Annotated in this window: 88 protein-coding genes and 8 pseudogenes (1 of these 96 only partly in view); 52 read left to right on the top strand and 44 right to left on the bottom strand. The window is 72.7% G+C overall.

Annotated features, from left to right (window positions below; all coding sequences use genetic code 11):
* From GSY65_RS03630 to xylB, 12 genes and pseudogenes are all read right to left on the bottom strand, one after another.
* A protein-coding gene (locus tag GSY65_RS03630; RefSeq protein WP_159765920.1) for a xanthine dehydrogenase family protein molybdopterin-binding subunit crosses the window boundary here: on the bottom strand, positions 1–449 show its 5' end (the start). The gene continues 1,780 nt to the left of window position 1, outside the view; 449 of the gene's 2,229 nt are visible here — the first part of the coding sequence; it begins with the start codon at positions 447–449; its stop codon lies off the left edge, out of view.
* Complete coding sequence (locus GSY65_RS03625) at positions 446–1,426, bottom strand: FAD binding domain-containing protein (protein ID WP_159765919.1); 981 nt, start codon at positions 1,424–1,426, stop codon at positions 446–448. Before GSY65_RS03625 ends, GSY65_RS03630 begins: the two co-directional genes overlap by 4 nt.
* A gap of 7 nt (positions 1,427–1,433) precedes the next feature.
* The gene (locus GSY65_RS03620) at positions 1,434–2,078 is read right to left on the bottom strand and encodes a (2Fe-2S)-binding protein (protein ID WP_159765918.1); all 645 of its coding nucleotides are present in this window, start codon (positions 2,076–2,078) and stop codon (positions 1,434–1,436) included.
* A 319-nt stretch (positions 2,079–2,397) separates the two neighbouring features.
* Positions 2,398–2,631: pseudogene (locus GSY65_RS33560) on the bottom strand (MmyB family transcriptional regulator); the annotation flags it as partial.
* A 145-nt stretch (positions 2,632–2,776) separates the two neighbouring features.
* Positions 2,777–2,953: pseudogene (locus GSY65_RS34630) on the bottom strand (helix-turn-helix domain-containing protein); the annotation flags it as partial.
* An 83-nt stretch (positions 2,954–3,036) separates the two neighbouring features.
* Positions 3,037–3,226, bottom strand: a pseudogene (locus tag GSY65_RS34625) (hypothetical protein); the annotation flags it as partial.
* Between the two features lie 326 nt (positions 3,227–3,552).
* The gene (locus GSY65_RS34250; protein ID WP_268978180.1) at positions 3,553–3,681 is read right to left on the bottom strand and encodes a hypothetical protein; all 129 of its coding nucleotides are present in this window, start codon (positions 3,679–3,681) and stop codon (positions 3,553–3,555) included.
* Between the two features lie 184 nt (positions 3,682–3,865).
* Entirely contained in the window at positions 3,866–5,389 is a 1,524-nt protein-coding gene (adh, locus tag GSY65_RS03610; RefSeq protein ID WP_159765916.1) for an aldehyde dehydrogenase, read from the bottom strand.
* A gap of 225 nt (positions 5,390–5,614) precedes the next feature.
* Entirely contained in the window at positions 5,615–6,892 is a 1,278-nt protein-coding gene (locus GSY65_RS03605) for a GAF domain-containing protein (protein WP_201452446.1), read from the bottom strand.
* A gap of 101 nt (positions 6,893–6,993) precedes the next feature.
* Entirely contained in the window at positions 6,994–7,593 is a 600-nt protein-coding gene (locus tag GSY65_RS03600; protein WP_159765915.1) for an N-acetylmuramoyl-L-alanine amidase, read from the bottom strand.
* A 280-nt stretch (positions 7,594–7,873) separates the two neighbouring features.
* On the bottom strand, positions 7,874–9,082 hold the full coding sequence (locus tag GSY65_RS03595) for an ROK family transcriptional regulator (protein WP_159765914.1): 1,209 nt from the start codon (positions 9,080–9,082) through the stop codon (positions 7,874–7,876).
* A gap of 91 nt (positions 9,083–9,173) precedes the next feature.
* A complete protein-coding gene (xylB, locus tag GSY65_RS03590; protein WP_159765913.1) occupies positions 9,174–10,619 on the bottom strand; it encodes a xylulokinase in 1,446 nt (481 codons plus the stop codon).
* 146 nt (positions 10,620–10,765) lie between these two features.
* Between xylB and xylA the strand changes: the two genes are divergently transcribed.
* Positions 10,766–11,932: a xylose isomerase gene (gene xylA, locus GSY65_RS03585; protein WP_159765912.1), complete on the top strand. Its 1,167-nt coding sequence runs from the start codon at positions 10,766–10,768 to the stop codon at positions 11,930–11,932.
* 137 nt (positions 11,933–12,069) lie between these two features.
* On the opposite strand, the gene GSY65_RS03580 is transcribed toward xylA, so the two are convergent.
* Together GSY65_RS03580 and GSY65_RS03575 are read right to left on the bottom strand one after the other, a co-directional pair.
* Positions 12,070–13,341, bottom strand: coding sequence for an SWF or SNF family helicase (locus tag GSY65_RS03580; RefSeq protein ID WP_159765911.1), 1,272 nt, complete (start codon positions 13,339–13,341; stop codon positions 12,070–12,072).
* Positions 13,338–16,298: a DEAD/DEAH box helicase gene (locus GSY65_RS03575; RefSeq protein ID WP_159775587.1), complete on the bottom strand. Its 2,961-nt coding sequence runs from the start codon at positions 16,296–16,298 to the stop codon at positions 13,338–13,340. Before GSY65_RS03575 ends, GSY65_RS03580 begins: the two co-directional genes overlap by 4 nt.
* Before the next feature lie 262 nt (positions 16,299–16,560).
* On the opposite strand from GSY65_RS03575, the gene GSY65_RS03570 reads away from it, so the two are divergent.
* Positions 16,561–16,749, top strand: a complete 189-nt coding sequence (locus GSY65_RS03570) for a hypothetical protein (RefSeq protein WP_159765910.1) — start codon at positions 16,561–16,563, stop codon at positions 16,747–16,749.
* Positions 16,750–16,808: 59 nt separating this feature from the next.
* On the opposite strand, the gene GSY65_RS03565 is transcribed toward GSY65_RS03570, so the two are convergent.
* The 3 genes from GSY65_RS03565 to GSY65_RS03555 form a co-directional block, all read right to left on the bottom strand.
* Entirely contained in the window at positions 16,809–17,654 is an 846-nt protein-coding gene (locus GSY65_RS03565; protein WP_159765909.1) for a hypothetical protein, read from the bottom strand.
* 136 nt (positions 17,655–17,790) lie between these two features.
* Positions 17,791–18,087, bottom strand: coding sequence for a hypothetical protein (locus GSY65_RS03560; protein ID WP_159765908.1), 297 nt, complete (start codon positions 18,085–18,087; stop codon positions 17,791–17,793).
* Between the two features lie 162 nt (positions 18,088–18,249).
* The gene (locus tag GSY65_RS03555) at positions 18,250–18,858 is read right to left on the bottom strand and encodes a class I SAM-dependent methyltransferase (RefSeq protein ID WP_201452445.1); all 609 of its coding nucleotides are present in this window, start codon (positions 18,856–18,858) and stop codon (positions 18,250–18,252) included.
* 143 nt (positions 18,859–19,001) lie between these two features.
* Here GSY65_RS03555 and GSY65_RS34620 point away from each other — a divergent pair.
* From GSY65_RS34620 to GSY65_RS03545, 3 genes and pseudogenes are all read left to right on the top strand, one after another.
* A pseudogene (locus tag GSY65_RS34620) lies at positions 19,002–19,169 on the top strand (MHYT domain-containing protein); the annotation flags it as partial.
* 26 nt (positions 19,170–19,195) lie between these two features.
* A pseudogene (locus GSY65_RS03550) lies at positions 19,196–19,453 on the top strand (DUF742 domain-containing protein); the annotation flags it as partial.
* 180 nt (positions 19,454–19,633) lie between these two features.
* Complete coding sequence (locus GSY65_RS03545; RefSeq protein ID WP_159765906.1) at positions 19,634–20,239, top strand: GTP-binding protein; 606 nt, start codon at positions 19,634–19,636, stop codon at positions 20,237–20,239.
* A gap of 46 nt (positions 20,240–20,285) precedes the next feature.
* Here GSY65_RS03545 and GSY65_RS03540 read toward each other — a convergent pair whose 3' ends face one another.
* Positions 20,286–20,714 (bottom strand): PPOX class F420-dependent oxidoreductase, encoded by a 429-nt coding sequence (locus GSY65_RS03540; RefSeq protein ID WP_159765905.1) that lies wholly within the window; start codon positions 20,712–20,714, stop codon positions 20,286–20,288.
* A 96-nt stretch (positions 20,715–20,810) separates the two neighbouring features.
* Here GSY65_RS03540 and GSY65_RS03535 point away from each other — a divergent pair, with 96 nt between their 5' ends.
* Both GSY65_RS03535 and GSY65_RS03530 read left to right on the top strand, forming a co-directional pair.
* Positions 20,811–21,224 carry a roadblock/LC7 domain-containing protein gene (locus GSY65_RS03535; RefSeq protein WP_159765904.1) on the top strand — a complete coding sequence of 138 codons (414 nt, stop codon included), beginning with the start codon at positions 20,811–20,813 and terminating at the stop codon, positions 21,222–21,224.
* Positions 21,225–21,350: 126 nt separating this feature from the next.
* Positions 21,351–22,322, top strand: coding sequence for a DUF6397 family protein (locus GSY65_RS03530; RefSeq protein ID WP_159765903.1), 972 nt, complete (start codon positions 21,351–21,353; stop codon positions 22,320–22,322).
* Between the two features lie 52 nt (positions 22,323–22,374).
* Here the strand turns inward: GSY65_RS03530 and GSY65_RS03525 are convergent, their stop codons facing one another.
* Positions 22,375–23,250, bottom strand: a complete 876-nt coding sequence (locus GSY65_RS03525; RefSeq protein ID WP_159765902.1) for an acyl-CoA thioesterase — start codon at positions 23,248–23,250, stop codon at positions 22,375–22,377.
* 19 nt (positions 23,251–23,269) lie between these two features.
* On the bottom strand, positions 23,270–25,783 hold the full coding sequence (locus tag GSY65_RS03520) for a DEAD/DEAH box helicase (protein WP_159765901.1): 2,514 nt from the start codon (positions 25,781–25,783) through the stop codon (positions 23,270–23,272).
* 166 nt (positions 25,784–25,949) lie between these two features.
* On the opposite strand from GSY65_RS03520, the gene GSY65_RS03515 reads away from it, so the two are divergent.
* Positions 25,950–26,744, top strand: a complete 795-nt coding sequence (locus GSY65_RS03515) for a metal-dependent hydrolase (RefSeq protein ID WP_159765900.1) — start codon at positions 25,950–25,952, stop codon at positions 26,742–26,744.
* Between the two features lie 26 nt (positions 26,745–26,770).
* Here the strand turns inward: GSY65_RS03515 and GSY65_RS03510 are convergent, their stop codons facing one another.
* The 3 genes from GSY65_RS03510 to GSY65_RS03500 all read right to left on the bottom strand — a co-directional run bounded on the left by GSY65_RS03510 (position 26,771) and on the right by GSY65_RS03500 (position 31,368).
* Positions 26,771–27,241: a DUF5709 domain-containing protein gene (locus GSY65_RS03510; protein ID WP_159765899.1), complete on the bottom strand. Its 471-nt coding sequence runs from the start codon at positions 27,239–27,241 to the stop codon at positions 26,771–26,773.
* Positions 27,242–27,685: 444 nt separating this feature from the next.
* Positions 27,686–29,467, bottom strand: coding sequence for an ABC transporter ATP-binding protein (locus tag GSY65_RS03505; protein WP_159765898.1), 1,782 nt, complete (start codon positions 29,465–29,467; stop codon positions 27,686–27,688).
* Positions 29,464–31,368: an ABC transporter transmembrane domain-containing protein gene (locus GSY65_RS03500; RefSeq protein WP_159765897.1), complete on the bottom strand. Its 1,905-nt coding sequence runs from the start codon at positions 31,366–31,368 to the stop codon at positions 29,464–29,466. The genes GSY65_RS03505 and GSY65_RS03500 overlap by 4 nt, the downstream gene beginning before the upstream one ends.
* Before the next feature lie 296 nt (positions 31,369–31,664).
* On the opposite strand from GSY65_RS03500, the gene GSY65_RS03495 reads away from it, so the two are divergent.
* The 3 genes and pseudogenes from GSY65_RS03495 to GSY65_RS03485 all read left to right on the top strand — a co-directional run bounded on the left by GSY65_RS03495 (position 31,665) and on the right by GSY65_RS03485 (position 34,750).
* Positions 31,665–32,375 (top strand): L,D-transpeptidase family protein, encoded by a 711-nt coding sequence (locus GSY65_RS03495; protein WP_201452762.1) that lies wholly within the window; start codon positions 31,665–31,667, stop codon positions 32,373–32,375.
* A gap of 46 nt (positions 32,376–32,421) precedes the next feature.
* Positions 32,422–33,169 (top strand): annotated as a pseudogene (locus GSY65_RS03490) (peptide-N4-asparagine amidase); the annotation flags it as partial.
* A 144-nt stretch (positions 33,170–33,313) separates the two neighbouring features.
* Complete coding sequence (locus tag GSY65_RS03485) at positions 33,314–34,750, top strand: cation:dicarboxylate symporter family transporter (RefSeq protein WP_159765896.1); 1,437 nt, start codon at positions 33,314–33,316, stop codon at positions 34,748–34,750.
* Between the two features lie 125 nt (positions 34,751–34,875).
* On the opposite strand, the gene GSY65_RS03480 is transcribed toward GSY65_RS03485, so the two are convergent.
* On the bottom strand, positions 34,876–35,331 hold the full coding sequence (locus GSY65_RS03480; protein WP_159765895.1) for a MarR family winged helix-turn-helix transcriptional regulator: 456 nt from the start codon (positions 35,329–35,331) through the stop codon (positions 34,876–34,878).
* 251 nt (positions 35,332–35,582) lie between these two features.
* Here GSY65_RS03480 and GSY65_RS03475 point away from each other — a divergent pair, with 251 nt between their 5' ends.
* Together GSY65_RS03475 and mltG are read left to right on the top strand one after the other, a co-directional pair.
* On the top strand, positions 35,583–37,571 hold the full coding sequence (locus GSY65_RS03475) for an ABC transporter ATP-binding protein (RefSeq protein WP_236579687.1): 1,989 nt from the start codon (positions 35,583–35,585) through the stop codon (positions 37,569–37,571).
* A gap of 43 nt (positions 37,572–37,614) precedes the next feature.
* On the top strand, positions 37,615–38,499 hold the full coding sequence (gene mltG / locus GSY65_RS03470; protein WP_159765894.1) for an endolytic transglycosylase MltG: 885 nt from the start codon (positions 37,615–37,617) through the stop codon (positions 38,497–38,499).
* A 72-nt stretch (positions 38,500–38,571) separates the two neighbouring features.
* On the opposite strand, the gene GSY65_RS03465 is transcribed toward mltG, so the two are convergent.
* Complete coding sequence (locus GSY65_RS03465; RefSeq protein WP_201452444.1) at positions 38,572–39,675, bottom strand: NAD(P)-binding domain-containing protein; 1,104 nt, start codon at positions 39,673–39,675, stop codon at positions 38,572–38,574.
* Positions 39,676–39,740: 65 nt separating this feature from the next.
* Here GSY65_RS03465 and GSY65_RS03460 point away from each other — a divergent pair, with 65 nt between their 5' ends.
* Positions 39,741–40,163, top strand: a complete 423-nt coding sequence (locus GSY65_RS03460; protein ID WP_159765893.1) for a YjbQ family protein — start codon at positions 39,741–39,743, stop codon at positions 40,161–40,163.
* A gap of 39 nt (positions 40,164–40,202) precedes the next feature.
* Here GSY65_RS03460 and GSY65_RS03455 read toward each other — a convergent pair whose 3' ends face one another.
* The gene (locus GSY65_RS03455; protein ID WP_159765892.1) at positions 40,203–41,840 is read right to left on the bottom strand and encodes an alpha/beta fold hydrolase; all 1,638 of its coding nucleotides are present in this window, start codon (positions 41,838–41,840) and stop codon (positions 40,203–40,205) included.
* A gap of 862 nt (positions 41,841–42,702) precedes the next feature.
* On the opposite strand from GSY65_RS03455, the gene GSY65_RS03450 reads away from it, so the two are divergent.
* The 7 genes from GSY65_RS03450 to GSY65_RS03420 all read left to right on the top strand — a co-directional run bounded on the left by GSY65_RS03450 (position 42,703) and on the right by GSY65_RS03420 (position 54,596).
* On the top strand, positions 42,703–45,090 hold the full coding sequence (locus tag GSY65_RS03450; protein WP_159765891.1) for a SpoIIE family protein phosphatase: 2,388 nt from the start codon (positions 42,703–42,705) through the stop codon (positions 45,088–45,090).
* A 123-nt stretch (positions 45,091–45,213) separates the two neighbouring features.
* Positions 45,214–46,302 carry a YihY/virulence factor BrkB family protein gene (locus GSY65_RS03445; RefSeq protein ID WP_236579686.1) on the top strand — a complete coding sequence of 363 codons (1,089 nt, stop codon included), beginning with the start codon at positions 45,214–45,216 and terminating at the stop codon, positions 46,300–46,302.
* A gap of 159 nt (positions 46,303–46,461) precedes the next feature.
* Complete coding sequence (locus tag GSY65_RS03440) at positions 46,462–47,472, top strand: cyclase family protein (RefSeq protein ID WP_159765889.1); 1,011 nt, start codon at positions 46,462–46,464, stop codon at positions 47,470–47,472.
* Between the two features lie 237 nt (positions 47,473–47,709).
* The gene (locus GSY65_RS03435) at positions 47,710–50,577 is read left to right on the top strand and encodes a SpoIIE family protein phosphatase (protein ID WP_159765888.1); all 2,868 of its coding nucleotides are present in this window, start codon (positions 47,710–47,712) and stop codon (positions 50,575–50,577) included.
* Positions 50,578–50,743: 166 nt separating this feature from the next.
* Positions 50,744–52,291 carry a sugar ABC transporter ATP-binding protein gene (locus tag GSY65_RS03430; RefSeq protein WP_159765887.1) on the top strand — a complete coding sequence of 516 codons (1,548 nt, stop codon included), beginning with the start codon at positions 50,744–50,746 and terminating at the stop codon, positions 52,289–52,291.
* Positions 52,288–53,379: an ABC transporter permease gene (locus GSY65_RS03425; protein WP_159765886.1), complete on the top strand. Its 1,092-nt coding sequence runs from the start codon at positions 52,288–52,290 to the stop codon at positions 53,377–53,379. Before GSY65_RS03430 ends, GSY65_RS03425 begins: the two co-directional genes overlap by 4 nt.
* A 53-nt stretch (positions 53,380–53,432) precedes the next feature.
* Complete coding sequence (locus tag GSY65_RS03420; RefSeq protein WP_159775581.1) at positions 53,433–54,596, top strand: substrate-binding domain-containing protein; 1,164 nt, start codon at positions 53,433–53,435, stop codon at positions 54,594–54,596.
* Between the two features lie 84 nt (positions 54,597–54,680).
* On the opposite strand, the gene bla is transcribed toward GSY65_RS03420, so the two are convergent.
* Complete coding sequence (bla, locus tag GSY65_RS03415) at positions 54,681–55,688, bottom strand: class A beta-lactamase (protein ID WP_159765885.1); 1,008 nt, start codon at positions 55,686–55,688, stop codon at positions 54,681–54,683.
* Between the two features lie 150 nt (positions 55,689–55,838).
* On the opposite strand from bla, the gene GSY65_RS03410 reads away from it, so the two are divergent.
* From GSY65_RS03410 to GSY65_RS03390, 5 genes are all read left to right on the top strand, one after another.
* Positions 55,839–56,744, top strand: coding sequence for a LysR family transcriptional regulator (locus GSY65_RS03410; protein WP_159765884.1), 906 nt, complete (start codon positions 55,839–55,841; stop codon positions 56,742–56,744).
* Positions 56,741–57,691: a serine hydrolase gene (locus GSY65_RS03405; RefSeq protein WP_159765883.1), complete on the top strand. Its 951-nt coding sequence runs from the start codon at positions 56,741–56,743 to the stop codon at positions 57,689–57,691. Before GSY65_RS03410 ends, GSY65_RS03405 begins: the two co-directional genes overlap by 4 nt.
* A gap of 221 nt (positions 57,692–57,912) precedes the next feature.
* The gene (locus GSY65_RS03400; protein WP_201452443.1) at positions 57,913–59,298 is read left to right on the top strand and encodes an LCP family protein; all 1,386 of its coding nucleotides are present in this window, start codon (positions 57,913–57,915) and stop codon (positions 59,296–59,298) included.
* Between the two features lie 151 nt (positions 59,299–59,449).
* A complete protein-coding gene (locus GSY65_RS03395) occupies positions 59,450–60,088 on the top strand; it encodes a phosphoribosylanthranilate isomerase (protein ID WP_159765881.1) in 639 nt (212 codons plus the stop codon).
* A gap of 213 nt (positions 60,089–60,301) precedes the next feature.
* Positions 60,302–61,768, top strand: a complete 1,467-nt coding sequence (locus GSY65_RS03390) for a cytochrome P450 (protein WP_201452442.1) — start codon at positions 60,302–60,304, stop codon at positions 61,766–61,768.
* 6 nt (positions 61,769–61,774) lie between these two features.
* Here the strand turns inward: GSY65_RS03390 and GSY65_RS03385 are convergent, their stop codons facing one another.
* Positions 61,775–62,683 carry an amidohydrolase family protein gene (locus GSY65_RS03385; RefSeq protein WP_159765880.1) on the bottom strand — a complete coding sequence of 303 codons (909 nt, stop codon included), beginning with the start codon at positions 62,681–62,683 and terminating at the stop codon, positions 61,775–61,777.
* A gap of 196 nt (positions 62,684–62,879) precedes the next feature.
* Here GSY65_RS03385 and GSY65_RS03380 point away from each other — a divergent pair, with 196 nt between their 5' ends.
* From GSY65_RS03380 to GSY65_RS03365, 4 genes are all read left to right on the top strand, one after another.
* A complete protein-coding gene (locus GSY65_RS03380) occupies positions 62,880–64,067 on the top strand; it encodes an ABC transporter ATP-binding protein (RefSeq protein WP_159765879.1) in 1,188 nt (395 codons plus the stop codon).
* On the top strand, positions 64,064–64,729 hold the full coding sequence (locus GSY65_RS03375; RefSeq protein ID WP_159765878.1) for an ABC transporter permease: 666 nt from the start codon (positions 64,064–64,066) through the stop codon (positions 64,727–64,729). Before GSY65_RS03380 ends, GSY65_RS03375 begins: the two co-directional genes overlap by 4 nt.
* On the top strand, positions 64,726–65,415 hold the full coding sequence (locus GSY65_RS03370) for an ABC transporter permease (protein ID WP_159765877.1): 690 nt from the start codon (positions 64,726–64,728) through the stop codon (positions 65,413–65,415). Before GSY65_RS03375 ends, GSY65_RS03370 begins: the two co-directional genes overlap by 4 nt.
* A gap of 128 nt (positions 65,416–65,543) precedes the next feature.
* The gene (locus tag GSY65_RS03365) at positions 65,544–66,464 is read left to right on the top strand and encodes an ABC transporter substrate-binding protein (protein ID WP_159775577.1); all 921 of its coding nucleotides are present in this window, start codon (positions 65,544–65,546) and stop codon (positions 66,462–66,464) included.
* 108 nt (positions 66,465–66,572) lie between these two features.
* On the opposite strand, the gene GSY65_RS03360 is transcribed toward GSY65_RS03365, so the two are convergent.
* On the bottom strand, positions 66,573–68,393 hold the full coding sequence (locus GSY65_RS03360) for a serine/threonine-protein kinase (protein WP_159765876.1): 1,821 nt from the start codon (positions 68,391–68,393) through the stop codon (positions 66,573–66,575).
* Between the two features lie 538 nt (positions 68,394–68,931).
* On the opposite strand from GSY65_RS03360, the gene GSY65_RS03355 reads away from it, so the two are divergent.
* A complete protein-coding gene (locus tag GSY65_RS03355; RefSeq protein WP_159765875.1) occupies positions 68,932–72,306 on the top strand; it encodes a pyruvate carboxylase in 3,375 nt (1,124 codons plus the stop codon).
* On the opposite strand, the pseudogene GSY65_RS33545 reads toward GSY65_RS03355, so the two are convergent.
* Positions 72,254–73,740: pseudogene (locus GSY65_RS33545) on the bottom strand (hypothetical protein). The gene GSY65_RS03355 and the pseudogene GSY65_RS33545 sit on opposite strands and share 53 nt — an antisense overlap.
* 365 nt (positions 73,741–74,105) lie before the next feature.
* On the opposite strand from GSY65_RS33545, the gene GSY65_RS03345 reads away from it, so the two are divergent.
* Together GSY65_RS03345 and GSY65_RS03340 are read left to right on the top strand one after the other, a co-directional pair.
* Positions 74,106–75,665 (top strand): MFS transporter, encoded by a 1,560-nt coding sequence (locus GSY65_RS03345; protein WP_443043196.1) that lies wholly within the window; start codon positions 74,106–74,108, stop codon positions 75,663–75,665.
* A 493-nt stretch (positions 75,666–76,158) separates the two neighbouring features.
* Positions 76,159–77,427, top strand: coding sequence for a KAP family P-loop NTPase fold protein (locus tag GSY65_RS03340; protein WP_159765874.1), 1,269 nt, complete (start codon positions 76,159–76,161; stop codon positions 77,425–77,427).
* Positions 77,428–77,502: 75 nt separating this feature from the next.
* Here GSY65_RS03340 and GSY65_RS03335 read toward each other — a convergent pair whose 3' ends face one another.
* The 3 genes from GSY65_RS03335 to GSY65_RS03325 form a co-directional block, all read right to left on the bottom strand.
* A complete protein-coding gene (locus GSY65_RS03335; protein WP_159765873.1) occupies positions 77,503–79,167 on the bottom strand; it encodes a cellulase family glycosylhydrolase in 1,665 nt (554 codons plus the stop codon).
* A gap of 197 nt (positions 79,168–79,364) precedes the next feature.
* Entirely contained in the window at positions 79,365–80,474 is a 1,110-nt protein-coding gene (locus GSY65_RS03330) for a GDSL-type esterase/lipase family protein (RefSeq protein WP_159765872.1), read from the bottom strand.
* 764 nt (positions 80,475–81,238) lie between these two features.
* Positions 81,239–81,817, bottom strand: coding sequence for a TetR/AcrR family transcriptional regulator (locus GSY65_RS03325; RefSeq protein WP_159765871.1), 579 nt, complete (start codon positions 81,815–81,817; stop codon positions 81,239–81,241).
* Between the two features lie 210 nt (positions 81,818–82,027).
* Between GSY65_RS03325 and GSY65_RS03320 the strand changes: the two genes are divergently transcribed.
* From GSY65_RS03320 to GSY65_RS03290, 7 genes are all read left to right on the top strand, one after another.
* Entirely contained in the window at positions 82,028–82,591 is a 564-nt protein-coding gene (locus GSY65_RS03320) for a 2Fe-2S iron-sulfur cluster-binding protein (protein ID WP_159765870.1), read from the top strand.
* On the top strand, positions 82,588–83,580 hold the full coding sequence (locus tag GSY65_RS03315; RefSeq protein WP_159765869.1) for an FAD binding domain-containing protein: 993 nt from the start codon (positions 82,588–82,590) through the stop codon (positions 83,578–83,580). The genes GSY65_RS03320 and GSY65_RS03315 overlap by 4 nt, the downstream gene beginning before the upstream one ends.
* Positions 83,577–85,700, top strand: a complete 2,124-nt coding sequence (locus tag GSY65_RS03310; protein ID WP_159765868.1) for a xanthine dehydrogenase family protein molybdopterin-binding subunit — start codon at positions 83,577–83,579, stop codon at positions 85,698–85,700. The genes GSY65_RS03315 and GSY65_RS03310 overlap by 4 nt, the downstream gene beginning before the upstream one ends.
* The gene (locus GSY65_RS03305; RefSeq protein WP_159765867.1) at positions 85,693–86,835 is read left to right on the top strand and encodes an XdhC family protein; all 1,143 of its coding nucleotides are present in this window, start codon (positions 85,693–85,695) and stop codon (positions 86,833–86,835) included. The genes GSY65_RS03310 and GSY65_RS03305 overlap by 8 nt, the downstream gene beginning before the upstream one ends.
* A gap of 152 nt (positions 86,836–86,987) precedes the next feature.
* Positions 86,988–87,311 (top strand): hypothetical protein, encoded by a 324-nt coding sequence (locus GSY65_RS03300; protein WP_201452440.1) that lies wholly within the window; start codon positions 86,988–86,990, stop codon positions 87,309–87,311.
* 121 nt (positions 87,312–87,432) lie between these two features.
* Positions 87,433–88,407: a peptidoglycan-binding domain-containing protein gene (locus tag GSY65_RS03295; protein WP_159765866.1), complete on the top strand. Its 975-nt coding sequence runs from the start codon at positions 87,433–87,435 to the stop codon at positions 88,405–88,407.
* A 213-nt stretch (positions 88,408–88,620) separates the two neighbouring features.
* Positions 88,621–89,484 (top strand): fructosamine kinase family protein, encoded by an 864-nt coding sequence (locus tag GSY65_RS03290; RefSeq protein ID WP_159765865.1) that lies wholly within the window; start codon positions 88,621–88,623, stop codon positions 89,482–89,484.
* A 112-nt stretch (positions 89,485–89,596) separates the two neighbouring features.
* Here GSY65_RS03290 and GSY65_RS03285 read toward each other — a convergent pair whose 3' ends face one another.
* Positions 89,597–91,774 (bottom strand): hypothetical protein, encoded by a 2,178-nt coding sequence (locus GSY65_RS03285; RefSeq protein WP_159765864.1) that lies wholly within the window; start codon positions 91,772–91,774, stop codon positions 89,597–89,599.
* Positions 91,775–91,946: 172 nt separating this feature from the next.
* Complete coding sequence (locus tag GSY65_RS03280; RefSeq protein WP_159765863.1) at positions 91,947–92,564, bottom strand: TetR/AcrR family transcriptional regulator; 618 nt, start codon at positions 92,562–92,564, stop codon at positions 91,947–91,949.
* A gap of 165 nt (positions 92,565–92,729) precedes the next feature.
* Between GSY65_RS03280 and GSY65_RS03275 the strand changes: the two genes are divergently transcribed.
* Positions 92,730–94,211, top strand: coding sequence for an APC family permease (locus GSY65_RS03275; RefSeq protein ID WP_159765862.1), 1,482 nt, complete (start codon positions 92,730–92,732; stop codon positions 94,209–94,211).
* A gap of 43 nt (positions 94,212–94,254) precedes the next feature.
* On the top strand, positions 94,255–95,832 hold the full coding sequence (locus GSY65_RS03270; protein WP_159765861.1) for an amidohydrolase: 1,578 nt from the start codon (positions 94,255–94,257) through the stop codon (positions 95,830–95,832).
* A 58-nt stretch (positions 95,833–95,890) separates the two neighbouring features.
* Here GSY65_RS03270 and paaK read toward each other — a convergent pair whose 3' ends face one another.
* The gene (gene paaK, locus GSY65_RS03265) at positions 95,891–97,204 is read right to left on the bottom strand and encodes a phenylacetate--CoA ligase PaaK (protein WP_159765860.1); all 1,314 of its coding nucleotides are present in this window, start codon (positions 97,202–97,204) and stop codon (positions 95,891–95,893) included.
* Between the two features lie 200 nt (positions 97,205–97,404).
* Between paaK and paaA the strand changes: the two genes are divergently transcribed.
* Genes paaA through paaE form a run of 5 tightly spaced genes read left to right on the top strand, consistent with a single transcriptional unit; the run spans position 97,405 to position 101,285 of the window.
* Complete coding sequence (gene paaA / locus GSY65_RS03260) at positions 97,405–98,382, top strand: 1,2-phenylacetyl-CoA epoxidase subunit PaaA (protein WP_159765859.1); 978 nt, start codon at positions 97,405–97,407, stop codon at positions 98,380–98,382.
* Positions 98,379–98,699 carry a 1,2-phenylacetyl-CoA epoxidase subunit PaaB gene (gene paaB, locus GSY65_RS03255; protein WP_159765858.1) on the top strand — a complete coding sequence of 107 codons (321 nt, stop codon included), beginning with the start codon at positions 98,379–98,381 and terminating at the stop codon, positions 98,697–98,699. Before paaA ends, paaB begins: the two co-directional genes overlap by 4 nt.
* Before the next feature lie 10 nt (positions 98,700–98,709).
* Positions 98,710–99,537 carry a 1,2-phenylacetyl-CoA epoxidase subunit PaaC gene (gene paaC / locus GSY65_RS03250; RefSeq protein ID WP_159765857.1) on the top strand — a complete coding sequence of 276 codons (828 nt, stop codon included), beginning with the start codon at positions 98,710–98,712 and terminating at the stop codon, positions 99,535–99,537.
* Positions 99,531–100,037 carry a 1,2-phenylacetyl-CoA epoxidase subunit PaaD gene (gene paaD, locus GSY65_RS03245; protein WP_159765856.1) on the top strand — a complete coding sequence of 169 codons (507 nt, stop codon included), beginning with the start codon at positions 99,531–99,533 and terminating at the stop codon, positions 100,035–100,037. The genes paaC and paaD overlap by 7 nt, the downstream gene beginning before the upstream one ends.
* On the top strand, positions 100,038–101,285 hold the full coding sequence (gene paaE, locus GSY65_RS03240) for a 1,2-phenylacetyl-CoA epoxidase subunit PaaE (RefSeq protein ID WP_159765855.1): 1,248 nt from the start codon (positions 100,038–100,040) through the stop codon (positions 101,283–101,285). It begins immediately after the preceding gene.
* 168 nt (positions 101,286–101,453) lie between these two features.
* Here the strand turns inward: paaE and GSY65_RS03235 are convergent, their stop codons facing one another.
* Positions 101,454–101,930 (bottom strand): Lrp/AsnC family transcriptional regulator, encoded by a 477-nt coding sequence (locus GSY65_RS03235; RefSeq protein ID WP_159765854.1) that lies wholly within the window; start codon positions 101,928–101,930, stop codon positions 101,454–101,456.
* Between the two features lie 403 nt (positions 101,931–102,333).
* Between GSY65_RS03235 and GSY65_RS03230 the strand changes: the two genes are divergently transcribed.
* Both GSY65_RS03230 and GSY65_RS03225 read left to right on the top strand, forming a co-directional pair.
* A complete protein-coding gene (locus GSY65_RS03230; protein ID WP_159765853.1) occupies positions 102,334–103,839 on the top strand; it encodes an FUSC family protein in 1,506 nt (501 codons plus the stop codon).
* 108 nt (positions 103,840–103,947) lie between these two features.
* Complete coding sequence (locus GSY65_RS03225) at positions 103,948–104,997, top strand: lactonase family protein (protein WP_159765852.1); 1,050 nt, start codon at positions 103,948–103,950, stop codon at positions 104,995–104,997.
* A 114-nt stretch (positions 104,998–105,111) separates the two neighbouring features.
* On the opposite strand, the gene GSY65_RS03220 is transcribed toward GSY65_RS03225, so the two are convergent.
* From GSY65_RS03220 to GSY65_RS03200, 5 genes are all read right to left on the bottom strand, one after another.
* Positions 105,112–106,035, bottom strand: coding sequence for a sirohydrochlorin chelatase (locus GSY65_RS03220; protein WP_159765851.1), 924 nt, complete (start codon positions 106,033–106,035; stop codon positions 105,112–105,114).
* 192 nt (positions 106,036–106,227) lie between these two features.
* The gene (locus tag GSY65_RS03215) at positions 106,228–107,172 is read right to left on the bottom strand and encodes an N-acetylglucosamine kinase (RefSeq protein WP_236580179.1); all 945 of its coding nucleotides are present in this window, start codon (positions 107,170–107,172) and stop codon (positions 106,228–106,230) included.
* Positions 107,173–107,267: 95 nt separating this feature from the next.
* On the bottom strand, positions 107,268–107,945 hold the full coding sequence (locus tag GSY65_RS03210) for a uracil-DNA glycosylase (RefSeq protein WP_159765849.1): 678 nt from the start codon (positions 107,943–107,945) through the stop codon (positions 107,268–107,270).
* A 33-nt stretch (positions 107,946–107,978) separates the two neighbouring features.
* Positions 107,979–108,191 (bottom strand): hypothetical protein, encoded by a 213-nt coding sequence (locus GSY65_RS03205; RefSeq protein ID WP_159765848.1) that lies wholly within the window; start codon positions 108,189–108,191, stop codon positions 107,979–107,981.
* A gap of 31 nt (positions 108,192–108,222) precedes the next feature.
* Positions 108,223–109,308, bottom strand: coding sequence for a WD40/YVTN/BNR-like repeat-containing protein (locus GSY65_RS03200; protein ID WP_159775573.1), 1,086 nt, complete (start codon positions 109,306–109,308; stop codon positions 108,223–108,225).
* Positions 109,309–109,545: 237 nt separating this feature from the next.
* Between GSY65_RS03200 and GSY65_RS03195 the strand changes: the two genes are divergently transcribed.
* Positions 109,546–110,127: an Rv1733c family protein gene (locus GSY65_RS03195; RefSeq protein WP_159765847.1), complete on the top strand. Its 582-nt coding sequence runs from the start codon at positions 109,546–109,548 to the stop codon at positions 110,125–110,127.
* 116 nt (positions 110,128–110,243) lie between these two features.
* Here GSY65_RS03195 and GSY65_RS03190 read toward each other — a convergent pair whose 3' ends face one another.
* Positions 110,244–111,026 (bottom strand): pectate lyase, encoded by a 783-nt coding sequence (locus GSY65_RS03190; protein WP_159765846.1) that lies wholly within the window; start codon positions 111,024–111,026, stop codon positions 110,244–110,246.
* Positions 111,027–111,064: 38 nt separating this feature from the next.
* Positions 111,065–111,994 (bottom strand): pectate lyase family protein, encoded by a 930-nt coding sequence (locus GSY65_RS03185; RefSeq protein WP_159765845.1) that lies wholly within the window; start codon positions 111,992–111,994, stop codon positions 111,065–111,067.
* A gap of 416 nt (positions 111,995–112,410) precedes the next feature.
* On the opposite strand from GSY65_RS03185, the pseudogene GSY65_RS03180 reads away from it, so the two are divergent.
* A pseudogene (locus tag GSY65_RS03180) lies at positions 112,411–113,364 on the top strand (extracellular catalytic domain type 1 short-chain-length polyhydroxyalkanoate depolymerase); the annotation flags it as partial.
* Positions 113,365–113,872: 508 nt separating this feature from the next.
* Complete coding sequence (locus GSY65_RS03175; RefSeq protein WP_159765844.1) at positions 113,873–115,219, top strand: SGNH/GDSL hydrolase family protein; 1,347 nt, start codon at positions 113,873–113,875, stop codon at positions 115,217–115,219.
* Positions 115,220–115,343 lie beyond the last annotated feature (124 nt).

Below are 115,343 nucleotides of genomic sequence, written 5' to 3'. Positions count from 1 at the left end.
GTCGAGGGCTGCTCGGCGTCGTAGTCGACCTCGACCAGGCTCGCGCCGTGCTGTGCGGCCTCCAGGGTGGTGCCCACCACGACGGCGACCGGCTGGCCGTGGAAGAGCACCCGGTTGTCCTGGAAGACCCGCAAACGCCGCCCGGCCGGGTTGTTGGAGCCGGAGTTGTCACGGTAGGGGAGCCTCGGAGCGTTGCCGTGGTGGATCACCCGAAGGACCCCCGCGGCTCTCTCGGCGGCGCGCGTGTCGATGGAGGTGATGCGGCCGCGTCCGATGCTCGCGTCGACGATGACGGCGTGCACGACCCCCTTGAGGGTGGGGGTCCCCCCGCGCGAGGTTGTTCGAGCGTGGGGGAGTTCGGCGGCGTACTCCGCCTGGCCGGTGACCTTGAGCCGGCCGTCCACCCGGGACAGCGGCGCACCGACGGCCGCCTGCGGCTGAGGGCTCACTTGGTTCCTCCTATGGTGCGCAGCTGACGCTCGACGGTCCGTTTCAGCAGCTCGACCTTGAAGCGGTTGTGCTCCAGCGGGCGTGCGCCGTCGGCGGCTCGTTCAGCGGCGGCCGCCCACAGCGACTCCGAGGGACGTTCACCGACGAGGTGTCGTTCGACGGTGGGGAGTTTCCACGGCACGGTGCCCACTCCGCCCGCGGCGACCTTCGCCTCGCGGATCACCCCGCCGCGGATGTGCAGCGCGACCGCGGCCGAGGTCAGGGCGAACTCGTAGGACTGCCGGTCGCGCACCTTCAGGTAGCCGGACCGCAAGGGCCGCGGGTGTGCCGGGATCTCGACAGCGGTGATCAACTCACCTTTCCGGAGGGCCTGTTCGTGCTGCGGGCTGCTGCCCGGACGCAACAGGAAGTCGGCGAAGGGGAGGTGACGCTCGCCCTCCGGGCCCAGCAGACTCACCCGGGCCTCCAGGGCCGCGAAAGCCACGGCGACGTCGGAGGGGTGGGTGGCCACGCAGTGGTCGGAGGTGCCGAGGATGGCATGCGTCCGGTTGAAGCCGTGCAGGGCGGCGCAGCCGGATTCGGGCTCGCGCTTGTTGCAGTCGGCGGTGACGTCACGGAAGTACGTGCAGCGGGTGCGCTGCATGATGTTGCCGCCGAGGGTGGCCATGTTCCGCAACTGGGCGGACGCGCTCAGCTCCAGTGCTTCGGAGACGACCGGGAACAGGGTGCGCACCTTGGGGTGGGCGGCTGCCTCGGCCATGCGCACCAGGGCGCCGATCCGCAGCCCGCCGCGTTCGGTGACGGTGACCTCGCGCAGGGGCAGGCCGGTGATGTCGACCAGGGTCTCGGGACGTTCGACGGTCTCCCGCATCAGGTCGACCAGGGTCGTGCCGCCGGCGATGTACCGGCCGCCGCGGCGACCCGCGTCGAGCGCCTCGCGCGTGTCCGACACCTTGGTGAAGGCAAAGGGGTGCATCAGTGCCTCACTTCCGGCCCGCGGTCTGCTCGACCGCGCGCACGATCTTCACGTAGCAGCCGCAGCGGCAGATGTTGCCGCTCATCCACTCGCGGATCTCCTCCGGCGAGCCGGTGTGGCCCTCCTTGATGCAGCCGACGCCGGACATGATCTGGCCGGGGGTGCAGTAGCCGCACTGGAAGGCGTCCTCGTCGATGAACGCCTGCTGCAGCGGGTGCAGTCGGTCACCGTCGGACAGGCCCTCGATGGTGGTGACCTCGGCCCCTTCGAGGCGCACGGCCAGCGTCAGGCAGGAGTTCACCCGGTGCCCGTCCACCAGGACCGTGCAGGCGCCGCAGGCACCGGCGTTGCAGCCCCTCTTGGAGCCGGTCAGACCGAAGTGCTCGCGCAGCAGGTCCAGCAGCGAGGTGCGGTTGTCGACGGTCACGGTCCGCCGGGTGCCGTTGACCGTCAGCGACACACGGCTTGCGGGAGCGGCATCCGCGGCGACCGCCTCGTCCGTGTCGAGGAGGGGGGACCCGGCGATGAGGCCACCGGCGACGACGGCACCGCCGACCGCGGTGGTCGTCGCGATGAACGTGCGTCGTGTCGGCGTGGTGCGGGAGTCTCCAGAGGGCGGTACTGCTGACTCGTCAAGCTCATTGGGGGACATACGTACGTACGCTTTCGCATCGGTGAATGGGGCACCTGACCTGCACACAGGCAGAGACGTGCGTATCTTCTGACGTCAGTGTCACCAGACAGGGGAATGCGGATCCGCCGAGCAGTCCGCGGTCCGTCACAGCTGCCACTCTGGCACTGTCAACCTTGCCACTGGGAGAGAGGGTTTTCTCCCTGGATACCGTTCTCCCTGGCCAAGTCCGGGTATATCGGACCGGTTATCCGACCCATCGGCCTTTGTGTGTACTTTACATTTTGCTTTACCGGTTCATTGCCCACCTGACATGCGCGCAATCGGCCCGGACGGATCGTCATGCGGCATCGGACAGCCGCTTGGACGGTGACACGATCCACGAGGAAAGCAGCCGTAGGCTGTCCTGCGACGGTGTACCGGCTTCAGGTGTCCAGATCACCAGCCGCTGCTCGGGTTCGGTGGTGCACGTGAAGCTGCCCCAGGTGAGAGCGAGTTCCCCGACGAGCGGGTGCCGCAGGGCCTTGGCTCCCACGGGCACAGTGGAGAGACGCGCAGCGCCCCACCACTGACGGAACTGCCGGTCGAGGACCGAGGACGAACGCCGGAGTGGAACGAAGGTCGTCCAGCATCTGCCTCACCTGCGGCTGAACCTTCTGTGCCGGCCTGTGGCAGACGTCGGCCATGTCCGCAACGGCAAGCCCGAACAGGCGATCACGCTGTGCGTCGTCCAGGTGCAGGGCCTGGACCAGTGCCGCCGGCACATGCGCCGACACCGGGCCGCGCCCCTGCTCCAGGCGGCTGTACTGACGGTTGCTGACCCCGGCCATCCGGGCGACCTCGTCCCGACGCAGGCCGACAACCCGACGAGGCGCTCCGCTCTCCGGAAGTTCCACCGACCGGGAGATCGCCTGTCCTGGCTCGTGCCCCCGAGCCACTGGTCATATCCCGGTGGTTCGGGGGCGGCGAATGCCGCCGATCAGTCACCCTTGACGGGTACTCGCCCTGCGATGGCCGACATGGGTCGGCCGGGCCGATCGAACGACGGGTCGTCCAAGCCCGCGTCGGCCTTCTTGCCCCACACGGCCGGGCGGCAGATGCGGGCTGGCTGTCTCCTCGCGGGCGAAGAGGCAGGCGCGGATCTGGCCGTCGCCAGGAGGACGGTTTCGGCGGGTGGGAGCGGGACGGGCATGCCTTCTGCGACTACGGGGAGAAATGAGCAGGTTGGGACTGCGGCAGACCACGGGAAGGACAGGGTCCTGTTTCGTCAGCGCCGCCGCCGAGTCCTTCTTCGCGGTCCTGAAGGAGGAGATCGGGACCCGCCGCTGGCCCGACCGGGCCACCGCCCGCGTCGAGATTCTCTCCCTCATCGAGACCTTCTCCAACCGCAAGCGGCTGCGGAAACACCCGCACTGGGGCTACCTGACCCCGCTGGAGATCAGTCAGCGACACGAGCAAGGACACGCCTCGCGGCGTAAGTATGGAGTGTCCAGCATCACGGGGAAAGTTCAGCCAGAGCATCGAGGTTCTCTTTCACCACTACGCCAAGTTCCTTGACGGCCTTCGAGAGCAGGCGAACCGTCTCATCGAGCAGTCCATGAACGAGTGGCAGCGCGTCAGTCAAGGTGATGTACCCGAGGGCTGAACCGGAGGTTTGGTCCGTGATCGGTCCGGAAGTACTGGTCAGGAGGGGTGCAGTCGCGGGAGGAATGGGGAGTTAGCGCGCAAGTCGGGCCCCGGTCGAGAACGGGTTGCACGAAGGGCGCCTGACGGGTGAAAACCCAGGTCAGGCGCCTTTTCGCAGGTGTCTAGAAGAAGCCCAGCCTCTTCGGCGAGTACGACACCAGAAGATTCTTCGTCTGCTGGTAGTGGTCCAGCATCATCTTGTGTGTCTCGCGGCCGATGCCCGAGCCCTTGTATCCGCCGAACGCGGCGTGTGCCGGGTACGCGTGGTAGCAGTTCGTCCAGACACGGCCCGCCTGGATGGCACGGCCGGCTCGGTAGGCCGTGTTGGCGTCCCGTGTCCACACGCCGGCTCCCAGGCCGTACAACGTGTCATTGGCGATCTTGATCGCGTCGTCGAAGTCGTCGAACGAAGTGACGGACACCACCGGACCGAAGATCTCCTCCTGGAAGATCCGCATACGGTTGTCGCCCTCGAAGATCGTCGGCTGGACGTAGTAGCCGCCCTTCAACTCACCACCGTGCTCGATGCGTTCCCCGCCCGTGAGGACCTTGGCCCCTTCCTGCCTTCCGATGTCCAGGTAGGAGAGGATCTTCTCCAACTGGTCGTTGGACGCCTGCGCCCCGATCATGGTCTCGGTGTCCAGCGGGTGCCCCGTCTTGATCTGTTCCGTGCGGGCCACGGCCGCCTCGAGGAACTCGGCATAGTGCCCGCGCTGCACCAGCGCCCGCGACGGGCACGTGCACACTTCGCCCTGGTTGAGCGCGAACATCGTGAAGCCTTCGAGGGCCTTGTCGCGGAAGTCGTCGTTCGCCGACCACACGTCGTCGAAGAAGATGTTCGGCGACTTGCCACCGAGTTCGAGCGTCACCGGCGTGATGTTCTCCGACGCGTACTGCATGATCAGACGCCCGGTCGTCGTCTCACCCGTGAACGCCACCTTCGCCACCCGCGGACTCGACGCCAGCGGTTTGCCCGCCTCCACCCCGAACCCGTTGACGATGTTCAGGACGCCCGGCGGCAGCAGGTCCGCGACCAGGCTCAGCCAGACATGGATCGACGCCGGAGTCTGCTCCGCCGGCTTGAGCACGACCGCGTTGCCCGCCGCCAGCGCCGGCGCCAGCTTCCACGTCGCCATGAGGATCGGGAAGTTCCACGGGATGATCTGCGCGACCACCCCCAGCGGCTCGTGGAAGTGGTACGCCACCGTGTCGTCGTCGAGCTCCGCCAGCGAACCCTCCTGCGCACGCACCACTCCCGCGAAGTACCGGAAGTGGTCGATGGCGAGCGGGATGTCGGCGGCCAGCGTCTCGCGCACCGGCTTGCCGTTCTCCCAGCTCTCGGCGACCGCCAGCTTCTCCAGGTTCGCCTCCATCCGATCGGCGATCTTCCGCAGGATGTCCGAACGCTCCGTCACCGACGTACGACCCCAGCCGGGCGCGGCCGCGTGCGCCGCGTCCAGCGCCCGCTCCACGTCCTCACTCGTACCCCGCGCGATCTCCGTGAACGGCAGCCCGTTCACCGGACTCGGGTTCTCGAAGTACTGCCCGCGGGCCGGCGGCACGTACTCACCGCCGATGAAGTGGTCGTACCGCGCCTCGTAGGAGACGACCGCGCCATCCGTACCAGGTGCTGCGAAACGGGTCATGGAATACCTGCCTCCCCAGAAGCGCCACCCGCCGTTGGGCGGCTCTCGTGTGGAGGCTAGGAATCCGACGGTTGCAACGACGTTGCGCCACGACCCGCGGCAGGGGCGCCTCCACCCCACGCACGCAGCCTCGTCCTCCCGCTCTGCCGCTCTCCTCTCCTCCCGCTCACCTGCTCTCCCTCCGTGCCGCCGTCCCGTTCTCCCGTCGTTCCGCCCTGCCCGTACTCAGGTACGTCGCCGCTGTGCCCATCCCGCCGGTGCCCTCAGCTCCGCCTCCAGTTCCCGCAACCGGGCGCGTACCGTCGGTGTGGGGCGCAGGGCCGCGAGTGCGCGCCATACGTCGAGGTCCTCCTCGCCCCACGGCGCGTGCGCCCAGTCGGCCAGCAGGTCGGGATCGCGCCGCGCGATGAGAGCCGTACGCAGCCCCTCGGCGAGCCTGTGGCGCAGACGGGCGACCGCCGGGGCCTGCGAACCGGGCAGCAGCGGCCCCCCGTACGCCGTCACGGCCGACGTCACCGCACCCGTCTCCAACCTCCGCTCCACGATCGCCACATCGGACTCCACCGGAACCATCAGCCGGTATGGACGCGATCCGAGCAGCCCGGGCCCGAGCAGTCGGCGCAGCCTCGCCAGTTCGGCCCGCAACGTCACCGGCGTCACCGACTCGTCCTCGTACAGGTCGCAGAGCAACTCGTCGCCGGAGAGCCCTTCCGGATGCCGGGCGAGCAGTACCAGGATCTCGCTGTGCCGGCGGCTGAGTCTCACCTTCCTTCCCGCCACCAGGAGTTGTGCCTCGTCCCGGCCGAGGGCCGTCAGTTGCAGTGCGTCGGCCGGGGCGCCGGGCGGTGCGAGCAGGGCCAACTGGGACTCGGCGGCCCGGGCCACCGCCTGCACGAAACCGAGACTGTGCGGGTGCGCCAGCCCATCGCCACCGGTGATGTCGATCGCACCGATCACCCGTCCGGTGCGTGGATCGTGCACCGGTGCCGCCGCACACGTCCACGGTTGCACCTGCCGTATGAAGTGCTCGGCCGCGAACACCTGCACCGGCCGGTCGACGGCGACGGCCGTACCCGGCGCGTTGGTACCGACCTCGGACTCCGCCCAGCGCGCCCCCGGCACGAAGTTCATCCCGTCCGCCCGGCGTCGGGTCGCCGGATGCCCCTCCACCCACAACAGCCTGCCCTGGGCGTCGCACACCGCCAGCAAATGCTCGCCGTCCGCCGCGAACGTGCCCAGCAACTCACGGACCAGAGGCATCACCCTGGCCAGAGGATGCTCCGCGCGATAGGAACCGAGGTCGCCGTCCGTCAGGTCCACACGCGCGGTGCCCTCCGGCCCGACGCCGGCTCTCGCGGAGCGGCGCCAAGAATCGGCCACCACGGAGCGGACCGGCCGCGTCACCGCGCCACCCTGGGTGAACGCCTCGTGCGCGCGGCGTAGTGTCCGCACTCGCTCGACAGGGTCGGCTCCCGGCTCCAGAGCCACCCATGGATCGGTCAACTCGGCCTCCCGGCAGTCCGTGCATGGCAGGGTCCATCGTCATCCTCGTACCCGCGCCCGACAAGCCATGAGACGTACCCGCCGGTTCCGCCTCCACGGCCTCAGACGGCGTTGACCATGCGTATGTACCGGTCCCAGTCCCAGTGCGGCCCGGGATCGGTGTGATCGGTGCCCGGCACCTCGTGGTGGCCGATGATGTGGTCGCGGTCCTTGGGGATGCCGTACCTGTGGCAGACCTCCGAGGCGAGGGCCGCCGACTGCTCGTACAGGACAGTGGTGAAGCACTCGGGGCGATCCACCCAGCCCTCGTGCTCGATGCCGATGCTGCGCGCGTTGTAGTCCCAGTTGCCCGCGTGCCAGGCGATGTCCTGTTCACGGACGCACTGGGTGACCCGGCCGTCGGCCGACCGCAGCACGTAGTGCGCGGAGACCTGCTTCGCGGGGTTCCAGAAGACGGGCATCGTGTTCTTGTAGGTCGTCTGCGTCACGTGGATGATCACCAGGTCGACGGGGTGGCTCGTCGGGCGCTTTGCCGCCGTGTAGTTGGCCTCGCTCGCCGGCTCCCACAGGGCATGCGCGTGGTCGACGGGGGCTGGGTGGGCCTCTGCGCGAGGGCCGGGGAGCAACGCGTAGTGGATCACGGTGAGAGCGGTGGCTTTCAGCAGCCGCCGCCTGCTCGGTGACGTTTCGGCTCGCTCCATTGGGTCTGCCTTTCCGAGGATGCTGAATCCGATCTGCGGGGAGGGGCGCCCTGGTGCGAGACGCATCCGCAGGTCGAGCGGCTGGACCGCGCGTGATTCACGGTACGGCGATCAGCGGGCACGCCGTCGAAGCATGGGGAAAACGGTGGAAAAGGAGATCATTGTGGATAACTCCGCCGCCCGCAGGGGTGAGAGGGCCGTGGCAGCCCGACCGACGACGCCTGCTTTCCCTTGCTCGGCCTACCGTGCTCTCAGGCCGATGCGCTCGTCATCTCCGCGGCTACGCCCGCACCCCGACCGTCGCCGGGTCGTCGAGCACCGCCCGTACCACCGAATGGGCCGCGCCCAGCAACGGTCCCTCGGAGCCGAGCCGCGACACGGTCACGGCGCACGAGGGCCCCGCTGTCCGCCCGGCCAGCTCACCTTCCAGTGCCGGGACGAGCCAGGGTGCGAGAGCGGCCAGGGCGCCGCCCAGGACGACCCTCTCGGGGTCCAGCAGATTGACCGCGCCGGTCAGCGCGACACCCAGCGCGGTACCGGCGCCGCGCAGCGCCCCGAGCACCTTCTCGTCCCCGGCGGCCGCACGCTCGGCCAGCAACTCCATCCGGTCCTCGCCAGGCTCCAACCCCGCCGTCCGCAGCACGGCCTCCTCGCCGGCGTACTGCTCCAGACAGCCCCGCCCCCCGCACGCGCACTCCGGGCCCTCCGGGCGTACGGGCACATGGCCCAGCTCGCCCGCGAAGCCGCGGGTGCCCCGCAGCAGCCGGCCGTCCACGACCACCGCGCCACCGATGCCGATCTCCGCGGAGACATGCAGGAAGTCGCGCGGCGTCGCGGCGCCGAGCCAGAGTTCGGCGAGGCCACCGAAGTTGGCCTCGTTGTCGACGGTCAGCGGCAGATCCTCGGGGAGCAGCTCTCCCAGGTCCGTGTCGTGCCAGTCGAGGTTGGGGGCACGGACCACGGTGCGGGCGTCGCGCGCCACCAGACCGGGCACCGCGACCGCGAGGCCGGCCGCCCACAGGCCCTCCTGCTCGGCCTCGGCGACGACCTGTCGTACGAGGGCGGTCAGCTCGTCGATCACCGGCTCGGGGGAGCGGCCGCGGTTGGTGCCGTGCCGCACGGCACGCGCGCGTACCGCGCCGCGCAGGTCCACCGCACACACCGCCAGGTGGTCCACGCCGATCTCCGCGCCGATTCCCGCGGGACCCCGTCCGCTGAGGGCGAGCGCCGAACCGGGGCGACCGACCCGGCCGGGACGCTCCGGACCCAGTTCCTCCAGGAGACCTGCCCGGATCAGCTCGTCCACCAGCGTGGACACCGCCGCCCGGGTGAGGCCGATGTGCGACGCCACCGCCGCACGGGAGAGCGGGCCCTCGGTGTTGACGGTGTGCATCACCCGGGAGAGGTTGCGGCGGCGCATGCCCTGCTGGGTGTCGGGCAGGCGACGGCCGGGACTGCTCGGGTGCGCCTCGTGCAGCGGTGCGGTCATACCTCCCCCGGTTCCTCTCGGAGTGTCTGGGCCGGAGCCCCTCGGATCATGCCGGAAGCGTATCTCCCCACTTCAGGCGCACCTTGCCCGGTCAGTGGCCGCCCGGCTCGCGCTCCAGCAGCGGCGCCGCGTCGGAGAGCACCCCGGAGATCCTGGCCAGCGTCTCCTCGTCGCGCTCCACCGCCTCCAGCACCGGCCCGCGCGTGGTGTCCCAGCGGCGGGAAACCGCGGCCGGATCCTCGCCGGTGAGCAGCCCCGCAGCCTGCGCCGCCGCGCCCAGCGCCACCAGCTCCCTGGCTTCCGGGACCTGCACGGCACGCCCCGACAGGCGTCGCACGGTCTGCTGCCACGCCGTGCCCCGGGCGCCGCCGCCGATCAGCAGCAGGGGAGCCGACGGGTCCGCGTCCGCGTCGAGCACAAGGTCGAGCGCGCCGAGCAGTGAGTGCACGGCACCGTCGTACGCGGCCTGCAGGAGCTGTCCGCCGGTCGTGTCGTGCCGCAGCCCGTGCAGGAGACCGGAGGCGTGGGGGAGGGCCGGGGTGCGTTCCCCGTCCAGGTAGGGCAGGAGGGTGACACCCGTGCCGGGCTCCACGGCCTCGCGGTCCAGGCCCAGCAGCGCGGCGACGCGGTCGACGGCCTGGGTGCAGTTCAGGGTGCAGGCCAGCGGCAGCCAGTCCCCGTGGGCGTCCGCGAAGCCCGCCACCGTGCCGGTCGGGTCGGCAGGACGGTGCTTCGACACGGCGTACACCGTGCCCGACGTGCCGAGGCTCAGCACCGGTGTGCCGGGCCGCAGGCCGAGGCCCAGCGCGGCGGCCGCGTTGTCCCCGGTGCCGGGGGCGACGAGGGTGCCCTTCGCGAAGGGCAGATCCTGGGCGTCCCGCACGGTGCCGGCGACCTCTCCGGGCCGGACCACACGGGGCAGCAGCGCGGGGTCCAGGCCCACATGGGCGAGGACCTCCTCGTCATAGGCCTCCGTCCCCGACGCCCACCAGCCGGTGCCGGAGGCGTCACCGCGGTCCGTCGTGCCCTGGCCCGTGAGGCGCTCGGTCAGATAGTCGTGCGGCAGTCGGACGGCGGCCGTGGCACGGACCGCCTCGGGCTCGTTCTCGGCGAGCCAGGCCCACTTCGTGACGGTGAAGGAGGTGCCGGGGACGCTTCCGGTGCGTTCGGCCCAAGCCTTCGGGCCGCCCAGCTCCGCCACCAGCCGACGCCCTTGAGGCGCGGAGCGGACGTCGTTCCACAGCAGCGCGGGACGCACCGGCTCGCCCTGTGCGTCGAGCGTGACCAGGCCGTGCTGCTGACCGCCGATCGACACCGCCGCGGCCTCACGGGCGGGTTCACCGCACTGGCGCAACGCCTCGCACAGCGCGTCCCACCACTGCCGCGGGTCGCTCTCCCGGCCCGCGCCGGACGACACGGTGTGCGGGGCCTGTCCGCTCGCCACCACCCGTCCGGTCGAGGCGTCGACGACCAGGGCCTTGGCGGACTGTGTGGACGAGTCCACACCGACGACGAGCGGACCCTCGGCTGCTGACATCGGGCTCTCCCTCTCACGCGGGCTCGTGACTGCCGCCGACGCGGCTGACGCGTCCGGCGGGCGACATCTTGTCTTCCCGTGGACGCGTCCGCATACTAATTTGTAAATCGCCATGACGAAATAGTCGGAGCGCAAGGAGCCGCGGCATGAACTACCAGCCCACCCCCGAGGACAGGTTCACCTTCGGCCTGTGGACCGTCGGCTGGCAGGGAAGGGACCCGTTCGGCGACGCCACCCGGCGTGCCCTCGACCCTGTCGAGACGGTGCAGCGTCTGGCCGAACTGGGCGCCTACGGCGTTACCTTCCACGACGACGACCTGATCCCCTTCGGGTCCTCGGACAGTGAGCGCGAGGAGCACATCAAGCGCTTCCGCGCCGCCCTGGACACCACCGGTATGACCGTGCCGATGGCCACCACCAACCTGTTCACGCACCCTGTCTTCAAGGACGGCGCGTTCACCGCCAACGACCGGGACGTCCGCCGCTACGCCCTGCGCAAGACGATCCGCAACATCGACCTGGCGGTCGAGCTCGGCGCCAAGATCTACGTCGCCTGGGGCGGCCGCGAGGGCGCCGAGTCCGGTGCCGCCAAGGACGTGCGGGCGGCGCTCGACCGCATGAAGGAGGCCTTCGACCTCCTCGGCGAGTACGTCACCTCCCAGGGCTACGACCTGAAGTTCGCGATCGAGCCCAAGCCGAACGAGCCGCGCGGCGACATTCTGCTCCCCACGGTCGGTCACGCCCTGGCCTTCATCGAGCGCCTGGAGCGCCCGGAGCTGTACGGCGTGAACCCCGAGGTCGGCCACGAGCAGATGGCCGGGCTGAACTTCCCGCACGGCATCGCGCAGGCCCTGTGGGCCGGCAAGCTCTTCCACATCGACCTCAACGGCCAGTCCGGCATCAAGTACGACCAGGACCTGCGCTTCGGCGCCGGTGACCTGCGCTCGGCCTTCTGGCTGGTCGACCTCCTGGAGAACGCCGGCTACGCGGGCCCGAGGCACTTCGACTTCAAGCCGCCGCGTACCGAGGACCTCGACGGGGTGTGGGCGTCGGCCGCCGGCTGCATGCGCAACTACCTCATCCTGAAGGAGCGCGCCGCCGCGTTCCGTGCCGACCCGCAGGTCCAGGAGGCCCTGCGAGCGGCCCGCCTGGACCAGCTGGCCCAGCCGACCGCCGCCGACGGCCTGCAGGCGCTGCTCGCGGACCGCACGGCGTTCGAGGACTTCGACGCCGAGGCCGCCGCGGCCCGCGGAATGGCCTTCGAGCAGCTCGACCAGCTAGCGATGGACCACCTGCTGGGTGCCCGCGGCTGACCACGCGCGTGTGAAGGAGGCCCCCACCGCTCGCGGCGGCGGGGGCCTCCTCGGCGATCCACCGACGGAGTTCCCCGGCGACCTGGGGCGCTCCTCCGACGCGCCGCAGGCCGAGGCACGGACGCGTCCCCCAGGGCTCAGTCCTCGGCGTCGACCGAGGCCAGTGCCGTCGCCGGATCGTGCGCGGCCGGGCCCGCCGGTGCCCAGCGGCCGCGCTCCTTGCGGTACGGCCACCAGCGGCCGTCCCGTCCGAGGCGCAACTGGGCCGAGCCGCCCACCACGGTCCAGCGGTTGTGGGTGGGGCGCAGCGGGGGCCGTTCGTCCTCGTCCCAGGCCGCTTCCAGGGCGGCACGCGCGCGTGCGAGCGCTTCCGCCGGAACGGGCCACTCCTCGTCGAGGACGGCGAGCGCGGCCGCACCGCCGTACCGCCAGGCGCGGACGGCGAGCGCCAGCCCTTCCCGGCCACGCCCGGAGCCCTCCGCCAGCCGTGCCGCGATGCTCGGCTCCGGGTCACTGGCGGCCAGGCGCACGGCGTCCTCATCCGGCGTGAGCGCCGCCTCCACGGGCTGCCGACCATGTCCGTCACGCAGGGCCTCGGCCAGCATCCTGTGGGCCTCCTGCGCGGCCCGCGCCGCCAGGAACTCCAGCGCGCCCGGGTCGACACCGGGTCCGGGCGGGGCCTCGGTGTCGAGGGACGGCGGCGGACCGGGCTCCGCGGGCAGACCCGGCGGCTCCGGGAGCGGAGGCAGGATGTCCCCAGTCGCGTACGCCTCGACGGCGTCCAGGCCGTCCTGAGGGGGCTCCGGTGCCCTCCGCTCCTCGGCTCCGGGGCCGGCACTGCGGATCTGGAGTTCGTCCAGCAGCGCCCGCTCGGCCCGGCCCCGCATCAGCAGCAGGACGAACGGATCCTGGTCCAGCAACCGTGCCACCTGGTACGAGAGCGCCGCGGTGTGGCCGCAGTGGTCCCAGGCGCCACAGTCACACTCCGCCTCCAGGTCTCCGAGTCCGGGCAGCAGATCGACGCCGGCCGTCGCCGCGTCCTCGACGAGATGCGGCGGCATCTCACGGTCGAGCAGGGCGGCGATGTGCCCCGACCGCTCCGCTGCCATCCCGAGGAAACGGTCCCAGTGCGCCTCGGACAGTTCCTGGAGCAGGACGTCGGCGCGATGGGCCGTGCCGTCCCGGTCCCGGACCACGGCGGTGACCCGTCCGGGTCGCACCGCCACGGCGCCCACGGCTCCGGCGCGCGCGAGTCTGCGTCCCTCCTTGAGCTGCCCCGCGTCCAGTGCGGCGTCCTCCAGCGCTTTCAACCAGGCCCGGCCCCACCACGTCTGCGCGAATCCACGCCCGTGCACCGGCGCGAGCGCGGCGAACGTGCGCTCCTCGCCCTGTCCCGTGTGTTCCGTCATCGTGTGTCCCCTCGCAGCTGCACCAGGTCGGCCAGTTCGGCGTCGGACAGCTCGGTGAGAGCCGCGTCGCCGGACCCGAGCACCGCCTCGGCCAATGCGCGCTTGCGGACCAGCATGTCCGCGATGCGGTCCTCGATCGTTCCCTCCGTGATCAGCCGGTGCACCTGCACCGGCCGCATCTGCCCGATGCGGTAGGCCCGGTCGGTCGCCTGTGCCTCCACGGCGGGGTTCCACCAGCGGTCGTAGTGCACGACGTGCTCGGCGCGCGTCAGGTTCAGACCCGTGCCGGCGGCTTTCAGCGACAGCAGGAAGACGGGCACTCCTCCCTCCTGGAAGCTCTCGACCATCGCCTCACGCTCCGGGATCGGTGTCCCTCCGTGCAGGAACCGCGTCGGCACGCCACGCGCCGCGAGATGGCGCTCCAGGAGCCGCGCCATCCCCACGTACTGCGTGAACACCAGCACGCTCGCCCCCTCGGACAGGATGGTGTCCAGCAGTTCGTCCAGCAGCTCCAACTTTCCCGACCTGCCGGCGATCCGGGGCCGCTCCTCCTTGAGGAACTGCGCCGGATGATTGCAGATCTGCTTGAGCCCGGTGAGCAGCTTCACGATCAGCCCGCGCCGTTCCATGCCGTCGGCCCGCGCGATCTCCGCCATCGTCTCGCGCACCAACGCCTCGTACAGGCCCACCTGCTCCCTGGTCAGCGACACGGCGCGATCCGTCTCGGTCTTCGGCGGCAGTTCCGGGGCGATGCCCGGATCCGACTTGCGGCGCCGCAGCAGGAACGGCCGTACGAGGCGGGCGAGCCGCTCCGCTGCGGCGGGGTCGCGGCTGCCCTCGACGGCCTGCGCGTACCGGGTGCGGAAGGTGCCGAGCCTGCCGAGAAGCCCCGGGGTGGTCCAGTCGAGGATCGCCCACAGTTCGGACAGGTTGTTCTCCACCGGAGTGCCCGTGAGCGCCACACGTGCGCGTGCCCCGATGGTGCGCAGCTCCTTCGCCGTGGCCGAGTACGGATTCTTCACGTGCTGCGCCTCGTCCGCGACGACCATGCCCCAGGGGACACCACCGAGCCGTGGCGCGTCGAGCCGCATCGTGCCGTACGTGGTGAGGACGAACTCCCCCTCCGCCAGCCCCTCCAGGGTCCGCCGGGCGCCGTGGAAGCGGCGCACCGGAACTCCGGGCGCGAACTTCTCGATCTCACGCTGCCAGTTGCCCATCAGGGAGGCGGGACAGACCACGAGCGTGGGGCCGGCGGAGGAGGCGTCGGACTGGCGGTGCAGATGCAGGGCGATCAGGGTGATCGTCTTGCCGAGCCCCATGTCGTCCGCGAGGCATCCGCCCAGCCCCAGGGACGTCATCCGGGCCAGCCAGCCGAGGCCCCGCAGCTGGTAGTCGCGAAGGGTCGCGGCGAGTCCTGAGGGCGGCCCGACCGGTACCTGCCCCTCCGGATCCGACAGCCGCTCCCGCACAGTGGCCAGCCACCCCGTGGGCCGCACCTCGACCAGGCGGCCGTTGACCTCGGTGGAGCCCGTCAGGGCGGCGCCGAGCGCGTCGACGGGAGACATCCTGTGGTTCCGTTGCGCACGGGCGCGGCGAATCTCCTCCGGGTCGACGAGGACCCACTGGCCCCGCAGTCGCACCATGGGGCGATTCGCCTCCGCGAGTACGTCCAACTCCTCCCGGGTCAGCCGCTGGTCGCCCAGGGAGAACCGCCAGTCGAAGGCGAGCAGCGCGTCGGCCGACAGCAACGACGGAGCGCCGGAACCGATCCCACCGGAACCGATCCCACCGGGACCAGTCACTCCGGGGCCGGGCGCGTCAGGACCTGTACGGCCGGAGCGGGTCGTGGAGGGGCCGCCCGTGCCGGTGTCCCGTTCGTCGTTCTGGTCGCCGTCCTGTTGGTCGTCCGGTGGACCGATGACCGCGTGGGCGGTCAACGTGCGCGCCAGCTCCTTCGGCCAGTGCACGTCGACGCCCGCGGCGGCCAGCGTCCGGGCTCCTTCGCCCAGGAGATCGGTGACCTCCTCGTCGGCGAGATCCACCGCGTCCGGCACGGCGGCGGAGAGCAGCGGGGTGAGCGGGGGCCAGGCGCGAGACGCGCGGCGCAGCGCGAGCAACGCGTCCATCCGCGCGCGTGGGCCGAACGCGTCGGCGCCGGCCCACACCGTGGAGGCGTCCGCCACCAGCGCCGGGTCACTGACACTGTGCACCTGGAGAACGGCCCGGACCGACAACCGGGTCTCGTCCGGGTCGGCGAAGGCCAGGCCAGGGACCTCGACGCGCAGCGACAGGCGGACCCCGGCGTCGTGACCGGCGGCGACATCGGCGGCCCAGGCGCGCTGCTCGGGCACCGGCGTCGGTTCCCGCGCCGCGAAAGCGGGGCCACCCGCCGCCAGGGCGGCGGCAGGGGAGCGGGGCAGCGAGTCGGCGACCGCGTCGAGGAACGCACGCAGCAACCTCTCGGGATCCGGAAGACGCAGCGGCGACGTGTGGTCGACGGGCACGGCGTGTGCCTCCGGCGGCATCGCCGCGGCCAGCTCGCGGACCCCTTCCAGGTCCTCCGCCCGGAGCGGGCCGATCCGCCACGCGTCATGGCCTGCGGCGGTCACACCGGGCAACAGGAGTCCGCGTGCGACGAGTTGCAGGGCCAGGACGGTGGCGGCCCCCCAGAAGACGGTCGACCGCTCGGCCTCCGTGCTCGCACGCGCGCGTGCGAGCACAGGCAGGGCGGCGCTCACCGAGAGCGACACGACATGCACCCGCACCAGTTCGACCCCTGTCTTGCCGGGCATGACGATCACCGACTCCCCGGCGGAGCCCACCGCGACGGGCGGCGGTGCCGCGCCGTCGGGGCGCCGGAAGACGAAACGGCCGGCGCGGGCCGGGTCGTCCATCACGAAAGCGACGTGACAGCGGGCCAGCTGGGAGACATCGGCAGGGGTCGCCGCGAGGTTCATCGGCACAGGAATGCTGAACTCCTCAAATTTGACTAGTGCACTCGGAGTCGTCGAGGGTACCGCACTTCAGATCTCCCGGGAGTGTGATGAGAGGTGGCGTGAGCAACGGCCTGAGGGGCATGTCGAGAGAAGTCGAGAGCGTCTCAGGGTTGTGCCGGGGGCGGAGTCAGGGTTGCGTCAGGGTTGTGGACCGGAACTGCGGGGAGCGGGAGCCCGTTCTCAGGACAGAGAGCGGCAGTGGGCCGTGAAGGAGGCGACGGAGATGTCGAAGAGCACGAAGATCGTCGTGGGGGGTGCGGCCATCGGGATCGTCCTGCTGTTCCTGTTGCCGTTCCCGTTCTGGGCCAATCTCCTCATAGTCCTGGGGATCCCCACGGCCGCGTACCTCACGCTCGCCCCCTCGCAGCGACGCAGGCTGCGCCGGGTCGGTCGCAAGGAGCTCGGACGCTGAGGAGCCACCGGCCCGGCGGTGGGCCGGTGACCTGCGACAGGGCCGGGGCGGGCCGGGGCTCAGTTGGGACGTACCGCGATCTTGTCGAGGGACTCCAGGAGACCGGGTAGTTCCTCGCCCCGCCCCACGGGGAGCACTTCCCCCGGTTCGTCGTCGAGCAGGACGAAGGCGATGTCGTCGGTCCTGGCCACCATCGACCAACCGGGGCCGTCGGCCCTGAGTGTCCGGGCGTCGCCCGGCGCGAACGACGAGCGCACACGTCCGAGGGGCGGCGGCGACTCGACGTAGGCGCGAGCCTCGGCGAGGACACGGCGGATGCCCGAGCGGATGCCGCCCTCGTCGCTGCCGGATTCGGCGGCCTCCGCGGCTGCCGCAGCGTTCGCGCCGTTCTGTCCGGTGAAGGCGGAGTCGTCGATCTGTTCCCGCCAGGTGCTCCACTGCAGTGCGATCTCGTCGGCGCCCAGGCGCCGCTGCGCGGGCCCCCAGACGGTGGTGTCCGGCGGGCTCAGCGGAGGCAGGCCGGAGACCTCCGGGGCCGGGTCGTGCGGAGCCGGCACGCCGGGAGCGGCGACGGCCACCGCCAGGGGCCAGCCGGGCAGCGCGGCCACCACGGAGTCCTCGTCGGGCGACAGGTCGTACTCCATGCCGCAGTCCCACGAGGCGATCGCCACGGCGACCAGGGACACGTCGTCCACCACGACCGTCCACCGGGCGCCGTCGCCGTCCTGGCCCAGGACGATCCCGTAGCCGTCGGCGAGCGGGGCGAGACCGAGCGCGGCGCAGGCCTCCGGGTAGTCGTCGCCCAGCACACTGGGGAAGTTCGCGGGCGTGAGCAGCACCGCCGTCAGCACATACAGTGCGTCGTCGTCCCCGGCGGCGACGGCGTCATCATCCGTCCCGGCCATGCGGGCCTCCCATTGCTCTCGCTCGTCCGTCGGCGCACCCTAATGCGACCGCCGGGCGCTTGTCACGAGAGCCAAACCCACGCAGAGCTGCGGTTCCGGCAGGACAGGGGCGAATCGACCGGTGCTTCTCGCCGCTTCAGGCAGCGGGTAGTCCCAGCAGTGACCGTGCCACCGTCTGCGGCGACTCGTCCCGCTCGCGTGCCAGCGCGATGACCGCACGGCAGGCCAGTTCACTCACGCCGAACGACAGCGCTTCGGGCGACACCCAGGTCACTGTCTCGTCGATCCGGTCCTGGTCGTCGTCGGCGCAGGCCGATATGTAGGCGGCCGCCGCCTCGAACAGGTTGTGCGTGCGTTTCTCCTCCCGCGTGGTCTTCTCGGCGCGCGTCGAGTCGAGGAAACTGGCCAAGGACTTGCGGAGCCTGTCGAGCATAAGGGCTGCCTACCTCCATCTCGGTATGCACAGACCGTTCACGTGTTCCTACTCAACGTAGAGACGGAGGTGCGGTGACAGAAGAGGGTCCATCCCGGGACCGGGAGTGATCGGCGGGGACCGCGATCTGTCAACCGTGCTGGTCGGAGGGTGCGCAGCGCGTCAGTCGGCGCGTACGGCGAGCGCGAGGAATCGGCTGTCCTCGTCGGCGTACGACGTCATGCGCCAGCCCGATCCGGCCAGCAGTGGGCCGAGGTTCGCCTCCGCCCTGAGATCGCCCGAGGTGATCTGCCGCCCCTGGCGCGTCGCGAGCGCGGCCCTGCCGATCGGATGGAAGAGAGCCAGCGCGCCGCCAGGCCGGACCACTCGCGCGAGCTCCCGGAGATTCGCCGCCGGGTCCGAGAGATGCGCGACGAGCCCCGCGGCGAACACCGCGTCCATGGACTCCGTGTGCAGCGGCAGAGCTGCCACGTCCGCGAGCAGCAGGTGCCCGTCGAGGTGCCGCCCGGCCCGTACGGCGGCCTCCAGCATCGCCGGGGTCAGATCCGCCCCGAGCACCACGCCGGTGGGACCCACGGCCCTCCGCAGCGGTGTCAGGGCCCGCCCCGTACCGCACCCCGCGTCGAGCACACGGTCACCCGGCCGCAGGTCGAGGTCGGCGACGGCGGCGGCGTAGGCGGGACCGTCGTCGGGGAACCGCGCGTCCCAGTCGGCGGCCCGTGCCGTGAAGAACTCCTGGACGTGCGTGTGGTCGTCGCTCATGCTCCGCATGATCCCCCACCCTCGGGTGAACGAGCATGGTGTGCACGTTCGAGCGAGAGCCAATCGTGACGGCGCGTATGAGCGCCACCTGCCTCCAGTCTTCGAAATGCGCCCCCTTCACGCACCCGTGCTCCCACTGGCGTCCCGGAGTCATGGGGCACCAGGACAGCCATCTCGGCTGGTTGACCCCCGTGCTGTCGTACGTGATGTCCTGTACGGGCGCGGCACTCGGACTGCGCTGCACCGTCCGTGCGCTGGGTGACACCGGCCGGTCCCGCCGCAACTGGCTCGTCACCGCGGTGTTCGCCATCGGCACTGGCACGTCTTGCCACCGGACTGGGCGTCGCCGGCACACCGCACGCTGATCGAACCGTGCCGGACCCGGACCGAGCCCCAGCCGGTCGCCGAACTCGCCGCCGGTGCGGACCTGTCGGTCGGCGTGGTGCGCGTACTCCTGGGGAATCTGCTCGAACCGGGTCACGTCACGGTCAGCCGGCCGGTGCCGCCCGCGCAGCTGCCTGACGAGCGCGTCCTGCGTGATGTGATCGCCGGGCTGAGGGCGCTGCGGGTGTCGAACGAAAGTGCGCACTGTAGGGAGGGGTAACGGTGCGGGTCGGTCTCGTGCGAACTTGTGCATCCAACCGGGCACCGAACGCGCAAGAGTCAGTCGATGCCAGGAAGAACTGGTCCAATGCCCCGCTGAGGAGCGGCAGTTGTCATGATTCTGGCTCCGCGCAGCAATACGGATGTCGACCTTGCCCCGCACTCCCGAAAGAAGTGATCGATGGCCTCCGAGCACTCCGACACGACAGATGGCGACACGGGCGCCCTGGCGCTGAAGATCCTCGTCGCCGGTGGCTTCGGAGTGGGCAAGACCACGCTGGTCGGGGCGGTCAGCGAGATCAAGCCGCTGCGCACCGAGGAAGTCCTGAGCGAGGCCGGGCGGTCGGTCGACGACACCGGCGGGGTGGACCAGAAGGTGACCACCACGGTGGCCATGGACTTCGGCCGCATCACCATCCGGTCCGGCCTGTCGCTCTATCTGTTCGGCACCCCGGGGCAGGACAGGTTCTGGTTCCTGTGGGACGAGCTCGCCCAGGGCGCGCTGGGGGCGGTCGTCCTCGCGGACACGAGACGACTCCAGGACTGCTTCCCCGCGGTGGACTTCTTCGAGCACCGGCACATCCCCTTCGTGGTCGCCGTCAACTGCTTCTCCGGAGCGGGCGCCTACGGCGCCGACGACGTGTCCCGCGCCCTCGACCTCGACCAGGGCACCCCCGTGGTCCTCTGCGACGCGCGGGACCGCGCCTCGGGCAAGGAGGTGCTGATACGCCTCGTCGAGTACGCCGGACGGATGCACACCGCCCGGCTGCTCGACTCCGTGAGCTGACGCGCCCGGTCCGCCCGGTGCCTGAAGGTGGCGACCGGGCCCGCGCTCAGTCGGACACGCCGGAGTACGCGAGGACCTTGTCCACACGTACTCGCACGAGAAGCTCTCCCGGCACGCCGTTGCGAGCGCCGAACTCCTCGGCCCGGTCCTCACCCATGTAGCGGGCGCCGATACGCGTGGCCCAGTGACGTACCTCGTCGAGGTCCTCGGAAAGTTCCGCCCGGCCTTCCAGTACCACGAAGGCGTAGGGCGGCAGATCGGAGTCCACACAGAGCGCCACACGGCCGTCCCTGGCCAGATTCCGTCCCTTGACAGTTTCCTTGCCGGTGTTGAAGAGCAGCTCGTCACCGTGCAACAAGAACCAGATGGGAGTGACGTGAGGACGTCCATCGGCGCGGGACGTCGCCAGCTTTCCGGTGCGGGTTCCCTCTGAGACGAAGGCCCGCCATTCCTTGTCGGTCATCTTCTTTGCCATGTCCCCATCCTGCTTGCTCCCACGGCAGCAGTGGGGAAGGCTGAACCGTCGGATCCTCCTCGTCAGGAGGAACGACGAAAACGGGGAGTAGGAAAAATGCCGCAGAACGCGGGACTCGGTTGGTTACTGGACGACTTGACCGAGCGCCTGGAACCCGTACGGCACGCACTGGTGCTGTCCAGCGACGGATTGGTCACGGCGTCCAGTACCGGACTGAGACGTGAGGACGCCGAGCACCTCGCCGCGGTCTCATCTGGTCTGCACAGCCTCGCCAAGGGCTCGGGACGGCACTTCGGCGCCGGTGACGTACGGCAGACGATGATCGAGTTCGATGACGCCATGCTCTTCGTCACCGCGGCCGGAGCGGGCAGTTGCCTGTGCGTGCTCAGCGCCGCGGAAGCGGACATCGGCCAGATCGCCTACGAGATGACCCTGATGGTGAACCGTGTCGGCGAACACCTCGGTGTCGACGCCCGGCAGCCCGCACCATCCGCGACCAGAGACCTCTGACCTGCTGTTTCGTGAGCCGCGTCCAAGTTATCCACAGGCTCGCCACGACTTTCCGCAAACGGGCTACGGTTTTCCCGAGGCGACGCGCACCAGCGTCGCGGCAGTACCGTACGGGGGAGAACCACCATGTCCGGCCACACCATCACACGACCTGCCACACCCACCGCGCCGACCGTCGCACCAGTATCCGCGGTGTCCGTGGTATCTGCCGAGGCGGCCGACCGGCCGCTCGCCCGGAGCCGTGCCGCTCGTGAACTGGGCCTGAAACCCGGCGAACTCGACCTGGCCGTCCACCTCGGATGCGTACGAACCGTTCCCGACGAGGGAGGCGGAGGACGTCGCGTGGTCCGCAGCGAGATCGACCGGCTCCGTACCGAGGAGGGCTTCCCCCGGACGTTGCGCGCACGGGTCGAAGCCGTCGGCTCCAAGGACGCCGCAGCGATTCTGGACGTGGCGCCGACTCGATTCGTGCGCCTCGCACGGCTGGGGCTCGTCACCCCGGTGAAGTTCTGCCTCAACCGCTACCGGGCGGTCGTCTGGCTCTATCTGGCAGATGAACTGCGACGGTTCGCCGCCGACAAGAACAACGCCCCGTGGCTGACCGGGCGCCTCCCCCAGGAGCTGAGGGTCCAACTGGACAGCGGCCTCGATCTGCGGCCCAGGAACTGGCGGGGACGCCATCTCGGGTTCCTGCTCCGGCATGCCGACGACCCCTGGGCCCGCGCCGCCGCGCCGGCCTCCCTCCTCGACCCCGTGCACCTCGCGGAGGTCGTACGGGACCCCTACGAGCGGGCCCATCTCAACCGCCACCGGCCCGCGCGGGCCGACCAGGGCCCGCACGACTCGCCCGCCGCCCGGATCACCGGCACGATCATGACGGCGGACGACCCGGATGAGATCGAGTGGCTCCGGGCGGACCTCCGGCAGGCTCTCGTCGAGGCCCGTGCTCACCGGCTGGCGCCGAGGCCCCGCAGGAAGGAGCCGGCTCCACGCCCGGCGAGGAACGTCAAGCGTCCCGCGAACCGCCCCGAGACACCGGGTCCGGCAGCCGGGAAGCGACGCGGGCTGCTCGGCTGGCTGACGCGCGGGCATCCCTGATCCGTCGACCCGGTGCGGTGAGCCCTTCAAGGGGCGTCGGCCGACGGACGCGTCACGAACCGAGCTTGCGGAACAGCCCCTCCTGGACGACCGACACGAGCAGACGACCCTCCTGGTCGTAGATGCGGCCACGGGCCAGACCGCGTCCACCCACCGCGATCGGTGACTCCTGGTCGTACAGGAACCACTCGTCCGCACGGAACGGCCGGTGGAACCACATCGCATGGTCCAGCGACGCCATGTCGAAGCTGCGCGGTCCCCACAGCGGCTCCACGGGAAGACGGACGGCATCCAGCAGGGTCATGTCGCTGGCGTACGTCAGCGCGCAGGTGTGGACCAGCGGATCGTTCCCCAAGGGGCCCACGGCCCGCATCCACACCGCGCTGCGCGGCTCCGCGCGCTCGACCTCCTCGGGGGTCCAGCGCAGCTGGTCGACATAACGGATGTCGAAGGGCTGACGTCGGGCCATGCGCTGCAACTGCTCGGGCAGCGTCCCCAGATGATCGGTGATCTCCTGCGTCAGCGTCGGCAGCGACTCCGGGTCCGGCACCTCGCGGGCCGGCGGCAGCTGGTGCTCGAAGCTCCCCTCTTCAGGCTTGTGGAAGGAGGCGGTCAGATTGAAGATCGTGCGTCCCTGCTGCACGGCGGTGACCCGACGCGTGGTGAACGACCGCCCGTCGCGGACCCGCTCGACCTGGTACACGATCGGCACCCCCGGACGCCCTGGGCGAAGGAAGTACGCGTGCAGCGAGTGCACCGGCCGGTCGCCCTCGGTGGTGCGACCGGCGGCGACCAACGCCTGGCCGGCCACCTGGCCACCGAAGACCCGCTGCAAGGACTCCTGCGGGCTGCGCCCGCGGAAGATGTTGACCTCGATCTGTTCCAGGTCGAGGAGGTCGACAAGCCGCTCGGCGGGGTTGGTCGTCATCTGCGGGCCTCTCCGGTGTTCACAACTGACCGACGTCGGTGACCCTGACGACGGCGCGGCCCTCGGCGTCGGAGGCCGCAAGATCGATCTCCGCGCTGATGCCCCAATCATGATCGCCGTTCGGGTCGGCGAAGGTCTGGCGAACGCGCCACAGCCCGTTCTGCGGCTCCTCCTCGATCATCAGCAGGCGCGGACCGCGGGCGTCCGGGCCGGTGCCGAGTTCGTCGTACTCGTCCCAGTACTTGTCCATCGCCTGACCCCACCGCTCGGCGTCCCAGCCGGACTCGGCGTCCAGCTCGCCCAACTCGTCGACCTGGTCGAGGGCGGCCAGCTCGACCCGCCGGAACATGGCGTTGCGGACGAGGACGCGGAAGGCACGCGCGTTGGAGGTGACCGGCTTGACCTGGTCGGCTTTCTCCTGGGCCTCCTCGGCGGTCATCTCCTCCGGGTTGGCGAGTTGCTCCCACTCGTCGAGGAGACTGGAGTCGACCTGTCGGACCATCTCGCCGAGCCAGGCGATCAGATCCTCCAGGTCGTCCGACTTGAGGTCGTCGGGGACGGTGTGATCGAGGGTCTTGTAGGCGCCCGCGAGGTAGCGCAGCACAATGCCCTCGGTGCGCGCCAGCTCGTAGAACGACACCAACTCGGTGAAGGAGAGCGCCCGTTCGTACATGTCCCGGATCACCGACTTCGGGGACAGCGGGTGGTCTCCGACCCAGGGGTGGCTCTTGCGGTACGTGTTGTACGCGTGGAAGAGCAACTCCTCCAGCGGCTTGGGGTAGGTGACGTCCTGGAGCCGTTCCATGCGCTCCTCGTACTCGACACCGTCCGCCTTCATCGCCGCCACGGCCTCACCGCGCGCCTTGTTCTGCTGGGCCACGAGGATCTGCCGCGGGTCGTCGAGCGTCGACTCCACCACGGAGACCATGTCCAGGGCGTACGACGGCGACTCCGGGTCGAGCAGTTCGAACGCGGCCAGCGCGAACGTGGACAGCGGCTGGTTGAGCGCGAAGTCCTGCTGCAGATCGACCGTCAGACGGACGATGCGGCCCTCCGCGTCCGGCTCGTCGAGCTTCTCGACGATGCCGCCGTCGAGCAGGGAACGGTAGATGGCGATCGCCCGCCGGATGTGGCGCAGCTGCTGCTTGCGCGGCTCGTGGTTGTCCTCCAGCAGCCTCCGCATCGCATCGAAGGCGTTGCCGGGCCGGGCGATCACCGACAGCAGCATCGTGTGCGTCACCCGGAAACGGGACGTGAGTGGCTCCGGCTCGGAGGCGATGAGCTTCTCGAAGGTGTTCTCCGTCCAGCCGACGAATCCCTCGGGCGCCTTCTTGCGGACCACCTTGCGGCGCTTCTTCGGATCGTCGCCCGCCTTCGCGAGAGCCTTCTCGTTCTCGATGACGTGCTCGGGTGCCTGCGCCACCACGTACCCGGCCGTGTCGAAGCCCGCCCGCCCGGCGCGCCCCGCGATCTGGTGGAACTCCCGGGCGCGCAGCGTGCGAACCCGGCTGCCGTCGTACTTGGTCAGCGCGGTGAACAGCACTGTACGGATGGGGACGTTGACGCCGACGCCGAGCGTGTCGGTACCGCAGATCACCTTCAGCAGACCTGCCTGGGCCAGCTTCTCCACCAGACGCCGGTACTTGGGCAGCATCCCGGCATGGTGCACACCGATACCGTGCCGGACGTAACGCGACAGGTTGCGGCCGAACTTGGTGGTGAACCGGAAGTTGCCGATCAGCTCGGCGATCTGGTCCTTCTCCTCCCGCGTGCACATGTTGATGCTCATCAGCGCCTGCGCCCGCTCCACGGCCTGCGCCTGCGTGAAGTGCACGATGTAGACGGGCGCCTGCTTGGTGGTGAGCAGCTCCGTGAGCGTCTCCGTCAGCGGCGTCAGCACGTACTCGTACGACAGCGGCACGGGGCGGGTGGCCGAGCGGACCACGGAGGTGGGCCGGCCGGTGCGCCGGGTGAGGTCCTTCTCGAACATCGAGACGTCGCCGAGGGTCGCCGACATCAGGATGAACTGGGCCTGGGGCAGCTCCAGGATGGGGATCTGCCAGGCCCAGCCGCGGTCGGCCTCCGCGTAGAAGTGGAACTCGTCCATGACGACCTGACCGACGTCGGCGTCCTTGCCGTCGCGCAGCGCGATGGACGCCAGGACCTCCGCGGTGCAGCAGATGACGGGGGCGTCGGCGTTCACGGACGCGTCGCCGGTGAGCATGCCGACGTTCTCCGTGCCGAAGATCTTGCACAGCTCGAAGAACTTCTCCGACACCAGAGCCTTGATCGGGGCGGTGTAGAAGGTGACCTCGTCACGGGCGAGGGCGGCGAAGTGCGCGCCCGCCGCGATCATGCTCTTGCCGGAGCCGGTGGGCGTCGACACGATCACGTTCGCGCCGGCGACCACCTCGATGAGCGCCTCCTCCTGATGGGGGTAGAGGGTGAGACCGCGTTCCACGGCCCACGACTCGAAGGCTTCGTAGAGGGCGTCGGGGTCGGCGGTCCGCGGCAGCTGATCGATGAGGGTCACGCCCCCATCTTGCCTGCCCGCACCCCCGAGGCGGGAATCGGATACCCGGCCGAAGATCGCGAACGCTACGCTGTGGCGCCGACGGAGCATCGACGCACGTGGACAACTGGACAGCGGCCCGAGGCAACTGGACGGCTGCACAGAAGGAATGGGGCGGGGCACGGCCATGATGGGACCAGCACACTCACTTTCCGGGGCCGCGGCCTGGCTCGGCGTAGGAGCGGCGGCAGCCGCGACCGGGCGCACCATGCCCTGGCCGGTCCTCCTGGCCGGCGCGTTGATCTGCGCGGGTGCCGCGCTCGCTCCGGACCTGGACCACAAGGCGGCGACGATCTCCCGTTCCTTCGGCCCACTCTCCCGCTGGGTGTGCGAGATCGTCGACAAGCTCTCGTACGCGGTCTACAAGGCGACGAAGAAGCAGGGCGACCCACGTCGCTCCGGCGGGCACCGCACGCTCACGCATACCTGGCTGTGGGCGGTGCTGCTCGGCGCGGGGGCCTCCGCCCTGGCGATCACGGGGGGCCGCTGGGCGGTGCTGGCGATCCTGTTCGTGCACATGGTGCTGGCGATCGAAGGGCTGCTGTGGCGTGCGGCCCGAGGATCGAGCAGCGACGTGCTGGTGTGGCTCCTGGCGGCGACCAGCGCCTGGATCATCGCCGGTGTCCTGGACAAGCCGGGCAACGGGGCGGACTGGCTGTTCACCGAGCCGGGCCAGGAGTACCTGTGGCTCGGACTGCCGATCCTGCTGGGCGCGCTGGTGCACGACATCGGCGATTCGCTGACCGTCTCGGGCTGCCCGATCCTGTGGCCCATACCGATCGGCCGCAAGCGCTGGTACCCGGTCGGTCCGCCCAAGGCGATGCGGTTCCGGGCCGGCAGTTGGGTGGAGCTGAGGGTGCTCATGCCGGTGTTCATGGTCCTCGGGGGCGTAGGAGCGGCCTTCGCCCTGAACGTCGTCTGACAGCGCGGACGGGCGGTCGGGCAGCGTCAGTCCGGCAGGGAGTCCTCGTCCACGATGTGCATCGCTGCCTCCTCGGCGGAGGCGGCCGCGCCGTCGATGCCCACGTCGGTGGCGATCAGACCGCTCTCCTCGTCCTCGTGGGCGCCCTCGTCGGGAGCGACGAGACGGCCCGACCGGAGATCTCCGACCTCGTTGTCCAGCAGCTCACCATCGGTGTCCTGGGCGTCGCCGAGCCCGTCCCCGTCGACCGAGGTGATGTCCGGCAGCTCCTCCGCCAGCCGCTGGTCCAGGGTCTCGCCGCGCAGCCGCTCCGCGGCGGTCACCCCGGTGTGCTCCACCGCCCAGGGGCGCTCCGGTGGCGACCAGCCCCGGTCGAGCGGGTCGTCCACACCGTCGGCGACCAGGGTGTCCTCGGCGTCCAGCAGCCCGGCGTCGTCCTGGATCTCCGATCCGTCTGGCTGGTAGACGTCGTCTCCCCATCCGCCGGCTCTGTCCACGGGTACCTCCAGTGGTGGAACGGGCCCGGTGCCACCGTGCCGCGACGGTGTGCGCGCGAACCGCTGGGCGCCGGTCAGACCCCCGCGAACCGGGCGGCTCACGAGCGTCCCCCGAATCAGTGCCCACCACCAGAGTTCCACTCGCCGTCGGCACCACGCAACGTCAGGGGACGGTCCCCGGGAGCCAGCGGGCTCCCGGCCTCGGCCACGCGGCCCCCGTCGTGGCGGGGCGGCGACCGCGCGGCGACACCACCGTCCCCGGCGGACCGGACCGGTGGTGCCACGGTCGAGGCGGGCGTGGACCACGCGCCGGTGGCGAGTGGGCGGAGCAGCCGCCGACGCGCGACAGGCCGTGCGCGGCAGCCGGCAGGGCGCGGCCGGTCGGCGGGCGAACCCGGCGGCGAGGACCGGACCCGAGGCGGCCCCGCAGCGGTGGGATGCGGCTCAGCCGTGCCACGACCGCCACAGCGCCGCGTAGGCGCCGTCCGCCGCGACCAGCTGGTCATGGCTGCCCAGCTCGCTGATGCGCCCGTTCTCGACGACGGCGATGACGTCGGCGTCGTGCGCGGTGTGCAGGCGGTGGGCGATGGCCACGACGGTGCGGCCGTCGAGGACACGGGCGAGGGATCGTTCCAGGTGCCGGGCCGCCCGCGGATCGAGGAGCGAGGTCGCCTCGTCCAGGACCAGGGTGTGCGGGTCGGCGAGTACCAGCCGGGCCAGCGCGATCTGCTGGGCCTGCGCCGGGGTGAGCGCGACCCCGCCGGAGCCGACCTCGGTGTCCAGTCCGTCGTCGAGCGCCCTCGCCCAGGAGTCGGCGTCGACCGCGCCGAGCGCCGCCCACAGCTCCGCGTCCTCGGCGCGGGTGCGGGCGAGCCGCAGGTTGTCGCGCAGGGAGCCGACGAAGACGTGGTGCTCCTGGTTGACGAGGGCCACATGGGAGCGGACGCCCTCGGCGGGCATCCGGGACAGTTCTGCACCGCCGAGGGTGATCCGGCCGTCATGGGGCGCGTAGATGCCGGCGAGGAGCCTGCCCAGGGTGGACTTGCCCGCTCCCGACGGGCCGACGAGGGCCAGCCGGGTGCCGGGCGCGACCTCCAGGGACACCTGGCGCAGCACGTCGACGCCCTCGCGGTACCCGAAGCGCACCTGCTCGGCGTGGACGTGGCGTCCGTCGGGGGCCACGTCGGGGTCGCCCGCGCCCGGTTCGATGTCCCGTACGCCGACCAGCCGGGCCAGCGAGACCTCGGCGATCTGCAGCTCGTCGTACCAGCGCAGGATGAGGTTCACCGGTTCGACGAGCATCTGGGCGATGAGGGCTCCTGTCGTCAACTGGCCCAGCCCGATCCAGCCCTGGAGCACGAACGTGCCGCCGACGATCAGCACCGCGCCGAGGACCATGGTGTGGGTGAGGTTGATGACCGGGAAGAGCACCGAGCGCAGCCAGAGGGTGTACCGCTCCCAGGCGGTCCATTCACGGATGCGCTGGTTGGACAGCTCGATGCGGCGCGCGCCGAGGCGGTGGGCCTCGACGGTGCGCCCGGCGTCGACGGTCTCCGCGAGGACGGCGGCGACGGCCGCGTACCCGGCGGACTCGGAGCGGTAGGCGGAGGGCGCCCGTTTGAAGTACCAGCGGCAGCCCGCCACCAGCAGCGGCAGGGCCAGCAGGACGGCGAGCGCCAGCGGCGGAGCAGTCACGGCGAGCCCGCCGAGGAGGAGGGCCACCCAGACCACTCCGATCGCCAGTTGCGGCACCGCCTCGCGCATCGCGTTGGCGAGACGATCGATGTCGGTGGTGATCCGGGACAGCAGGTCGCCCGTTCCGGCCCGCTCCAGGACACCCGGCGGCAGGCCGACCGACCGGACGAGGAAGTCCTCGCGCAGATCGGCCAGCATCCGCTCGCCCAGCATGGCCCCGCGCAGACGCACCTCCCTCACGAACACCGCCTGGACGACGAGGGCGACGACGAACACCCCGGCGGTCAGCTCCAGATGGAGTTCGCGTGCCCCGTCGGAGACCCGCTCGACGAGGTCGCCCAGCAGGTAGGGTCCCGCCATCGAGGCGACAACGGCGACGGTGTTGACGGCGATGAGCAGGGCGAAGGCCCGGCGGTGGCGGCGGAACAGTTCGGCCACGTAGGCGCGGACGGTCGCGGGGGTGCCGACGGGCAGGGTGTTCGCCGTCGTGGGGGCGGCCGGGTCGTACGCCGGTGGCGCCACGCCGATCATGCGGTCTCCTCGATTTCTTCCAGTTCGTCCAGTACGTCGCCGAGCGTGGTCCTGCGGTCCTGCGGCACTGCGCCCTCGCGCGGGGCGGCACCGTCCTTCCACAGGGCGCCCGCGACCATCGCCTCGTCAGTCACCCCGTCCGTCACCCCGTCCGTCGCCTCATCCGTCTCCTCGTCCGTGTCGCGGGTGACGACCGCCCTGTATTGCGGCTCCCTGCGCACGAGTTCGCGGTGCACACCCACCGCCACGACCTCGCCGTCGTGCACCAGGACCACGCGTTCGGCGAGATCGAGGAGGAGCGGGGAGGAGGTGAGGACGACCGTCGTGCGGCCCGCGCGGAGCGACCGGATGCCGTCCGCGATCCTCGCCTCGGTGTGGGAGTCGACGGCTGAGGTCGGCTCGTCGAGGACCAGGACCTCCGGGTCCGTGAACAGGGAGCGTGCCAGGGCCAGCCGTTGGCGCTGGCCACCGGACAGCGACCGGCCGCGCTCGGTGATGCGTGCGTCCAGCGGGTCGTCGGCGTCCAACGAGCCCTGCGCCAGCGCCTCCAGCACGTCACCGCACTGGGCGGCGGCCAGTGCTTCCTCGGCGGACACCTCGCCGGAGGCGGGCACGTCGAGCAGTTCGCGCAAGGTGCCGGAGAGCAGCACCGGGTCCTTGTCCTGGACGAGGACGGCCGTCCGGGCGGAGTCGAGCGGCAGTTCGTCGAGGGGGACACCGGCCAGGAGCACCGACGTGCTCTCCTCCGGGGCGTGCCCGCCGAGCCGTTCCGCGAGCCGCCCCGCGGCGTCCGGGTCGCCGCACACCACGGCGGTGAGACGACCGGCGGGGGCGAGCAGCCCGGTCGCCGGGTCGTACAGGTCCCCGGACGGCACGCCGGCGTCAAGTGATCCCTCGGCGGCGGTGGCCCGCTCCAGGGACAGCACCCGGGCGGCCCGTTGGGCGGAGGGGCGGGAGAAGGAGTACGCCATCGCGATCTCCTCGAAGTGCCTGAGGGGATACCCCAGCAGCATCACCGCGCTGTACACGGTGACGAGTTCGCCGACGGTGATCCGGCCGTCGCGGGCGAGACCCACGCCGTACCAGACGACCGCGATCATCAGCAGCCCCGGCAGCAGGACCTGGATACCGGAGATCAGGGCCCACATGCGCGCGCTGCGGACGGCGGCGTGGCGGACCTCCTGGGAGGCACGGCGGTAGCGGTCGAGGAACAGGTCCTCGCCGCCGATGCCGCGCAGCACGCGCAGGCCCGCGACGGTGTCCGAGGCCAGTTCGGTGGCACGGCCGGCCTTCTCGCGCTGTTCGTCGGCGCGCCGGGTCGCCCGCGGCAGCAACGGCAGCACGGCGAGTGCGAGCACGGGCACGCCGATGGCGACGACGATGCCGAGCGCGGGCTGGTAGACCACCAGGGCGACACAGACCAGCACCACGGTGAGCGCCGCAGCGGTGAAGCGGGAGACGGCCTCGACGAACCAGCCGATCTTCTCGACGTCGCCGGTGGAGACGGCGACGACCTCGCCGGCCGCCACCCGGCGGGTCAGCGCCGAGCCGAGCTGCGCCGTCCTGCGGGCCAGGAGCTGCTGGACGCGGGCGGCGGCGGTGATCCAGTTGGTGACGGCGGTGCGGTGCAGGAAGGTGTCGCCGAGCGCGATGGTGAAGCCGCACAGGGCCAGCAGCGCTCCCGACAGGGCGAGTCGGGTGCCGGAGCGGGCGACCACGGCCTCGATGGCGACGCCGACACAGAACGGCAGTCCGGCCACGGAGGTGAAGTGCAGCAGTCCCCACGCCAGCGCCTTGAACTGTCCGCCGAGTTGATTGCGGCCCAGCCACCACAGGAATCGGGGACCCGAGCGTGCGTCCGGCACACCGGGGTCTTGGAACGGAAGGTCTTGAATCTGCATGACGTCCCTGTGGGTCGTGTCAGAGGAGGGGGGGATCAAGGTGCTACAGGACGCGACGGGGCCCGGCGACCAGCCGTGAAAGGTTCGCGTCAGCGCGTGGTCGGAGGCAAACGGTTTTCCGTCGCCGGGCAAAGTTTCGGCCTGGACCGCCCCGATGACGCTCGGCGCGCGGGGGCGGTGGACGCGGAGAGCCGGCGCGCGGTGCGACGATGGAGCGCATGCGAATAGGCGGTACGAGGCGTGGGGCGGTCGGCGGTGCGAGCGGGGTCGAGGGCGTGAGGCGAGCAGGGTCGGCGATGGTGGTCTGCGGGGCGCTGGTGGTGTCGCTGGCGGCCTGCGGCGGTTCGGCCGACACGGGCGGGGCCGGCAAGGGCGGCACGGGCTCGGGTGACAGGGCGGGGCGTTCCGAGACGCGCAGGACCGATCCGACCCGTATCCCCGACGTCGGTGACCGCCTGCAGAAGCGGATCCCCGCCGACTCCCGGCAGGTCGTGGCCGTCTACGGCAAGGGCGTCAACGACGCCGACTCGAAGATCGTCCTGTACACGAAGAGCGGTTCCGCCTGGAAGGAGACGAGGACCTGGCTGGGACACAACGGCAAGAAGGGCTGGACGTCCGACCACCACGAGGGTGACAAGCGCAGCCCCGTGGGCGTGTTCACGCTCAGCGACGCGGGTGGCGTCCTCGCCGATCCGGGGGCCAAACTGCCGTACAGCCAGTCACCGTCGTTCCAGGCGCCCCACTACTGGGCGAAGTCGCACTGGCACGACTTCGACTACGTCGTCGCCATCGACTACAACCGCGTCAAAGGCACCTCGCCGATCGACCCGACGCGCCCCGAGGGCCAGTCGAAGGGCGGCAGCATCTGGTTGCACATGGACCACGGCAGTGGAACGTCGGCCTGCGTCAGCCTGTCGAAGTCGGGGATGGAGTACCTGCTGCGCACCCTCGATCCGGCCGCGCACCCGGTGATCGTGATGGGGGACAGGGCGGCGCTGAAGGCCTGAGATCCCGGAGGTCTCTCCGGCGGTGGACCATGCGGTCTCCTGCCACATCCAGCCCATCCGGTACGACCTCTACCCCTTCGCCGGCCTCCTCGACGACGGGCGCCCGCACCGGGCCGAGGGCTCGATCGTCGGCGTACCCGAGGGGCAGAGCGGCTGGAGCACCCCCGTCAACGTGCTCGTCCGGCAGGACGGGAAGAGCGCCCACGTCACCGGTGCCCTGACGGAGGTCCGGGCGGGTGACCTCGCCACCCCGTCCACCCGCACGCCCGGTACGGAGCGCCGGCTCGACACCGAGGGGAGCCACCGGCGCACGGTCGCCGGATTCGTCGACACCTCGCACGGCAGGGTGACGACCACCGTGCGCCGCAGTCGCCGACACCTCCGTGCACACCTGGTCCTACGGCGAGAACCCCGACGCGCTCGACGCGAGGTGGAGCGACGACGCGACGGTCACCGCCGAGGGGTGCGGCCCGGCCCGCACCACCCGCACCCAGCGGTCGTACACGAGGGACGGAACGACGACGCTCGGCGCGGGCGACCCGCCGCGGACGGTCCTCATGCTCGGCGACCGGGCGACGGCCGCCGAGCACGCACGGCGCTGGGCGCACCTCGTGGTCCCGGCTGGACGACACCTACACGGGTGATGCCACGTACACGGCCTTCGTACCGCGTGACCGACGGCATGCCGCCGCCCCGACCGGTGAGCGCTTCGCCTGCACGGGGCGGGCGGCTGCTACGACCGAGCGCTGGTCTCGGTGCGGGGAGTGCTGACGCGGGACCGGACGACCTGCTGACACCGCAGGCGTGTGAGGTGACGTCGGTCCGATGATTTACCCAGCGGAAACGCGGCGGTCTTCCCCGCGAGCAGCGACTCCTCGATAGTGATCAGCGCGGAAGATCTTTTCCGCATATCAGAAAGTCACCTCGGAGGAGTGCCCGTGCCGCAGTCCGTACCGTCCCTGCCGCGACGCGCCGCACGCATGCTGCGTACCTCACTGTTCGCCCAAGTCGGTGTCGCGCTGGTGCTCGGCATCGTTGTCGGGAGGGCATGGCCGGACACGGCCACGACCTTCCAGCCGCTCGGCGACGGTTTCATCCGGCTCATCAAGACGGTCATCTCACCGCTGGTGTTCTGCGTGGTCGTCGTCGGCATCGCCAAGGCCGGCAATCTCAGGGCCTTCGGGCGGATCGGGCTCAAGGCGCTGATCTGGTTCGAGGTCGCGTCCACCGCCGCGCTGCTCGTCGGCCTGATCGCCGCCAACGTCTTCGGCCCCGGCGCGGGTATGAACGTCGACCCCGCGAAGCTCGACACGTCGGCGGTGGACGCCAGGACGGCGGGCGGGGAACTGCCGACGACCGGTGAGTTCCTCCTGAACGCGCTGCCGCAGAGCGCGATCGGGGCGTTCGCCGAGAACGCGCTGCTCCAGGTGCTCGTGCTCGCCTGCCTCACCGGCGCCGCGCTGCTGCACCTCGGCCACACCAGGGTGCCGAAGATCCTGCCCGCCATCGAGCAGGCACAGGAGGTCATCTTCGCGATCGTCGGCTTCGTCATGAGGCTGGCCCCGCTCGCCGTGTTCGGCGCGATGGTCCACCTCGTGGGGGAGTACGGCCTCGGCGTGATGAAGACCTACGCCAAGCTGATCATCCTCTGCTACGCCGTCGCCGCCGTCTTCCTCGTGCTGCTGGGCATCGCGCTGAAGCTGATGACCGGCCTGAGTCTGTGGAAGTTCGTCCGCTACACCCGTGCCGAGATGCTGCTCGCGCTGGGTACGGCCTCCAGCGAGAGCGTCATGCCGCGCATGATGCAGAAGCTGCGGCAGGCGGGCGCGCGGGACGACGCGGTGGGGCTGGTACTGCCCACCGGGTACTCGTTCAACCTCGACGGCGCGTCCATCTACCTCTCCGTCGGCACGCTGTTCATCGCGCAGGCGGTGGGGGTGGACCTCAGTCTCGGCCAGCAGGTCACCGTCGTCCTCGTCCTCATGCTGACCAGCAAGGGCATGGCCGGTATCCCCGGTTCGGCCTTCCTCGCCCTGTCGGCCACCGCGGCCTCGCTCGGTGCGATCCCCGCCGGCGCTGTCGCCCTGCTCCTGGGCGTAGACCGGATCATGGACTCGATGCGCGTCGCCACCAACCTGCTCGGCAACTGCGTCGCCGTCTTCGCCGTCTCCAAGTGGGAGGGTGCGCTGGACACCGTACGGGCGAAGAAGATGCTGGACGGGGAGATCGAGTTCGTGGAGGAGGAGGCGGTGGACGAGGGCAACGCGACCAGGGGGGCCGCCACTTCGGTCACCGCTCCCGTGAGCGCCGTCAAGGCGGTCCCCGCGCAGCCGACTGGCGAGGTGGTCAAGGAGCCTGCCTCCGGGGTCAGTTGACCGCCGTCACCGACGAGAGGGGTCCGGCGCCGCACTTCGGCGCCGGACCCCTTCCGTGTGCGGCGGGCTGTTCCGGCCTTCGCCGTCGCGCGCCGCTCCGCGTCAGCGGGCCCGCACGCCGTGGCTCAGCATGCCCGCTCCGCCCCCGGCGGCCCGTCCACCAGCGTGTCGAGGAGACCGCCCAGCAGGTCCCGCTGGCCGTCCGACAGGGGCGAGAGGATCTCCTCCGCCGCGGACCGGCGGGCGCGGTGCAGTTCCTCCAGGACCTTGCGGCCCTCGTCCGTGACCTCGATGCGGATGACCCGCCGGTTCGTGGGGTCGGGCACCCGGCGTACCCGGCCGCTCGCCTCCAACCCGTCGACCAGGGTCGTCACGGCGCGCGGCACCACTTCCAGGCGCTCGGCGAGATCGGCCATGCGCGGAGGTGTGTCGTAGTGCGCGAGGGTCCGCAGCAGCCGGGACTGGGCAGGCGTGATGTCCAGTCCGCTCTGGACCAGATGGTGCTTCTGGATGCGGTGCACGCGGCGGGTCAGCCGCAGCAACTGCTCGGCGAGCAGGGCGTCGGCATCGGGGGCGGTCATACGGGAACAATATCAGGATGGCGTTCATTGTGAGTATAGGTAACAATGAGCTATGCTCCGAAGCTGTCTCCGTGTGATCCGGAACCACCCGCCTGCATCTCACTGCACCGCCCCGCACTGCACCTCACCACACCTCGCCGAACCCATGGCCGGTTGCCTTCGTCACCGGCTGAATCCATGACCGGACGTGCTGCCGAAGCTATGAGCTGACAAGACGCCGCGCCAGCCCGTGACCCGCCCCGTAGGAGCCCATGCATCCCGACGACCAACCCGCCTGGACCCCCGCCCGCACCGCGCCCGCAGGCGCCGAGGGGGCCGTCGACGCTCCGGCGCCGCGGCAGGTCCGCCGCATCCTGAGACTCTTCCGGCCCTACCGTGGCCGGCTCGCCGTGGTCGGTCTGCTGGTGGGCGCCGCGTCGCTCGCCTCCGTGGCCACGCCCTTCCTGCTCAGGGAGATACTCGACACCGCGATCCCCGAGGGTCGGCTCGGTCTGCTGAGCCTGCTCGCGCTCGGGATGATCGTGAGCGCCGTGCTCACCAGCATCTTCGGCGTGCTGCAGACGCTGATCTCCACGACCGTCGGCCAGCGCGTGATGCACGACCTGCGGACCGCCGTCTACGGCCGGCTGCAGCGCATGTCGCTCGCCTTCTTCACCCGCACCCGCACCGGCGAGGTGCAGTCCCGCATCGCCAACGACATCGGCGGTATGCAGGCGACCGTCACCTCCACGGCCACCTCCCTGGTCTCCAATCTCACCAGCGTGGTCGCCACGATCGTCGCCATGGTCGCCCTGGACTGGCGGCTCACCGCGGTCACGCTGCTCCTGCTGCCGCTGTTCGTGTGGATAAGCCGCCGGGTCGGCGACGAACGCAAGAAGATCACCACCCAGCGGCAGAAGCAGATGGCCGCGATGGCCGCGACGGTCACCGAGTCGCTCTCCGTCAGCGGCATCCTGCTCGGCCGCACGATGGGCCGCTCCGACTCGCTCACCCGGGCGTTCGCCGAGGAGTCCGAAGGGCTCGTCGACCTGGAGGTCAGGTCGAACATGGCCGGGCGCTGGCGCATGGCGATCATCACGATCGTCATGTCCGCGATGCCCGCGGTCATCTACTGGACGGCCGGCCTCGCCTTCCAGCTCGGCGGCCCGTCCGTCTCCGTCGGCACGCTGGTCGCCTTCGTCTCGCTCCAGCAGAACCTGTTCCGGCCGACGGTCAGCCTGCTCTCCACCGGCGTCCAGATCCAGGCCTCCCTCGCGCTGTTCCAGCGCATCTTCGAGTACCTCGACCTGCCTGTCGACATCACCGAACCCGAGGAGCCGGTCCGCCTCGACCGGGTGAAGGGCGAGGTCCGCTTCGACGACGTCGAGTTCCGCTACGACGACGGCGAGGACGCCTCCGCCGCGATACTCACCGGAATCGACCTCACCGTCCCGGCGGGCGGCAGCCTCGCCGTCGTCGGCCCCACCGGCGCGGGCAAGTCGACGCTCGGCTGCCTGGTGCCGAGGCTGTACGACGTGACCGGCGGCGCCGTCCTCATCGACGGGGTCGACGTCCGCGACCTGAGCTTCGACACGCTCGCCCGCGCCGTCGGCGTCGTCTCCCAGGAGACGTACCTCTTCCACGCCACCGTCGCGGACAACCTGCGCTTCGCCAAGCCGGACGCCACCGACGAGGAACTCCACGCGGCGGCGCGGGCGGCGCAGATCCACGACCACATCAGCTCCCTGCCCGACGGCTACGACACGGTCGTCGGTGAGCGCGGCCACCGGTTCTCCGGCGGCGAGAAGCAGCGCCTCGCCATCGCCCGCACCATCCTGCGCGACCCGCCCGTCCTCATCCTCGACGAGGCGACCAGTGCCCTGGACACCCGTACCGAGCACGCCGTGCAGGAGGCCATCGACGCGCTCTCCGCCGACCGCACCACCATCACCATCGCCCACCGGCTCTCCACCGTCCGCGACGCCGACCAGATCGTGGTCCTCGACGGCGGACACGCGGTCGAACGCGGCACCCACGACGAACTGCTGGAGCAGAACGGGCGCTACGCCGCCCTGGTCCGCCGCGACGCCCGACTGGAACCCGCCCGTGCCCCGCGGACGGAACCGGCAGGGGAACCGGAATCGGCGCCGGCGCCGAAGCCGGGACCGAAGCCGGGACCGGAACCGGCTGCCGGGGCCGATTCCCCCGGTGGTCCGGGCCAAGAGGCTTCGCCGCTACGGCCGATGGAGTCGACAAGATGAAGATATGCCGGGTTTAAGGTGATATGCGGGTTACCGTGCCCGCATGCAGATGAACACTCCGCCACGGAGCACGATTCGACTGACCCGCCGGGGCCGGGCTGCCCTCATCGCGACCGGGGCGGTCGTGGCGGCCGCCGCCGTGGCGGTGCCGCTGCTGACCGTGGGCAGCGGTGAAGGCGGGGCCGAGCGGCCCACGTCCTTGGTGGTCCCGGAGGGCAGGCGAGCCGTACAGGTCTACGAGTCCGTGGACAAGGCGCTCGGTCTGCCCGCCGGATCCACCAAGAAGTCCCTTGCCAAGGCCCGGCTGTCGCTCCCCGCGGAAGCCCAGGGCAACCCGGAGGGCTATCTCTTCCCGGCGACGTACCCCTTGCCGAAGAAGACGACCCCGGAGTCGCTGCTGACGTTCATGGTCGAGACCGCGCACAAGAAGTTCAACGGCGGTCAGGTCACGGCCGGGGCGCAGCGCAACGCGATGAACGTCTACCAGGCGGTGACGATCGCCAGCATCGTGCAGGCCGAGGCCGCGACCAAGGCGGACATGGGCAAGGTGGCCCGCGTGGTCTTCAACCGGCTGGAGCGAGGGATGCCGTTGCAGATGGACTCCACCCTCAACTACGCGCTGAACCGCTCCACGTTGGACACGAGCGTCGCCGACACGAAGATCGACAGCCCTTACAACTCGTACCGGCGCATGGGGCTGCCGCCCACGCCGATCGCCAACCCGGGCGAGGACGCGATGCGCGCCGCGACCAACCCGCCGCCGGGCGACTGGCTGTACTTCGTCACCGTCAAGCCGGGCGACACCCGCTTCACGGCGAGCTACGAGGAACACCTGCGCAATGTCGCCGAGTTCAACGAACGCCGCGGCAAGCAGCCGTCGGCGTCCACGGGATCGGCCCCCGGAAGCCCCTCCCCGGCGTCCGGCTGAGACGAGCGCCGGCATGAGCGGGCGGGCGGGCGCGGGTGCGGGCGAGAGGGGGCGTGCCCGTGCACACCGGACTCAGACGGCGGTGCTCGCAGGGGCGCCGACTGCGGTGACCGGCGTGTCCTGAAGGAACCGTCGGATGTCCCGGACCGCGGCTCGGCCCGCCCGGTTGGCGCCGATCGTGCTGGCCGAGGGGCCGTAGCCCACCAGATGGACACGGGGGTCGGCGACCGCGCGGGTGCCGTCCACGCGGATGCCGCCGCCCGGTTCACGCAGCCGCAGCGGGGCGAGGTGGTCGATGGCCGGGCGGAACCCGGTCGCCCACAGAAGGACGTCCGCGTCGACGCGGCGCCCGTCGTCCCACTCCACGCCGTCCGGGGCGATCCGGTCGAACATCGGCAGCCGGTCCAGGACGCCGTCGGCGATGCCCTGCCGGATCGCGTCGTTGAGCGGCAGGCCGGTCACCGACACGACGCTCTTCGGCGGCAGGCCCTGCCGGACCCGTTCCTCCACCAGGGCGACGGCCGCCCGCCCGGCGTCCTCGTCGAACGGACCCTCGCGGAAGACGGGCGGCCGCCGGGTCACCCACGTGGTCGCCGCCGCGTGGGGCGCCAGCTCCAGCAGGTGCTGCGTCCCGGACGCGCCCCCGCCCACCACGATCACCCGCTGCCCCGCGAACTCCTCCGGGCCGGGGTACTGCGCGGTGTGCAGCTGACGGCCCCGGAACGTCTCCTGGCCGGGGTAGCGCGGCCAGAACGGACGGTCCCAGGTGCCGGTGGCGTTGATCAGCGCCCGTGTCGACCATGTGCCGTCCGAGGTCTCCACGAGCAGTCGGCCCTCCTCGCCCTCACGCACCGCGCGCACGTCCACGGGGCGCCGTACCCGCAGGTCGAAGGTGCGCTCGTACGTGGCGAAGTACTCGCTGATCACCTCGGCCGACGGGCGCGCGGGATCGGCGCCGGTCAGCTCCATGCCCGGCAGGGCGTGCATCCCGTGGACCTTGCCGTACGTGAGCGAGGGCCAGCGGAACTGCCAGGCGCCGCCGGGGCCGGGGGAACGGTCCAGCACCACGAAGTCGCGCTCCGGTACGAAACCGGTGCGCCGCAGGTGGTAGGCGCCGGCCAGCCCGGCCTGACCCGCACCGATGACGACTACCTCGACCTCGCGCATGTCGTTCACGCTTCCACCAACCAGGGGCGGGCCACGGATCTTCCCGCACCCTCCGGGTGCGCGAGGATGGGGCCATGCCCGATGCCTTCACCACCCGAGTCCTGAACGTCGCCTCCGGTTCCCGTGAGCGGGTCGTCGATCTCACCCCCGACTGCGAGGCGTTCCTCCGCGAGGCTGCCGCCGGCCGGGACGGTCTTCTCCATGTCTTCGTCCCGCACGCCACCGCCGGCATCGCGATCATCGAGACGGGAGCCGGCAGCGACGACGACCTCCTCGCCGCCCTCCACACCCTGCTGCCCGCCGACGACCGCTGGCAGCACCGCCACGGCAGCCCCGGCCACGGCCGCGACCACGTCCTGCCTGCCTTCGTCCCCCCGCACGCCACACTCCCCGTCGTCGGCGGCAGCCTCGAACTGGGGACCTGGCAGTCGGTGTGCCTCGTCGACACCAACAAGGACAACCCCGACCGCCAGGTCCGGCTGAGCTTCCTCGGCTAGGGACCGCTCACAGGGGCGCGGTGGCCGCCGGTCCGCGGCTCATTTCGAGTCCCGGTCGCAGGTGACGTCGGTGGGCGGCAGGTGGCCGGTGGCCAGATACGAGTTGACCCTCGTGTCGACGCAGGCGCTGCCGAAGACGCCGTACACGGCGTGCTGGTCCGCGTCGCGGAGGGTGACCAGTCGGGAGGAGGGCCACATGCGGCGTACCGTCAGCGCGTTCGCGTGAACGGTGCGCGGGTCGCCGGTCGCGTTGACCAGCAGGGCCGGCAGGTCGTCCCGGATCTTCGTCGGGCGCTCACGCGGCGGGTCCCAGAACGCGCACGGTCCGATGTTCTGTGTGACGGGACCGAACAACGGGTCCTGCGCGCGGGCGCGTTCGACGTCACGCCAGTACACATCGGGGGAGCGGGGCGCGGCCACGTCCCCGCAGAGGATCGCCGCCTGGGCGCTGCCGTAGGCGGACGCCGATCCGTCCAGCAGGAAGGAGAGCGTGTCGGCGAACCCCGGTGAGGGGGTGACCGGGTGGCCGTCGGCGGCGCGTCGCATGTCCCGCAGGGCCTGCGCGAGATCGGCGTAGGCGGCGTCGTTGTCCTGGGAGAGGCCGCTGAACACGACGACGGGCAGGACGTGCTCGTCCACCCGGTGGTCGCCGATCAGCAGCGGGGTGCGTCCGGCCGCCGCCCGGACGCCGTCGAGCACCGCCAGGACCTCGGCCCGCGTCCGGCCCAGACCGTAGGTCCCGTCGCGTGCCGCGGCCCAGTCGGCCCAGCCTTCCAGGGCGCGCCTGTTGGCCCGCTCCGTGCCGCGGAGCAGCCGCGGGTTGTAGCGGTCGGGGGCGACGACGCCGTCCAGGACGACACGGTCGGTGCGGCCGGGGAACATCGTGGCGTACACCTGGCCGAGGTAGGTGCCGTACGAGTAGCCGAGGTAGGAGATCCTGCGTTCGCCGAGCGCGGCACGCACCACGTCCATGTCGCGGGCGGTGTTCCGGGTGCTGGCGTACGGCAGGAGGTCGCCCCGGTTGGTCCGGCAGCGTGCGGCGAGGTCCTTCGCCAGGGCCACCATGCGGTCGAACCCCGAACGGTCCGTCCCCGCCCCACGGGCGAAGGAGCCGGTCGGCCACTGGCAGTCCAGCGGCGAGCTGCGCCCGACGAAACGGGGGTCGACGCCCACCACGTCGTAGCGCTCGCCGACCTGTTTCATCGACGTGCGCACCCACGGCGGGTCGCCGATCGTCTGGCCGCCGGGTCCGCCGCCGTTGAGCAGCAGCGCGCCCACCCGGCGGCCGGCGTCGGTGGCCCGGATCCGTGAGATGGCGACGGTGAGCGTACGGCCGTCCGGTTCGGCGTAGTCCAACGGGACGGTGACGTCCGCGCACCGGGCGCCTGCTTTCCGGAGCTCCTTGCCGGTCTCGTCGTCGGGCCCGAGCACGCAGCTCTTCCAGTCGAGGTGCTGGCGGTGGTAGCGGGCGAGGGGATCGGTGGCCGCTCCCTCGGGTGCCGCCGTGGCGGGTGACACGGAGACGGTGAGGGCCCCGACGAGGAGGAGGGCGGCCCCCGCGGCGGCGCGCGACACGAGCCGACGCGGACCGCCGGTGGGCGGCCCGGCCGCACCCGACGACGAGCCGGGGCCGGGGGCGGGAGCGGCGGCAGGGGAGGGTGAGGGTGAGCCGGTCATACGGAGGTCCTTTCGGAAGGCGTGCCCTCACAGAGGGCCTGCCACAGCACGGTAGGCACCGGGCCACCCCGTGATCACTCCGACAGGCAGGTGTTGGGGCGTTGACGCCAGCCGGAGCGCCGCTCCTGGAGCGGTCCCCCTGGACGGGCCGCTCCAACCGCTGCTACGGGCGAGGGCGCCGAGCGAGTGGCGCGGGCCGGTCTCCCCCCAGTCGTACGCGTAGGCCGCGACCCCGGATGTCGAGCTGCGCGCTGCTGCCGGGGCGGCCCCGGGTCCTCGCAGGGTGTTCTCGTTCTGGAGCACCCACGACAGGGGCCGGTCCGGCACCCGCCGTGTGTCGTGTCCGACCAGCCTGCCGTCGACGAAGAACCGCACCTGACCGGCCCTCCACTCCGTGGACACGGTGTGCCACCCGGTCCAGCCGTCGGCCCCGGGGAAGGAGCCCTGCTCGCCGCCGCACGGATGGTGGAAGGCGGTGAGGCCGTGCGTCCACTCGCCCCGCCGGATGGTCCATCTCGCAGCCGCCCCCGTAGTGGGGCCAGGCGGACCCGGCATGAGAACGGTCGGCGGCCACGGCGCGCCCACCACGACCCGGTGCCGCATCAGCCCTCGTCGCGGGCTCCCTCCCCGTCCGGGCGGGTGTCCACCGCCACGACGCACGGCACGACGTGTCGCGCGAGGGGGCATCCTCTCCGGACGACCGGTGGGGCACCACCCCCACAGCCGGATGGCTTCCGGACCCTCGTGCTCCCCGGTCGCGCGCCGTGGGGAGTGCCCGGCGCACAATGAACGCGGGAAGCAGTGCGAGCAGTCGATCTCACCGGGCCGCTGACGGCGGCGCCGGTCGTGGAGAGAGGGAACGATGGGCGAGCACGGTGTCGCCTCGGCCGCGGTGGATGCCCGTGGGGTGGTCGTCGCGTGGAGCACCGGCGCCTGTGACCTGCTCGGATACAGGCCCGAGGAGGTGCTCGGCCGACCGGCCGCCGAGCTGCTGACCGGCTCCCTCCCCGCCCCGGCCCGTCACCGTCTCACCCGGCGGGCCGAATGGCACGGCACCCTCGTCACCCGGCACCGGGACGGCCACCGGGTGGAGCTGGAACTGGTCGCCCACCCCCTGACGGACGCGGCGGGGGAGACCCTGTGGTTCGTGACGGCCACCGTGCCGGAACCCGTGGCCCGACTGCGGGGGTGGGCCCTGGACCAGCTGCCCGTACCGATCGCGCTGTTCGACAGGGACGGGCTCGCCGTGGCCACCAACTCCGCCATGGAGGACGTGATGGGCCGGCCGGAGAAGGACCTGCTCGGCCGCCGGGTGGGGGAGTCCGTCGACGGCACGCGCACGCTGCCCGGCTTCGAGGGATTCGACTCCGCGGTGCGGCGCGTCCTGCGTTCGGGCGAGTCGGTGCAGTACGAGGCATGGCTGCGCGCACCCGGCGAGACCCGCGAGCACGCCTGGCTGGTGTCGCTCAGCCCGCTGAAGGACGACCTCGGCGCGGTGCGCGGCATAGGTCTGGTGGCGCTGGACAGCACCGAGCAGTTCCTGGCGCGCCGCCGGCTCACCGTGGTCAACGAGTCCGGTGGCCGGATCGGCTCCACCCTGGACCTGGCGCGCACCGCGGAGGAACTCGCGGAGGTGTGCACCGACTACTTCGCGGACTTCGTCATCGTGGACCTGCTCGACTCGGTGCTCGCCGGCGAGGAGGCACCCCTGCCCGCCGCCGGCCCCCTGCTGTTCCGCCGCACCGCCCAGCGGTCCGTGCTGGAGGGCTGCCCCGAAGCCGTCATCCCCGTCGGCAGCCGGCACACCTACGACGAGAACTCCCCGCCGGGCCGCGCCCTGACCCGCGGTCGCGCCCTGCTGTTCGACGTCGACGACATCACCCGGCGGCTGTGGGTCGCGGGCACACCCGCGCGGGACCGCAGCATCGACGTCTACGGCATCCACTCGCTGATGGCGGTGCCGCTGCGGGCCCGCGGCGTCACGCTCGGCCTGTCGCTCCTCGCCCGCCACCGCACCCCGGAACCCTTCACCGAGGACGACCTCATGCTCGCGGAGGAGCTGGCCGCCCGCGCCGCCGTGTGCGTCGACAACGCCCGCCGCTACACTCGCGAGCACGCCATCGCCCTCGGACTCCAACGCAGCCTGCTGCGCCATCACGCGCCCCGGCAGGCCGCCGTGGAGATCGCCTCCCGCTACCGCCCGGCCAGCTCCCGCGCCGGGATCGGCGGTGACTGGTTCGACGTGATCCCGCTGTCCGGCGCGCGGGTCGCGCTCGTCGTCGGCGACGTGGTGGGCCACGGCGTGCAGGCCTCCGCGACCATGGGCCGGCTGCGGACCGCCGTGCGCACCCTCGCCGACGTGGACCTCGCCCCGGACGAGCTGCTCACCCAGCTCGACGACATCGTCCTGCGCCTGGACACCGAGACGGCGGCGGACGGCGGCGGTGACACCGACAGCCCCGGCGAGATCGGCGCGACCTGCCTGTACGCCGTCTACGACCCGATCACGCGGCAGTGCACCATGGCCCGGGCCGGCCATCCGCCGCCCGCCCTGGTCACCCCGGACGGCGAGGTGGAGTTCCTCGACCTGCCGACCGGGCCGCCGCTGGGCGTGGGCGGGCTGCCGTTCGAGACGGCGGAGTGCGTCCTGGCCGAGGGCAGTGTGCTCGCCCTGTACACGGACGGCCTCGTGCAGACCGCCGGCCACGACATGGGTGAGGGGCTCACCCTGCTGCGAGAGGCGCTCGGCGGCACGGGCCGGACCCTGGAGGAGACCTGCGACGCCGTCCTGCGCCCTCTGCTGACGGACCGCTCCGCGGACGACGTCGCCCTGCTCCTGGCCCGCACCCGCGGCCTGGCCGCCGACCGGGTCGCCACCTGGGACGTCCCCGCCGACCCCACGTCCGTCGCCCAGGCCCGCAAGCTGGCCTGCGACCAGCTCGCCGCCTGGCGGCTGGACGACCTCTCCTTCGTCACCGAGCTGATCGTCAGCGAACTGGTCACCAACGCGATCCGCTACGGCGACGCCCCCGTGCGGCTGCGGCTGATCCGCGACGACACCCTCATCTGCGAGGTGTCCGACTCCAGCAGCACCGCCCCGCACATGCGCCGGGCGCGCGCCTTCGACGAGGGCGGCCGAGGCCTCCTCCTCGTCGCCCAGCTCAGCCGCCGCTGGGGTACCCGCCACACCCGCACCGGCAAGACCATCTGGGCGGAGCAGACGCTGCCGGACGCGACGACGCTCCCGTAGCCGCACCGCCCCCTGTCCGCGGCCTTCCGTGATGTCGGATGCTCGACATTTCCCACCAATCGGACGCATGGGTGTTTCGTGCGCGGATACGCGTGCCGCATGGTGCGGACACGGAAACGACTCATGAGGCACGGCGAGGATCCGGCGCACGACCGCGAGGCCGACGCCCTGGAGGAACGGGTGGACCGGCGGGCGCCCGACGACCGGTTCGGACCGGACGGGGGCGAGCAGTCCATCGGGCCCGACGCGGACGTGGAGCGGCGGGCGCCGGACCAGCCGGCGCAGGTGCTCAAGCGCTCCTGGTCGGCGGTGCTGAAGGGCACTCTGCGGGAGTTCAAGGACGACGAACTGACCGACCGTGCCGCCGCCCTGACGTACTACGGGATTCTCTCGCTCTTCCCGGCGCTGCTGGTGCTGGTCTCCCTCCTCGGGGTCACCGGCCGCTCGGCGACCCAGCAGGTGCTGGACAACATCCAGAGCCTCGCCCCGGGGTCGGCGCGCGAGATCCTCCAGGACGCGGTCCGGCAGCTCCAGGGCAACGCCGGGATCGGTTCCGTCATGGCGGTCGTCGGGCTGCTGCTGGCGGTGTGGTCGACCTCCGGCTACGTCGCCGCGTTCATCCGCACCGCCAACGCCGTCTACGACATCCCCGAGGGCCGCCCCGTCTGGAAGGTGCTGCCGGTCCGGGTCGCCGTGACGGTCGTCCTGCTGGTCCTCGTGGTGATCAGCGCGCTGATCGTCGTGTTCACGGGCGCTCTGGCCCGCGAGGCGGGCTCGGCGCTGGGCATGGGCGACACGGCCCTGACGGTGTGGTCGATCGCGAAGTGGCCGGTGCTCGTGGCGCTGGTCACCGTCATGATCGCCCTGCTCTACTGGGCGACCCCCAACGCCAAGGTGCGCGGCTTCCGTTGGGTCACGCCCGGCAGCCTCCTGGCGCTGCTGATCTGGATGGTCGCCTCGGCCGGGTTCGCGCTGTACGTGGCCAACTTCGGTACGTACAACAAGACCTACGGCACCCTCGCCGGTGTGATCGTCTTCCTGGTGTGGCTGTGGATCACGAACCTCGCGATTCTGCTCGGCCTGGAGTTCGACGCGGAGCTGGCCCGCCAGCGGGCCGTCGCGGGGGGCCATCCGGTCGAGGAGGAGCCGTACGTCCAGCCGCGTGACACGCGGACGTGGACCGACGAGGACCGGCGGCGGCTGCGCACCTGAGGGTCCGTGAGCGCCGCGTCGCGGCCTCCGTGGTGGCGGACGGGCCGGCTGCCGTCGCGGCGGGGGCTGTGGAGGGCCCGGCTGCTGTGGCGCCGGATCCGCCGGCCGGTGCACGGTGGACCGGTGGAGAGTGCTCGTGAACGTCCGCGGGGAGAGCCGATGAGCGCGACGCCCGCCGAACCCCCGCACCCGGAGCGAGCGGCCGCCGCGGAGCCGGCCCGCGGCGCCGACCCCGGCGATGCCGCCGCCCCGAACGGCCCCGCCGTCTCCCGGCCGGAGTTCGACCGGATCTTCGAGGCCGTCCGTACCTGGGGCCGCTGGGCCCCCGCCGACCGGGGCGCGTGGAACCGGGTGACCGAGGAGCACGTGCGGCGGGCCACCGGGCACGTGCGGTCCGGACGTGTCGTGCCGATGGCGTTGCCCTGGAACACCCGGCCGGGCCCCGACAACCGCAAGCCCGCCCTGCACCACATGACCGACCTCGGCGACGTGGAGAGCCCGGAGCCCACGACCCACAAGGACTTCCTCGCCGCCGACTACCACGGCAAGGGCGTCACCCATCTGGACGCGCTGTCCCACATCGCCTACCGGGGGCGGCTCTACGACGGCAGGGCGGCCCACGAGTGCGTCGACGCGGCCGGCGCCCGCTTCGGCGCGGTGGCCGCGCTCGGCCCCCTCGTCACGACGGGCGTCCTGCTCGACCTCCCCGCCGTCCTCGGCGTCCGCTGGGTGGAGCCGGGCCGGGCCGTGCGCGCCAAGGACGTCCTCGCGGCGGAGGAGGCACTCGGGGTGATGATCGGCGAGGGCGACGCCGTGCTGCTGCGCTCCGGCCACGTCCGCCGCCGCGCGGAACTCGGCGCCTGGGACCCCGACGCCGCGAGCGCGGGGTTCCACGTGGACGCCGTACCCCTGCTGGCCGAGCGCGGTGTCTGCCTGCTCGGCGGTGACGGCGACAGCGACGTACGGCCCTCGCCCGTCTCCGGTGTCCACTCGCCGGTCCACGCCCTGGCCGTGACCGCGATGGGCGTGCCCCTGCTGGACAACCTCGATCTGGAGGCGCTCTCCGCGGCCACCGCGGAAGCGGGGCGGTACACGTTCCTGCTCGTCGTGGCCCCACTGAACGTCCCCGGCGGCACCGGCTCGCCCGTCAACCCGGTCGCGGTCCTGTGACCGGCGGTCGGCCGGCGCGCGGGCGAACGCCATGGCCCCGCTGCCCTCCCGGCCCCACCGGCTGTTCCGGTCCTGTCGGCCCTCTGAGGCCCTTCCGGCTGGTTCCGGTTGCTCCAGCCCTTCCGGCTCCGTGCGCGGCTGCACGGCCGACCGTGACTCGCGTTACGTATGCCCGTATCCTCGTCAATGCCGGATACTTCCGATGAGCGGGTTACCGAAGGCGCGTGTGAGGCGAGCGTGGTCAGGTCCGACGGCGAGCCGATCCTCACGGGCCGTGCGACACAAGGCACGGGACCCGCCCGCTTTCGTGAGCGTTTTCTCCAGGGCGAACCGGTCGAGAAGGGTGTGCGGACGTCGATCCTGCACTCCTGGCGGCGCTCCCGGTCCCTGGGGCTCTCGCCGGACGAGTCCGAGCTGCCCTTCGACGGCGACTTCGAACCCGACGGCCGCATCGTCCGCGCGGCGGCGCCCGTGCTCGACCGGCTGCAGGCCAGGTTCGCCGGCACCGCCATGAACATCTCCCTGGCCGACGGGAACGGGACGGTGCTGATGCGGCGCTTCGGCCGGGCGTCGATGGCCCGGAGCCTCCCCCCGATCCAGACCGTGCCGGGGTTCGTCTTCGCCGAACGGGTCGCCGGCACCAACGGCATCGGTCTCGCCCTGGCGGAGCGGCGCCTCATCGGGGTCTACGGCGCCGAGCACTTCGCCGAACGCTCCCAGGGCAGCGCCTGCCGCGCCCTCCCCGTCCGGGACCCGCTGAGCGGCCGTATCGAGGGTGTCCTCTGCTTCGGCTATCCCCGCAGCGCGGAGGACCCGGCACTGACCCCCGTGATCCGCAAGGCCGCCGCGGCCATCGAACGGCGACTGCTGGCGCAGAGCTCCGCCCGTGAGCGCTCGCTGCTCCAGGCGTACGAGGCGGCCGAGGCCAAGACCGGCGGCGGTCTGCACCACAGTGTCGGAATGGATGCCCTGGCCCTCGAACTCGGCCCTGGCGACCGGGCGATCCTCATGGAGAGGGCCGCCGAGCTGATCGCCCGCGCCCAGCGGGCGGCCGTCGACGTGCCCCTGCCCCACGGCCGGCGCATCACTCTCCTGAGCCGCCCCGTGACCAGCGCCTCCGGGGTCGAGGGCATCGCCATCGAGGCGGTCCTCCCCGGCCCCTCACCGGCGCTCCCGGACATCCCCCACCAGTCCGACCACCTCCTCGGCCCCCTCGCCGGGCCGGCCGGCCGGCCGCCGCTGGACGGCATCCCCCTCGTCGCGTCCCCCGCCGCACCCGTCGGCGCCGGAGCCCTCGCCCCGCCCGGTCCCGCACCCGGCGCCCTGGACGCCCTCACCGCCGTGCCTCTCGACCTCGACGGCGCCCCCCACGACACCCCGAGCCCCCCGCCGCCCGCACGAGGGCTGGTGATGGTCGGGGAGCCGCACGTCGGGACGTACGCCCTGGCCGCGCGCCGCCGCCTGGAACTGCTGTCGGAGGCCGGCACCCGCATCGGAACCACCCTCGACGTGCGCCGCACCGCGCAGGAACTCGCCGAGACGATCGTCCCGCGGCTGGCCGACCACGTCGTCGTCGACCTGGCCGAACCCGTCCTGCGGGGCGAGGAGGCCGCTGACCCCCGCGCCGACCTGCGGCGCACGGTGGTCCACGGCACAGGTGACGAGCCGCCCTTCAAGCCCGTCGGCAAGCAGGCCGAGTACGGTCCGACCGCGCCCCAGCTGTACTGTCTGGCCGCCGGGGAAGCGGTGCTGGAGCCCGACCTGACGGCCGCGGCCGACTGGCTCGCCCACGACCCCGAACACACCGAACGGCTGCTGCGCCACGTCCGCTCCCTCATCGCGGTGCCCCTGGTGGCACGCGGGGTCGCCCTCGGCGTCGCCACCTTCTACCGGGCCCACTCCTCCGCGCCCTTCGACGACGACGACCGCAGGCTCGCCCAGGAACTCGGCCACCGGGCCGCCCTGTCCCTCGACAACGCCCGGCGCTACACCCGCGAACGCACCATGGTCCTCGCCCTCCAGCGCAGCCTCCTCCCGCACGGCGTGCCCGACCAGGACGCCGTCGAGGTCGCCCACCGCTACCTGCCCGCCGAGTCCGACGTCGGCGGCGACTGGTACGACGTCATCCCGCTCTCCGGCGCCCGCATCGGCCTCCTCGTCGGCGACGTCGTCGGCCACGGCATGTTCTCCGCCGCCACCATGGGGCGGCTGCGCACGGCCGCCCGCAGCTTCGCCGAACTCGACTTCCCGCCGGACGAGGTCCTCACCCACCTCGACAACCTCGTGAGCCGGCTGGACCGCGAGGACCCCGCCTCCCACGGTGCCGGCATCATCGGCGCGACCTGCCTCTACGCCATCTACGACCCGACCACGCAGCAGTGCAGCATGGCCCGTGCGGGGCATCCGCCGCCCGCACTGGTCCGCCCCGACGGCACCGTCTCGTTCCCCGACCTGCCCGCCGGGCCGCCCCTCGGCCTGGGCGGCCTGCCTTTCGAGGCCACCGAGGTCCAACTGCCCGAGGGCAGCGAACTGCTCCTCTACACCGACGGGCTCATCGAGGACCGCACCCGTGACGTCGACGTGGTCCTCGACCAGTTGAGCACCGCCCTCGCACAGGCAGCCGGGCGCACCCCGGAGGAAACCTGCCGGGCGGTCCTCGACACCGTGGCCCCCGCCCATCCTGCGGACGACATCGCCGTGGTCGTGGCCCGCACCCACGCCTTCGACCCCGCCCGCATCGCCACCTGGGAGCTGCCCGCCGACCCGGCCCGCGTCAGCGAGGTCCGCGCCGCCGCCCTGCGCACGCTGGCCGAGTGGGGCCTGCACGAGGCGGCCTTCGCCGCGGAGCTGATGCTCAGCGAGCTGGTCACCAACGCCATCATCCACGGCAGCGGCCCCATCCGGGTCCGGCTGCTGCGCGACCGCTGCCTGATCTGCGAGGTCTCCGACACCAGCAACACCGCCCCGCACCTGCGCCGGGCCGCCAGCACCGACGAGGGCGGCCGCGGCCTGTTCCTCGTCGCCCAGCTGGCGCAGAGCTGGGGCACCCGCTACACGCCGGAGGGCAAGGTCATCTGGGCCTCCTGCGACCTGGACGGCGTCTGAGCGGGCGGCACCCGCGCGGCTCGACGGCGGTGAAGCCGTCGGTCGGCCCGCTGATCCGCCGGGGACCACACGAGTTGGCGAAATGCCCGAATTATTGTGATATGCGAGGCTACTATCGCTGACGCGAGTCGTGAAGAACTCGCCAGGCCGACCCCCGGAGCTGTCCGTGCGCGACGTTCACGACACCTCTGCGCAGGAGGTCCCCGCCGACGGGGCGGAACCGCTGGTCCGCGTCCGCGGGCTGACCAAACGGTTCGGCGGGACCCTAGCGCTGGCCGGGGTCGACCTCGACGTCCACGCGGGCAGCGTCCTCGCCCTCCTCGGACCCAACGGAGCCGGGAAGTCCACCCTCATCAAGATCCTCGCAGGCGTCCACCACGCCGACGCCGGACGGGTCACCGTCGACGGACACCCCCTCGGCAGCCACGCCGCCGGCCGGCGCATGTCCTTCATCCACCAGGACCTCGGTCTGGTGGAGTGGATGACGGTCGCCGAGAACATCGCCCTGAGCGCCGGGTACGCGCGCCGCGCCGGACTGATCTCCTGGCGCCGGACCCGGGAGCGCGGCACCGAGGCCCTGCGGAGCGTCGCCTCCCACCTCGACCCCGACACCACCGTGTCCCGGCTCGCCCCCGCCGAACGCTCCCTCGTCGCCGTGGCCCGCGCCCTCGCCGCACGCGCGCGGCTCATCGTGCTCGACGAGCCGACCGCCCGCCTCCCCGCCGCCGACTGCGCCCGCCTCTTCCACGTCCTGCACACCCTGCGCGACCGCGGCCACGGCATCCTCTACGTCAGCCACCGCCTCGACGAGGTGTACGAGGTCGCCGACACCTTCGCGGTCCTGCGCGACGGCTGCCTCGTCCGCCACGGCTCCCTGGCGGGCCACGCCCCCGCCCGTCTCGTCCGCGACATCACCGGCGAGGAACCGGTCGGCCGCCGCCCGGCCCCGGCCCGCACCGACGGCCCGCCCGTCCTGCTCCTCGACGGCGTACGGACCGACGGGACCGGACCGGTCGACCTGCACCTGAGGGCGGGGGAGGCCGTGGGCCTGGTGGGGCTCTCCGGCGCCGGACACCTGGACCTCGGCCGGGCCCTCGCGGGCGCCCGGCCCCTCCTCGGCGGACGGGCCCTGCTGGCGGGCCGCCCCTACCGCCCCCGTACGGTCCCGGAGGCGGTCGCCCGCAAGGTCGCCTTCGTGCCCGGCGACCGGCAGCGGGAGGGCTGCCTCACCGAACTGACCGTGCGGGAGAACCTGCTGGCCAACCCGGGCGCGGCGGGCACGTCGGCGCCCCACTGGATCCGGCCCCGCCGGGAACGCGCCGAGGCCGTCGCCCTGATCGACCGGTTCTCCGTCCGGCCCCGCGACAGCGAGGCCGCCATCGCCATCCTGTCCGGCGGCAACCAGCAGAAGGTCATGCTCGGCCGCTGGCTGCGCACGGCAGCGGGCCTGCTGATCCTGGAGGAGCCCACGGCGAGCGTCGACATCGGGGCCAAGGACGCCATCCACCGCCTCCTCGACGAGGCGCGCGCCCACGGCCTCGCCGTCCTGCTGCTCTCCACGGACTTCGAGGAGGTCGCCGGCGTCTGCGGGCGCGCCCTGGTCTTCGTCCGCGGGACCGTGACGACCGAGCTGAGCGGCCCCGGCCTCACCGTCGAGGCACTCACCCGGGCGGCCTCGGCCCTGCCCCCCTCCCGAACCGCCGGGAACCCATGACGGCCCCGCCCTCCCCGCCCCCGCCGCGCCGCCGGAACCCGCTGAGGCGGCCGGCCGGGCCCCGCCGCCCGGCCGGCCGCGGCGGACACCTCGCCGGCGCATACGGACTCCTGGTCCTCACCGGCCTGCTCTACCTGGTCTTCTCCCTCGCCCTGCCCCGCACCTTCCCCACCCTGGACACCCTCGACTCCATCCTGTCCACCCAGTCCATCCCGGCCGTCCTCGCGCTGGCCGCGATGGTCCCCATCGTCACCGGGGCGTTCGACCTCTCCCTCGGTTACGGCCTCGGGCTGGCGCACGTCATGGTGCTGTACCTCATCGTCGAAGCGGGCTGGCCCTGGCCGCTCGCCTGCCTCGTCGTGGTCGCCGGGGGAGGGGCCATCGGCGTCCTCAACGGCGTCATCGTCGAGTTCGGCCGCATCGACTCCTTCATCGCGACGCTGGGCACCGGCAGCATGATGTACGCCGTCACCGGATGGATCACCGACGGCGGCCGGATCGTCCCCGGCCCGCAAGGACTGCCGGCCGGCTTCACCGACCTCTACGACTCCACCTTCCTCGGCCTGCCGGTCCCCGCGTTCTACGTCCTCGCCCTCACGCTCGTCCTCTGGGTGGTGCTGGAGCGGCTGCCCATCGGCCGCTACCTGTACGTCGTGGGCTCCAACCCGCGCGCCGCCGACCTCGTGGGCATCGCGGTCCGCAAGTACACCGTGTGCGCCTTCGCCACCTCAGGGCTGATCGTCGGCGGCGCGGGCGTCCTGCTCGCGGCGCAGCAGCAGCTCGGCAACCCCAGCGTCGGCCTCGACTACCTGCTGCCCGCCTTCGTCGGCGCCCTCCTCGGCGCCACCGCGATCAGACCCGGCCGCCCCAACCCCCTGGGCACCCTCGTCGCGGTCGCGGTCCTCGCCGTCGGCCTCACCGGCATCGCCCAGCTGGGCGCCGCGTTCTGGACGGTCCCGCTGTTCCACGGAGGCACCCTGCTGCTCGCGGTCGGCCTGGCGGGCTACTCCGCGCGCCGCCGGCTGCGCACCGGTGCCGCCACCACCCCCGACGCCGCGGCCGTGACACCCGAGGACGGCGGCCCGTGAACCGGACCGCCCGCACCGGCACCGAGCCCCGCACCCCCGCGCGAGGAGCCCCCGTGCACCGCCACCACACCCCCACCCCCGGCACCCGTACGGCCCGGTCCGCCGCCACCCTCCTGCTGGCCGCGGCCGCCGCCCTGACCGGCTGCGAACGCGGCTCGTCGAGCGGCTCGGGGGAGCCGGCCACCACCGTGGACGGCTGCCCCGCGGTCCGCGCCAGGGCCGAGGACGCCGTCGGCAGGGCGGAGCGGACCGACGTCCCCTGGAACGGGCCGACGACCGGCCCGAGGGCGGTGCCGCGCAGAACCCTCGTCTTCGTCGCCCAGACCATGACGAACCCGGGGGTCGCCGGGGCCGCCGGCGGCGTACGGGAGGCCGCGCGGGTGATCGGCTGGAACGTCCGGGTGATCGACGGCGGCGGCACCCCGGCGGGCATCCAGGCGGCGATGAGCGAGGCCCTCGCCCTCAGACCGTCCGGCATCGTCATCGGCGGCTTCGACCCCAACTCGACGTCGCAGCAGGTCGCCCGAGCGAAAGCGGCGGACATCCCGCTCGTCGGCTGGCACGCGGTCGCCTCCCCGGGCCCCAGCGAGCAGCCCCCGCTCTTCACCAACGTGACCACCCGCGTCGAGGAGGTGGCCAGGATCAGCGCCCAGTGGGTCATCGCGGACTCCGGCGGGAGCGCCGGGGCCGTGGTGTTCACCGACGCCTCGATCCCCTTCGCCAAGCGCAAGTCCGAGCTGATCAGGGACGAGCTGGCCTCCTGCCGGGGCGTGCGGCTGCTGTCCTACCAGAACATCCCGATCCCCGACGCGAGCAGCCGCACGCCCCGAGAGGTGTCCTCGCTCCTCTCCCGTTTCCAGGACCGGTGGACCCACTCCGTGGCCATCAACGACCTGTACTTCGCCGACGCCGCCCCGGCGTTCCGTGCGGCCGGCCGGAAGGGCTCGGGTCCGCCGTTCAACATCGGTGCGGGGGACGGCGACCCGTCGGCGTTCCAGCGCATCGACAGTCGCCAGTACCAGGCGGCCACCGTGCCCGAGCCGCTGTCCCTCCAGGGCTGGCAGATCGTCGACGAGTTCAACCGCGCCTTCGCGGGAAGCCCCGCCAGCGGATACGTGGCCCCCGTCCACATCACCACCGCCGGCAACAGCGAGGGCGCCACCACCTGGAACCCGTCCGGCTACCAGGAGGCGTACCGGAGGATCTGGGGCCGGTGACGGCCCGGTCCCACGGACGTCGCGGTCCCTCCTCGACCGTGCTGACGGCCGGCGCGGACCCGGCGGGACCGTGAACACAGGCCCCTAGCGCCCCAGGGCGGTGATCGCGGCGGTGGCGGCGCGGGCGACGAGGGCGTCACGGCGTTCCGCGTTCTGCTTGTCGCGGCTGGTCAGCACCGCCAGGACGACGGGGTTGCCGCCGTCTTCCGGCCACAGGACGGCGATGTCGTTGCGGCCCCCGTACCCGGCGCTGCCGCTCTTGTCGGCGACGGTCCAGCCGTCCGGGACACCGGCCCGGACGAGCGTGCCACCGGTCCGGTTCGTCTCCATCCAGGTACGCAGCAGGGCGCGGTCGTCCCGCTCCAGGGCGTCGCCGAGGAGGAACGCCCGCAGACTCCCGGCCATCGCCCGCGGGGTGCTCGTGTCCCGGACGTCGCCGGGCCTGCCCTCGCTCAGGTCCGGCTCCAACCGGTCCATCTCGGTGACGTCGTCGCCGAGTTCCTCCAGGACCCGCTCCAGCCCGTCGGGGCCGCCGAGTTCGTCGAGGAGCAGGTTGGCGGCCGTGTTGTCGCTGTACCAGAGGGTCGCCGCGCACAGTCCGCTCAGGGTCATCCCCGTCTCGACGAAGTCCTCCGTCACGGGCGAGTTCTCGACGATGTCGTCGCGCCCGTACGTGACGACCTTCTCCATGCCGTCCCCGCCGTCCTTGCCGCTCTCGGCGTGCTTGCGGAGCACGGCGCCCGCCGCCAGCGCCTTGAACGTGGAGGCGTACGCGAACCGCTGGTCCGCCCGGTACGCCACGGAACGGCCCGTGCCGGTGTCCACGGCGTAGACCCCGAGCCGCGCGTCGAACTCGCGCTCCAGCTCCCGGAACGCGGGAGCGGTGGCCCCGGTGGCCGCCACCGGCGCCCCGGCCCGCGCGGCGTCGGCGGCCGGGCCGGACGCGGGCCGCTGCTCCTGACCGCAGGCCGTCAGCGTGGCGAGCGCGAGCAGGCAGGCCGCCGCACCGGCGGCCCGGCGGCGTCGCCGCGACGGGAACGGCAGCGAACGAGACAGGGAACGAGAGATGGATCGATGCAGGGAACGAGACATGGGTCGAGCCTCCGAGTCGTCGTCGAAAGAGGGGAGGAGCGCTGGACTCCCGTGGGCGTCGCCCTCGTTGGAGATCACTGTGGGCCGTGCTCCGCCACGCGGTCCAAGACGGCGACGTTCGGATCCATGCTCGTTTGGCATAGTGGAGCTGTGGATCTTGTAGCGGTGTGCCGGGCGTTCGTCCATGTGAGCGAACACGGCAGTTTCACGGTGGGCGCGGCGGCTGCCCGTACGGCGCAGTCCGTGGTGAGCCGTCGTGTCGCCGCGCTGGAGGAGCGGCTGGGCGACCGGCTGCTGGAGCGGTCCTCCCGCGCGGTGGCGCTGACCCCGTTCGGCCGGGACATGCTTCCGCTGGCCCGCCGGCTCGTCGAACTCGCCGACCGGCTCGACCACGAGGCCGTGGCCGCACGGCGCCGCGCGCTGCGGCTGGCCGTCCCCGCCGACTGCTCCACCGGCGGCCTCGCCCGCCTCATCGCCGAGGCCCACGACGGGGGAGTCCCGCTCGACCCGCGCCCCGCCGGGCCGACGGAGCGGGCCGACCTCCTGACGTCCCGGCAGGTCCGCGCGGCGCTGCTGGCGGTGCCCCCCGCGGGCGCGGACTGGACCGTGCGCCTGGGCCTCGCGGTCGGCGACGCCCCGAACGGCGGGTCCCTCTACCTCGACACCCTGCGTCCCGGCCGCGCCGACCGCGACCGGCGGGCCCGACGGGTGTGGCTGCCGCCCGAGGACGACGTGCCCCACGTCCGGGACCCGCTCGCCCGGCTCGGTGACGCGGTCGGACTGCTCCCGGCGCAACTGGCCGTCGCCCCGTCCCTCGCCGTCGCCGCCGCGGACGTCCTCAGCCGGGGCGACGCGCTGCTCTGCTCGGCCGCGCAGGCCCGTGAACTCGGCCTGCACTGGCGCCCCGTGGGCGAACTCGACGCCGGTTTCGCCCGCGGCTACGCCCTGGTCCTCGCCGACGCGGCGGACACCGAGGCCGCCCGCCTGCGTGAGGTGTGTGCCGGGGGCGTCGCCCGGTGCCTCGGCGCCACCGGGCACGCCGGGGCCGCCGCGTGAGCGCCGGTACCGAACGGCTCCTGGGCGAGCTGCGCCGGGACCTGGCCGACGGCGGCCTCCACGGGTCGTTCCTGGTGCGGGACCTGGAGACGGGCGAGGAGATCGGGATCGACCCGGACGTCCCGTTCCCCGTCGCCTCCCTGGTGAAGGTCCCCCTCGCCCTGGCGACACTGGAACGGATGCGGCGCGGGGAACTCGACGGCGCCGACGCCGTCGAGATACCGCCGGGCCGGATGACCACCCCGGGGCCGACCGGCCTGAGCCGGTTCCGCCACCCCGCCCGGATCGCCGTCGACGACCTGCTCTACCTCAGCACCAGCATGAGCGACAGCCATGCCGCCGACGCACTCTTCGACCTCACCCCGCCGTCGGCCGTCGAGGCGTTCCTGACGCGGTGGGGGCTGTCCGGCCTGTCCGTCCGCCACACCATGCGGGAACTCACCGAGACCCCGGTGGAGCGGTTCGGTTCGGCCGACACGCACCTCGCGTACGCCCTCGCGGTCGACGCCGGTACGCGCGGGCGTGGCCACCGGGTGCCGCAGCTCGACGTCTCCCACGCCAACTCCGGTACCGCGCGGGCCTGCGTCGACCTCCTCCAGGCGGTGTGGCGGTCGCGCCAGGACCCGCCCGGCACCGACGCCCCCGTGATCCACCCCGAGGTCGCCGCCCGCGTGCGTGACCTGATGGCCGACAACGTCGTACGCCACCGTCTCGCCCCGGACTTCGCCACCGACGCCTCCACCTGGTCGTCGAAGACCGGCACCCTCCTCAACCTGCGCCACGAGGCGGGGGTCGTCGAGCACGCCGACGGCCGCAGCTACGCCGTGGCCGCCCTCACCGAGTCCCGGGTGGCCGCCCGTGTCCAGCCCGGCGCGGACGCCCTCATGGGCCAGGTCGCCCGCCGTCTGCGCGACGAACTCCGCGCCCGCTGGGCCCCGCACGGCTGACACGCACCGGGTCCGCCGCGGCCCGGTCGCGGACCGTCGAGGCGGGGGCGCGGGGACGACGCGATGGCGTGCCGCAGGGCGCGTACACCGTGGTGGGTGAGCCGAGTGGGGCGCCCGTCCGTATCTCTCCAGGGATAGAGTCCTCGGGTTCGGCGGTCGCAAGTGCCGGGCGTGGAGCGTCAGTCGACCGGCCGGAGGCGGCCGAGGCGGGGGGAACGCCGGTGGGTGGTACGGGAAGGCGGCGTGCCGGGATCGGGGGCGGGGGAACACGGCTCACACGGCGGGGCAGGATCGTGAGCTGGGTCGCGGGCGTCTCCGCGGTGGTCGTGCTCGGCGTCGCGGGGGTCGGAGCCTGGGTCTACCAGGACCTCGACGACAACATCACCTCCGCCGACGTCGACAACAAGCTCGGCGGGAACCGTCCGGTGAACCTCAGTCCCGGATCGAAGAACATCATGGTCGTCGGCTCGGACAGCCGTGACGGGAAGAACGCCGAGTACGGCCGGGACCTGACCACCATGCAGTCGGACACGCTGATGGTGCTGCACATCCCCGCGAACCGGAAGTGGGCGACCGTGGTGTCGTTCCCGCGTGACTCCTGGGTCGAGATAGCGGCGTGCGACAAGGGCGACGGCGGCACCTCGGGCCCGCACCGGGCCAAGATCAACGAGGCGTTCGCGATCGGCGGCTCCACCGGCGAGGTCGCCGGGGCCGCCGCCTGCTCCATCCGGACGGTCGAGGCCAACACGGGGCTGCGCATCGACCACTTCATGTCCGTCGACTTCTCCGGCTTCAAGGGGATGGTCGACGCCCTGGAGGGCATAGAGGTCTGCCCCGAGCAGGCCATCCACGACAAGAGGGCCCTCCTGGACCTGGAGCCGGGCTGCCAGACCGTCAAGGGCGAGACGGCCCTCGGCTACGTCCGCACCCGCTACTCCGTCGGCGACGGCTCCGACATCGGGCGCATCGGGCGCCAGCAGGAGTTCATGGAGGCCCTCGCCGCCAAGGCGAAGGCCAAGCTGACCAGTCCCGGTGACCTGTACGGCTTCATGCAGTCCGCCACCAAGTCCCTGACCACGGACGAGGACCTCGCCGGCATCGACCCGCTCTACGACCTCGCCTCCCAGCTCAAGGGCATCCCCGGCGACCGGCTGACCTTCCTGACGGTCCCCAACTACCCCCGTGAGGCGGACGTCCCGACCGACCGGGCCAACGTGGTCTGGCAGTACCCGTACGCGGCCGACCTGTTCACCTCCCTCGCCAAGGACCGCGAGGTCGACAAGAAGCAGCTCCAGACCCAGGCCGAGGAGGGCCTCGTCTACGCCTCGAACGTGCGGGTGCAGGTCCTCAACGGCACCGGCGTCACGGGACGCGCCGCCGCCGTCGCCGAGAAGCTGCGCGCGGCAGGCCTCACCGTCGTCGGCACGGGCAACGCCCCCGAGACCACCGCGCGGACGACCGTCGGCTATCCGCCGGACCTGGCGAAGCAGGCGAAGGTCCTCACCTCGCGCCTTCCCGACGCCCCGGCCACCGAGGACGCGGGCGCCGCGCAGGGCGTGATCACCCTTGTCGTCGGAACGGACCTCGACCCCGCCACCCTGCGATGACCCGGCGGGGGCCGGCCGCCGGTGAGGCACCCGACGGCGCAGACCGCCGGTCGGGGCGAGCGTTCCGCAGGGGGCGGGGGACCGGATCACGACCTGGCCGGCGTTCGTGTCGGCGTCGAACAGGGTGGGCGCGGTCCCGTGGGCGCCGCGGATGAGGCAGGCTGGGGCGGTGAGCAACTCCCGTGACTCCCTTTTCGTGAAGATCTGCGGTCTGCGGACCGAGGACGACGTCGACACGGCCGTCGAGGCGGGCGCCGACGCCATCGGGTTCGTCCTCACCGCCAGCCCGCGCCGCGTCGACGCGGCCACCGCCGCACGGCTGTCCCGCCGGATCCCCGAGCACGTCCTCACCGTCGGAGTCTTCCGCGGGGAGAGCCTGGACGACGTACGGTCCCTGGCCGCCGAGTCGGGCATCCGCGCCGTCCAGCTGCACGGTGCGGAGGACCGCGGCTACTACGACGCGCTGGCGGCGGACGGCCGCACGCTGATCCGCGCCGCCGCGTTCGGCGACGCGGTGCCGCGCTGCGGCGAGATGGGCGAGGACATGCTGCTGCTCGACGCGCCCGTGCCGGGCTCCGGCACGGCCTGGGACTGGTCCCGGATGCCGGTCGCCGACCCCGGGGACAAGTGGCTCCTCGCCGGAGGGCTGACCCCCGGCAACGTACGGGACGCCGTCGACACCGCCCGGCCCTGGGGCGTCGACGTGTCCAGCGGTGTCGAGCGGAGCCGGGGGGTCAAGGACCCCGCCCTGATCACCGCCTTCGTGGAGGCCGCCCGCGGCGCGCGGTGACCCGCCCGGTCCCCCGGGAGGGATGGCCGCCCGGACACCCTCGCCGGCACCGGGACGCCGCGACCTTTCGCGACGCCTGACCCCTTTGTCGTGTCCCTGCCCGAGAATCGCGCTACCCGTCGTTCTCCGAGCGGGGTGGCCTGGGGTAAGGTCCCGAGCGGTCCCGGCTACCGACTGAAGGTGTGCCGGTACGGGGAGTGTCGGAGGGGCGGCATGGCGGTGGAATCCCAGACGGGCGAGGGCGGGTCCGTGCACGCGGACGACAGACGGTTGGAGGCGTTGGACCCCCAGCCGCTGCTGACCCGGGACTACGAGATGCGCCCGTCCCTCGTGTACGAGCGGCTGCGGCAGCGGCACGGCGCGGTGGCGCCGGTCGACCTGCTGGGCGTCCCCGCCTGGCTGGTCCTCGGCTACAAGGAGTCCCTGGAGGTCCTCCAGGACGACCACGGCTGGCCCAAGGGACTGGAGAACTGGCGGGCCCGCTCCGAGGGCCGGGTACCCGCAGACTGGCCGCTCGGCCCCTCCCTGGAGGTCAACCACGTCCTCATCCAGGGCGGCGCCGGGTACCAGCCGCTGCGGGCCGCGTGGGACACCGCGCTCCGACCGTTCCAGGACCCGCGCCACGCCCAGGCCAAGCGGCTCAGGGCGGCCGTCACCGCCTGCGCCGACGACCTGATCACCCTGGTGGGCCAGGCCGGCGGCACGGGCCTGGCGGACCTGTCCGCCCAGTTCTCCCGGCCGCTGCCGCTGATGGCGGCCAGCCACCTCCTCGGTTTCCCCGGCTCCCAGGGCGACGACGCGCTCATGGACATGTGGCGGGTGCTGGACGCCGGCCCGGACGCCGAGCCCGCCCTGGAGCGCCTGCTGGCGGCCCTCGCCGACCTGGCGGCGCAGAAGCTCAGGACCCCCGGGGACGACTTCCCCTCCCACCTCCTCGCCGCGCACCCCGCCCTCACCCTCGACGAGCTGGCCCGCGAGCTGTTCATGCTGCTCGGCATGACCTCCGACCACGTCGGCATCCTCATCTCCAACACCGTCGTCGAGGTCCTCTCGGGCGAGGGCAGCATCCGCGCCAGCCTCTCCGCCGGCATGGTCCGGGAGACCATGAACCGGGTGGTCATGCGCAAGCCGCCGCTGGTGAACTTCGTCCCGCGCTTCGCCGCCAAGGACACCCGGCTCGGCGACTACACCATCCGCGCGGGCGACCCGGTCTGGGTCTCCTCCGCCGCCGCGCACGCCGACCCCGTCTTCGCCGGCCACGCGGCGACGAACACCACGGTCAGCACCCGCGCGCACCTCTCCTGGGGCGCCGGCCCCCGCCAGTGCCCCGCCCGCGAACTGGCCTCCACCGTCGCGGCGGTCGGCGTCGGCCGCCTGTTCGAGCGGTTCACCGATCTGGAGCTGGCGCTGCCCGTCGACCAACTCCCGTGGCGGTCCTCGCCGTTCATGCGCGGACTGCGCTCGCTGCCCGTCCGCTACACCCTGGCCCCGACGCCCGGCCCGTCGTCGGCCGACCCCGCGGAGACCGACCTCGGGGAGGCGGACCTCGGGGAGGCGGACCTCGCGGGAGGGACGGGGACCGAGCCGGGAGTGACGGGGACGCTGGCACGGGACCGTTCCGCCCTGCACCGTTCGTCGCTGTGGCGCTACCTGACGGGCCTGATCCGCACCGGACGCTGACCCCGCTCAGCCCTCGCCCGTGAGCAGCCGCCGCGGATTGGCGACACGGAAGGCGTACGCCGCCGCTCTCCCCAGGCCGAAGCCGGGGTGGAGCGGCGGCTCCGCGTAGGGCCGGTCGGAGCCCTGGACCACCGCGTCCACCCCGAGGGCCCGCACGACCGCGTCCACGGCGGCGGGGCCGTACGACGACGTCTCCACGAACACCCGTGGGTCCGCCCCCGCGAGGGCCGCGTCACCGCGGGCGGCGAAGCGCTCCCCGTGCAACGGCGCCAGCCCGGCCAGCAGGGCGAAGCAGACCCGCAGCCGGGGATGGCGGGGCCGGCCGAAGGCACGGAAGGCGAACCACGCGGCGTGCATCTGCTGCACGTACGGCACCATCGCCGGCCACCAGCCCGGCCCCCCGGCCCCGGCTCTCCCCGCAGGGCCCGGGTGCACGAACAGCGGGAGGCCGCGGTCCTCCAGGAGGTCGAGCAGCGGGGCGCAGCGCGCGTGACCGGCCGCGTCGGCGAGGGCGTCGGCCGGCAGCTGCAGGCCGACGAAGCCGCCCCGGTCGAGGACCTCGGCGGCCGCGGCCGCGTCGACGTCCCGCACACAGGCCGCGGCCCACGCCCCGAACGGCTCGGGCAGGGACACCGCGCCCTCGTGGTAGGCGTCGAGCAGGGGGCGCGCCTGCTCCCCGGGCAGCCACTCGACGCCGAGCGGCGACGACAGCGACACGAGGGCCCGCCCGAGGCCGTCGTCGGCGGCGAGTTCCGCCCGCCGGGCGAGGTCGTGGGCGGCGGGCGCCACCTCGTACGGAGGCTCCCCGTCCAGGAACAGGGTCCAGCCGTCCATGAACGGCGGCTCCCGGCGGGACCGCAGGGCCGCCACCAGCGCGGGGGTCCACAGGTGCTGGTGCACGTCGACGTTGCTCATGATGACTCCAGGAAAGCACGGCCGCCGGGCGCGCGGCGGCGACGCGAAGGAGAACACCAGGCCCTGTACCCGCATGTTCCGGACGTTCCCGGCCCGGCATCGTGTGAACGTAACGTGCCCTTCATGAAAGTCCATTGACTGTCATTCAGTCACGGACAACTGTGCAGGTGCATATGCAGTCGGGTGAGGGGCACTCTTGATCAGATTCGACGCGGTGAGCAAGAAGTATCCGAACGGCACGACAGCCGTGGACGGGGTGACGGTGGAACTCGCCGAGGGGGCCATCACGATCCTCGTCGGACCCTCCGGCTGCGGCAAGACCACCACCCTCAGGATGATCAACCGCATGGTGGAACCCACCGCCGGCACGGTCAGCCTGCGCGGCCGGGACATCCGCGAGATCGACGCGCCCGAGCTGCGCCGGGGCATCGGCTACGTGATCCAGCACGCGGGACTCTTCCCGCACCGCACGGTCCTCGACAACATCGCGACCGTGCCCCTGCTCCTCGGCTGGGGCAGGAAGAAGGCGCGGGCCCGCGCGGCCGAGCTGCTCGAACGTGTGGGGCTGCCCGCCGAGATGGCGAAGCGCTACCCGAACCAGCTCTCCGGCGGGCAGCAGCAGCGTGTCGGGGTGGCGAGGGCTCTGGGCGCCGACCCGCCGGTGCTGCTGATGGACGAGCCGTTCAGCGCGGTCGACCCCGTCGTGCGGGCCGAACTCCAGACCGAGTTCGCGCGGCTCCAGAAGGAGCTGCACAAGACGATCGTGTTCGTCACGCATGACATCGACGAGGCGATCAGGCTCGGCGACCGCATAGCCGTGTTCCGCGACGGCGGCAGGCTCGCCCAGTTCGACACCCCGGAGCGGCTGCTCGCCGACCCCGCGGACGACTTCGTCGCCGGTTTCGTCGGCCAGGACCGGGGCATCCGCCGGCTGTCCTTCGTGCGGGCCGCCGGACTGCCGCTGCGTGACGGCCCGGTGCTCCCGGTCACCTCGCCCGTGGCCGCGGCCCGCGCCCTCGACGAGCCGTGGGTGCTCGTCGTCGACGACGCGCGCAGGCCCCTCGGCTGGACCCCGGTCGCGGACCTGCCGGTAAGCGGCACGCTCGCGGACGCCGCCCTGGTGCCGCTCGGTCACACCTTCAGCCTGGCCGGGGACTCGGCGCGGGCCGCCCTCGACTCGGCGCTGCTGTCACCCGCCCGGCTCGCGGTGGGCGTGGACGCCGACGGCGCGGTCGTCGGCGTGGCCGACGCCCACGAGCTGACCGCCGGGGCTGCCCCCACGGACCGGGCGGACGTGGCCGGGAGCCGCACGAGCGGCGCCGGGAGCCGTACGGAAGCGGCCGGGAGCCCGGTGGCCGCCGACAGCGCGGGCGGTGACCGATGAGCGACGGGGAACCGCTGGTCCGGTGGCAGTGGATCGCCGACCACGCCGCCGAACTGGCCGACTACACCGCCCTCCACCTCAGACTCGGTCTGCTGCCCGTGCTGTTCGGGATGCTCGTCTCGGTGCCGCTGGGCATCCTCTGCCACCGCAGGCGCCGGCTCTACCCGCCGGTGCTGACGGTGGCCAACATCCTGTACTCGATCCCGTCGCTGGCCCTGTTCATGGTCTTCGTCCGCTACACGGGGCTGACCGAACAGACCGTGATGATCCCGCTGACGCTGTACACCCTGTCGGTGCTCGTGCCCAACGTCGTCGACGGCCTCGCCTCGGTCCCCGAACCGGTCCGGCTCGCCGCGACCGCCATGGGGTTCGGCGCCGTCCGCCGCGTCCTCCAGGTCGAACTGCCCATCGCCGTGCCCGTCGTCATCGCCGGCGTGCGCGTCGCCGCGGTCTCCTCCCTCAGCCTCGTCGCCGTCGGCCAGCTCATCGGACAGGGCGGCCTCGGCTACTACATCACCCGCGGCCTCCAGCTCGACTTCCCGACGCCGATCGTCACCGCCATCGTGCTGATCATGCTGCTCGCCCTCGTCACCGACGCGCTGCTGGTCGTCGCGCAGCGACTGCTCACCCCCTGGTCCCGGAGCAGGGGGACGACGGCGTGAACGACTTCCTCAACCAGATCCGGCTCGTGGCGGACTGGCTGACCTCGCCCGCGCAGTGGCACGGCGACGAGGGCATCCCCGCGCGACTCCTGGAACACCTCACCTACAGCGGTCTGTCGCTGCTGTGCGCCGCTCTGATCGGACTGTCGGCCGGGCTGCTCGTCGGGCACACCGGGCGCGGGGCGTTCGCCGTGGCGAGCGTCGCGAACCTCGCCCGTGCGATCCCCACCTTCGGTCTCGTCGTCCTCGTCGTGACGCTCGCCGGGCTCAGCACCGTTCCGGTGCTCCTCGCCCTGGTCGCGCTCGCGGTGCCGCCGATCCTCATCAACACCTTCGAGGGCGTCCGGGGCGTGGACCCCGCCACCCGGGACGCCGCACGCGGCGTCGGCATGACCGAGTGGGAGGTCCTGGCGAGGGTGGAGGTGCCGATGGCGCTGCCGCTGATCCTGCTGGGCCTGCGGGTGGCCGCGATCCAGGTCGTGGCCACCGCGACCGTCGCCGCCTATCCGGGCCTCGGCGGCCTCGGCCGCTTCATCGTCGACGGGCTCGCCCGCAACGACTACGAGCTGGTCATCGGGGGCTCCGCGGTCGTGGTCGCCCTCGCGCTCGTCGTGCAGGCCGCGTTCACCGCGCTCGGGCGGGCAGTCGTCTCACCGGGGCTCAGGGTCTCGGCGCCGAAATCCTGAACCCCGCCGGTCTCCCGGACCCCGGCGTCGTCCCTAACGCTGCCGGTCGCCCGGACCCGGCGTCGTCCTGAACTCCTCCGTTCCTCCGCGCCCTTCGGGCCATGAGAAAGGAAACAACCATGCGAGGCATGTACCGAGGCGTCGCCTTCGGCCTGATCACCGCCCTGTCCCTGACGGCCTGCGGCGGCGGGGGCGGCAGCGACGACAATCCGCTGACGGGCGACAGCGGGGGCGGCGGCTCCGCCCTGGTCGTCGGCTCGGCGAACTTCCCCGAGAACCAGCTGCTCGCCGAGATCTACGCGCAGGCCCTGGAGGACAAGGACCTCAAGGTGACCCGCAAGTTCGACATCGGGGCCCGCGAGGTCTACTACGACCAGGTGGTCAAGGGCGGCATCGACGTCTTCCCGGAGTACAACGGCGCCCTGCTGTCGGTGGCCGTCGACAAGAACAGCACCGCGACCGGCACCGAGGAGATCAACGCCGAACTCAAGGCCAAACTCCCGAAGTCGGTGGAGATACTCGACTCCGCCGCGGCCGAGGACAAGGACTCGGTCACGGTGACCGCGAGGACGGCGGAGAAGTACGACCTGAAGACGCTCGCCGACCTCAAGCCCGTCGCGGGCGGGATGACCCTCGGGGCCGGTTCGGAGTTCAAGACCCGCACCCAGGGCGGGGTCGGCCTGAAGAAGGTCTACGGCGTGGAGTTCGGCACGTTCCAGCCGCTCGACGCGGGCGCCCAGACCACCCTCGTGAAGCTGCTCAAGGACGACAAGGTGCAGGCCGCGAACCTGTACACCACCGACCCCGCCATCGTCGAGGACGACCTGGTCGTCCTGGAGGACCCCAAGAACCTCTTCTCCTCACAGAACGTGACGCCGCTCGTCCACAAGAAGGCCGTCGACGCCAGGGCCAGGAAGGCGCTCAACGCGGTCTCCGCGCAGCTGACCACCGAGGACCTGCTGGAGATGATGAGGAAACTCGTCAGGGACAAGGAGGACGCGAGCGCCGTCGCCGAGGAGTGGCTGCAGAAGGCCGGCCTCACCGGCTGACCGCCCGGTACCCCCGCTCGGGGTGCGGGGTCCCACCGGGCCGGCGTGCGGGCCCGTCGGTCGGGTGGGGCGGTCGGGACCGACGGGCGGGTGGGGCGTGCGGGACCGTCACTCCGGGCTGCGCAGCGCGGCCCACGTGTCGCGGTTGACGACACCGTTCGCCTCCAGCCCCACCGTGTTCTGGAACGCCTCGACGGCGGCCTCCGTCCCGCTGTCGAACTCGCCGTCCACGCTGACGCCGTACCCGCGCCTGCTCAGGATGCACTCCGCCTGCAGCACCCGCTTGCCGCTGTCGCCGACACGGGTGCGGCCGTTGCCCGCGTAGTAGCCGCAGTCCGTGAGCCAGGCCGGGTCACCGGAGTCGGCGGGCGGGTCGCTCGGGGTCGGTTCGGGGTCGTCCGGGGCGTCGGAGCCGTCATCGACCGGGGTGTCCGTCCCGGTGCCTGCGCCTCGGTCGTCGTCGGCGGACGCGGAGGCGTCGGGCCGTGCCGACGTCCCGTCGACGGCCGCACTGCCCTTGCCGTCGTCCTTGCCCTTTCCGGACACCTTCGAGAGCGACGAGCCCCCGCCGTCCGGGTCGGGCGCGCGCTGGGACTTACCGGACGCCGACGGGGAGACCGCGTCGTCGGGCGCGCTCTTCCCGGTCGACCAGATGCCCGTCTCCGGTGTGGCGGACGGGGACGCGTCCGGGCGGGTGAGGACGAAGACGCCCGCGGCCACCGCGCAGAGCGCGACGCCCGCGCCGCCGACCGCCAGCACCCGCTTCCGGCGCGTCCGGGTGGGCACCGCCGGGTCTAACGCCGCCCGGCCGCCCGCGGAAGCGCCCGGAGCCTCCTGCGAGGAACCGGCGGAGTCGGCCGCGGCGGGCCGCACATCACCGGCGGCGGGCGCCGGTGCCCGCTCCGCCGCCTCGTCGGCGGCCGGGAAGACGGGGGCCTGCACGAGGGGCAGCCGGCACAGCTCCTCGTACGCCTGCTGCCGCACGAGCACCATGCCGCCCAACGGCTCGGGCCAGTCGGAGGTGCCGGAGGGGCCGGCGCGGGGCCCCGCCTTCCGCACCAGGTCCTGCGGCGTGGGCCGGCGGCCCGGCTCCTTGGCGAGGCAGGACCACAGCAGCGTGGCGAGTGCCTCGTCGGACTCGGCGAGCTCCCGGATCACCTTCGCGTTGGGCTCCTCGAAGGCGACCCGGTGCATCACGTCGACCCCGGTGCCGTCGCCGAACGGGGCGCTGCCCGTCGCCGCGTAGACCAGGGCGCAGGCCAGGGAGAACACGTCCGAGGGCGTGCCGCACTCACCGGTGCGCAGGTACTCCGGAGACATGTACGCCGGAGTGCCCACCCGGTCGCCCGTCCCGGTGATCGCGCTCGCGTCGGCGGCCTTCGCGATACCGAAGTCGATGACGTGGGCGCGCCGGGCGGAGATCAGGACGTTGGAGGGCTTCAGGTCCCGGTGCACGATGCCCGCGTCCGACAGGTCGGTGAGCGCCTGCCCCAGCTCCGCCACGAGTCGCCAGACAGCGGCGGTCGGCAGCGGGCCCTCCTCGTGCACGGCGTCCGCCAGATCGACGCCGGGCAGGTACTCGGTGGCCATCCACAGCAGTTCGTCCTCGAACCCGGTGCCGCACAGTCTCGGCAGGTGCGCGGTGCGGACCCGGCCGTGGACGGCCGCCTCGCGCTCGAAGCGGCGCCGGAACCGGACGTCCTCCGCGTACTCGGGCCTGATCACCTTGACGGCGACGAACCCGGACCCGCCGTCCGAGGGGCGCCCCAGATAGACGCGCCCCATACCCCCGCTGCCGAGCAGTCCCAGCGACACGTACGGGCCGATACGGCCCGGGTCGCCGGGGCGCAGGGGAAGGGCGCCCGTCCTCCGCAGCGCCGGAGCCTCGTCTGCCGTCGAGCGCGGTGGCACCGGCCGCTGGTCTGACACAACACTCCCGAAGTCGCTTTCCGCGTACGTCAGTTCGCTTTTGGATGTTGAGGCTAGCTCAGCCGGGCGTCATGTACGCGGTTTCCATCACTTCCGTATCACTGTCGTGCCCGAACCGACAGGCCCGATCCGAAGTACGGTGCCCGTCAGGTCGGTGAACGGCTCGACGCGCACCCGGCCGCGCCCGCCGGGAGCCGTCCCCGTCACCCGGTACGTCAGCGAGCCGGTCCTCGGCCGGATCGGGAACGCGGCGGCGCCGGCGCGTCGACGCGGACCCCGAGGACGTGCCGGGCCGCCGCGTGGGCCGACGCGAACGCCCAGACGGGGAGAGCGTCATGTCGGACATACGAAACCAGCCACCCCCCCGATGCCGGGTGGCACTGTGGGACAGGGTTCGGGTGCATCCATCGCCGAGGATATGAACCCTTCATCATCATCAGTCCGAAAAATACTGGCACTCAGTGACACGACTCTCATGGCACGTGGGCTACATTGCCGCGACCATGGTGTTCCTCATCGCAGGCCGAAGGGATCAGGGATGCTCCGCAAGGTACTGGTCGCCAACCGTGGCGAGATCGCGATCCGCGCGTTCCGCGCCGGGTACGAAGTGGGCGCGCGGACGGTCGCCGTCTTCCCCCACGAGGACCGCAACTCGCTGCACCGACTCAAGGCCGACGAGGCCTACGAGATCGGTGAGCCGGGCCATCCCGTACGGGCGTACCTCTCCGTCGACGAGATCATGCGCGCCGCCCGCCAGGCCGGCGCCGACGCCGTCTACCCCGGGTACGGCTTCCTGTCCGAGAACCCGGAACTGGCGCGGGCCTGCGAGGACGCGGGCATCACGTTCGTCGGACCGAGCGCCCACATCCTGGAGCTGACGGGCAACAAGGCCCGCGCCGTCGCCGCCGCCCGCGCGGCCGGCGTACCGGTGCTCGGGTCCTCGGCGCCCTCCACCGATGTCGACGAACTGGTGCGCGCCGCCGACGAGATCGGCTTCCCGGTGTTCGTGAAGGCGGTCGCCGGCGGCGGCGGGCGCGGCATGCGCCGCGTCGAGGAACCCGCGGCGCTGCGCGAAGCCATCGAGGCGGCGTCCCGCGAGGCCGCGTCCGCGTTCGGCGACCCCACCGTCTTCCTGGAGAAGGCCGTCGTCGAGCCCCGCCACATCGAGGTGCAGATCCTCGCCGACGGCCAGGGCGACGTCATCCACCTGTTCGAGCGCGACTGTTCGGTGCAGCGCCGCCACCAGAAGGTCATCGAGCTGGCGCCCGCCCCTAACCTCGACCCGGAGCTGCGGGAGCGGATCTGCGCCGACGCCGTACGGTTCGCCCGGGAGATCGGCTACCGCAACGCGGGCACCGTCGAGTTCCTCCTCGACCGCGACGGCAACCACGTCTTCATCGAGATGAACCCCCGGATCCAGGTCGAGCACACGGTGACCGAGGAGGTCACCGACGTCGACCTCGTCCAGTCGCAGCTGCGGATCGCCGCCGGGGCCACCCTCGCCGACCTCGGCCTCTCCCAGGCGACGGTGACCCTGCGCGGTGCCGCCCTGCAGTGCCGTATCACCACCGAGGACCCGGCGAACGGCTTCCGCCCGGACACCGGCCGCATCAGCGCCTACCGCTCGCCCGGCGGCTCCGGCATCCGCCTCGACGGCGGAACGACCCACGCCGGTACCGAGATCAGCGCGCACTTCGACTCCATGCTGGTCAAACTCACCTGCCGGGGCCGGGACTTCACCACTGCGGTCAACCGGGCCCGGCGCGCCGTCGCCGAGTTCCGCATCCGCGGCGTCGCCACGAACATCCCCTTCCTCCAGGCCGTCCTCGACGACCCGGACTTCCAGGCGGGCCGGGTCACCACGTCGTTCATCGAGCAGCGCCCGCACCTGCTCACCTCCCGCCACTCGGCCGACCGCGGCACGAAGCTCCTCACGTACCTGGCCGACGTGACCGTCAACAAGCCGCACGGCGAGCGGCCCGCGCTCATCGACCCGGCGGACAAGATCCCCGCCGTACCCGCCACGCAGCCGCCCGCCGGCTCGAAGCAGAAGCTCGTCGAGCTGGGACCGGAGGGCTTCGCGAGCTGGCTGCGCCGGTCGCCGACGATCGGCGTCACCGACACCACGTTCCGCGACGCCCACCAGTCGCTGCTCGCGACCCGCGTCCGCACCAAGGACATGCTCGCCGTCGCGCCCACCGTGGCGCGGACCCTGCCGCAGCTGCTGTCCCTGGAGTGCTGGGGCGGCGCCACCTATGACGTCGCCCTCAGGTTCCTCGCCGAGGACCCCTGGGAGCGGCTGGCCGCCTTCCGCGAGGCCGTGCCGAACATCTGTCTCCAGATGCTGCTGCGCGGCCGGAACACCGTCGGCTACACCCCGTACCCGACGGAAGTGACCGACGCCTTCGTGGAGGAGGCCGCGAACACCGGAATCGACATCTTCCGCATCTTCGACGCGCTCAACGACGTCAGCCAGATGCGGCCCGCCATCGACGCGGTACGGGCCACCGGCACCGCCGTCGCCGAGGTCGCCCTCTGCTACACCTCCGACCTGTCCGACCCGGCGGAGGAGCTCTACACCCTCGACTACTACCTGCGGCTCGCCGAGCAGATCGTCGAGGCCGGCGCCCACGTCCTCGCCGTCAAGGACATGGCGGGCCTGCTGCGCGCCCCGGCCGCCACCAAGCTGGTGTCCGCGCTGCGCCGCGAGTTCGACCTGCCGGTCCACATCCACACCCACGACACCGCGGGCGGGCAGCTCGCCACCTACCTCGCCGCGATCCAGGCCGGCGCCGACGCCGTCGACGGGGCCGTGGCCTCCATGGCGGGGACGACCTCGCAGCCCTCCCTGTCGGCGATCGTCGCCGCCACCGACCACTCCGACCGGCCCACCGGCCTCGACCTGCGGGCCGTCGGCGACCTGGAGCCCTACTGGGAGAGCGTCCGCAAGATCTACGCCCCGTTCGAGGCGGGCCTCGCCTCCCCGACCGGACGCGTCTACGACCACGAGATCCCCGGCGGCCAGCTCTCCAACCTGCGCACCCAGGCGGTGGCCCTCGGCCTCGGCGACCGCTTCGAGGACATCGAGGCGATGTACACCGCCGCCGACCGCATCCTCGGCCACCTCGTGAAGGTCACCCCCTCGTCGAAGGTCGTCGGCGACCTCGCCCTGCACCTGGTGGGTGCCGGGGTGGCACCGGCCGACTTCGAGGCGACCCCCGACCGGTTCGACATCCCCGACTCCGTCATCGGCTTCCTCCGCGGTGAACTCGGCACCCCGCCCGGCGGCTGGCCCGAGCCGTTCCGCACCAAGGCCCTCCAGGGCCGCGGCGAGGCCAAGCCCGTACGGGAGCTGACCGCCGAGGACCGCGACGGCCTGGAGAAGGACCGGCGCGCCACTCTCAACCGGCTGCTGTTCCCCGCCCCGACCCGCGAGTTCGAGGCGCACCGGCAGACGTACGGCGACACCAGCGTCCTCGACAGCAAGGACTTCTTCTACGGGCTCGGCCCCGGCAAGGAGTACGCCGTCGACCTGGAACCCGGTGTGCGGCTTCTGATCGGTCTGGAGGCCGTGGGCGAGGCCGACGAGCGCGGTATGCGCACCGTGATGGCCACCCTCAACGGCCAGCTGCGGCCCATCCAGGTCCGCGACGTCGCCGCCTCCTCCGACATCCCCGCCACCGAGAAGGCCGACCGCTCCGACCCCGGCCATGTCGCCGCCCCGTTCGCCGGAGTGGTGACCCTCGCGGTCGCCGAGGGCGACGAGGTGGAGTCGGGCGCCACGATCGCCACCATCGAGGCCATGAAGATGGAGGCCGCGATCACCGCCTCGAAGGCCGGACGGGTGGCGCGGCTCGCCATCAACCGGATCCAGCAGGTGGAGGGCGGAGACCTCCTCGTCGAGATCCGCTGAGCCGGACGCGGCGCGCACGCCGCCTCCGCACAGGCACAGGCCGTCGCCCTCGCGGCGCGGCCCCCGCCGGCGGTCCGGACGGACGTGGTCCGGGCCGGGCCCCGTCAGCCCCGCCCGGTACAACCCGTAGGTGATCCGCCGCCGCGCGGCCGCCTCGAGTTCGTCCCGCAGGGGGCCGTCGTGCAGCACCGCCCCGGGGCCGAGCAGCCCCTCGACGACGGCCAGCGCCCCGGCGGTGTCCCCGTGGTCCAGCCGTTCCCGCACGCCGGACAGGTCGTCCGGGCGGCGGTGTGCCTGGTCGATCGCCTTGAGGCAGGGCAGGGGAGTGCCGGTCAGCGCGACGAGCAGTTCCTCCCGCCGGATCTCGTCCGGACCGTGGTCCAGGGGCGCCAGTACCCCGTCGACCAGCCCGATCCGGTGCCGCTCCCCCCGGCACTCCACGATTCGCGGCTCCTCGGCGGGGTCCGCGGCCCGGGGCTGCCCGGCGGCCGCATGGCCGGGCACCAGCGCCCCGGCGACCAGCGGATGCAGCCGGTCCGGATGGATCGCCCCGCAATGCAGCAACTCCAGATCGGGCGGAACCCAGGTCGCCGCATCGGGCAGCACAGGCAGGCGAGGGGCGGTCCCGTCACCGTCAGAGGCCACCTCGATCCGCGGGACCGGCGATCCGGCGCCGTCCGGGCCGTCGTCGAGGTGCAGCAGCAGCCGGCGCCGCGCCCCGAGGCGTACGAGGACGGGCCCGCCGGACCGGCCCTCGGCCGCCAGCAGCATCCGCGCCTCGTCCGCCCACCGGCCCACGGCACAGCCGTACCCGGGCGGCACGACCTCCGATGCCCGCCAGCCCGATACGACGGGGCCGTCCGTGGACGGCTGGTCGGCGCCGGACCGCGCCCGCAGCTCGGGGGCGCTGCGGGCGTCCCACAGATGCCGGTGCAGATCGAGCCGGTAGCGGCTGCTGGGCCGGGGGTGCGGGTGGCGGCGCGCGTCGGGCGCCGAGCGGGATCCGGCGGATCCGTCCCACAGCGCGAGACCGATCCGCTGTCCGGCGTCCGCCCAGGCGGGCGGGGTCCGCACCACGAGGTGCACCGGGTACGGGCCCGCGCGCCCCTCGGCGCCGTACCGGGCCAGCGTGATCGTCAGCCCCGGCCGCAGCAGCCCGTCGGGGGCGATCCTCGGCAGGTGCCAGCGCAGCAGGTCCGGAGCGAGACGCCGCAGGTCGGCCCGTAGTCGGGCGGCGACGTCCTGGCCGTGGCACCGGGCGACGGTACGCGGGTGGAGGTCGAGGTCGATGTTGGCGGCGGCGCAGGCGCCCGCCCAGTCGCCGGCCTCACGGCGGGCGGTGGCGGTCTCGATCATCGACGGCGGCACGGCGAACCTGCGCACGCGCGACCAGAGGGCGAGTCGGGAATCCCCGTTCACGACATGAGTGAGCATCAGCACTCACCTTGCGCGGACGGGACCCCCATTCTGTCCACGGAATGAGTCGTCATCGCGGCGATCATAGCCCTCACCGCCCCCACGCCGATACGGGTTTTCGAACCCCGCGGTCGCGTCGCGGTGGCGCAGTGCGACGCATCCGGTGGGGCGTGCTGCGGTGCCGTGGAGGGCGCTCGGCAGGGCGCGCGCCGGGGCCACGGAAGGCGTTCGGCGGGGGCACCGGGAGCAGTGGAAGACGCTCGGCGGCCGGCAGTGTGCGGGGCGGACGTTCGAGTGGTGAGGGGCATGGGGCGGGCGTACGGTCGAACAACGGACGCCTGCGTGGGCCCTTCCGTCCACCGAACAGTGCCGAGCGACATGTCATGAGCAGCGACCCCCAGCCGACTTCCCCAGCACAGACCACCACCCGGGAATCAGGTGGTGGCGGGAGCGCGATGGCGCTGCTGGTGATCGCCTCCTGCCAGTTGATGGTCGTCCTCGACATCACGATCGTGAACATCGCGCTGCCGGACATCCAGCGCTCCCTGGACTTCTCCACCACCAGCCTCGCCTGGGTGGTGAACGCCTACACACTCACCTTCGGCGGTCTGCTGCTGCTCGGCGGCAGGGCGGGTGACATCCTCGGCCGGCGCCGTGTCTTCGTCTTCGGCGTCCTGCTGTTCGTGCTGGCCTCCCTCCTCGGGGGCCTGTCCCAGAACGCCGGTCAACTCCTCGCCGCCCGCGCCCTCCAGGGCGTCGGCGGCGCCATCGCGTCCCCGACCTCCCTCGCCCTGATCAGCACGACCTTCCGCGAAGGCCCCGAACGCAACCGGGCGTTCGGCGTGTTCGCGGCGGTCTCGGCGGGCGGCGGCGCGATCGGGCTGCTCGCGGGCGGGATCCTCGTGGAGTGGCTCAACTGGCGGTGGGTGCTGTTCGTCAACGTGCCGATCGGCCTGCTGATCGTGCTCGCCACCCCCCGCTGGATCCGGGAGTCCGAGCGCCATCCCGGCCACTTCGACGTCGCCGGCGCGCTGACCTCCACCGCGGGCATGGTGCTCCTGGTGTACGGGTTCATCCGCGCCGCCCAGGAGGGCTGGAGCGATGCCCTGACGCTGGCGTCGTTCGTGGGCGCCGTGGTCCTGCTGCTGCTGTTCGTCCTGGTGGAGAAGCGCTCCAGACAGCCGATCACCCCGCTCCACATGTTCGCCGACCGCAACCGCGCGGGCACGTACGGCATCATGCTGTGCCTCGCCGCCGCCATCTTCGGCATGTTCTTCTTCCTGACGCTCTTCGTGCAGAACGTGCTGGGCTTCAGCCCGTTGGCCACCGGCTTCGCGTTCCTGCCGGTCAGCGCGGTGATCGCGCTCGGCGCCGGGCTGGCGTCGCGGTTCCTGCCCGTGTACGGGCCCAAACCGTTCATGGTGGGGGGCGCCATCCTCGCGGCGGCCGGCCTGGGCTGGCTGACCCTGACCGACGTGCACTCCACGTACGCCGGCAGCGTCCTCGGCCCGATGCTCGTGTTCAGCCTGGGCATGGGCATGGAGTTCGTGTCGCTGACCTTGATGGCCCTGTCCAACGTGGCCACCCGGGAGACCGGCGCGGCCTCCGGGCTGCTCAACACCACCCAGCAGGTCGGCGGTTCCCTGGGCCTGTCCATCCTCGTCACCATGTACGGCACGGCCAGCACGAACGAGGCGGAGAAGCAGATCCCCCGCTTCCTCTCCCAGGCGACCCCGCTCGAACGCCTCCAGTTCCGGCGCACCGGCCAACTCCCTCCGCCCTACAGCGACGAGGTCCTCGCCGCCGGTGTCTCGGCCGCGTTCGTCATGGCCGCGATCTTCACGGTGATCGCCGCGCTCATCGCCGTCCTCGCCATCCAGGTCCGCCCGTCCGACCTGGAACGGCTGAAGGGGGACGGGGTGGCACCGGGGGGCGGGGCGTAGCGGGAACGACGGGCGCCGTCTCCCGGCACGGGGAGCGCCGGGCGGCGCGGTCCGTGCCGAGCGTGATGCCCTACACCGCGCCACACGTACTTCTCCTGTGCAATGACCTTCTGGGCGCCCGGGCTTGAGCGGTACGGTGTCCGCTTCCCCTGAGCCTGTACGACCTGGAGGTCCGGATGGCCGATGAGCCTCTGAAGGCGCGCTTCGTCGCCGACCCTGGTACGAATCCGGGCTGAGCGTTTCTCGCCTGTGCACGAGCGGTCACGCTTCGAGTAGCTGCTCGTAGCCGCGACACGGGAGACCTGCTTCACTGTTCCAGCGGGGGGATCGCACGGATGAAGACCTGCTCGGCGCGATCATCGCGTTCGTCGTCGCGGCACCGAGGGCTGTCTCAAGGCCGCCCCGGACGGGTGGCACCGCCCGCCCCATGACCCCGCCCGACCCACGAACCCCGCCCCCGCACCCTTCCGTTCGAAACACAGGAGAGTCTCCGTTGCGTCCCCTGACCGACAATCCCGTCAGCAGCCCCGAGGACGACACGTTCCGGTTCGGACCGTACGTCGACGTGCTGCACAACGCCGTGGAACAGGCCACGCCACTGCCGCTGACCGTCGGCGTCTTCGGTTCCTGGGGTGCGGGCAAGTCGAGCTTCCTGCAGTTGTGGCAGCGGCGTTTCGAGGCGACACGGACCAGGACGATCTGGTTCAACCCCTGGAAGTACGACCGCAAGGTCGAGGTGTGGGCGGCGCTGCTGCACACCATCCTCTCCGAGATGGAGCAGGGGGACGACACGCTCAGGAAGAAGGCGAAGAGGCTCGCCAAGGCGGCCACCTGGCTCTCCGTGCGGGCCGGGCTGGGCGCGGCGGCCGCCCTCGGCACGGGCGGTGTGATCAAGAGCGAGCAGGTCGACCAGATGCTGCAGGACCTCGCACAGGAGGACTCCGAGCAGTACCGGCAGGTCAACCGCTTCGAGTTGGACTTCGCGGACGCCGTCCGGGACTTCGTCGGTGAGGACGGCCGGCTCGTCGTGTTCGTCGACGACCTGGACCGCTGCACTCCGGAGTCGGCGATGACCGTCCTTGAGTCGCTGAAGCTGTTCCTCGCCCAGTCGCAGTGCGTCTTCGTACTCGCGCTGGACCTCGACGTGCTGGCGGCGGTCGCCACCAACAAGTTCGACGAGGCGCTCAAGGGCGCCCCCTCGGACGTCGTGTCCGGCATGGCCTACCTGGACAAGATCGTCCAACTGCCGTTCTTCCTCCCCGACGTCGGCTTCGACACGCTCCAGGAGGCGTTCAAGCCCTACGTGTCCGAACTCGGGGACGATCCCTTCTTCTGGGACCTGCTGCGGCGCGGCCTCGGGGTCAATCCCCGCAGGCTCAAGCGGTACATCAACGTCTTCAACATGGCCCTTGCCGTCTTCCAGGCCCACGGGACGCAGGCCCTGAGCCGCGAGTTCCGGCTCCAGCTCGCGGTGCTCCTCATCATCCGTACACGGCACCGCGCCTTCTTCCACACGCTGACGTCGGACCCGGAGTCCTGGCGCAGGCTGACCGCGTTCTACGAGCGAGCACAGGGCAACCCGACCGTGCGCCTGGAGGACCGCCACCTCCTGGCGACCCGGCTTCATCCGTACGTGGACGACAGCGCTCTGGAGGGCCTCCTCACCCACGGCGGAGCCGAACGCGTCCAGCCGCCCGCCGCCGAAACCGTCCTCTCCATGATCAGCACCCTGCGCAACGCCGCCGGCCCCGACGAGATCTGACGGACCGTTCCGGGCCCGCTGCCGGGGGACGGCGGCCCACCGTCCCGTCCCCCGGCAGCGGCGCAGGCCCCGGCGTCAGCTCGTCGTGCAGGCCGACCCGTTGAGGGTGAACGCCGTAGGGCTGGGGTTCGCGCTGCCCTTGCCGGCCGTGAAGCCGAGGGTGGTGGAGCCCGACGCCGGGATGTTCGCGGTGTACGGGGCCGAGGTGACGGTGACGTCCGCGCCGCTCTGGGTCGCGGTGCCGCCCCACAGGTTGGTGACGCGCTGGCTGTCGGGGAACGTCCAGCGCAGGGTCCAGCCGTTGACCGCCGAGCCGCCGGTGTTGCGGATGACGATCTCGCCCTGGAAGCCGCCGGGCCACTCCCCGGTCACCCGGTAGCCGACGGAGCAGGACGCCGTGGTGCCGCCGGACGGCGTCGTGACGCTCACGGTGCCGGAGCGCGGCGACCGGTTCCCGGCCGCGTCACGGGCGTACACGGCGAACACGTACGACGTCGACGGCGCCAGGCCCGTGAGGGTGGCGGACGTGCCGGTGGTGGTCGTCGCCGGTGTCTCCGTGGTGCCGCTCACGCGGACCACGTCGTAGCCGGTGACACCGGTCGCGTCGGTCGCGGCGGTCCACGCCAGCCTGGCCGAGGACGCCGTCACCGACGAGGCGGTCGGGGTGCCGGGGGCGGTCGGCGGAGTGGTGTCGCCGCCGGAGGAGGCGTAGACCGCGGCCTCCTTCGAGGTGGCGGCGATGCCGTTCGTGCCCTCGAACAGGCGCCTGCCCCAGCTGGTCAGCTGGTTCGGGTCGAAGTTCGTGACCATGTCCAGGTACTCGACGCCGCCGCCGTTGCCGCTCCACGACCAGCCCAGGTAACCCAGGCCGAGCTGCTGGGTGGTGGCCAGGATGGTGTCCTCGTCGGGGTTGCCGTCCGAGTGGTCGTGCCCGAACTCACCCACCACGATGGGCAGTTTCGCCGCGACGAAGCGGCCCAGGTAGTCGGTGATCTCGGCGGCCGTGTCGAAGACGCCGTACATGTGGATCGAGAAGAGCGTGTTGGCGTCCGGGTCGGAGGCGAACACCGACGCCGCGTTGTCACGCATCGTGAACGCCCAGTCCTGGCCCCAGTTGGGCGCGTCCACCATGATCGTGTGCCGGAAGCCCGCGGCGCGCAGCTTCTGGATCGCGGCCTTCGTGTCGGCGGTCCAGCCCGCGTAGTTGTTGTTGCCGTAGGGCTCGTTGCCGATGTTGACGATGACGTAGTCCTCCTGACCGGTCAGCGCGCTCTGCACACTGATCCAGTAGTCGGCGGCCCGCGACAGCGTGACGGCCCCGCTCTGCTCGCCGTAGCCTGTGGTGTCGTGCACCTCAAGGACACAGATGAGCCGGTTCTGCTTGCACTGCGCGACCACGTTCGCCACGTCCGCGGTGTCGTTGCGCGTCCACCGGTCACCGCTGGAGAGCACCACGCGCACCGTGTTGGCGCCCTTGGCCTTGATGTGGGAGAGGGAACTGGTCTGGTTCGCGTACCAGGTGTGGGCGTGGTTCACGCCCCGCATCACGAAGTCGTTGCCGGAACGCTCCAGCAACCGGCCGTTCTGGATGCGGAACCCGGAGGGCGCGGCCTGCGCGGACGCGCCGGCCCCGGGCGCGGCCTGCGCGGACGGGCCGGTCAGCCACAGCGGCAGCAGCAGCCCGAGGAGGGCCGCGGCCACAGTGGCCATACGGCGGACGGTCGGCGTACGGGATCTCATCGCGGCTCCAGGTGGGGTGGGGGGGGAGATCGAGGTGGAGGTGCGGGTGGGGGGACTGGTGTGAGCGGTGGGCGGGTGGAGACGTCCGAGCGCGGCGGGTGCCGGAGGGACGGCCGTCACCCGGCGGCGGACGGCGCCGCCGTCCGGGTGACGGTCGCGACGGGCCCCGGTCCGCATCGTTCGGCGGGGCCCCACCGTCATCGGCCGGCGACGCCCCTCGCCGTGCAGGTGACGGTCGCCGACGGTGTCCCGGACGCGGTCGACGTGTCGGCGACGAAACCGAACGTGGCGTGGGCGCCGGGGGCGAGCGTGCCGTTCCAGTTGGCGTTGGTGACGGTGGCCGTCCCGTCGGCCGCCGTGCTCAACGTGCCGTTCCAGACCTGGGTCAGCCGGGTTCCTCCGGCCGGTACGACCGTCGCGGTCCAGCCCGACACCGGGGAGGCGGACGTGTTGGTCACCGTCACCTCGCCCTGGTAGCCGCCCTGCCAGACGCTGACGGCGCGGAAGGCCGCGCTGCACGGTCCGTCGCCCGGATCGCCGGGGTCGCCCGGGTCACCGGAGCCCGGCTCCAGCAGTGCGCTGAGCGCCGGGTACCAGCGGGCGGCGATCTTGTTGTCGCCGGACGAGTTGGGGTGCACGCCGTCATAGGTGTCGGCGGCCGTGTCGAAGCCCGTCCACTGGTCGACGACGGTCACCGGCGAGCGGCTGGTACTCGTCGCCTGCGCCCAGGCCGGGATCCGCGCGTTGAAGTCGACGACGCGCTGCGCGCAGCCCGAGCAGGTGCTCGGGTTCATGGGGATGATCTGCGCGACGAGGATCCTCATGTCGGGGTTGGAGGCCCGCATCTGCCCGACGAGCTTGGTGTAGGCGGCGAGGATGCGGTCGGGGGAGATGCTGCTCCACACATCGTTGGTGCCGAAGTGCATGACAACGATGTCCGGAAGGGTCGCGGCGAGCCGTCCCGGCAGCAGGTTCTGGTCGGCCACGTTGGTGACGAGTTCGCCGCCGTGGCCCTCGTTGTCGCCGTCGTGCGCCTGCCCGCACCCCTGGGGGCCGAGGGTGCCGACGAAGTCGATGTCCGTGTAGCCGGCGTTCTGCAGACGGTTCCACAGCACGGCCCTCCAGCAGCCGGGCGAGCCGGTGATGGAGTCGCCGAGCGGCATGATGCGCACCGGGTCGGCGGCCGTCCCCTTCGCCGTGGCGGCCGAGGCCGGCGCCGCGAAGGTGAGGGTGGAGGGGATGAGTAGAGCGGCCAGCATGCCGAGAAGCGGAAGGATCCGGATGGGGGAGTGGCGGGTGCTGCGCATGGTGTTCGTGTTCCCTTCCCTGGTGAGAGGGGAGCGCTCCCATGGGAACATGCCATTCTTGTCATTTACGCGTCAAGATGCGTGCGTCGAGCGGTCCGATTCCCCGGTGATCAGGGGGAGTTGACCCCCTCGGGAAACGATCACCATCCCGGTGCCGTGACGCACGTTCCTTCGGCCCGGGATGGACCGTGCGGTTCCGTATGGACCGTGCAGTTCGGGACGGAATCCTCGGTTCGGGGCGCACCCCTCGGTTCGGGATGGTCGGCCGAAGGGGCGACGGCCGAAGGGCAAGGTCGGCTGAAGAAGGCGACGGCCGAAGGGGTGACCGCCGAAAGGGCGGCAGCCGCGCCGCCGCTGACCGGTGTGCGTTTCGCACCGCCGTCGACCTGTGGTCCCGGGGCGTGGCCGGCCGTACCGTCGCGCAGGGCGCCGTCGCGCTGCCGTGCACGCTCCCCTGGACCCGGTGGCCAGGGGTGCGCGTGGCTGGACGCCCACGCTGATCGTCGAGGCGTCCTCCGGCGGCGGTACGGTGGAGCGGTCGATGCCGGTGGTGAAGGGCCGGGGGCTGGTGGCCCGGCCGGCGCCGGAGGGGCCTCCCGCCGAGCACCTCCACCGCGGCGGTCACGGCTCCGTCGGCCTCGGGGGCCAAGGGTGCCGACCCTGGCGATCGCGCGGCACAACGCGTACGAGCCCGGGAAGTGACGACCCGGACGACCCGCCGGGGCGCGCCCTGTGACACGGGCGGGCGGCTCCCCGGCGGTCTCTCACTTCTTCGGCGCCCCCGCGCGCAGGGCGTCCATCACGAGATCCATGAGGCGGGTGGCCCGGGCCTGCCAGTCGTCGCTCGCGTCGATCTGCCAGAGCCCGGCGATGACGAGGAAGAAGTCGTCCGCGCTCACGCCGGGTCGGATGGTGCCCGCCTCCTCGGCCGCGCGCAGCAGCGCGTCGGCGGCCGCCAGCACCGGGGCGGGGCCTGGTCTGCCGGGGCTCCCCGGAGCGCCCGCCGCCTGCCGGATCGCGTCCGCGAGGCCGACCTTGGTGAGCGCGAACCTGGCCAGACGGTCCATCCACTCGCGCAGCGCCCGGTCCGGCGCGTGGACCGCGAGCAGTTCGGCCGCGCTGTCGGCGACCTGCTGCATCTCGTGCCGGTAGAGCTCCAGGACGAGGGCCTCGCGGTTCGGGAAGTGACGGTAGAACGTGCCCTGCCCGACACCCGCCTTCTTGGCGATGGCGCTCAGCGGCGCGTCCGCGGACCGGGTCAGCTCCTCCAGGGCGACGGCCAGGATGCGCTCGCGGTTCCGACGCGCGTCCGAGCGCAGCGGCGCGTCCTTCTCCTCCGCCACGCGTCCTCCTCGCCGGCTGGTGACCGGATTCCGTGCTTGCCGATCCGGACAGTTGTCCGTTACGTTGGCCGGGTAGACGGACAACTGTCCGATTGGGTCATCCTAGCGCCGCCCCGGGCCGCGCCCCCACCCACCCGTCATGTCCTCGCACACTCCTGCCTGCCGGAGCCTTCCTCCCACTCGCTCCGGATACGCGAAAGAAGGCTGTTCATGTCCTCAGCCCCTTCCTCGACGTACAGTGCCGTCACCCTGACCGTCAACGGCGAGAAGCACACGCTGACCGTCGACCACCGCACCACCCTGCTCGACGCCCTGCGCGAGCGCCTCGACCTGACCGGGACCAAGAAGGGCTGCGACCAGGGGCAGTGCGGTGCCTGCACCGTCCTCGTCGACGGGCGCCGCAACCTCTCCTGCCTCCAGCTGGCCGTGGCGGCCGAGGGACGGGAGATCACCACCATCGAGGGCGTCGCCGAAGGCGACGGGCTGCACCCGGTGCAGGAGGCGTTCCTCGAACTGGACGGCTACCAGTGCGGTTACTGCACCCCCGGCCAGATCTGCTCCGCCATCGCGGTGATCGAGGAGCACGCGGCGGGCTGGCCCAGTGCCGCCACCGACGACCTACGGCCCGAGGCCGGCCCCCCACCCCTCACACCGGAGGAGATCCGCGAGCGCATGAGCGGCAACCTCTGCCGCTGCGGCGCGTACGTGTCCATCGTGCAGGCCGTGGCCCGCGCCGCCGCCGACCGCTCGGCCGCCAAGGAGGCCGTCGCGTGAGGGAGTTCGACTACCGGTGCGCCCACGACGTCCCCGGCGCCCTCGCCCTGCTCGACGGTGATCCGGAGGCACGCTTCCTCGGCGGCGGCACCAACCTCGTCGACCTGATGAAGACCGGCGTGGAACGGCCCGCCCGGCTCGTCGACGTCCGCGAACTCCCCCTGGACCGGATCGAGCCGACGGCCGACGGCGGGCTGCGGATCGGTGCGACCGTCACCAACAGCGACCTCGCCGCCCACCCCGAGGTCCGCCGCCGCTACCCGGCGCTGACGCAGGCGGTCCTCGCCGGTGCCTCCGGACAACTGCGCAACATGGCCACCGTCGGCGGCAACCTGCTCCAGCGCACCCGCTGCGGCTACTTCGCCGACATCACCAAGCCCTGCAACAAGCGCGTCCCCGGCAGCGGTTGCCCCGCCGTCGAGGGCGAGCACCACAACCACGCCGTGCTGGGCGCCAGCGAGCACTGCGTGGCGACCCACCCTTCCGACATGGGCGTGGCCCTGGCGGCCTTCGACGCCGTCGTGTCCTACGCGACCCCGGACGGGCCGGGCGAACTTCCGTTCGGCGACTTCTACCTGCCGGTCGGCGACACCCCGCACCGGGAGACGGCGCTGCCGCCCGGCGCGCTGATCACCGGGGTCACCCTGCCGGCCGTGCCCGTCGCCGCCCGCTCCCGCTACCGCAAGGTCCGCGAGCGCGCCTCGTACGCCTTCGCCATCGGCTCCGTCGCCGCCGCCCTCGACGTCCGTGACGGTGTCGTGCACGACGTGCGCCTGGCCTTCGGCGCCGTCGCCTCCCGGCCCTGGCGGGCCCGTACCGCCGAACGCGCCCTGACCGGCGCGCCCGCCGACGCCGGGACCTTCGCCGCCGCCGCGGACGCCGAACTGGCCGCCGCCCGGCCCCTGCCCCACAACGCCTACAAAGTGACCCTCATGCGCAACCTCGTCGTGGCCGAACTGACCCGACTCACCGAGGAGGCTTCCCGATGACCACCGCCCCCACCGCACGCCAGGGCGCCGTGGGCACCGCCCACACCCGGGTCGAGGGCCGGGACAAGGTCACCGGGGCCGCCCGCTACGCCGCCGAGATCCCCTTCCCGGGGCTCGCCCACGGCTGGCTCGTGCTCTCCACCGTGGCCCGCGGCCGGATCCGTGCCCTCGACACCGCGCCCGTGCTGGCGATGCCGGGCGTCCGCACCGTCCTGCACCACGGCAACGCCCCGCAGGTCGCGACCGACTACCCCGGCCTCATGGGCGGCAAGCCCGACCCGACCGCCGCGGTCTTCCAGCACGACCGGGTGCCCCATCCGGGCTGGCCGGTGGCGCTGGTCGTCGCCGAGACCCCCGAGCAGGCCAGGGAGGCAGCCGAGGCGCTCGTCGTGCACTACGAACAGGAGCCGCACGACGTCGTGTTCACCGCCGACCACCCGCGCGCCCGGCCCACGGGCGGATTCGGTCCGGCGGTCACGGAGAAGGGCGACCTGGAGGCCGAACTCGCCGCGTCCGCCGCCGTCGTGGACGCCGAGTACACCACCCCCGAGGAGTACCACAACCCGATGGAGCCCCACGGGGCGACGGCCCGCTGGGAGGACGGCCGGCTGGAGGTCGTCGACTCCAACCAGGGCACCATGTGGGTCGCGGGGGAACTCGCGAACCTCTTCTCGCTCGACCCGTCGGCCGTGCGGGTGCGCTCGGAACACGTCGGCGGCGGCTTCGGCAGCAAGGGCGTCCGCGCCCACCAGGTGGCCGCCGTGATGGCCGCGACGGTCCTGCGGCGCCCGGTCCGCGTCGTCATGACCCGCCGTCAGATGTTCTCCCTCGCCGGCTACCGCAGCCCCACCGCCCAGCGGATCAGGCTCGGCGCCGACGCGGACGGACGACTGCGCGCCCTGGAGCACCGCTCCCTGAGCCTGACCTCGACCGTGCACGAGTTCAACGAGTCGGCCAGCGCCCCGTCGCGCGTGATGTACGACGCCGACGCCCACCACACCGTGAACAGCGTCGTACGCCTCGACGTGGGAACGCCGACCTGGATGCGCGCGCCGGGCGAGGCACCGGGCTCGTTCGCGCTGGAGTCCGCCCTCGACGAACTCGCCGAGAAGCTGGGCGTCGACCCGATCGACCTGCGGCTGCGCAACGAACCCGAGCGGGGCCCCGTCTCGGGCCTGCCCTTCGCCGGCCGCAACCTGTCCGCCTGCTTCCGCGAGGGCGCCCGCCGCTTCGGCTGGGCCGACCGCGACCCGCGCCCCGGCGTCCGCCGCGACGGACGCTGGCTGCTCGGCACCGGCACGGCGGCGGCCTCCTTCCCCGCGGGCGCCGGGCCCTCCACGGCGGCGGTGACGGCGGAGGCGGACGGCTCCTTCACCGTGCGGATCAACGCGGCGGACATCGGCACCGGCGCCCGTACCGCGCTCACCCTGGTCGCCGCCGACGCGCTGGACGTCGTGCCGGACCGTGTCCGGGTGCGGATCGGCGACAGCGACTTCGGCCCCGCCATGATCGCCGGCGGTTCCACGGGCACCCGCTCCTGGTCCTGGGCGATCCGCCTCGCCGCCGCCGAACTGCGGGAGCGGCTCGCCCCGGACGTCCGCGTGCCGCCGGAGGGCGTCACCGTCCGCTCCGACACCACCGCCGCCCTCGGCGCCCTCACCCAGCGGGAACGGCACTCCTACGGTGCCCAGTTCGCCGAGGTCGCCGTCGACCCCGCCACCGGCGAGGTCCGTGTACGCCGCATGCTCGGCGTCTTCGCCGCCGGCCGCATCGTCAACCCGCTCACCGCACGCGGCCAGCTGACCGGCGGCATGGTCTGGGGCATCTCCATGGCCCTCCACGAGGAAGGGGTACGGGACCGGGCCACGGGCGGCCACTACGGCGCCGATCTCGCCTCCTACCACGTGGCCGCGCACGCCGACGTGCCCGCCGTCGAGGCGCACTGGGTCGACGACCACGACCCGGACGATCCCGTCGGGATCAAGGGCATCGGGGAGGTCGGCATCGTCGGCGCCGCCGCGGCCGTCGCCAACGCGGTCTGGCACGCGACCGGCGTACGCCACCGCCACCTGCCCATCCGGCCCGACCGGGTCCTCCTCGCGGGAGCCCCGGATGCTTGACCTCGCCGCCGAGCTGCACCAATGGGCCGCCGAGGGAAAGGACTTCGCGGTCGCCACCGTGGTCTCCGTCGCCGGCAGCGCACCCCGGGGTCCCGGGGCCGCCCTCGCCGTCGACAGCGAGGGCACCGCCCTCGGCTCGGTCTCCGGCGGGTGCGTGGAGGGCGCGGTGTACGAGCTGTGCCGGCAGGCCCTCGCGGACGGGGAGGTGGTCCTCCAGCGGTTCGGGTACAGCGACGAGGACGCCTTCGCCGTGGGGCTGACCTGCGGCGGCGTGATCGACATCCTGGTCACGCCGGTCACCCGGACCACCGCGGCCGCCCCGGTGTTCCGGTCGGCGCTCTCGGCCGTCGCCGGGGAGGGGGCGGCCGCCTTCGTCCGGGTCGCCCGGGGCCCGGCCGAACTCCTTGGCGGGGCCCTGCTCGTACGGCCCGACGGCGGATCCGAGGGCGGGCTCGGCGGCCACCCCGAGCTGGACCGGACGGCCGCGGCCGAGGCACGGGCGATGCTGGACGCCGGGCGCACCGGCACCGTCGACCTGTCACCGGACGGATCGCACTGCCCCGGCGGGCTCACCCTCCTCGTGGAGTCCGCCGCCCCGCCGCCCCGGATGATCGTGTTCGGCGCGATCGACTTCGCCTCCGCGCTGGTCCGCGCCGGCACGTTCCTCGGTTACCACGTGACCGTGTGCGACGCCCGCCCCGTGTTCGCCACCAGGACCCGCTTCCCGGAGGCCGACGAGATCGTCGTGGACTGGCCGCACCGCTACCTCGGGCGCACGCGGACCGACGCGCGCACGGTCCTGTGCGTGCTGACCCATGACGCCAGGTTCGACGTGCCCCTGCTGAGGACCGCGCTGCGGATGCCGGTCGCGTACGTCGGCGCGATGGGCTCGCGCTGCACGCACGCCGACCGCGAGCGCCGGCTGCGCGAAGTGGGCCTGAGCGGGCGGGAGCTGGCCCGGCTCAGGTCCCCGATCGGGCTCGACCTGGGGGCCCGTACGCCCGAGGAGACGGCCCTGTCCATCGCGGCGGAGATCGTCGCCGTCCGGCGCGGCGGCACGGGGGTGCCGCTGACCGGGTCGGACACCCCCATCCACCGGACGGCGGGGGAGCGGGGAGCCCCGGCGGCGGCCTGAGCGGCGGGGCGGCCCGGCGCCCGCACCTGACGGTGCCCACGCGGCACCCGCCCGTACCCGAAGGGTGCCCACGCGGCACTGAGTATCCGGGGCGCCGCGCATGAGTACGCGGTCAGGTGCGGGGCCGCCCCCACCGCTGGTGCACTGTCGCCATGAACACGCACACCTCGGGCCCGCGCCCCCTCCGGCACGTCACCGCCAAGGCCACCGCGACCGGTTCGGCCCTCGCCGTGGTGCTGATCCCGCTGGTGGTCGGCGCGCTGGTGGCCCGGCAGCTCGGTGGTGACCCGATGGCCTCCGTCAACGCGCTCATCGCGGGCGGCGGTGAGCGGGCCAGGCTCTCCCCGGATCAGCTGCCCGTCCTGCGGACCCTGCGCACGGCGCCCCGCAGGACGGTCGGCCGCCTGACCCGCCGGCAGCTCCTGAATCGTGGCGCGCACGACGACCCGACGTGTCGTCACCTCATTTCGCACTGACGTGAGTTGACCGTTTTTCGATCTCCTGTGCGGGTTCTGGTTCGGGATTCAAGCAAGTCTTGGGGATTTCGTGTAGAAGACTGTGAGAACTCCGGTAGACCCGTTCGAAGAGAGTGCACGCGTGAGTGAACCGACAGGCCCTGTCTGCCCCCAGTGCGGTACGCCCCGGACGGTGGACGGCACCCCGGCCTGTTCCTGCGCCGAGCAGGCGTCCGAGGCCCACCGCGACTCCCGGACGGCACAGGCGGCGGCCGTCGAGGACTTCGACCCGGTACGGATACGGCCCTTCGTGAAGGTCGGCGACGAGACCCGGGGCGCTCCGGATGCGGCCGGAGCCCCTGACGCCGTCGCCGTCGCCGCCGCCGACTCGGCCGGATCCCCCGGGTTCCACGACCTCGCGTACGGGTCGGGCGACCCCACGGAGGAACTGCCGGTCCCTGCCGGGGAACTGGGGCCGCCCAGTGCCCCGGACGCGCGGTTCGCCACCGGCACCGGCCGTCCCGAGAGCGGGCGGCGACGCAAGAAGGCGCTCGCCGTGGGGGCCGGAGCCGCCGCGGTGGCCGCCCTGGTCGCGGCCGGCCTCGTGAGCGGTCTCTTCTCGTACGACGCGCCCGCGCGGGACGGCGCCCTGCCGGACGACGTCCGGGCCCGGCTGCCGGAATCGGCCTCCCAGGAGGACACGGCCCCGACACCGACCCCGTCGGGCACGGCCTCACCGAGCCGGTCGACGGGCACCCCGAGCGGCTCCCCGGACGCGACCCCCAGCGAGAGCCCGGTCACCCCGTCCGGCTCCCCCGACCCGACCCGGACCCCGTCCAACAGCGGCGCCACCAGTGCCTCCGGCCCCACGCCCAGCGGCAGCTCCGAGCCGAACCCCGTCCTCGGCCCCGGCGACCAGGGCCCCGAGGTCATCGAACTCCAGCTCCGTCTGCGCCAGGTCGGCCTCTACAGCGGGGAGGCCGACGGCGAGTACGACCGGGACGTCGAGAGCGCGGTCCGCGGCTACCAGTTCACCCGCATCGTCCTCGACGACGAGTCGGGCGTCTACGGCCTGCCGACCCGCACCGCGCTGGAGTCCGAGACCTCGGAACCCTGATCGGCGCCACCCGCTCTCCCGCCCCTCTTCCCGCACTCCCGCCGCCCCGCCGCCGTCGCCCGTCCGGTCGCCGTCGGCGATGACGCCCGAGGACCACGACCTCGCCGTACGGCAGGGCAGGCCATGGCGTGGGCATTTCACCGGGGCCCCGGGCCGCCCGTACGGTGCACGGGGAACGAGGCCGGCCGCACCGGCATCCGGAGGTGGTACGCGATGAGCGCGCACGAGTCGCCCGGCGACCTGGCCGTACGGCTCACCGGCCGTGAGGCCGCCGGCGAGCGCCGGCTCTCCGGCACCCTCACCGAGGTCACCCTCGACGACGGCCGGGCCGTGATCGTCAAGCGGGCCGACGGCCCGGACGCGGCACGTGCGGAGGCGGCCGGACTGCGCTGGCTCGCCGAGGCGGGCGCGGTCCCCGTGCCCGCGGTCCACGGCCAGGAGGGGGACCGCCTGGTTCTCGACCGGATCCGCCAGGGTCCACCCGGCGCTGCGGCGGCGGCCCGCTTCGGGGAGTCGCTGGCCGCCCTGCACGCCGCCGGAGCGCCCGCTTTCGGCGCCGCGCCCCCCGGCGGGCCGGAGCGCGCCTCCATCGGACACGCCCCCCTGCGGAACGTCCCCGGAGCCGACTGGCCCGGCTGGTACGCAGAGCACCGGGTGCTGCCGTATCTGCGGCTCGCGGTCGACGGCGGCACGCTCCGCCCGGCCGAGGCCGCCCTGCTCGAGGAGGTCTGCGCGCGGCTGCCCTACCTCGCGGGCCCCGCCGAGCCGCCCGCCCGGCTGCACGGCGACCTGTGGAACGGCAACGTCCTGTGGGGCGCCGACGGACGGACCTGGCTCATCGACCCCGCCGCGCACGGCGGCCACCGCGAGACCGACCTCGCGATGCTCGCGCTCTTCGGCTGCCCGCACCTCGACCGCGTGCTCGACGGCTACCAGCGGACGGCGCCCCTCGCGGCCGGCTGGCGGGACCGCGTCGGCCTCCACCAGCTCTTCCCCCTGCTGGTCCACACGGTGCTCTTCGGCCGCGGCTACGCGGAGCAGGCTCTGGACGCGGCACGGGCGGCGCTCGCGCACTGAACGCGGGCGCCGCCCGGGGCGACGTGAACGGCGAGGAGAGCGAAAGGACTCGGTTCAAGGAGGAATGGAGAAGGAAGCCCCTTCATGGCCTCGCCTGCGGTCACGCTAGCACTCAGCCCGGAATCAAGTCGCGCAGATTTTCGACGGTGATGATCCGGGACTCCGGGTGCAGCCCCTCGGGACGTTCGAGACCGATGAACGTGACCGGCTCGTCCGGTACGGACCTGCCGTCCCAGGGCTCCACGGCGTTCGACCCGTCGGCGGCCGTCATCAGGCCGACGAGGTACCGCACCGTGAGCTGCTCCCGCTCCATGACGGCCCGCACCACCCGCGACACCGACGCCTGGTTCTCCTCGACCCGGTTGTCCGACGTGAGGCCCCTCAGGTAAAGGTGCAGCCACTTCGCCCGCCACCTGCCGTCCGGCTCCCGCTTGAAGGCCAGCGGCAGCGCCACCCGCCCCGGCCCTCGCAGCTCCGACTTCATGCGCACGGTGCGCGGTTCGAACGGACGGCCCTTCTGGTTCGCCTCCCGCAGCATGAAACCGAAGAACGACTCCTCCGCCTCGTCGAACCCCTCACCCGCGTAGATGTTCACCTGCGGGACGACGAACGCGCCGCCCACCCGGTCCAGGTTCAGGTCGATGAACTCGGAGGCCCCCTGAGGTGCCTCCGTGATGTCACCGGAGTGCCTGCCCCCCACCGTCTTGAGCGAGGTGTAGGAGAGCCAGCTGTCGGTGCTGTAGTCGGCGTTCAGGATCAGCGCCGACAGGTCGTAGTCGGTCGACCGCAGGCACTCCCTCCAGTACACGAAGAAGCGCAGCAGCTCGCCGTCGACCGCCGACGCGGAGCCCCGCGGCAGCACCCCGAGCCCTGCGGTGGTCGCCCGGCCGCTGAGCGGCAGCGCCACGTCCAGGACGTCCGGGTCGACCAGCAGCCGGGCCGGCGCCGGCAGACGGCGCCGCAGCTCCGCGTCGAGGGCGGCGATCAGACGCGCACGGTCCCCCGCCGGCACGGCCGGCCGGGTGTCGGCGGCGACCCAGGCCCGGCCCCGGCGGTTGACGAACACCCGGCGCTCGCCGGACTCCCGCTCCCGGTTGAGCAGATGCTCGCGCACCGCCAGGACGACCCGGCCCGACACCTCGGGGGCGACCTCCACGGCCGCGGCCACCACCGCGTCCCGCTCCTGCGGGCCGTGGGCGGTCCGCACCAGGTGGTCCAGGGCCCGGAACAGCTTGCCGGGTGCGGACTTCAGCAGACCGGCGGCGCCACGGACGTCGCCCTCGCCGAGCAGCCGCTGCGCGCGGCTGTCGAAGGAGGGCGCCTCCTTCTCGCCCCGGGCCACGGCGAAGACCTCGGTGGCGTGCGGCCACCGCGGGTACTCGTGCGGGTGCAGGCGCTCACCGAGCCGCTTGAAGGGCTCGCGGTAGGCGTGCACGTCGCAGAGCTTCGCGGGATTCTCCGCGACCACGGCGTCCAGGCCCGCGAGCAGCGCCCGGCGCACCGGCCGCGGCACCGTACGGAACCGTGTCGGCTCCCGCAGCGTCACGTCACCGCCCGACAGGGCGCAGGCCAGCCGCAGCACATCGGTGACGGTGTCCAGGAGCAGGTCGGCACCGGCGGCGAGGCGGGCCTCGTTGACGACGGCGCGGTTCTCCCGGATCGGGATCGCCTCGGGCTGCGGACCGGTCGCGCACCGCTGCGCGAGGACTCTCAGGTCGGCGAGGTGCTCCTCGCCCAGCGGGGTGGTGCCGCCCGCGAGCGCCAGGTACAGGGCCGTGACCTCGTCGTCCAGGTCCCCGCCGAGGTGCAGCACCGTCAGCCGGTCGCCGGCCGAGGCGATCAGCTCGTCCTGCACCGCGAGCATCTCCTCGTAGGTGTGCTGGTAGCGGCCGTACGACGGCAGGCTGAGCAGGTTCAGCACCCCGTGCGCCAGCTGGGAGAGCACGCTGTCACGCGCCTTGCGGTCACGGAGCGCCTCGGCGACGCACCGCGTCCAGAACTCCTCGGTGTCCGGCACGTTCGCGGGGAAGTCGATGAAGTACGTGTTGTGCGCGACGTGGTCGCCCACCATCTCCCGCACCGTGCGCAGCGTCCGCGTTGCGGTGTGCACCACCGCGGCCCGCGACAGCCCCGACAGGTGCGCCAGCAGTTCGGCCGACAGCTTGAACCCCACCGACAGCAACGCGGCGTCGAACTGCCGCGCCGCGGCGCCGCCGTCCCCCGCGGACCCCTCGGGGGCGGGCAGACGGTGGGTGTGCCGGAGAACCACGGATGCGAGACGGCTGGCCATTCCGGGATGATCGCAGAGATGTGCGAACCACCGCACAGGAGTTTCCCGTGCCGCCGGGTCCGGTGCGCGGCGGACGCCACGTCGGCCGGGACCGGAACGGCAGACCGCGCCGCACGGTCCGGCACGGTCGCGACGAGCCGCGCCACTGGCCGGCGGCCGGCCCCCGTCGGCGTCAGGGCGCCGAGTGCCGCTCCCGTCTGCGGCGCGCGTGGTCGAGGAAGCCCTCCAGGGCCAGCTCGAAGGCGGTGTCCGCCCGGTGGTCGCCGACCGCGTCGAGCGCCTCGGCCAGGCGCGGTGCGGCCGCCTTGTCGGCGATCTCCCACATGGCCTCCGGCGCGGCCAGATCGAGGGCCGAACCGAGGACGACGTTCTCCAGGGCCACCAGCACCGGCATCACGTCGGGGAGGGGGAAGCCCGCGTCGAGGAGCAGGGTGACGGCACGCTCGTACTGCTCCAGGACGCGCGGGGCCCGCACCGGGGACGTCATGAGCAGCGGGATCGCGCGGGGGTGGGCGGCGAAGGCGGCGCGGTAGGAACGGGCCCAGGCCGCGAGGGCCTCGTCCCAGGGGCGCAGCTCCAGCGCGGAGACGTCGATGCCCTGGGTGACCCGCTCGCGCAGCAGTTCCACGATGCCGTCCCGGCCGTCCACATGGTGATACACGGACCCGGTCTGCACCCCGAGCCGCCGGGCGATCTGGGGGACGCTGAAGTCGCCCTGCGCATCGACGAGTTCGAGCGCGGTCGTGGTGATGCGCTCCCGGTTCAGCAGGGGTGTGCGCGGCCGTCCCATGGTGTCCGTCCTCTTCGGGGTCTTCCCAGCGGTCGTGGTGAAGGTTACATTGCCAAAACCGAAAGCCTTTAGGTTTACCGGTCCGGGCGACCCCGCCCACCCGGTGGCCTCGCCCCCGCCCACCCGGTGGCCCTGTCCCCGCAAGCAGCCAGAAGGGCTTTCCCCATGACCGTCACCCCCTCCGCGCCCAGCGCGGAGCCCACCGAGACCGAGCCGCCCGCCACGTACTCCCTGCGCCGGGGCTCGCTCGGCACCACCGACATCGCCTTCTTCGTCGTCTCCGCCGCCGCCCCGCTCACCGTGATGGCCGGCGTCGCCCCCCTCGCGATCCTGATGGGCGGCATCGGCGCCCCCGTCGGCTATCTGCTGGCCGGCCTCACCCTCGCCGTCTTCGCCATCGGCTTCACCACCATGAGCCGTCACGTCCGCAGCGCCGGCGCGTTCTACGCGTTCATCACCCGCGGCCTCGGCCGCCGGGCCGGCATCGGCGCCGCGCTCCTCGCGCTCATCGGCTACAACGGCATGGAGATCGGCGTCTACGGCCTCCTCGGCACCGCCACCCGCGACACCGCCCGCTCCCTGTTCGGCGCCGACATCCCCTGGCTGCCCGTCTCCCTGCTCGGCCTGCTGCTCATCGGCTACGGCGGCTACCGGTCCATCGACTTCGGCGCCAAGGTCCTCGGCGTCCTCCTCGTCGCCGAGACCGGCATCCTCGTCCTGCTCGCCGGAGCGGTCCTGGTCGACGGCGGCGCCGACGGCCTGTCCGTCGCCTCCTTCGCGCCCGGCAACGTCATGGTCCCCGGCATGATCGCCGTCCTGGCCTTCGCGTTCGCCGCGTTCACCGGCTTCGAGTCCACCGTGATCTACCGCCGGGAGGCCCGCGACCCGGCCCGCACCGTGCCGCGCGCCACCTACCTCGCCGTCGCCTTCCTCGGCCTGTTCTACGCGTTCATCGTGTGGACGGTGATCCAGGCGTTCGGCGACGCGAAAGTCATCGCCACGGCCGGCTCGAACCCCGCGGACCTGTTCTTCTCCGCCATCACCGTCTACGTCGGCTCCTGGGCGGCCGACCTGATGCACATCCTCATCGTCACCAGCGTCCTCGCCTCCCTGCTGGCCTTCCACAACGCCATCAACCGCTACGGGCTGGCCCTCGCCGAGGAGGGGATCCTCCCCAAGGCCCTCACCCGCGTCCACCCCCGCCACCGCTCCCCGTACGTCGCCGGCATCGCCCAGACCGTGCTCGGCGCGGCCGTCGTCCTCGCCTTCGCCGCGGCCGGCGCCGACCCTTACACCCAACTGCTGCTGTGGGTGAACACGCCCGGCATGCTCGCCCTCATGGTGTTGCAACTGCTCGCCGCGATCGCCGTGCCGCTCTACTTCCGGCGCGTCGCCCACGGCGAGGGCGCCCTGCGCACGGTCGTCGCACCCGTCGCCGCGGCGCTGCTCCTGACCGGCGCCATCGCCCTGGTCGTCACCCACCTCGACCAGTTCACCGGCGCCTCCACCACCGTCAACACCGTCCTCGCGGCGATCGTCCCGGCCGTCCTCGTCATCGGCCTCGCCCTCGGGTGGTGGCTGCGCCGGTCCCGGCCCGAGGTGTACGCGGGCTTCGCCGCCGAGCCCTCGTCCGACGCCGCCGAGTGACCACGCCCACCCTCCGTCCGACCCCGCAAGGAGACACCTCCCGATGCCCCTCGCCGACCTCGTAGTCACCGGCGCCCACATCCGCACCCTCGACCCGCGCCGGCCGCACGCCTCGGCGGTCGCCGTACGCGACGGGCTGATCGCCGCCGTCGGCGAGGACGCGGACGTACGGGACTGGCGCGGGCCGGACACCGAGGTGGTGGACCTGGGCGGCGGATGGCTGGTTCCGGGCCTGGTGGACGGCCACAGCCACCCCGTGTGGGGCCTGGACCTGGCCACCGGCCTCGACCTCACCGCCGTGCGCGACCTCGACGGACTGCGCTCCGCCCTCGCCGCCGCGCCGCGCACCGACGGCTGGGTCCTCGCCTGGGGCCTCGACCACAACGCCTTCGAGGGCCGTCCCGTCGACCGCGCGCTCGTCGAGGACGTCCTGGGCGGCGCGCCCGCCTTCCTCCGCCTCTACGACGGCCACTCCGCCCTCGTCACCGGGGCCGCGCTGCGGGCCGCCGGCATCACCGGGCCGCGGGCCTTCGCCCAGCGCTCCCACATCGCCGTCGACGCCGACGGACGACTGACCGGCCACCTCGTCGAGCACGCCGCGATGGACCTCGTCACGGCCGTCATGCCCCGCGCGACGTACGACGAGCGCCGGGCCCGGCTGATCGACCTGCTGAACGCCATGGCGGCCACCGGCCTCACCGGCGCCCACGTCATGGACCTCGGCGATCCCGCCCTGATGGACGCCGTGGCGCGGGAGACCGTCCTGCCGCTGCGGCTGCGCTTCGCCCCGTGGTGCATGCCCGGCGCTGACGCGGACGACCTCGCGGAACTGGTCGCCCTCCAGGGCAGGGGCGGCCGGCACTGGCAGGTCGGCGGCGTGAAGTTGTTCATGGACGGCACCGTCGAGGGCGGCACCGCCTGGCTCGACCACCCCGACTGCCACGGCCAGGGCACCGACGCGTTCTGGCCCGACCCGGACGCGTACAGCGACGCCGTCCGGGCCCTGCACCGCGCCGGGGTGCGCACCGCCACGCACGCGATCGGCGACGCCGCCGTGCGCCACGTCCTGTCCACGGTCGAGTCGCTGGGGCCCGGCGGGCGGCACACGCACCGGGTCGAGCACATCGAGTCGGTGCCCGACGACGTGGTGGCACGGTTCGCCCGGGTCGGGGTCGTCGCGTCCATGCAGCCGCCGCACACCGGGTACACCCGCGCCGACCTGACCGACGCGTGGTCGTCGCGGCTCGGTGAGGAACGCGCCGCACGGGCCTGGCGGCTGCGGGACCTCAGGGACGCGGGCGTGGTGGTCGCGCTCGGCTCGGACTGGCCGATCGCCCACCACGACGCCCGCGGGGTCCTGGCCACGGCCCGGGCACCGCGCGGCGCCGCGTCCTCCCGGGCCGGGCTGAGCGGACTCCAGGCGCTGGAGGGCTGCACCAGCCACGCGGCGCTCGCGGCCGGTGAGGAAGCGGTCGCCGGACGGATCGCCGCCGGGTACCGGGCGGACCTGACGGCCCTGGGCCTCGACCCCGTCGACGCCCCCGCCGACGAGGTCGCCGAGGCACCGGTCCTCCTCACGGTGACGGGCGGCCACGTGGTCCACCGGGGGAGCGGGCGGTAGCGTCACGGGGGAGCGGGCCGGCCAGGTGTGCCACCGGCCCGGCGCCCACCCCGCCGGGTCACCGGTCGCGCAGGTCCTGCACCCGCTTCAGCTTGCCCACCGAACGCTCCAGGGACTCCGGGTCGACGATCTCCACCGCCACGGTCACACCCACCCCGTCCTTGACGCCTCCCGCGATCGCGGCCGCCGCCCTCGCCCGTTCCCCGGGCGAGGCGTCCGGGCGGGCCTCCACCAGGACCGTCATGTGGTCCATGCGGCCCTCACGGGTCAGCCGGATCCGGAAGTGCGGGGCCACCCCCGGGGTGCGCAGCACGATCTCCTCGATCTGACTCGGGAAGACGTTCACCCCGCGCAGGATGATCATGTCGTCGCAGCGGCCCGTGACCTTCTCCATCCGGCGGAAGGCGGGGCGGGCGGTGCCGGGCAGCAGACGGGTCAGATCGCGGGTGCGGTAGCGGATCACCGGCATGGCCTCCTTGGTGAGGGAGGTGAAGACGATCTCGCCCCGCTCGCCGTCCGGGAGGACCTCGTCCGTGAGCGGGTCGACCACCTCCGGCAGGAAGTGGTCCTCCCACACGTGCAGCCCGTCCTTGGTCTCCACGCACTCCTGCGCCACCCCCGGGCCGATCACCTCGGACAGCCCGTATATGTCGACGGCGTGCAGTCCGGCCCGCTCCTCGATCTCCCGGCGCATCTCCTCCGTCCACGGCTCCGCCCCGAAGACACCCACCTCCAGCGAGCTGTCACGGGGGTCGACACCCTGCTTCTCGAACTCGTCGAGGAGGGTCAGCATGTAGGACGGGGTCACCATGATGATCTCGGGGCGGAAGTCCAGGATGAGCTGCACCTGGCGCGCGGTCATGCCCCCGGAGGCCGGGATCACCGTGCACCCGGCGCGCTCGGCCCCGTAGTGCGCGCCGAGGCCGCCGGTGAACAGCCCGTACCCGTACGAGATGTGGACCTTGTGGCCGGGACGGCCGCCGGCGGCCCGGATGGAGCGGGCCACCACGTCCGCCCACGTCGACAGGTCCCGTTCCGTGTAACCGACCACCGTCGGGCGTCCGGTGGTGCCGCTGGAGGCGTGGACGCGCCGTACCTCGGACATCGGCACGGCGAACATGCCGAACGGGTACGTGTCCCGCAGATCGGCCTTCGTCGTGAAGGGGAACCTGGCCAGGTCGCCGAGGGAACGGCAGTCGTCGGGACCGACGCCCGCCGCGTCGAACTTCCTCCGGTACAGCTCCACGTGGTCGTACGCGTGCCGCAGGGTCGCCCGCAGCCGGTCGAGCTGGAGCGCGGCCAGTTCCTCCCGGGTCAGGCGCTCGCCGCCGTCCAGCAGGTCGTGGGGGAGCGGTTGGCCCGGGCTGCTCATCGCGACTCCTTCGTCCGCCCCGCGTATCCGGGGCCGACCGAACATTCGGTCACCGTGCTTGGCGGTCACGGTAACCGCCGGGGGCGTTCCGCTGTCAAGGATGTGCAGAGCCGCCGCGGGCGGGTGGAGAGGTCTTGCCCGGCCGCCCGAATCACGTCACACTGATACCGAACGAATGGTCGGTTGGGAAGCTGGTATCGATGACGACGACAGATTCCGCCGGGGCGCCGCCCGAGGACGCGCTCCAGGAGCACTTCGACGCGACGATCGCGCGGGACCAGCGGATCGAGCCGCGCGACTGGATGCCGGAGGGCTACCGCAGGACGCTCGTCCGGCAGATCGCGCAGCACGCGCACTCGGAGATCATCGGCATGCAGCCGGAGGGCGAGTGGATCACCCGCGCGCCGTCCCTGCGCCGCAAGGCGATCCTCTTCGCGAAGGTCCAGGACGAGGCGGGCCACGGCCTGTACCTGTACTCGGCGGCCGAGACCCTCGGCGCCGACCGCGCGGACCTGACGAACCGGCTGATCGAGGGCCGCCAGAAGTACTCGTCGATCTTCAACTACCCGACGAGGAGCTTCGCCGACGTCGGCGTCATCGGCTGGTTCGTGGACGGCGCCGCCATCTGCAACCAGGTCCCGCTGTGCCGCAGTTCGTACGGCCCCTACGCCCGCGCGATGGTGCGCATCTGCAAGGAGGAGTCGTTCCACCAGCGGCAGGGCTACGAACTGCTGCTGACGATGATGCGCGGCACCGACGAGCAGCGCGCGATGGTGCAGGACGCCGTGGACCGCTGGTGGTGGCCGTCGCTGATGATGTTCGGCCCGCCCGACGACGCCTCGCCCAACTCGGCGCAGTCCATGGCCTGGAAGATCAAGCGGCACTCCAACGACGAACTGCGCCAGCGCTTCGTCGACATGACGGTCCCGCAGGCCGAGAAGCTCGGCGTCACCCTCCCCGACCCGGACCTCAAGTGGAACGAGGAGCGCGGCCACCACGACTTCGGCACCCCCGACTGGACCGAGCTGAAGCGCGTCATCACCGGCGACGGACCCTGCAACGACCAGCGGATGGAACGCCGCAGGACGGCACACGAGGAAGGCGCCTGGGTGCGTGCGGCGGCCACCGCCCACGCGGCCCGGAGCGGCGAGCGAGCCCGGAAGGGGACGGCGGCATGACCGGCACGGACGACAGCGGCGCGGCACGCGTGCACAAGGGCGACTGGCCGCTGTACGAGGTGTTCGTCCGCGGCAAGCGCGGCCTGAACCACGTCCACGTGGGCTCCCTGCACGCCGCCGACGACCAGATGGCCCTCACCCACGCCCGAGACCTCTACACCCGCCGCAACGAGGGCGTCTCCCTGTGGGTGGTGCGCTCGGAGCACATCGCCGCCTCCACCCGCGACGAGAAGGACCCCTACTTCGAGCCCAGCGCCGACAAGGTGTACCGCCACCCGACGTTCTACGACATCCCCGACGACGTCCCGCACATCTGAGGAGCAGGGTATGAGTGACGACCACGTCTACCTGACCCTCGCCGAGGGGCACGAGGACGACACCCGCTGGGCGTACGGCACCGGTTTCGAGGACCCCCTCCACGGCGTCGACACCGCTGTGCCCGAGGGCGTCGACGTACGGGAACTGGCCCGCGTCTGCGTGGCGCTGGCCGACGACGCCCTGGTCTCGGCCCAGCGGCTCGCCGAGTGGACCACCCGCGCGCCCGAGCTGGAGGAGGAGGTCGCGCTCGCCAACATCGGCCTCGACCTGCTCGGCCAGGCCCGGCTGCTGTACTCCCGCGCCGGCCAGGTCGACGGCACCGGCCGCGACGAGGACGCCTACGCCTACGTCCGGGACGCCGACGACTTCCGCAACGTGCGCCTGGCGGAACTCCCCAACGGGGACTTCGCGTTCTCGATCGTCCGGCTCCTCGTCCTGTCCAGCTGGCGCCTCGCGCACTTCGCACGGCTGGTGGACCACCCCGACCCCGTCCTCGCGGCGATCGCGGCCAAGGGCGTCAAGGAGCTGACCTACCACCGCCAGTACGCGGCCGACTGGTCCGTACGGCTCGGCGACGGCACCGAGGAGTCGCACCGGCGGATGCGCAAGGCGCTGGAGCTGGTCGGCCCGTACGTCGGCGAGCTGTTCACCGCGTACGACGTACGGGACGAGGTCGTCGACGTGCTGCGGCAGGTCACGGAGGCCGCCGGGCTGCCCATGCCGGTGTACCGGCCGCTGCCGGGCGCCGGCCGCGCCGGCGACCACACCGAGCATCTCGCGCCACTGCTCGCCGAGTTGCAGAGCGTGGCCCGCGCCCTCCCGGAGGCGACATGGTGACCGCCCTCCTCGACGCGCGGCGGGCCCGGCAGATCGCCGGGCAGGTGCCCGACCCCGAGTTGCCTATGCTGACCCTCGCCGACCTCGGCGTCCTGCGGGACGTGGAGCTGACCGGCGACGGCACCGTCGTCGCGAGCCTCACCCCCACCTACTCGGGCTGCCCGGCCATGGCCGAGATGCGGGCCGACGTCGCGGCGCGGCTGCGCGCGGCCGGATACGAGCGGGTGGAGATCCGCACGGTGCTCAGCCCGCCCTGGACCACCGACTGGATCACGGAGCCGGGCCGCCGCAAGCTGGCCGAGCACGGCATCGCCCCGCCGGGACCCGCCCCCCGCGGCCCGGTCCCCCTCCAGCTGTCCGCCACCCGGCGCGCGGTCCCCTGTCCCCGCTGCGGCTCCCGGGACACGGGGGAGACCTCCCGCTTCGCCGCCACCTCCTGCAAGTCCCTGTGGCGCTGCCACACCTGCCGCGAGCCGTTCGAGCACGTCAAGGAGATCTGAATGAAGGGCTTCACGGAAGGACCGACGGGGGGCCTGCGCGGGGGACCGGTGGGGGAGGCACCGGGTGTCGCTGCGGCTGCGGTCGCCGCTGCGGTCGCGGACGTCGCCGCGTCACCGGCCGCCTCCGCCGTGCCCGGTCCGGCCGCCGGTGACGCCGCCGCGCCCGCCGCAGGTCCGCGCGCGCGGCGCCGACCCGTCTTCCACGCCCTGCGCGTCGCCGAGGTACGGCCGTTGTGCGAGGACGCCGTCGCGGTCGGCTTCGAGATCCCTGACGAGCTGGCCGGGGACTTCGCGTTCGCCCCCGGCCAGTCGCTGACGCTGCGGCGCGAGATCGACGGACGGGACGAACGACGCTCCTACTCGATCTGCTCACCGGCGGGCTCGGCACCGCGCATCGGCGTCCGGGTCGTACCGGGCGGCCTGTTCTCCTCCTGGCTGGTGAACGACGTACGCCCCGGCGACACCGTCGAGGTCATGCCGCCCACCGGCTTCTTCACCCCCGACCTCACCGCCCCCGGCCACCATGTGCTGATCGCGGCGGGCTCCGGCATCACCCCGATGATCTCCATCGCCGAGTCGGTCCTGGCCGCCGACCCCCGCTCCACGGTGACCCTCTTCTACGGCAACCGGCGCACCGGCACCGTGATGTTCGCCGACGAACTCGCCGACCTGAAGGACCTGTACCCGGCCCGCTTCCAGCTGGCCCACGTGCTGTCCCGCGAGCCGCGCGAGGCGGAGCTGCTCTCCGGAAGACTGGACGCCGCACGCCTCTCGGCACTGATCGGCTCCCTCGTCGTCGTCGCCACGGCGGACCACTGGTGGCTGTGCGGCCCCCACGGCATGGTCCGTGACGCCCAGCAGGTCCTCGCCGGCCTCGGCGTCCCCGCCGACCGCGTCCACCAGGAACTGTTCTACGCCGACGACGAACCCGTCCGCGAGGTCCGCCACGAGGAGGCCGCCGCCGAGGGCCCGGTCAGCGAGGTCACCATCACGCTCGACGGCCGCACCACCACCGCGCCGCTGCCCCGCGACCGGACGATCCTCGACGCGGCGCAGCGCACCCGCCCCGACCTCCCCTTCGCCTGCAAGGGCGGCGTCTGCGGCACCTGCCGCGCGCTCGTCCCCGACGGCAAGGCGGACCTGCGCCGCAACTACGCTCTGGAACCGGCGGAGGTGGCGGCGGGGTACGTGCTGACGTGCCAGACGTATCCGGTGTCGGAGACGCTGACGGTCGACTTCGACACGTGAGGGGTGGGGCCGGGCGCCCAACAGCTCGGGGCTGCGGGTGAGTCGGCGACCGTGGGTCCGTCGTGGTTCCTCGCGCAGTTCCCCGCTCCCCCGAAGGGAACGGATCCGCGGCCCCGCCCTTCATGAGCAGGAGGCCGCGGGTCCCGAGCTCCCCGGCCCACGCGGCGGTCAGTTCCCGGCCTCCCGGCCGACCGACTCCACCAGCGGCAGCAGCCGGTACGGCACCCGCTCCCGCAGCGCGACCTCCGTACGGGTGCGCACCACGCCGGGCATGCTGATCAGCGACTGGATCACGTCCTCCAGGTGCGCGTTGTCGCGGGCCACGACCCGGGTCAGCAGATCACCGCCGCCCGTGATGGAGAACGCCTCGACGATCTCCGGTACCGCCGCCAGCGCGTCGCCCACGTCGTCGAGATGCCCCTGGGTCACCTCGATGTGCACGAAGGCGAGCACCGGATGGCCGAGCGCGGCGGGGGACAGCGACGGCGCCGTCCCGGTGATCACACCGTCCCGCTCCAGCCGGTCGAGCCGCGCCTGCAGCGTCCCCCGGGCGACACCGAGCACCCGGGCGTACTCCCGCACACTCGTCCGCGGCTGTTCGAGGAGCAACCGCAGGATCCGGGTGTCCAGCTCGTCCACGGCCATGACCCGTCGACCTCCCTGCGCCATTCGACGATCATGGAAACGGTATCAACGGCCTCCGTGCCGCTCCCGGTGGCGCGGCCCCGCGCCGAGCCGGACGCGCCGGCCCGGCCGCCCCGCGAAGGCCGTTCGGCCGGGACCTGATCCGATGGCACACCGGATGAGCGCCGCGCCCCGCGTCGCCTGGGCCATTGGCTCACTTTCGCACCCGCGTGTTGAGCCAATGGGGCCGGAGGTGCTTATCTCTTGTCCCATCCACGAAGTTTCGGCGCCGCGCAGTGCCGGACGGCGACGAGGCCGGACCCGGAGCGCGGCGCCTTAGCTGTGCCCGTCGACCGCTGAGACCCAGCAGGCCGCGGACGCGGCACGCACCAGTGCGAGGGGGCGGTACACGGCCATGAAGAGGATGTTCACAGCGCCTGATCCGGGGCGTCTGCGGCTGCGGAACTCCGTCCGCGCCGTCATCGGCGTCGGCGCCGCGGTGGCCGTCTCCGAACTGAGCGGCTTCCCGCTCCCCGCGTCGATCACCGGAGGTCTCGCCGCGCTCCTCGCCCTCTTCACCGTCACCGACGGCACGGTCCGCGCCCAGCGGATCACCACCGCCCTGCTGCCCCTGGCCGGCTTCCCGGTCCTGGCGTTCGCCACCACGCTGCACGGCCTCACGGCCGCCCGCGACGCGGCGTTCGTCGCCACGGTCTTCTGCGGGGTCTACGCCCGCCGCTGGGGAGCACGCGGTCAGGCGCTCGGCATCTTCGCCTTCATGAGCTTCTTCGTCACCCAGTTCCTGCACGCCGTCCCCGCCCAGCTGCCCGGGCTCTACGCCGCCATGACCCTCGCCCTGCTGGTCGCCGGGGCCGTGCGCTTCGTCCTGTGGCCCATCGAACGCGCCGTCCCGCCGGTCGCGCCGCCCGCCGAGGCGCCCCGTACGGGCCTGGACCGCCCCACCACCCGGCAGGCGTTCCAGGCCGCGGCCGCCTGCGCGGTCGCGCTCGTCGTCGGCCAGGGGTTCTCCGAGGACCGCTGGTACTGGGCCGTCGGCACCGCCTGGTGGATCTTCGTCAACACGACGTCCCGGGGCGAGACCCTGGTCCGCGGCTTCCGCCGCGTCCTCGGCACCGTCATCGGCGTCGCCGTCGGTCTCGTCGTGGCCGTCCCGCTGGACGGGGCTCCCGCGGCATCGGCCGCCCTCGTCGCGCTCTGCGTGTTCGGGATCTTCTACACGGCGGCCGTGTCGTACTCCTGGATGATGCTGGCGGTCACCGTCATGGCCAGCCTCCTCTACGGCTTGCTGGGCGTCCTGGACGCCCAGTTGCTCGCGCTGCGGCTCGTCGAGACGGCGGTCGGCGCGGGCTGCGCCATGCTCGCTGTCGTCCTCGTCCTGCCGGTCACCACCCATGCGACCAACGACGCCTGGATCCAGCGGGCCCTGCACTGTGTGCACGCCGCCGCGACCGAGACCGCCGCCCGGCTGGAGGGCGACCCCGAGGCCGACCCGGCCCCGCACGCCGCCGAACTGGAGGCGCTGTTCGGACGCGCCCGCGTCGCCCTCGCCCCGCTGGTGCACCCGCTGAACCCGTTCCACGCCCGCAAGGCGCGCGCCCGTCAGGCCCTGCGCCTCCTCGACGACTGCGTGAACGAGGTCCACGCCCTGGTGTCGGCCACCGCCAAACCGCCGGCCTCCCACGAGGCGTCCCTCGTGGCCGCCTGCTGGCGGGTCAAGGCCGCGGTGGAGGCCCTGACCTTCCACGAGACGCGGGCGCCGGCCTGGCCGCAGCACCTCACCGGGCAGGAGGCCCCGCACCCGCCGGAGCCCGGCACCCCGCTGGTCCACCTGCACAACCTGGAGCGGACCCTGTCCGACCTGGCCCTGCCCCTCGGCAGGCCCCGGGGCTCCCGGCTGGCCGGCTCCTGACCCGCGGCGCTCCACCGCCCCGACGGATGAGGCCGACGGGCGCACCCCTGTTGGTCTAGACCTGCTGCTACCCTCACCGGCACCGAGCAGCACCGGGAGGGGACGGCAGTGGCAGCAGCACACGGGAGGCGGCAGCGCCGCGCGTACATCGGCTCGTTCACGGCGGAGGGAGGTCCCGGCGTCCTCGTCGCCGCCGTGGACGGGGACAGCGGCGCCCTGACCCTCCTCGGGAGCGCCGCCGACGTCCCCGACCCGTCCTACCTGGCTCTCTCCACGGACGGCGAGACGCTCTACGCGGTCAGTGAGAACGCCCGCGGCGCGGTCGCCGCCTACCGGGTGACGGACGACCGGCCTGCCCTGACCGGCCCGCCCGTCCCGGTCGGCGCCGGCCCCACCCACCTGTGCGTCCTCGACGGCCACGTCCTGACCGCCGACCACGCCGGCGGCAGCGTCACCGCCGTCCCCCTGCTCGCCGACGGCACCCTCGCCCCCGCCGCCTCCGGCACCCTCCGCCACCCCGGCCCGCGCGCGGATGGCGAGCGGCGCCCGCACGCGCACCAGGTGGTGCCCGCCTCGGCCGGTGACCGGTTCCTCGCCGTCGACCTCGGCACGGACACGGTGCGGGTCTGCGCCCTGGAGGACGGTGTGCCCGTCGTGCGCTCCGAGACCCGGCTGCGGCCGGGCTCCGGTCCGCGCCACCTCGCCCTCGCCGCGGACGCCCCGGACGCCCCGGACGCCGTGTACGTCCATGTGCTGAACGAACTCGCCCCGACCGTCACCGTGTGCCGCTGGAACGCCCCCGACGGCCCGCTGGAGCCCTTGCAGGAGGTCCCCGTGCTCCCGTCCGCCCCGGACGGCGACGCCTACCCCTCGGGCATCGTGGTGTCGCCCGACGGCCGCCACGTGTGGACGGCGACCCGCGGCACGGACGTCCTGTCCGTGCTCGCCGTCGAGGGGCCCTCCCTGCGCCTGGTCGCCACCGTCCCCTGCGGCGGCCGCTGGCCCCGCGCCCTCGCCCACGCGGCGGGCACCCTGTACGTCGCCAACCAGTGCTCCGGGGACATCACCTGGTTCACGGTCGACCCGGTCACCGGCGTCCCGGTGCTCGCCGGCTCCGTCGCGGTGCCCGCCGCCTCCTGCGTGGTCCTCGGCGCCTGACGGCGGCCCGCCGCACCGGGCACCGCCCGCGCACGCGTACGGCCGAGGGCCCGCTCCTGCGAGAGGAGCGGGCCCTCGGCCGTACGGGTCGAGACGGGCCGGGCGCGGCCGGCGTCAGCGGACCGGCATGCCCTGCTGCTGCGGCGGCGCGATGCCCAGGGCCGTCGTGTACTTGCCGAGCGCCAACTTGCCGATCGCCGGGTACGGGCCGAGCGCCTCGGCGGCCGAGCACCCCGCCTCCGCCGCGGCGTCCTCGATGAGGGCGGCGTCGATCTCCGGCCCTATCAGGTACGGCGCGAGCGCGAGCTGCTGGGAGCCGGAGGAGCGCAACTGCTCGGCCACGGAGCTGATCGAACCCTCCTGGTCGAGCGCGGCGGCCATCACCGGCACGGCGAGCCGCGCGGCCAGCAGCATGCCCGTGATGCCGGCCGCCTGCACGGCCTCGTCGCCGCCCACGGAAGCCAGGATGATGCCGTCCGCCGCGGTGGCGACGGTGAACAGCCGGGCGCGGTCGGCACGGGCCAGACCGGCCTCCGACAGGCGCACGTGCAGGGCTTCGGCGAGCAGTGGGTGCGGGCCGAGGACATCGGTCAGCTCGGCCGCGATGCGGCTCTCCATGACCGCCTGGCGGACCTGGCGCAGCGTCGCGTTGTCCGGACCGGCCAGCAGCGGCACGACCACGGCGACGGGGCCGTCCGGTTCCTTGACGTCGAGCCCGGCGGCGCGCGCCTGCTCGTAGCGGGCGGTGCGCTCCTCGGCGGCACCCGTGAGCACCGACTGCAGGGTGGGGAAGTCGTCGTCGCCGCCGTCGACGTAACCGATGCGGGCGTCGAGGCCGGGCAGCTCGGAGCGCGCGATGCTCACGACCTCCTCGGCGAGGCTGCGCGTGGCGGCGCTGGGCGTGCCCGGCACCGCGAGGAGCAGCGCGGGCGCGCCCTCGGGAGCCGCCAGGGGTTCCGGTCGGCGGTGCCGGCCGGGCTGGCGGGGTCGCGGCATTCGTACTGGCAGGCCGGACGCGGGCCCAGTGGGGGAGCTCATGGCGCCGCATGTTACTTGTTTCCGCGGTTCCCCTGTTCGGGGAGGGTGCAGGTGAGCGGTATCCGTCCGGATTTGTCTGATGAGTTACGGGTCGATCAGGCCGATCGATACCGCTTTTATCTGCTGAGCAGTGCTCTTGACGGGCCACAGTGGTGCTTGTCCGACAGGCTGCATTGGTCCGTGTTTCGGGTACTACTTTTCAGCCACGCTGTACAACAGCTGATCGTCGTACGGCAATCGGAGGTCACCGCTGGCCAGACCGGTCGCGACGCGTACGGCGCCCTCCAGCGGATCGCCCTCGGCGGGCACCCTCCGCGCCCGCGGCAGCCGCTGCGTCAACTCCTCGTCCAGCGGTGCGAGGAGAGGGGCGCCCAGCTTGAACAGGCCGCCGGTCAGCGCCACCAGGGGGTCGCCCGACGCCGGGCAGACGGCGGCCGCGGCGTCGGCCATGTGCCGGGCCGCGGCGCGCAGGATGTCCGCCGCCACCGGGTCCTCGCCCGCGCAGGCGGCCACCTCCGGAGCGAAGGAGGCCAGCACCGCCGGGCGGTCGGACCGGGGATAGAGCTGCCCGGGCAGCCTGTCCGGCGGGCCGAACGCACGCTCCAGGCGCCCCAGGAGCATCTCCGAGCCACCGTCGCGCCCGTCATGGGCCCGCAGCGCCGCCTCCAGTCCCGCCCGCCCGATCCACGCCCCGCCGCCGCAGTCCCCGAGCAGATGGCCCCAGCCGTCCGCCCGTCGCCAGGCCCGCAGATCGGTGCCGATCGCGATCAGCCCCGTGCCGGCGGCGATCACCGCACCCGGCCGCGGCCCCAGCGCGCCGGCGTACGCGGTGACGGCGTCGGCGACCAGCGCCGTCCGCCGCACCCCCAGTTCACGCGTGAACGCGGTCGGCAACTCGGCCCGCAACCGCTCCCCGAGGGTCGCGAACCCGGCCGCGCCGACGGCGACCGCCGCGGGACGCTCCCGCCCCGCCTGCGCGAGCAACTGCCGTGCCCTGGGCAGCACCAGCTCCAGCAGATGCCCGGCGTCGATGCCCGAGGCCCCGGTGCGCACCGGCTCCCCGGCGGCGAGCGGCTCCCCGACCACGCTGCCGCCGACGGCGAGCGCCACCCGCAGCCCCGACCCACCCGAGTCCACCGCGAGGACGACGGGGCCCTCCCCGGTGGCCGCCGGGCCGGACCCCTGCTGCGGCCGCTGCTGCGGCCGCTGCCCGGACGACGCCCCGGCGGCCGTCACGGCAGGCGCCAGTCCACGGGAGTACCGCCCTGACGGGTGAGCAGGTCGTTGGCGCGGCTGAAGGGACGGGAGCCGAAGAAGCCGCGGTCGGCCGACATGGGAGAGGGATGGGCGGACTCGATGGACGGCAGATCACCCAGCAGGGGGCGGAGGTTGCGCGCGTCGCGGCCCCACAGGATGGACACCAGGGGGCGCCCGCGCGCGGCCAGCGCCCGTATCGCCTGCTCGGTGACCTCCTCCCAGCCCTTACCCCGGTGCGCCGCCGGCTTGCGCGGTGCCGTGGTGAGGGCCCTGTTGAGCAGCAGGACGCCCTGCCGCGTCCAGGGCGTCAGGTCGCCGTTGGAGGGCGGCGGCAGTCCCAGGTCGTTGCCGAGCTCCCGGTAGATGTTGATGAGGCTGCCCGGCAGGGGCCGCACCTCCGGGGCCACCGAGAACGACAGGCCCACCGCGTGCCCCGGTGTGGGGTACGGGTCCTGGCCGACGATGAGGACGCGGACGTCGTCGAAGGGCTGCTGGAAGGCGCGCAGGACGTTCGGTCCGGCCGGGAGGTAGGTGCGTCCCGCGGAGATCTCCGCGCGCAGGAAGTCCCCCATCCGGGCGATCTGTCCGGCCACGGGCTCCAGCGCCTTCGCCCAGCCCGGTTCGACGATTTCATGCAACGGTCGTGGTGCCACGGCGTCACCCTACTGCTGCGGCCGCGCCGGTGATCAACCACCGGTCGCGGCACGACCGGTGCTGACCGTTTCGATGCCGAACCTCGGGCGTTCCGGGCCGACTTGGCGCGCGGTACGCGGGTGTGGACGACGACGCGAGAACCCTGGACGACGACGGGGGGCGACGAAGACGACAAGAGCGACGACAAGGCCGGCGACATGGACGACGATGTCCTCGACGACCACGTCATGCGCGACCACGTTCATGGCCGACCCGCTTCCCCGTCCGTCCTCGCCGTCAGCCGATCACCGCCGCCCGTACGCACAGCACGTCCGGCAGATGGGACGCCAACTGTCGCCAGCTGTCCCCGTCGTCCGCCGACGCGTACAGCTCGCCGTTGCGGTTGCCGAAGTACACGCCTGCCGGGTCCGCGTCGTCCGTGCACATCGCGTCGCGCAGCACCGTGCCGTAGTGGTCGTCCGTCGGCAGGCCGCTGGACAGCGGCTCCCAGCTCCCGCCCGCGTCCGCGGTGCGGAACACCCGGCAGCGGTGGTCGGCGGGGACCCGGTCCGCGTCCGCGTTGATGGGGAAGACGTACGCGGTGTCCCCGCGGTGCGGGTGGGCCACGGCGGCGAACCCGAACGTGGACGGCAGCCCTTCGCCGATGTCCTTCCAGTGCGCGCCGCCGTCGTCGCTGCGGTAGACCCCCCAGTGGTTCTGCAGATACAGCCGGTCGGGGGTCGCCGCGTCCCGTGTGACCTTGTGCACGCACTGGCCGAACTCCGGGTCGGGGTCCGGCAGGAACACCGCGGAGACGCCGGAGTTGGACGGCGACCAGCTCGCGCCGCCGTCCTCGGTGCGGAACACCCCGGCGGCGGAGACGGCGACGGTCATCGCCCTCGGGTCGCGCCGGTCGGTGAGGATGGTGTGCAGCCCCTCGCCGCCCCCGCCCGGCTGCCATCTGCCGCGGGTCGGGTGCTCCCACAGGGGCCGCACCAGCTCGAAGGTCTCACCGCGGTCCTCGGAGCGGTACAGCGCGGCCGGTTCCGTGCCCGCGTACACCACGTCCGGTTCGGCGGCCGACGGGTGCAGCTGCCACACCCGTTCCAGTGAGGCGCCCGTGTCCTTGGGGAACTTCACGGCCGGGCGGGCCGGTTCCGTCCAGGTGCGCCCGAGGTCGTCGGAGTGGAACACGGAGGGGCCCCAGTGCGCGCTGTCGCCCCCGACGAGCAGACGGGGCGTGTCCCCGCGGGTGTCGATGGCGACCGCGTAGACGGCCTGGGCGTTGAAGTACGGGCGGTCGTCGAACTCCCAGGCGCCGCCGCGTCGCCGCCCGACGAACAGGCCCTTGCGCGTGCCTACGGTGAGCAGTACCTCGGCCATCCCGGCCACCTCCCTGGACATCGTCGTCTCAGTCACGGGCCAGTCTGCACCCAGCCACTGACAGTCACCCCTCGACGCGGCGTCGCCGCAGGTCGGACGGCATGTGGCGGGTGAGAGAGAGGCCGCATCGAGCCAGGCGGTGGCCGGGGTGACCCATGTCGCATGAGCAGCGCGGGGAGCGCCGCCGTATGGGAGTGCGGTCCGGCTGTCCTGTGCGCGTGAGGGAGGGTGCCCCCGATGGTGGCGTTCCGTGGTCCGAAGGTGTGGCTGTGGCGCTGGCGGCGGAACCCGCTCAAACGGCGCGTCGACCGGCTGGAGTCCTGGGTGGTGCTCGTCGCCTGGCTCCTCACCGTGGGCGGCGGCCTGGTCGCGGGCGTGCTCTGCGCGGACTCCGTCGAGTCCGGTCTGGCCCGGCAGCGCGAGGAGTGGCGGCCCGTCCAGGCGCGGCTCGTCGAGGACGCGCCGGCGCCGGGCGCCGGGGGCGGCGCGGTCGCCGACAAGGTGTGGGCGAAGGTCCGCTGGGCCGCGCCGGACGGCTCGGCGCGCGAGGGTCAGGCCCGGGTCGACCCGGCTGCCGTCATGGGCACTGCGGTCACCGTCTGGACGGACACCCGCGGCCGGCTGGTGACCGAACCCGCCGGCGAGGCCCAGGCCCGGCTGCGGGCCGGTCTGGTCGGCGGGCTGGCGGGCATCTTCGTGGCGGCTGTGCCCTTCGCGGGCGGCAGGCTCGTCCGCGGCCGTCTGGAGCGGCGGAGGATGGACCAGTGGGACGAGGCGTGGGAGCGCACCGCCCCCCTGTGGGAACGCAAGATCTGGTGAGGACACCGTTGAACCGCCGGTGGCCCGGTGACGAGCACCGGGCGGCCGGACGAGGCCCGTGGGGGAGGCTCCGTCCGGCCGTGGGGAGTGGACTCACCGGTGGGTGACGAGCGGCCTCACCTGTAGGTGATGTCCGAGCTGGAGTACAGGCAGTTGGTGCTGTCGGGGCCCGTACCGACGGCCGTGTTGTTGTTGTACTTCTGGCAGGGGACGACCTTGCGGCTGCTGTCGTTCAGGATCGTGATCCCGCGCAGGGTCGCCACGTCGCCGCGGTTGACGTTGATGCCGACGAGCCGGGCGGTGGATCCCGTTCCGGTGACCTCGATGTTGCTGAGGTTCACCTTGCGGGTGTACTGCGTGGAGCAGTCGCCGCAGGAGCGGTACAGCGTCTTGAACTCGCTGACCGCGAAGTTGGAGATGTTCAGGGTCCCCGGCCCGTTGTGCTGGAACACCTTGTCCGCGGCCTTCTTGGCGCCACCACCGGTCACCGTGTAGGTGGAGCCGCCGCGGAAGGTCGCGGCGTCCTCGCCGACGTCCTCCCACCACACGTTCTGCAGGGTGCAGTTGCCCTCGCAGTGGATGCCGTCGGCGCCGGGGGCGCCGATGATGACGTTCTTCAGCGTCGCGCCGGCCGCGAGCTTGAAGATCGGGTCCTGGCCCTCCTCCTGGCCGTCTCCGGCCAGATCGCCACTGCCGTAGTAGCGCTTCATGCCGCCGTCGCGGACGCCGGACACCGAGATGGTGGAGGTCACCGGCTGGTTGCCGGAGGCCGACGGCCACGTGGCGGCGCTCGCCGGAGTGGCGCCACTAGTCATGATCATGCCAAACGAAAGGCCGAACGCGGCCATCGTCCCGGTCAGTGCGCGCGTGCGGGCGCGCGTACGTGCCGCAGAAGTCATGTCCCGATTCCTTCTGTCTCCGAGCGGTTGGGGGGTTGTCAGAGCTTTCCGGCACCCGCGCCCGACGTCACCGAGGCGACGACGGAGGAGGCGGGTTCCGCGGTGTAGCCGTACGGCGGGGAGGTGAACGTCCCCGTCCGGGAGATCTCGGTGGCGGCCCCACCGAGGTCGTTGCCGCGCAGGTTGGCGTAGCCGTCCACGCCACTGCTGCGGTTCGTGGTGACAGCGACCTTCGTGTTGCGGAAGACGTTGTTCTCCACGAGCATCTGGGCGCCCATGCGCGAGTGGCAGGCGGTCTCGGCGCCGTCCACGTAGTTGTTGTACAAGTGGCTCGTGCCGAAGCGCAGGCTGGGGATGCGCGAATAGACGTTGCTGAAGCGGTTGTGGTGGTACGACACCTTCAAGTGGCCGGTGTCCTCGGAGGCGTTGTCGTCGCTGTGGCCGACGAGTGAGCCCTTGAAGTGGTCCTTGAAGGTGTTCCAGGACACCGTCACGTTGTCCGACCCGTGGTTGATGTCCAGCAGGCCGTCGTAGTGGTCCTTGTCGTGATCGCGGTCGGCGGAGAACGAGTTGTGGTCGATCCGCACCTTCGTCGACTCCTGCACGGTGATCCCGTCGGCGGGGGCGACCGGCTTGGTGATGTTCAGGTTGCGGATGACCGCGTTGGTCTTCTCCTTGACGCGCAGGCCGCTGCCGGTGAACCCGGAGGACGACCCCACGCCCGGTACCGTCGTGCGGGAGCCGCTGTCGACCTGTCCGCTGAGCGATGTCAGACCGCTGGCGCGGACGACCTTCGCCGCGTCACCGGCCACGGCGCTCTTGAAGGCGGCCGGGGTCGGGGCGGTGACCGGGGACGCGCCGCCACCGCCGGTGGTGCCGGCGCCGTAGCCGATCGGCGACGTCTCCGCGGCCCTCGCGGCCATCAGGGATGTTCGCCGCGCGTGAGTACGTGGGGGGACGGTACGCATGGGGGTGCGTCCCTTCAGCTAGAACAGGCTGTTCATGTAAGTGAACCTTGTGCGCGGTATTGACTTCCGGGGGCGGGTCGAGGAGTCGGGATGGGGGGCTCGACTCCCTGTGTGGTGCGTTTTTGCAGGCAGACGCCGTGCAGGCGTCGTCGTCCGCGTCAGGCGGGCGATGGCGTCTGGTTCACACTGCTGAACGGAACGTAGAGGGCAAGCGCTTTCTAGTCAACGCCTCGCGCAAAAGACCATGGAGCGCCCCAGGTGGAGCGGGCTCCCCGGTCGGCGGTTCGGCGCGAGGGCTCCCGGTGGTGCGGTGGGAGCGAATTCTTTCGACGTGTGGGAGCGCTTCCAGGGCGGCCATGTGCATGTCACGATGCTCGGCGGACGCTTCCCTCCCGGCCCGCTGAAGGGACAACGACGTGCCCCGACCCCCCCACCGCACCGCACGCCGACCGCTCCGCAAAGTCCTCGTCGCGCTGCTCGCCGCCCTGGTGCCGTTACTCGCGGCCACGCTGCTCACCGCGCCGGCTGCCTCGGCCGCGCCGCGCGCGGCGCTCACCCAGATCACCAACTTCGGGCAGAACCCGAGCAACCTGCAGATGTACCTGTACGTGCCGAACAACGTCGCCAGGAAACCGGCGGTCGTCGTGGCCGTGCACTACTGCACCGGCTCCGGGCCCGCCATGTACAGCGGCACCGAGTACGCCTCGCTCGCCGACCGCTACGGCTTCATCGTGGTGTACCCGTCCGTCACCCGCAGCAGCAAGTGCTTCGACGTGGCCTCGCCGCAGGCGCTGCGCCGGGGCGGCGGCAGCGACCCCGTGGGCATCAAGTCGATGGTCGACTGGACGGTCCGCACCTACAACGCCGACACCAGCAGGATCTTCGCCACCGGCATCTCCTCCGGCGCGATGATGACCAACGTCCTGCTCGGCGACTACCCCGACGTGTTCGCCGCGGGCGCCGCCTTCGCGGGCGTCCCGTTCGCGTGCTTCGCCACCACCAACGGCTCCGAGTGGAACAGCGAGTGCGCGGGCGGAAGGATCATCCGCACCCCGCAGGCGTGGGGCGACCTGGTTCGCGGCGCCTATCCCGGCTACAACGGCCCCCGGCCGCGGATGCAGCTGTGGCACGGCACCCAGGACGACGTGCTGCGGTACCCGAACTTCGGGGAGGAGATCAAACAGTGGACCAACGTGCGCGGCGTCGGCCAGACACCGAGCTCCACCGACTCGCCCCAGAACGGCTGGACCCGCACCCGCTACGGCGGCACCGGTGACCGGGCCCCCGTCGAGGCCATCAGCATGCAGGGCGTCGGCCACAACGTGTACGCCTGGGGCATGGGCCAGCGCGTGCTGACCTTCTTCGGCATCACCGGCCAGTGAGTGTGTCCCTCCCCTCGGCCGACGCCGAGGGGAGGGCAGACCGGTGGCCCGTCACCGGCCGGTGCGCCACGTACGGCCCGGCGAGCGGCGCCGTGACCGCGACCGACGTCACCCGCGACCTCCCGATCGCGCGCGGTGCCGACGCCGACGCCGACCCCACGATCGCGCCGGATGCCGGATGCCGGATGCCGGATGCCGGATGCCGGATGCCGGATGCCGGATGCCGGCACTGGCCGTCGGGCCGGCCGGTCCGGAAACGCCGTGACACCCACCGCCCGGACCCTCCGCGGGGCGGGCCGCGTCTGTCCCGCCGGCCCGCCCCGCCGGGGCACGAGTGGGTGCCCACCACCGGGGGCGTGCCGACCGGGCGCGCGCCCGGCGCACCGTGCACCGTTGCGCGCCTCGGCGTCGCCCCTCACGCCAGGCGCTCCCAGCCGGCCCCCTCCACGCCAGGCGCCGCTCAGCCAAGCCCCGTTCCCGGAGAAAGGCATCGCCCGTGCAGCCGTCCAAGCCGTCGAGTCGCGTGTCGCTCGCCCACCTCGTCGCCGCCTGCGTCCTCGCGCTGGCCCTCGTCGTGACGTCCTCCGCCGTGGTGGCGCTCGTCAGGAGCCCGCAGGGCACCGCCGGCGCCGGAACCGGTGACACGGCCACGGCCGCCCGGCACTGGGTCAACACCTGGTCGGCGATGCCGCAGCTCACCGAGACGTACAACATGCCGCCGGTGCCCTTCACCGGCGACCGGGCCGTGCTCGTCGACAGCACCCTGCGGCAGACGGTGCGCGTCACCACCGGCGGCGACCGCGTCCGGCTGCGGTTCTCCAACGCCTTCGGCGGCACCGCGCTGCCGCTGACGGCGGTCACCGTCGCCCTGCCAGAGGGCGGGCAGGCCGGGGTCGACGCCGTCGAGCCCGGCACCACCCGGACGGTGACGTTCGGCGGACGCGACGCCACGACCGTGCCGATCGGCGCGCAGGTGGTCTCCGACCCGCTGGACTTCACGGTGCGGCCCGGCTCCAACCTCACCGTGACCACGTATCTGGCCGAGGGGCAGGCATCCCTCGCCCTCACCTCGCACCCCGGCTCCCGCACCACCTCCTACCTCCAGCACGGCGACCGCACCCGGGACGAGGACCTCCCCGGCGCCACCCCCACCAACCACTGGTACCTGCTCAGCGACGTGGAGGTCCTCTCCCGGCCCGCCACCACCGCCGTCGCCGTCCTCGGTGACTCCCTCACCGACGGCCGGGGCTCCACCACCAACGGCAACGACCGCTGGCCCGACCAGCTCTTCGACCGCCTGCAGCAGAGGCCCGCCACGCGGGGCATCGCCGTGGTGAACCAGGCCGCCGGCGGCAACCGCGTCCTCAACGACGGCCTCGGCCCCAACGCCCTCGCCCGACTGGACCGCGACGTCCTGGCCCACAGCGCCGTCGAACAGCTGATCGTCTTCGAGGGCGTCAACGACATCGGAACCGCCGAGGCCACCCCCGCCGCCCAGCGACGCGTCACGGCCGACCTGATCGCCGCCTACGACCAGATCATCGTCCGCGCCCACGCCCGGGGCATCCGCGTGTACGGCGCGACCCTGCTCCCGTTCGACGGCAACACGCTGTACGACGACCCGGACGGGCACCGCGAGGACGCACGGCAGGCCGTCAACACCTGGATCCGCGGCAGCGGCCGCTTCGACGCCGTCCTCGACTTCGACCGAGCCGTCCGCGACCCGCACAACCCCGGCCGGCTCCGGCCGGACCTCCACGACGGCGACTGGCTCCACCTCAACCCGGCGGGCTACCGCGTCCTCGCCGATACGGTCCCGGCCCGGCTGCTCCAGCGGAGGTGAGGCACACCGCACGCGACCCCGACGGCCCCGGTCACCCCGACGGCCCCGGCAACTCCTGACGGCCCCGGTCACCCCGGTCACGGCCGCACGCCGTGACCGGCCCCCTCCGCGGTCGTCCGTCCGC

It is taken from the genome of Streptomyces sp. HM190, assembly GCF_009857135.1.
Classification (GTDB): Bacteria; Actinomycetota; Actinomycetes; order Streptomycetales; family Streptomycetaceae; genus Streptomyces; species Streptomyces heilongjiangensis.
The sequence above is the reverse complement of the archived record's forward strand: the minus strand, read 5'-3'. Positions and strand labels throughout refer to the sequence as shown.

Coding starts and splice junctions, on each gene's coding strand:
- GSY65_RS03625 (WP_159765919.1), bottom strand. CDS start 1,426: ATGCACCCCTTTGCCTTCACCAAGGTGTCGGACACGCGCGAGGCGCTC.
- GSY65_RS03620 (WP_159765918.1), bottom strand. CDS start 2,078: ATGTCCCCCAATGAGCTTGACGAGTCAGCAGTACCGCCCTCTGGAGAC.
- adh (WP_159765916.1), bottom strand. CDS start 5,389: ATGACCCGTTTCGCAGCACCTGGTACGGATGGCGCGGTCGTCTCCTAC.
- GSY65_RS03600 (WP_159765915.1), bottom strand. CDS start 7,593: ATGGAGCGAGCCGAAACGTCACCGAGCAGGCGGCGGCTGCTGAAAGCC.
- GSY65_RS03595 (WP_159765914.1), bottom strand. CDS start 9,082: ATGACCGCACCGCTGCACGAGGCGCACCCGAGCAGTCCCGGCCGTCGC.
- xylB (WP_159765913.1), bottom strand. CDS start 10,619: ATGTCAGCAGCCGAGGGTCCGCTCGTCGTCGGTGTGGACTCGTCCACA.
- xylA (WP_159765912.1), top strand. CDS start 10,766: ATGAACTACCAGCCCACCCCCGAGGACAGGTTCACCTTCGGCCTGTGG.
- GSY65_RS03580 (WP_159765911.1), bottom strand. CDS start 13,341: ATGACGGAACACACGGGACAGGGCGAGGAGCGCACGTTCGCCGCGCTC.
- GSY65_RS03575 (WP_159775587.1), bottom strand. CDS start 16,298: ATGAACCTCGCGGCGACCCCTGCCGATGTCTCCCAGCTGGCCCGCTGT.
- GSY65_RS03570 (WP_159765910.1), top strand. CDS start 16,561: ATGTCGAAGAGCACGAAGATCGTCGTGGGGGGTGCGGCCATCGGGATC.
- GSY65_RS03565 (WP_159765909.1), bottom strand. CDS start 17,654: ATGGCCGGGACGGATGATGACGCCGTCGCCGCCGGGGACGACGACGCA.
- GSY65_RS03560 (WP_159765908.1), bottom strand. CDS start 18,087: ATGCTCGACAGGCTCCGCAAGTCCTTGGCCAGTTTCCTCGACTCGACG.
- GSY65_RS03555 (WP_201452445.1), bottom strand. CDS start 18,858: ATGCGGAGCATGAGCGACGACCACACGCACGTCCAGGAGTTCTTCACG.
- GSY65_RS03545 (WP_159765906.1), top strand. CDS start 19,634: ATGGCCTCCGAGCACTCCGACACGACAGATGGCGACACGGGCGCCCTG.
- GSY65_RS03540 (WP_159765905.1), bottom strand. CDS start 20,714: ATGGCAAAGAAGATGACCGACAAGGAATGGCGGGCCTTCGTCTCAGAG.
- GSY65_RS03535 (WP_159765904.1), top strand. CDS start 20,811: ATGCCGCAGAACGCGGGACTCGGTTGGTTACTGGACGACTTGACCGAG.
- GSY65_RS03530 (WP_159765903.1), top strand. CDS start 21,351: ATGTCCGGCCACACCATCACACGACCTGCCACACCCACCGCGCCGACC.
- GSY65_RS03525 (WP_159765902.1), bottom strand. CDS start 23,250: ATGACGACCAACCCCGCCGAGCGGCTTGTCGACCTCCTCGACCTGGAA.
- GSY65_RS03515 (WP_159765900.1), top strand. CDS start 25,950: ATGATGGGACCAGCACACTCACTTTCCGGGGCCGCGGCCTGGCTCGGC.
- GSY65_RS03505 (WP_159765898.1), bottom strand. CDS start 29,467: ATGATCGGCGTGGCGCCACCGGCGTACGACCCGGCCGCCCCCACGACG.
- GSY65_RS03500 (WP_159765897.1), bottom strand. CDS start 31,368: ATGCAGATTCAAGACCTTCCGTTCCAAGACCCCGGTGTGCCGGACGCA.
- GSY65_RS03495 (WP_201452762.1), top strand. CDS start 31,665: ATGGTGGTCTGCGGGGCGCTGGTGGTGTCGCTGGCGGCCTGCGGCGGT.
- GSY65_RS03480 (WP_159765895.1), bottom strand. CDS start 35,331: ATGACCGCCCCCGATGCCGACGCCCTGCTCGCCGAGCAGTTGCTGCGG.
- GSY65_RS03475 (WP_236579687.1), top strand. CDS start 35,583: ATGCATCCCGACGACCAACCCGCCTGGACCCCCGCCCGCACCGCGCCC.
- mltG (WP_159765894.1), top strand. CDS start 37,615: ATGCAGATGAACACTCCGCCACGGAGCACGATTCGACTGACCCGCCGG.
- GSY65_RS03460 (WP_159765893.1), top strand. CDS start 39,741: ATGCCCGATGCCTTCACCACCCGAGTCCTGAACGTCGCCTCCGGTTCC.
- GSY65_RS03455 (WP_159765892.1), bottom strand. CDS start 41,840: ATGACCGGCTCACCCTCACCCTCCCCTGCCGCCGCTCCCGCCCCCGGC.
- GSY65_RS03450 (WP_159765891.1), top strand. CDS start 42,703: ATGGGCGAGCACGGTGTCGCCTCGGCCGCGGTGGATGCCCGTGGGGTG.
- GSY65_RS03445 (WP_236579686.1), top strand. CDS start 45,214: ATGAGGCACGGCGAGGATCCGGCGCACGACCGCGAGGCCGACGCCCTG.
- GSY65_RS03440 (WP_159765889.1), top strand. CDS start 46,462: ATGAGCGCGACGCCCGCCGAACCCCCGCACCCGGAGCGAGCGGCCGCC.
- GSY65_RS03425 (WP_159765886.1), top strand. CDS start 52,288: ATGACGGCCCCGCCCTCCCCGCCCCCGCCGCGCCGCCGGAACCCGCTG.
- bla (WP_159765885.1), bottom strand. CDS start 55,688: ATGTCTCGTTCCCTGCATCGATCCATCTCTCGTTCCCTGTCTCGTTCG.
- GSY65_RS03395 (WP_159765881.1), top strand. CDS start 59,450: ATGAGGCAGGCTGGGGCGGTGAGCAACTCCCGTGACTCCCTTTTCGTG.
- GSY65_RS03390 (WP_201452442.1), top strand. CDS start 60,302: ATGGCGGTGGAATCCCAGACGGGCGAGGGCGGGTCCGTGCACGCGGAC.
- GSY65_RS03385 (WP_159765880.1), bottom strand. CDS start 62,683: ATGAGCAACGTCGACGTGCACCAGCACCTGTGGACCCCCGCGCTGGTG.
- GSY65_RS03375 (WP_159765878.1), top strand. CDS start 64,064: ATGAGCGACGGGGAACCGCTGGTCCGGTGGCAGTGGATCGCCGACCAC.
- GSY65_RS03365 (WP_159775577.1), top strand. CDS start 65,544: ATGTACCGAGGCGTCGCCTTCGGCCTGATCACCGCCCTGTCCCTGACG.
- GSY65_RS03355 (WP_159765875.1), top strand. CDS start 68,932: ATGCTCCGCAAGGTACTGGTCGCCAACCGTGGCGAGATCGCGATCCGC.
- GSY65_RS03345 (WP_443043196.1), top strand. CDS start 74,106: ATGAGCAGCGACCCCCAGCCGACTTCCCCAGCACAGACCACCACCCGG.
- GSY65_RS03335 (WP_159765873.1), bottom strand. CDS start 79,167: ATGAGATCCCGTACGCCGACCGTCCGCCGTATGGCCACTGTGGCCGCG.
- GSY65_RS03330 (WP_159765872.1), bottom strand. CDS start 80,474: ATGCGCAGCACCCGCCACTCCCCCATCCGGATCCTTCCGCTTCTCGGC.
- GSY65_RS03320 (WP_159765870.1), top strand. CDS start 82,028: ATGTCCTCAGCCCCTTCCTCGACGTACAGTGCCGTCACCCTGACCGTC.
- GSY65_RS03310 (WP_159765868.1), top strand. CDS start 83,577: ATGACCACCGCCCCCACCGCACGCCAGGGCGCCGTGGGCACCGCCCAC.
- GSY65_RS03305 (WP_159765867.1), top strand. CDS start 85,693: ATGCTTGACCTCGCCGCCGAGCTGCACCAATGGGCCGCCGAGGGAAAG.
- GSY65_RS03300 (WP_201452440.1), top strand. CDS start 86,988: ATGAACACGCACACCTCGGGCCCGCGCCCCCTCCGGCACGTCACCGCC.
- GSY65_RS03290 (WP_159765865.1), top strand. CDS start 88,621: ATGAGCGCGCACGAGTCGCCCGGCGACCTGGCCGTACGGCTCACCGGC.
- GSY65_RS03285 (WP_159765864.1), bottom strand. CDS start 91,774: ATGGCCAGCCGTCTCGCATCCGTGGTTCTCCGGCACACCCACCGTCTG.
- GSY65_RS03280 (WP_159765863.1), bottom strand. CDS start 92,564: ATGGGACGGCCGCGCACACCCCTGCTGAACCGGGAGCGCATCACCACG.
- GSY65_RS03275 (WP_159765862.1), top strand. CDS start 92,730: ATGACCGTCACCCCCTCCGCGCCCAGCGCGGAGCCCACCGAGACCGAG.
- GSY65_RS03270 (WP_159765861.1), top strand. CDS start 94,255: ATGCCCCTCGCCGACCTCGTAGTCACCGGCGCCCACATCCGCACCCTC.
- paaK (WP_159765860.1), bottom strand. CDS start 97,204: ATGAGCAGCCCGGGCCAACCGCTCCCCCACGACCTGCTGGACGGCGGC.
- paaA (WP_159765859.1), top strand. CDS start 97,405: ATGACGACGACAGATTCCGCCGGGGCGCCGCCCGAGGACGCGCTCCAG.
- paaB (WP_159765858.1), top strand. CDS start 98,379: ATGACCGGCACGGACGACAGCGGCGCGGCACGCGTGCACAAGGGCGAC.
- paaC (WP_159765857.1), top strand. CDS start 98,710: ATGAGTGACGACCACGTCTACCTGACCCTCGCCGAGGGGCACGAGGAC.
- paaD (WP_159765856.1), top strand. CDS start 99,531: ATGGTGACCGCCCTCCTCGACGCGCGGCGGGCCCGGCAGATCGCCGGG.
- paaE (WP_159765855.1), top strand. CDS start 100,038: ATGAAGGGCTTCACGGAAGGACCGACGGGGGGCCTGCGCGGGGGACCG.
- GSY65_RS03235 (WP_159765854.1), bottom strand. CDS start 101,930: ATGGCCGTGGACGAGCTGGACACCCGGATCCTGCGGTTGCTCCTCGAA.
- GSY65_RS03230 (WP_159765853.1), top strand. CDS start 102,334: ATGTTCACAGCGCCTGATCCGGGGCGTCTGCGGCTGCGGAACTCCGTC.
- GSY65_RS03220 (WP_159765851.1), bottom strand. CDS start 106,035: ATGAGCTCCCCCACTGGGCCCGCGTCCGGCCTGCCAGTACGAATGCCG.
- GSY65_RS03205 (WP_159765848.1), bottom strand. CDS start 108,191: ATGAACGTGGTCGCGCATGACGTGGTCGTCGAGGACATCGTCGTCCAT.
- GSY65_RS03200 (WP_159775573.1), bottom strand. CDS start 109,308: ATGGCCGAGGTACTGCTCACCGTAGGCACGCGCAAGGGCCTGTTCGTC.
- GSY65_RS03195 (WP_159765847.1), top strand. CDS start 109,546: ATGGTGGCGTTCCGTGGTCCGAAGGTGTGGCTGTGGCGCTGGCGGCGG.
- GSY65_RS03190 (WP_159765846.1), bottom strand. CDS start 111,026: ATGACTTCTGCGGCACGTACGCGCGCCCGCACGCGCGCACTGACCGGG.
- GSY65_RS03185 (WP_159765845.1), bottom strand. CDS start 111,994: ATGCGTACCGTCCCCCCACGTACTCACGCGCGGCGAACATCCCTGATG.